This is a genomic window from Algihabitans albus (assembly GCF_003572205.1).
GTDB lineage: Bacteria > Pseudomonadota > Alphaproteobacteria > Kiloniellales > DSM-21159 > Algihabitans > Algihabitans albus.
On the sequence record NZ_QXNY01000001.1, the window covers coordinates 1 to 112,628 of the forward strand.

Genomic DNA, 112,628 nt, shown 5'->3' on the forward strand with positions numbered 1-112,628 from the left:
CGCCGACGATGGTCAAGGTGCTCCCGGCCTCTGAGAGACTGTCCAGGGACTGGCCGTCCAGCGTGAGCTGCCGATCATCGGCCGTGACCACGCGCGTCAACGACCCGAGACCTTCGATCCGCACGTCGCCGTCGAAGCCCGAAAGATCGAGTTCGGTGATGTTGTTGGTCGGCAGATTGTCGAGATCGATCACCAGCACGCCGGACGCGTCGGTCGAGATGATCGAGTCGCCGGTCGCCGTGCGGACGGTCAGGGCCTCATCGAGCGTCAAGCTGGTGACAAGGATGGCGGCATCGTCCGCCAGGACGATCGTATCGTCGGAGTCGGCAGCAGCGAGCGCGTCCGACAGCGAGACGAAACTGCTGCCCGCCCCCGCGATCACGAAACGGGTATCGCTGAAGTCGATGAATTCGACGTTGCGGACAACATCGATGTCGGAGGTCGCGGTATCGCGCAGAGTCAGGCTGTCGACGGCAACCTGGTCGAGCTGGAAGCGGCTCGAGCTGCCGGGGACGCGCACCGTGTCGATCCCTTCGCCGCCATCCAGCAGATCGTTGCCGGCGCCGCCGCGCAGGATGTCGTTGCCCGCCTCGCCGAACAACTGGTCGTCGCCGTCGCCGCCGGAGAGGGAATCGTTGCCGCCGCCGCCGCGCAGGATATCGTTGCCGCCGAGACCTTCGATGCTTTCGGCCGCATCCGTCCCGATGAAGACGTTGTCGCCGTCGTCGAGTTCGTCGGCACCGTCGACATCGCCCACCTCGGCCGTGTCCGACTGGGCCTGAACGTCGGCTTCGCTGTCGAAGTCCTCAACGGCGGTATCGTCGTCGTTCTCGACCGCATCCTCGATGGCGTCGGCAGCCTCGCCCTGCGCGACCTGACCGACCTGCGCCAACTCGGTCAGCACCTGATTGGCGTCGCCGCTGGCGTCGACCTGCTGCGCGACCTCGTTCGAGGCCGTGATCACCTTGGTGACGTTGGCGACATCGTTGTTGTCGAAGGTCACGGGCTCGCCGCTTGCCGTGGACTCGATCGTGGCCGCCTCGTTGACGAGGGTCTCGACCTGGCCACCGTCCGTCAGATCGGTCGAGGCGCCGTTGTTCGCGATCGTTCGGGCGATCGCCGTGAAGGCCGAGGTGGAGGCCGTCGCGGCCGCACCGGAACTGCCGCCCTCGATGGCGCTCTGCACCTGCGCCGCGGTGTTGGCGATCAGCACGCCGGCCTTCATGGCTTCCGCCGCACCCTCGGCGCCCGCAACCGTCGCGGCGACCGGATCGGTCGTCAGCATCTGGAAACTGGAGGGAATGCCGAGCGCCTGCGCGACCTGGGCCTGTGCGGTGCCCACGTCCGTGCCGGCCTCGACCAACTCATGCACCAGAGTCGTCAGCGGCGAGATCACCGTCGCGTCCGCCGGCGCCTTCATGGTCCCGCCGAAGGGCAGGCCGGTGGAGATATCGGTGCCGCCGAACATGACCAGCGGCCCGCTACCGCCGGTCAGGGAGAAGTTGCCGTTGAGATCGGTTGTCGTGGAGACCTCGCCGTCATCGAGAACGCCGTTGCCGTTGGCGTCGCGAAACACGGTCGCATCCGAGATGTAGCCGTCGACCGCCCGACCGCTCAGCGTGACGCTCCCGCCACCCGGACCGCCATCGGACCGACCGCCGTCGGAGTCGTCGCCGCTCCGCCGCCCCAGATCCAGTTGCGTTTCCTGGCCCAGCGTTTCGCCGCCGGACGCGGCGCTCAGGAAATTGCCGCCCGAGGCAAAACCGTCGGAGACCAGATCAAGGCCGCCGCGCGCCACGGAGCCGGTTTCTCCGCCGGACAGCGTGCCGGGCCGCAAGGAACCACCGTCACCGTCGCCGGACGTTCGCAAATCGCCGACGTTCGCGAAGCTGGAGGGGGTGGAGACGTCTGCCGGCGACGCGGTTTCAGCGGCCGGCGCCTCCCCGGCTGCCGGAGAGAGGGCCGCGAAAAGGCTCTCGGCGTCACCGATCACGATCGGTTCGCCGACTGGTCCGTCGCCTTCAAGAGACGCGCCATCGGCGATCACCAGTTCGCTATCGCCCTCGATCAGGTAAAGCGCCAGATCCTCGAAGCTGTAGCTTTCCGCCGGCGCGCCACCGGCCGCGTCGATCACCCGCAGCGACAGGTCGTTGCCGTCGACGATCAGCGAGATCCGCTGCCCATCGCCAGCTTCCAGCGAGATACGATCGCCCGGCTGTACGGCAGGGAGCTCCACGCCTGGGCGCAACTCCACTTCGAGCCGTTCGCCATTTGCACGTTCGATGATCAGCAGCACGATTTTACCCTCCGCCCGACTAGAAATCTCGCGTCCAAGCCGCTCCTGCGGATGCGACGCAGCGGCTCAAAAGCGACCCGCAATGCCACGACCGAAGGAGCTACCTTCTCCTTTGGTCTCGACATGAGACGTCGAAATTTTATTCTACTTTTTAGTCCAGATTTGCTCTATTTATTTATATTTCTCTGGATCTCTGCAGTTCCTCCAACAACATTATTTTGAAGCTGAAGTAAGACGAAAATATTCTCACACCTGTGTCTTTCATTGTCGTACCTGGCGTCTGTCAGATGCTAGGTGCCCCCAAACAGCGCTAACCAAATCCTCGACACTTCCCGACATCCGCTCAGCGCGAGTTGCAGACGCAGGCCGACATCGTCGCCGTAACGCTTCGAGCCACGTATCGAGATTTCGAGACAACAACCCTTACGCGCTTCATCCGACGCACCGTTTCTTTACTTTTTGTCAATCTCTCTGTGCAACGCAATTTGATTAGGATTTTATTTATTTATTTGAATTTCAAAGACAAAATGAATACTTTGGTACCCAAAATTAACTTTTAAGATCCTCTTTGAGGCCATAATTTCTGAAAACAAATGGCTTTGAATGATATATATATTGGCATCTGATTGAATTTTTTAAATATTGTTATAATAAAATCAAATCAGATATATTAATATCTTATTATTGTCTCAACATATATTGCGGATAATTTTCTGCTTACATAATTTTATTCAATTTGACAGATGACGAATGTCGAGACAAAACGATCTTCACAGCTCGATAATTCGAATATGCGCTAAAAATTTAAATAATAGTGCCTTACAGGCTTATCTTAACCACTGCGCCCTGCGCAGGAGAAAAACAACCCAAGATTTTAGCAATTCCACAACCCCAGGTCCTGCCTGAACCGAGACTCGACAAACATCCAGATCGAACCGAGGCCGCCTGCCGGCCGTCTCGGGCAGCGTCTTCGCGCAAACGTCATCGTCCGCCGGCACCGGCACAGGCGCGCAGGAGTCGGCAGAGAGGAACCCGCTGCCGGATCACCCGCTGTCGGGATCGGTTTCCGGCGCCGTCTTCGTCACATAGACGATGAAGTCGGAGCGCGGCGCGTAGGTGTCGTAGAGCCGGCGGCCGGCGTAATTGAACTCTTGCGTCAGCCAGCGCAGCAGCGGCCAGCCCCTATGGCAGGACGCTTCCAGCGTGGCGTCGATCAAGGCCCGGCCGATACCGCGGCCGCGCACGTTCGGATCGGTGAAGAGATCGGAGAGGTAGCCGACCTCGTTGGCACCCAAGGTCCGGGCCATCGGCTGATAGTGGGCCAGGCCGACGATCCGCCCCTCCAGTTCGGCGACCAGGCCCTCGATTTCGTGATCGGGATCGAACAGCCAGGCCCAAACCCGCTCGACCACCGCCTCCTCCGGCGGAACGTCGTAGAAGGTCATGTAGCCGCGAAACAGCTCGGCCCAGCGGTCCTTGTCGGCGGCGACCGGGGGGCGGCAAAGAATCTCGCTCATGACGGCCCTGTTCCTTTCGGCTTTTTCATCTCGAAGATCGCGCGGTGGGCGGGTCGGCAGTTGGCGGTGCGCCGGCCGCCGCGGCGCGCAGCTTGCGTGCCTTCAGCCCGGGCACGATCAGGACCAGCGCGACGGCGGAGACCACCAGGGTCAGCGCCACGAACTTCTGCAGAAGCGGCGGTTCGCCCAGCAGCAGAATGGCGCTGATCACGCCGACGACGGGGATCATCAGCGTCCCGATCGCCGCCACCGGCGCCGGCAAGCTCGCAACCAACGTCACCCAGGCATAGTGACACCAGACCATCGGAAAGAGGACGTGATAGGCGAAGACGACCAGAACCTCGGTCGAGGGGAAGGGCAGCGTCCAGGGCTGTTCGATCAGTACCGCGCCCAGAACGCCCGGCGGGGCGGAGATCGCCACCATCCAGCCGGCCAGGGCCAGGGGCGGCAGCGACCAGGTCCGGCGCTTGAGCAACACCGTCCCGACGGCCCAGGACAGCGCGGCCCCGAGCGTCAGCAGCGAGCCGAGCGGCGAGCGCGTCACGTCGAGCAGATCCTCGCCCAACAGCAGGGCCAGCCCGGCCATGCCCAGAAGCAGGGCACCCGCCCGTTCCCAGGTCAGCTTGTCACCCAGGAAGGCCACCGACAGCAGGGTTGCCCAGACCGGCATGGTGAAGGCGATGATGGCCGCGCGCGAGGTTTCGGTGTTGAGCTGGCCGAAGGCCGCCAGGATGTTGAAGCCGAAGACCGACAGCAGCGCGACCAGGATCAGCGGTCCCCATTCGCCCGGCTCCGGCCGAAGCCGCTCGCCACGCAGCCGCGCCAGCCCCAACAGCACGGCGGCACCGGCGACGAAGGCCAGCATGCGGATCGTGAAGGGAGGAATCTCCGTCAGAATGATGCGAACCGCCGGCCAGTTCAGGCCCCAGAACAGGCCGATCGAAACCAGCAGCGCCAACTCCTTCCAACCGATATGGCTACGCGCCATGGCCGTCATGCGTATCTCTCCGGTGACATCCCTTGCCTGAGAGTTCTAGCCTGACCGACATGAGCCGGGTGCGCCTTGCCGTTTCGGAAGACCTGCCCCGCGTCCGCGAGATCGTGGAAGCGGCCTACAGCCCCTACATCCCACGCATGGGCCAGCCGCCGCAGCCCATGCTCGACGATTACGGGGCCCGCCTCGCGGCCGGCGAACTCCAGGTGCTGGAGGATAAGGGCCGTGTGATCGGCCTGCTGGTCCTGGTCGGACGTCCCGACAGCCTCCTGATCCACAATGTGGCGGTCGATCCGGCCGCCAAGGGCAAGGGGCACGGCCGCGCGCTCATGGCCGCGGCCGATGCGGCGGCGAAGGCACGCGGCTACGGGCGCCTGACCCTCTACACCCATGTCGCCATGACCGAAAACCAGGCGATCTACCGCCACTACGGCTGGCGCGAGCTGGAACGCCTCGACGAAGACGGCTTCCAGCGGATCTATTTCGCCAAGGACCTGCCCATCTAGAGTCACGAATCCGACCAGCATCACGAGGCCACCGGGGTCACGCGACCGGACGGGATCACGACGCCTGAGCCGGCCATCTCACCGCACCGCCTCGAATCCCTTCAGCACACTCACCAGGTTGTCGCCCAGTTCGGGCGCGAGATAGCCGCCCTCCTGAATCAAGACCGTCGGCAAGCCGAGTTCCGCGATGGCCGCCCCGATCTGTGCGAAACCAGGCGTGGTGATGGCCAGACCCTTCAGCGGATCGCCTTCGTAAGCGTCGAGGCCCAGGGCGACCACCAGGGCACCGGGCGCGAAGGCGCGGAGGGTCGCGAGCGCGGGCTGCAAGGCCGCCAACCAACCGGCATCGCCGGTTCCCAGCGGCAGGGGAACGTTGAGATTGTAGCCCTCGCCATCACCCTCGCCGCGTTCGGCGGCATGTCCCCAGAAGAAGGGGTAGAAGTTCCGCGGATCGGCGTGCAGCGAGATCGTGAGCACGTCGTCGCGGCGCCAGAAGATGCCCTGGGTGCCGTTGCCGTGATGCACGTCGACGTCGAGAACGGCCACCCGGTCGTGGGCCTGACGGAGATGCTGTGCCGCGATGGCCGCATTGTTGAGAAAGCAGAAGCCGCCGGCCATGTCGGCATAGGCGTGGTGGCCGGGCGGACGGCAGAGGCCGTAGATATGGTCGCCGCCGTCGAGAAGAACTTCGGCCGCCGTCACGGCCACGTCGGCCGCGCCGCAGGCGGCCTCGAAGGTCCCGGCGCCGATCGGGCAAGCGGTGTCGGCCATGTGCCAGCCGGCACGCCCGACGATCGAGTCGGGATAGGTCGGCGGGTAGCGGCCGGGGTGAATGTTCGCGAGGATCTCCTCCGAGGCATCGCCCTGCGCCTGCCATTCCCGGTGAGCCGCCTCCAGGAACCGCAGATATTCGGGTGTGTGCACCGCCGCGCGCGGGGCCGGACCGAAGCTGTCCGGACCGATCACCTCGTGCCCGGCGGCGCTTGCCGCGGCCAGCAGGCGCTCGGCCCGCTCGGGCTGTTCAGCGCTGGGCCTGGGAAGACCGCGCACCATAAAGAACTGCGGGTCGTGCAGTTTGTGTTTGTCCGTCTGGACGATCTTCATATCCCGCCTTCCTCTGTTGGGGCGTTACTGCCTGTCGGGGAACCCGTCGCTGCCGAAGAGCCGGCGCGGGTATGCGGCGCACCGCGCTCTGCGAAGAAGCGCCGTACATGGCGCCACCCGTCCCGGATGTGATGATCGACCGCGGCGTCCAGCCGCGCCGCGTCCCGCGCCGCCAGCGCCTCGATCAGGGGGCGGTGGGTCTCGGCGATGCGCTGGGGGTCGTCGTAGACTTGACCGATCAGGACGATGACCATGCGAATCTCGCCGGCGATATCGTGGAACAGCTTGAACAGCTTACGATTGCCCGAGACCTCGCAGAACAGAAGGTGGAAGCGCAGGTCCTCCTCGACCAGATCGGCCAGCGCACCTGCTTCGGCGAGGCGGTGAAGCAGATCCAGCTGAGCGCGCAGCCGGTCCAGATCGCTTTCGGTCGCCCGGTGACAGGCCAATTCGGCGGCATAGCGTTCCAACGCGATGCGCAGACCGTAGAGATCGTCGATTTCCTCCAGCGAGAAATCGCGCACGAAGAAGCCACGGCGCGGATGGGCGACCAGCAGGCCGCGCTGCTCGAGCCGCCGGGCCGCTTCGCGTACGGGCGCGCGCGAGATTCCGAGTTGTCGCGCGAGCGCGACCTCGACCAGGCGCTGGCCGGGGGCCAAGCGGCCCTCGCAGATCGCCCGTGCCAAACGGTCCGTGACCTGAGCGACCAGGTCGGTCGACTCCAGCGCCTCGAAGGTCGCGGCCGGCGCGACGCCATACCCAAGCAGGGTCTCCGGCAGCGGCGCGCGCGGGTCCGTACCGATCCGGTCCGGCTCAAGCCGTTGCGGCCCAAACGCGTCTGGCGCAAGACGGTCTGGCGCAACGGCGTCTGTCGGGGCGCTCGGCCCTCGGCGCTTCCGGCTCATGTTCACCCGCCTCTTCGCTCCCCCTCTTCGCAACCCTAGGCAGCCAATTGCCGACTGTCGACAGTTTCACCTTTATCCAATAGCAAAGCTTGTGGCACGCTTTGTGAAACTTCGGGGATCGCTCTTCGGGGCTCCATGGCCGGTGTGAGGCCGCGATCCGCGATTGCCTAGACGGGAGGCAGACATGACCTTGGCATCGACGGCACTTCGCGGTGCGACCCGCTTTGGCGAGGCGGAATGGCAGACCCGTGTGGATCTGGCCGCCGCCTACCGCCTGGTCGCCTTTTTCGACATGCACGATTCGATCTTTACCCACATCTCCGCCGGGGTTCCCGGCGAGAAGGGTCACTTTCTGATCAATCCCTACGGCCTCTGGTTCGACGAGGTGACCGCCTCCAACCTGGTCAAGATCGACATCGACGGCCAGGTGATCGACGACCCCTCCGGCATCGGCATCAATCCCGCCGGCTTCACCATTCACTCCGCCGTCCACATGGCCCGGCACGATGCCGGCTGCGTTCTGCACACGCATACCGAAGCGGGCGTCGCAGTCTCCTGCCAGAGCGAGGGGTTGCTGCCGATCAATCAGTGGGCGTTGCAGTACTACGGCAAGGTCGCCTACCACGACTACGAGGCCATTGCCCTGGACCTGGACGAGCGTGAACGCCTGATCGCGGACCTGGGCAACCAGCCGGTGATGATCCTGCGCAACCACGGTCTGATGACGGTCGGCCGCTCGGTCTCCGAGGCCTGGAAGCTGATGTTCAACCTGGAGCGAACCTGTAAGGCGCAGCTCCAGATTCAAGCCAGCGGCGCGGCGGTCACGCCCGTGCCGGAGTCGGTCTGCGCCAAGACCGTCAAGCAGTACTGGGATTCCTACGACGCCATGGACGCGGGCAAACGGGACGATATCGAGTGGGCGGCTTTCCGCCGCCTGCTCGATCGCAAGACCCCCGGCTACGACAGTTAGAAAAGACCGGCGCCCGGATCATAACTCGGGGCCATAACAGGGAAGCTTTATCTTGGGACAGGGAGACTTCGTATGTTGAAGCGTTTCTGCAGGCCGGCAGCCCTTGCCGCGGTACTGACCGCGGCGACGGCGCTGACGGCTCCGGCCGCCTTGGCGGAAGAGCCGAAATCAGGCGGCGTGATGAACGTGGTGATCCAGCCGGAACCGCCGGGACTGATGCTGGGCGTAACCCAGAACGGCCCGACGCAAATGGTGGCGGGCAATATCTACGAGAGCCTGCTGCGCTACGACACCGACCTGAACCCCGTCCCCAGCCTGGCGACGGCCTGGGAGGTCAACGACGACGGCACGGTCTACACCTTCACCTTGAAAGAGGGTGTCACCTGGCACGACGGCGAGCCCTTCACCGCCGCCGACGTGGTCTTCTCGGCCGACGTCTTCCTGCGCGAGACGCACCCGCGGCTGCGTGTCTCGCTGGAGCACATCGAGAGCATCGAGGCGCTGGACGACACCACCGTCCGCTTCACGCTGAAGCAGCCCTTCGGCCCCTTCATGGGCATCTTCGAGGTTGGCACGATGCCGATGGTGCCGAAGCACATCTACGAAGGCACCGACTTCAAGAACAATCCGGCCAACAACACCCCCATCGGCACCGGCCCCTTCAAGTTCGAGGAGTGGGAGCGGGGGTCCTACATCCGGCTGGTCAAGAACGAGGACTATCACGTCGAGGGGCAGCCCTATCTCGACGAGATCTACTGGCACGTGATCCCCGACGCCGCCAGCCGCGCGGTGGCCTATGAGACCGGCAAGGTGGACGTACTGCCCGGCGGATCGGTCGAGAACTTCGACGTGCAGCGCCTGGTCGATCTCGAGAATTCCTGCGTCACCGGCAAGGGTTGGGAGTATTTCGCGCCGCACGCCTGGCTGTGGGTCAACAACCGCGAAGGCCCGATGGCCGACAAGCGGTTCCGTCAGGCGATCATGTACGCCCTGGACCGCGACTTCGCGAAAGAGGTGATCTGGAACGGCCTGGGCGCCGTGCCGACCGGCCCGGTCAGCTCCAAGACGCGCTTCTACGACGACGATGTCCGCCAGTTCCCGCACGACCCTGACAAGGCGCGCGCGCTGCTGGAGGAGATGGGCTACGACGGCACTGAGATCCGGCTGCTGCCCCTGCCCTACGGCGAGACCTGGCAGCGCTGGGCCGAGGCCGTGCGCCAGAACCTGCAGGAGGTCGGCATCGAGGTCGAGATGGTCGCGACCGACGTGGCCGGCTGGAACCAGAAGCTGAACGAGTGGGACTACGACCTCGCCTTCACCTATCTCTATCAGTACGGCGATCCGGCCCTCGGGGTGGCCCGCACCTATATCTCCTCGAACATCGCCAAGGGCTCGCCCTGGAACAACGTCCAGGGTTACGCCAACGAGGAGATCGACCGGCTCTTCACCGAGGCCGCCGTGGCCTTCCCCGATGAGGCGCGTCAGTCGCTCTACACCGAGATGCAGCAGATCCTGGCGGAGGAGATTCCGGTCGCTTGGCTGCTGGAGATCGAGTTCCCGACGATCTACCGCTGCGACGTGAAGGACCTCGTCGATACGGCAATCGGCGTGAACGACGGTTTCGTGGACGCCTGGCTGGACCGCTAGGCCGGCCGGTTCTCGTCTCTCCTGGCTCTCCCTCCCCGAGAAAGGGACGGGGAGCCAGGGGCTCTCTTTTCGATCCGGTCATCCTCCATAGTCTCTCGTAAGTCTTCGTCGGGGCGGCGTGCAGAAGCTTTCCTTCATTGCCAAGCGTCTGGTCAAAGCGGTCTTCGTGCTGCTGGCGATCGTCGTGCTCAACTTCTTCCTGATCCGGGCGGCGCCGGGCGATCCGGCCCAGGTCATGGCTGGCGAAGCCGGCGCGGCGGACGAGATTTTCATCGCTCAGCTACGCGAGCAGTTCGGGCTGGACCGGCCCCTGCACGAACAGCTTCTGGTCTACGTCGGCGGCATCGTCACCCTGGATATGGGCTACAGCTACCGCCAGCAGCAGCCGGTGGCGGACCTGATCTTCGACCGGCTACCGGCGACGCTGCTGCTGACCGGTACGGCCTTCGTCATCTCGATTCTTCTGGGCGTGCTTTTGGGGGCCCTGGCGGCGGCGCGCGTCGGCCAGTGGACGGATTCCCTGATAACCGTGGTGGCGCTGGTCTTCTACGCGACCCCTCTGTTCTGGATCGCGCTGATGGCGATCCTGCTGTTCTCCGTCCAGCTCGGCTGGCTGCCCGGATTCGGCATGGAGTCCGTCGGCGCCGGCTACAGCGGCTTTCAACGCGTGCTCGACGTGCTGCAGCATCTGATCCTGCCGGCAACCACGCTCGGTCTCTTCTTCATGGCGATCTACGCGCGCCTGACCCGTGCCTCGATGCTCGAGGTGATGGACATGGACTTCGTCAAGACGGCGCGGGCCAAGGGCCTGCCGCCCGGCCGCATCACCCGGCTGCATGTGCTGCGCAACGCCATCCTGCCGGTGATCACCCTGGCCGGCATCCAGGCCGGGCAACTGGTCGGCGGCGCGGTGCTGACGGAAACGGTCTTCGCCTGGCCGGGTATCGGGCGGCTGATGTTCGACGCGCTGCTGCAGCGCGACTACAACCTGCTGCTCGGCGTCTTCTTCGTCTCCTCCGCCATGGTCATCCTGTTCAACCTGGTCACCGACGTCGTCTACACGTTGGTCGACCCCCGGATCGAACTCAAGTGATCGAGCCGTCATGACATCGACCGCCGCCGCTCCCGCACGCTCCGCCCGCGCCCAGGCCTTTCGGGATTTCTGGAAGCGTTTCGCGCGCAACAAGGGCGCGCTGGTCGGCGTTTTCATCCTGCTGGCGGTGGTCGTTCTGGCGGCCGTCGCGCCCCTGCTCTATCCGCAGAGTCCCTGGGCCATGGTTCAGCGCCCCTTCCTGCCGCCGCTGGGGGTCGAGGGCTTCCTGTTCGGGACAGATACCCTGGGCCGAGACATCGGTGCGGGGCTGGTGCATGGCGCCCGCATCTCCCTGCTGGTCGGGATCATCTCGACCGTGGTCGCTCTGTCCATCGGGGTGACCATCGGGGCGTTGGCCGGCTACTACGGCGGCCTGCTCGACGATGCCCTGATGCGCTTCACCGAGTTTTTCCAGACCATTCCGAACTTTGCCCTGGCGATCGTACTGGTCGCGATCTTCCAACCCTCCATCACCTCCGTGATCGTCGCCATCGGTATCGTCTCCTGGCCGCCGGTCGCCCGTCTGGTGCGCGGCGAGTTTCTCTCCCTCAGGAGCCGCGAGTTCGTCCAGGCCTCAGTCGTGCTGGGCCAGTCGAACCTGCAGATCATCACGCGACAGATCCTGCCGAACACTCTCTCGCCGGTGATCGTCATGGCTTCGCTGATGATCGCACAGGCGATCCTGCTCGAGTCCGCACTCTCCTTCCTCGGTCTGGGCGACCCCAACACCATGTCCTGGGGCTACATGATCGGGGCCGCGCGCACGGTGATCCGCCAGGCCTGGTGGATGTCCTTCTTCCCCGGCATCGCGATCCTGCTGACGGTGCTCGCGCTCAATCTCGTTGGCGAGGGCCTGAACGACGCGCTCAACCCACGCCTGGCCCGGAAGGGGCGCTAGCATGAGCGACGCCCGCATCCTCACGGAAACCAACGAGGGGGAGCCGCTGCTGCAGGTCGAGCGGCTTTCGATCTCTCTGCCGGCCGGCGCCGAGCGGCCGCTGGCGGTGGAGGAGATCACCTTCGATCTGGCACGCAACGAGATCCTCTGCGTCGTCGGCGAGTCGGGCTCCGGCAAGTCGATGAGCGCCAATGCCATCATGGGTCTGCTGCCGCGCCCGCACGTCCGGCCGGTCGCCGGCGCGATCCGCTTCGAGGGCCGCGATCTGCTGCAGCTCAACGAGGCGCAGCTCCGCGACCTGCGCGGCAGCCGCATCGGCATGATCTTTCAGGAACCGATGACGGCGCTGAATCCCCTGATGCGCATCGGCGAACAGATCTCCGAGGTGTTCGACGCCCACGGCCTGCTGACCAAGCGCCAGCGCAAGGCGCGGGTCGTGGAGCTGTTGCGCGAGGTCGGCCTGCCCGATCCGGAGACGCTGGGCGAATCCTATCCCTTCCGGCTGTCCGGTGGGCAGCGCCAGCGCGTGATGATCGCCATGGCCCTGGCGCTGGAGCCCGCGATCCTGATCGCCGACGAGCCGACCACGGCGCTCGACGTCACCACCCAGGCCCAGATCCTGCAACTCATCAAGTCGCTGCAGGCCAAGCACAACATGGCGGTGATGTTCATCACCCACGACTTCGGCGTGGTCGCGGAGATCGCCGACCGCGTGGCGGTGATGCAGTTCGGCCGGATCGTCGAGATGGGCTTGGCCGACCAGGTCCTGAACGCGCCGCGGCATGAGTACACCCGTCGTCTGATCGCCGCCGTACCGCAGTTCGAGCCGCCCGAGCGACCCGGTCTGGAAGGGCCGCCGCTGCTCTCGGTGAAGCGGCTGGAGAAGACCTACGTGACTGAGCGGGGCTTCTTCACGAAGGGCCGGCGGGTACCGGCGGCGCAGGACGTCTCCTTCGACATCAAGAAGGGAGAAACACTGGGCCTCGTCGGCGAGTCCGGCTCGGGCAAGTCCACGGTGGGCCGCTGCATCGTCCGCCTGCTGGACAGCGACAGCGGCGAGATCCGCTTCGGCGACGTCGACCTGGCGAGCTTGAAGGGCAAGGCTCTGCGCCCGCACCGGCGCCACGTGCAGATGATCTTTCAGGATCCCTACGCCTCGTTGAATCCGCGCAGCAAGATCGGCACCATCATCGCCGAGGGTCCCATGGCCCACGGCGCCGACCGCGCCAGCGCCGTGGCGCGCGCCGGGGAACTGCTGCGGCTGGTCGGTCTGGATGCCTCAGCGGCGGAGCGCTTTCCCCACGAGTTCTCGGGCGGTCAGCGCCAACGCATCGGGATCGCGCGGGCGCTGGCGCTCGACCCCGACCTTCTGGTCGCGGACGAACCGGTCTCCGCCCTCGACGTCTCGATCCAGGCCCAGGTGCTGGAGCTGCTTGCCGAGATCAAGCAACGGCTTCAGCTCTCCATGCTCTTCATCACCCATGACCTGCGCGTCGCCGCACAGATCTGCGACAACATCGCGGTCATGCAGTTGGGCTGCATCGTCGAGTACGGTCCGACGCGCAAGGTCTTCAACGATCCGCAGCACAGCTACACGAAGGAACTGCTCTCGGCCGTCCCCGGACGTCAGTGGAGCGTTCCCGACCTTTCGCAGGACCGCCAGCACCAGGCGGTTCCGTCGTGACCTCGCTCGACCCGGCTCTGGCGCGGGACATCCTTGCCGCCGTCGAGCAGGGTTTCGAGACGCAGATCGCCTTTACCCAGGACCTGATCCGCCTGCCCTCCCTGCGCGGTCAGGAGCAGACGGCCCAGGACTTCATGCATCGCGCCCTGGCCGAACGCGGCTACGCCCTGGACCGCTGGGCCATCGACGTGGAGCAAATCAAACACCACCCCGGCTTCTCTCCGGTGAAGATCGACTACAGCCAGGCGCTCAACGTGGTCGCGACCCACCGGCCGCGCGAGGAGACGGGCCGCTCGCTGATCCTGAACGGCCACATCGACGTGGTGCCGACCGGCCCCACCGAAATCTGGAGCGGGCCACCTTTCGAGCCGCGCCGCGAGGGCGACTGGCTCTATGGCCGCGGCTCCGGCGACATGAAGGCCGGCCTGGTCGCCAACGTCTTCGCCCTGGATGCGCTCAGGCATCTGGGCTACCAGCCCGCCGCCACCGTCTACCTGCAGTCCGTGGTGGAGGAGGAGTGCACGGGCAACGGCGCGCTGGCCTGCCTGGCGCGCGGCTACAAGGCCGACGCCGCGATCATCCCGGAACCCGAAGACGACAAGCTGGTCCGGGCCAACGTCGGCGTGATCTGGTTTCAGGTGAAGGTGCGCGGCGTGCCGGTGCATGTCCGCGAGGCCGGGCGCGGCGCCAACGCCATCGAGGCGGCCTACCGCCTGATCGACGGGCTGCATGAACTGGCCGAGAGTTGGAACGCCCGCAAGGGCGAGCATCGCTATTTCGAGGATCTGGAGCACCCGATCAACTTCAACGTCGGCCGGATCGAGGGCGGCGACTGGGCCTCCTCCGTGCCGGCCTGGTGCACCTTCGACTGCCGCATCGCGCTCTATCCCGGCGAAGCCCCGGCCGAGGCGGCGCGGGAGATCGAAGAGACCCTGCGGCGCACCGCCGCCGAGGTGCCTTTCTTGGCCAACAATCCGCCGGAGGTGGTCTACAACGGCTTCTTCGCCGAGGGCTACGTCCTGGAGGAAGGCAGTGCGGCGGAACGGACCCTGGGTCGCGCCCATGCCGCCAGCTACGGCCAGGCGCTGGAGTCCTTCGTCACGCCCGGCTACCTCGACGGACGTGTCTTCGTGCTTTATCAGGGCACGCCCTGCCTGGTCTACGGCCCCTACGCCGAGGCGATCCACGGCACCGACGAGCGCGTCAGCCTCGCCTCGGTCAAACGGGTGACTGGCACCATCGCTCTCTTCATCGCCGAATGGTGCGATCTGGAACAAGCCTGAGATGAGTCCCGTCCCGGCCAAGCCGCGCCTGCTCGTCGGCCAGTTCTGGCAGGAGTCGCACTCCTTCAATCCCCTGCCGACCTCCGCCGACGACTTCACCCTCGAGCGCGGACCCGAGGTGATCGCCGCCAACCGCACCGCCGGATCGGCGCTGGGCGGCATCCTGCGGGCCGGCGAAGCCGCCGGTGTCGCCTGGCTGCCCAGCGTCGCGGCGCGGGCCCGGCCCGGCGGCCCGGTCGAGGAGCGATTTTTCACGGCGCTGCTCGAGGAAATCCTGGCGAGCGACGCACCCGATGCGGTCTGCCTGGACCTGCACGGGGCCATGCTGTCGCGCGAGCGGGACGATTGCGAAGGCGATCTTCTGACGGCGCTTCGCGCCAAGCTCGGCCCGGACATTCCGATCGCCGTGGCGCTCGACCTGCATGCCCACGTCACCCCGGCCATGGCCGAGGCGGCGGACATCCTGATCGCCTACAAGACCAACCCCCATGCCGACATGGTCGAGACCGGCGCCAAGACCTTCGCACTGCTGCAGGAGGTGATGGCCGGCCGCCTGCGCCCGCTGCGGACCCTAGCCCGGCTGCCGTTTCTGACGCGCGGCAACGACGAGACCTGCAGCGGTCCTCTTGCGGAGCTGCAGGCAACGGCGCGGGCCCTCTGCTCCGCACGGCCCGGTCTTCGCGATATCTCGATCTGTAACGTCAATCCCTTCGTCGATGCCCCCGGCGTCGGTCAGACCGTCCTGGTCACGTCCGACGGCGACGCAGATGAAGCCCAGCAGGTTGCGGCGCGTCTCGCCCGGCGGCTTTGGGAGCTGCGCGACCTCTTCCAGCAGGATCTACCCTCGATGGAGACGGCGCTGACCCAAGTCAGGGAAACCCCGGCCGGCCGGCCCTTCGCGCTCGGCGATCAAGGGGATCGGGTTCTGGCCGGCGCGCCCGGCGACGCGACGGCTCTGGCCCGCCTGCTGCTCCGGTCTTTTCCGGACCTTCGGGTCGCGCTGCCGCTCTACGATCCCGACGCCGTCCGGGCCTGCGGAGCGGCGGGTCTCGGCAAGGACCTGAACTTGGCGGTCGGCGGACGCGTCACCCCCGGCCAGACACCGCTGGAGGTGACGGGACGGGTCCTGCGCCTCGGCGACGGACGCTTCGCCCATAGCGGCGCCTACATGACCGGGGTGCCGGTCGATCTCGGCCCGACCGCCCTCCTGCAGGCCGGCAAGCTGTCGCTGCTGCTGACCACCAAGGCGCCCTTCGTGCAGGACCCGGCGGCCTACGAAAGCCAGGGACTGACAGTGAGCGAGCTCGACGCGGTCGTCGCGAAGTCCGGTAATCACTTCAAGCTGGCCTTCGCCGGGCAGGCGACGCCGCTGGTCCTCGACACGCCCGGCCTCAGCCGTTTTCACCCGAGCGATTTTCCCTTCAGCCGCGCGCGGCCGATCCATCCGCTCGATGCCATCGAGCTGTCGGCCCCGCCGCTTCAGACCTTCGGAGGTTCTGCATGAAAGGCGTCCTGGTCAGCGCCACCCTGAAGTTGGACGAAGTCTTCCGCAGCGCCTTCGCGGCGGAGGACGCTTCGGTCGAGCTGCTGATGCCGGAGGAGGTGGACGACCCCGCCACCATCGACTTCGCTCTGGCCTGGCGGCCGCCGCAGGGCGTCCTGAAACGCTATCCCAACCTGAAGGTGATCTGCTCCATCGCGGCGGGCGTGGACAACATCCTGGCCGATCCGGAGCTGCCCGACGTGCCGGTCGTGCGCATGGTCGATCCCGAGCAAGCCGAGGCCATGGCGCTCTTCGTGATCTGGCATGTCATCTGGTACCAGCGCCGCTTCGACCTCTACCTGGAACAGCAAGAGGCGCAGGTCTGGCGGCGCCAGCCCCAGCGGAGCGCGACCGATACGACCGTAGCCGTCCTCGGGCTGGGGCGGATGGGATCGGTGACCGCGCAGCGTCTGGCCGGGCTCGGCTATCCGACCCTGGGCTGGGCGCGCAGCCCCAGGACGCTCGAGGGGGTCGAGGTGGTCAGCGGCGGCGAGGGACTGGAAACGTTGCTGGCCCGCGCCGACGTCGTGATCAATCTGCTGCCTCTGACGGCGGAGACGCGAGGCCTGCTGGACGGCGCCCTCTTCGCGCGCATGAAACCCGGCGCCTATCTGATTCAGATGGGCCGCGGGCCCCACCTGGTCGAACGCGATCTCCTCGCCGCCGTCGACAGCGGCCATCTCGCGGGCGCCTCGCTCGACGTCTTCGAGCAGGAGCCGCTGCCCCCCGGCCATACCTTCTGGACGCATCCCCGCATCCTGGTCACCCCGCACTGCGCCAGCGACGCGACCGCCGATCTGGTTGCGGTCCAGACCCTCGCCGCCGCCCGCGCGGCTCTTGCCGGGACGGAAATTCCCAATGGCGTGAACAAGACGGACGGTTACTGAGTCCGCCTGGGAGACGGGACCGTCAGCGCCCTTAGCGCCGGTCGAACGCCAGCTTCGCGGCGAGACTGAAGAAGACGAAGCTCGTGAGGTACTGCAAGGCGCGCGCGACCGAGGCGTTGCGCGCGAGAAACCGACCGATCCCGCCGGCGAAGACACCGACCAGCCCGTTGATCACGGTCCCGCCGACGTTGAGGATCGCACCGAAAATCAGAAACTGGATCAGCACCGAGCCGCGCGAGGGATCGACGAACTGCGGCACCAGCGCGAGAATGAAGAGCGCGACTTTCGGATTGAGAAGGCAGACGAAGATGCCGTTCCGCCAGGCCGAGATCGCGCCCGCGCGCCTGACCTCCGCCGGCTTGAGCGCCCCGATCGGTTCTCTCAAGGTCGCGACCGCAAGCCACAGCAGATAGCAGACGCCGGCCCAGCGGATCGCCTCGAAGGCCAAGGGGTGGGCCGCAATCACGGCGGCAAGCCCGAGACCGGCCGCCAGAGCGTGAACGAAGGAGCCGGTCGCGATCCCCAGCGATGCGGCGAAGCCGGCCCTGGGCCCGGACCTGATGCCCTGCCCGAGGCAGAACAGCACATCCGCGCCGGGTGTCAGATTGAGCGCGAGCGCGATGGGGATGAAAATCAGAAGCGTCTGAACGTCGATGACCATGGTTCGTCCCCCGTGGACGACGTCCCTCGACGGGAACACCCTTCGAGGGGCTCGGGATCGACTGCGAGACGGGAAATCCTCCTGCCTTCATCCCGAGCCTGTTGAGACACGAAGGCGGCCGGCGACCGCCGGCCGCTCCGTTCTCAGCAGACAGAACCGCCCCACGCCGTATCCACGCGGGAAGCGATCAATCAGTTCTTCGACTTGTCGACCAGGGCGTTCTCGGCGATCCAGGGCATCATGCCGCGCAGGCGCTGCCCGACCTCCTCGATCCCGTGTTCGGACTGGCGGCGGCGCGTGGCCTTGAAGGAAGGCTGGCCGGCCTTGCATTCCGCGACCCAGTCACGGGTGAAGCGGCCCGCCTGGATGTCGTCCAGCACCCGCTTCATCTCCGCCTTGGTCTCCTCGGTGATGATCCGCGGGCCGGTCACGTAGTCGCCGTACTCCGCCGTGTTGGAGATGGAGTAGCGCATGTTGGCGAGGCCGCCCTCGTACATCAGGTCGACGATCAGCTTCACCTCGTGCAGGCACTCGAAGTAGGCCATTTCCGGCGCATAGCCCGCCTCGACCAGGGTCTCGTAACCGGCCACGATCAAGGCCGAGAGACCGCCGCAGAGCACCGTCTGCTCGCCGAAGAGATCGGTCTCGCACTCTTCCCGGAAGGAGGTCTCGATGATCCCGGCACGGCCGCCGCCGATGGCGCTGGCATAGGACAGGCCCAGCTCGTGGGCGTTGCCGCTGCTGTCCTGGTGCACGGCGATCAGGCAGGGCACGCCGGCGCCGCGCACGTACTCGCTGCGCACCGTATGGCCCGGACCCTTGGGTGCGATCATGAAGACGTCGAGGTCGGGACGCGGCTCGATCAGGCTGAAGTGGATGTTGAGGCCGTGCGCGAAGGCGATGGCCGCCCCCTCCTTCAGGTTCGGCTCCAGCGAATCCCGGTAGAGATCCGCCTGCAGCTCGTCGGGTGTCAGGATCATCACGACGTCGGCCCAGGCCGCCGCCTCGTCCGGCGTCATCACGGTGAAGCCGGCGCCTTCCGCCTTCTGCGCGGTCTTGGAGCCGGCGCGCAACGCGATGCGCACTTCGCCGACGCCGCTGTCGCGCAGGTTCATGGCATGGGCATGGCCCTGGCTGCCGTAGCCGACCACGACCACCTTCTTGCCCTTGATCAGATTTACGTCGGCGTCGCGATCGTAGTAGACGCGCATGAGTACCCGTTCCTCCACCTTGTCTTGACCGGCACGCGGCGGCTCCTTGGCGGCCGCCGGGCGCATTTAAGGAAGTTGCGCGTGCTGCCTCGCCCGCGCAAAAAAACTTCGCCCGCGTTCTAACTGCACGGCTCTTGCGGTGCAACCTGCAGAAGCCGCAGATCTGGAGTGCAGATCAGCCGCGCACCGCCGGCGTCATGATACCGAACGCGGCACCGCTGGGATCGGCGACCATCGCGATGCGGCCCACCTCGGGCACGTCGAAGGGCGGCTGCAGGACTTTACCGCCGAGGGCGCCGACCTTCTCGCAGGCGGCATCGCAGTCGTCGACCGTCATATAGACGGCCCAGTGGGGCGGCTGTCCCTCGAACTGCGGCCCCTCCATCTGGAAGGCGCCGGCCAAGCCCACTTGACTGGGGTCGGCGTCCGGGTCCGCGTCCGCATGCTGCCAGACCCAATAGGTGCCGCCATCCGGCATCGGCCAAGCTTGAGCCTTCCAGCCCAATAGGTCGCCGTAGAAGCCCTTCACGCCCTCCACGTCGCCGGTCGCCAGCTCGTTCCAGGCAATCTCACCTTGTGCCATCGGGGTCCTCCCTTGCCAGTCTTCCATTGAACCACTGACAACTATGGTCGGGACGACAGCCGGGAGCGATGAAAATCCGACGACGCCGACAGCTTCGGCCCGGCTCGGTTTCGCTTTACAGCCCCTCTTTGCCGCGCGCGATCGCGACGACGCCGGTGCGGCTCATCTCCACCAGCCCCAGCGGCTTCATCAGCTCGATGAAGCGGTCCAGCTTTTCCGGGTTATGGGTCACCTCGAAGATGAAGTAGTCCAGACCCGCGTCGACCACCTCGGCGTTGAAGATGCCGGCGATGCGCAGCGCCTCGACGCGCTTGTCGTCGGCCCCCGCAACCTTCACCAGCGCCAGTTCGCGCTCGACATGGGGCCCCTGCTGGCTGAGGTCGGCGACCCGCCGGATCGGCACCAGACGGTCGAGCTGCGCCTTGATCTGCTCGAGCACCTGGGGCGTGCCGGTCGTGACGACGGTGATGCGCGACAGGCCCTTCTCGCGCTCGACCTCGGTGACGGTCAGGCTCTCGATGTTGTAGCCGCGGCCGGAGAAGAGGCCGATCACGCGCGCCAGCACACCGGGTTCGTTATCGACCAGTACGGCGATGGTGCGCCGCTCGACGTTATCCTGCAAGGGAGGCACGGGGAGAACTCGCTTCGAAAGCTGGCGACGCCTCTTGGCGGGGCGCCTGGGTCGGATCGGACGGCGTTCCTAGAGCCTGTCGCGATCGTCCGGAACCGCTCCGCAGGTCCGCCGATCACAAGAAACAGACTCTCATCTCTTGAATCTGGTCTAGCCGCTAAAGGGATTGGAGGGCAAGCCCGGCAGGCTTGCGCCCGCCTGTTCCGAGGCAGCCTCAGACGAGAACCATGCCCTCTTCGCTGATCGGCTTCGCCGCCTTGTCGCCCGGCCCCAGCAGCATCTCGTTGTGGGCCGCGCCCGAGGGGATCATGGGGAAACAGTTCTCGTCCTGCGCCACGCAGCAGTCGAAGATCACCGGACGGGGAACCTCGATCATCTCCAGGATCTTGTCGTCCAGTTCCTCCGCCTTGTCGGCACGGATTCCGACGGCTCCGAAGGCCTCGGCCAGGGCGACGAAGTCGGGCAGGCTGGCGCTGTAGCTCTCCGAGTAGCGGGCGCCGTGCAGCAGCTCCTGCCACTGCCGGACCATACCCATCCACTGGTTGTTGACGATGAAGACCTTCACCGGCAGGCCGTACTGCGCCAGCGTCGACATCTCCTGGATGTTCATCAGGATCGAGGCCTCGCCGGCGACGTCGATCACCAGCGCGTCGGGATGGGCGATCTGGACGCCCATCGCCGCCGGCAGGCCGTAGCCCATGGTGCCCAGCCCGCCGGAGGTCATCCAGCGGTTCGGCTGCTCGAACTTGAAGAACTGCGCCGCCCACATCTGGTGCTGGCCGACCTCGGTGGTGATGTAGGTCGGCTTGCCGGCCTTGGCCTCGTTCTCCGCCGTGAGCTGATAGAGCCGCTGGATCGCGTACTGCGGCTTGATGATCTGACCCGTCTGCCGGTAGCTCAGGCAGTCGCGCCCGCGCCAGGCCGCGATCCGCTCCCACCAGGCGGCCTGGGCCTTGCGGGCCGCGCCGGCATTCAGGGTTCCGCCGGCCGTGCGGCGCTTCCACTCGTCGACCAGCGCGCGCAACGCGGCTTCGGCATCGGCCACGACCGGCAGGTCGACCATCACGTTCTTGTTGATCGACGAAGGATCGATATCGACGTGGATCTTGATCGAGTCGGGCGAGAAGTCGGTCAGACGCCCGGTCACCCGGTCGTCGAAGCGGGCGCCGACGTTCAGCATCACGTCGCAGCCGTGCATCGCAAGATTGGCCTCGTAGGTTCCGTGCATGCCGAGCATGCCGAGGAACTGCGGGTCGCTGGCCGGCACGGCGCCCAGGCCCATCAGCGTGTTGGTCACCGGCGCGCCGGTCAGGTGCACCAGCTCGGTCAGCAGCCGGCTGGCCTCCGGCCCGGCGTTGATGACGCCGCCGCCGGCATAGATGATCGGCCGCTTGGCGGCGGCCAGCAGGTCGATCGCCTTGGCGATCGCGGCCGGGTCCGGGGCCGTCTGCGGACGGTAGCTGCGATGCACCACCTGCTCTTTTTCGGTGTAGCTGCCCTTGGTCTGCAGCACGTCCTTCGGCAGGTCCACAACCACCGGGCCGGGCCGGCCATGGGTCGCGACGTAGAAGGCCTCGTGCAGGATGCGCGGCAGATCGCCAACGGCCCGGACGAGATAGTTGTGCTTGGTGCAGGGCCGGGTGATGCCGGTCGTGTCCGCCTCCTGAAAGGCGTCGTTGCCGATCAGATGGGTCGGCACCTGCCCCGTCAGGCAGACGACGGGGATGGAGTCCATCAGGGCATCGGTCAGACCGGTCACCGCATTGGTCGCACCGGGCCCGGAAGTGACCAGCACCACGCCGGGTTTGCCGGTGGAGCGGGCATAGCCCTCGGCCGCATGGACCGCCGCCTGCTCGTGCCGCACCAGAATGTGACGCAGGCTGTTCTGCTGAAACAACGCGTCGTAGATTGGCAGGACCGCGCCGCCGGGATAGCCGAAGACGACTTCGACGCCCTGATCCACCAGTGCCTTGATGACCATCTCGGCGCCCGTGTAGGCGGCGGACGTCTCGGGAGCGGCGCATTCAGCGGGGCTTTCGGCAGCCGTCGTCTCGGCAGCGGTGGCGGGCATCGCGGTTCATTCCTCAAGCAAAGCTTCGCGGGCGCGGTAAGCCCCACGTTTGTTTATGGCTTTTTGCCCCCGGGGCACCCGACGCGCCCGTTTGGGACCGATTTAATCCAGATCCAGCACCCTATCCTTGGGCGTTCGGGTGGTCAACAAAAACTCGTCAACTTTCGAAAAGGTTTCGGGCAATTGATATTCTGAAAATTGCGTTTCCATAACATACGCATTCTTAATATGTCGCAGAACTTGGGTTCTCAGCCAGGTCGCCTGCCGCTTGGCATAGCGCCGCGTCGCTTGTTGCGCTGCGGCAACGGCTTCTTCCAACGTCACTTTCCCGGACAGATGGTCCGCCAGCTCCGACACGCCGAGGGCCTTCATGGCCGGCAGGCGCGGATCGAGCCCTCGCGCCAGCAGCCGGCGCACCTCCTCCACCGCCCCCGCTGCGACCATCGCCTCGAAGCGGGTGTCGCAGGCCGCGGCCAGCGCGGCGCGCGGCGGCAGCAGCACCAGCCAGAGGAAGCGCCAGGGCGCGGGTCCGGCCGCGTTCGGCGCGGCCTGCCAGTCGGCCAGGCCTCGACCGGTCGCCTCCAGCACCTCCCAGGCACGCTGCAGGCGTTGGCGGTCGTTGGGGTGAAGTTTCGCCGCCGTCGTGGGGTCGCGCCCCAGCAGCTCGGCATGCAGCCCGGCGGGACCGAGCGCCGCCAGCCGCCGGACGGCCCGCTCGCGCAGCTCCGCCGGGATCGGCGGCAGCGCCGCGATCCCCTCGGTCAGCGCCTTGAGATAGAGCCCGGTGCCGCCGCAGAGCAGCGGTACGCGACCTTCGCCGCGCGCGGCCTCCATCTCCGCCAGGGCCAGCGCACGCCAGCGGCCCGCCGAACAGCGCTCAGCCGCGTCGAGCCGTCCGTAGAGCCGGTGCGGCACGTCACCGCCGGTCGCCGGCGCGTCCGGCTGGGCGCTCAGGACCGGCAGATCGCGGTAGATCTGCATGGAATCGGCATTGATCACCGTACCCGGCAGGCGCGCGGCCAGGGCCGCCGCCAGGGCCGACTTGCCGCTGGCGGTCGGCCCCGCGACGATAACCGCGGGCGGCGGATCGGGTGAGAGGGCGGGCGGCGAGGAAGGGGCGTCGGTCTTCGTCATCTCTGGCGGCTTGTATCGCTCCGGTCCGCTCGCTATGAGGAGCGCGCTATGGCGTTTGTCCTCACCCTGATCGCCGATCCGAGCCGGCGCAAGCTCTCGGCGCAAGCCGTCGATGCGGCGCGCACGGCCCTGACCTCCGGCGGCGGCAATGTCGGCCCGAGCGACTGGTTGTCACCGGACGAAGCCTGCGACCTCCCCTTCGAAGGCCTCTCGACACTGGACGCCGAGCGGCTTGTCCGCGAAGCCCTTCGCGATCTGCCGGTCGATCTGGCCGCACAGCCGCTCGCGGGGCGGCGCAAGGCCCTGCTGCTCGCGGATATGGAGTCGACCATCATCGCCGAGGAGATGCTGGACGAGCTGGCCGAGACGGTCGGTCTGCGCGACGAGATCGCGGAGGTCACCGCCCGGGCCATGTCCGGGGACCTGGACTTCGAGGAGGCGCTGGAGGCCCGCGTCGCCAAACTCGCCGGACTGCCGCTCGGGGAGGTCGAACGAGCCGCCGAGCGCATGACCTTCAATCCCGGCGCGCGCAGCCTGATCCGCAGCCTGCGGGCTGCCGGCGTTCCCTGCATCCTGGTCTCGGGAGGTTTCACGATCTTCGCGGATCTGGTTGCGGAAGCCTGCGGCTTCTCCGCCGTCCGCGCCAACGTCCTGGAGATCGAGGCGGGCAAACTATCCGGCGGCGTGCACAAGCCGATCCTCGGCCGCAAAGCGAAGCTGGACGCGCTGGAGCGCTTGAGTGCGGAACTGAGCGTCACGCCGGCGGCCGCCTGCACGGTCGGCGACGGCGCCAACGACTTGGCGATGCTGAACGCGGCCGGCCTGGGAGTTGCCTATCGCGGGAAGCCGGCGGTTCGGGCGGCGGCACGCTACGCGCTCGATGTCGCCGACCTGACCGGCCTGCTGTTCTATCAGGGCTACCGGCGCGCGGACTTCGCCGAGCTGGGCTGAGCGACCGCCTCCCTATCTCTGGCCGGTCTCCTGGCCTTGATCTCTGGCCGATTTCCTGGCCCTGGCCGATTTCCTAGCCTTGGCCGATGCGAAGCACGATCCACTGATACTCGCCGCCGCGGTAGACCAGTAGGGTCAGACTGCGGCGCTCCGCCTCTCGGGCCTGCTCGACGTAGGACTCCACCTCGTCCGGGGTCGCCACGCGCTCCTGATCCACCTCGACGATGACATCGCCGGGCTGCAGACCCTTCTCCTCGGCGCTGCCGCCGCTGTCGACCTCGGTGACGATCACACCGCCGACGCCCTCTTCGAGAGCGAAGGTTTCGCGCCGTTCGTCGGTCATGACACCGAGGCTGAGGCCGAGCGCGGGCAGATCCCGCACTTCCTCCGGATCGGGCGGCGGCGGCGCGGCAGCGGCCAGGGCCTCCGCATCGCGCTGGCCGAGGTTGACCTGCATCGTCTGGCGCGACCCCTCGCGCCAGATCACCACGTCCACGTCGCGGCCGACCGAGGTCTCGGCGACCATTCGTACCAGTCCGCGCGTATCGGCCACCGGGCGGTCGTCGAAGGTGATGATGACGTCGCCCTGCACGATCCCCGCCGACTGCGCCGGACCGCCGTCGATCACGTTGGCGACGTAGGCGCCGGTGGCGGGCGGCGGCAAGGCCAGTTCGCCGGCAAGTTCCTCGGTCACGGTCTGGATGCGCACCCCCAGCCAGCCGCGCCGGACCTCGCCGAAGCGGCGCAGGGAGTCGATCACGTTCTGCGCGATCGCCGAGGGAACCGCGAAGCCGATTCCGATCGAACCGCCGGAGGGCGAGAAGATCGCGGTGTTGATGCCGATCACCTCGCCGTCGAGGTTGAACATGGGTCCGCCCGAGTTACCCCGGTTGATCGCCGCGTCGGTTTGCAGGAAATCGTCGTAGGGGCCGGCGTTGATGTCCCGGCCGCGGGCGGAAACGATGCCGGCGGTGACCGAGCCGCCCAGCCCGAAGGGATTGCCGACAGCCAGCACCCAGTCGCCGACGCGCACGCTGTTGGAGTTGCCCCAGATGGTGCTGGGCAGGGGCGAGGTCGGATTGACCTTCAGCAGCGCCAGATCGGTTTCGGGATCGCTGCCGATGATCTCCGCCTCGTAGGTGGTGTCGTCGGACAGCACGACCTCGACGGTGTCGGCCTCGGCGATCACGTGGTTGTTGGTCACCACGTAGCCCTCAGGGTCGATGATGAAACCGGATCCCAGGGAGTTGGCGCGGCGGCGCGGCGGCGGCGCGCCCTGACCACGACGCTCGAAGAACTCCCGGAACATCTCCTCGAAGTCTTCCTGGTCGCCGCGCTCGACGACCTGCGTCGTGGAGATGTTGACCACGGTCGGCAGAAGCTGATCGGCCAGATCGGCGAAGGAGATCGGCGCCCCCTGCGGCTGCGCGGCGGCAGGGGCGGCCAGCACGGCCGCCAAAACCCAGACGCCGGCGGCAAGCAGCGCGGTCGCACGCGGGCGGAGCAGGGAAACGAAACAGGCGATTTCGGCTCGAGTCACCAGGAATCCTCTCGGCGGTCCTATGCGGTCGCGGCCCGGGTCCGGCTCATGCTTGCCGGGGCCGTCAGCCATCTATTTGGCGTGCCGGACGCTGCCGGCAATCTGCAGTGTGCCTCAAACTCTCGCGAGGAGGAAACGGGCAACTGCGATTTGCCCCGCGCGAGGGGGATCAGGCGCGCAGCAGCCAGACGGCGAGAACCCCGAGCGCGGCCGCGACCAGTCCCGCGATTCGCAGGGTTTCCGGCGGCAACTCCGACAGCTGTCGATAGAGCGCGGCCGGAGCACCGGGAAAGAGCGCGAGGATGCAGCCCTCGATCACGAAGACCAGCGCGAGGGCGGTCAGCAGGTCGGACATCGCTGGAGGTTAAGCCCTGAAAACATCGAAAGAAAAGCGGCTGCCCACCGCGTCGATGGGCAGCCGCCTGGTCTCGCCGTTCGGCACCGGAAAACCTGGTGCGGAGCTTACTGCGCCGGGGGTTCCGCTGCCAGCGATCCGGTTCCTCCCGGACTGACGGGGCGCGACTGCGCCCGCTGCTCGGGATTGCGTTCGGCGTTCATCACGCCTGCCGGCAACTGGTTGAAGAAGCGGAAAAAGTCGTTGTCCGGCGGCATCACGATCATCGAGTTCTCGCCGCGAATCGCATCGGTGTAGGCCTGCATCGAGCGATAGAAGTCGAAGAACTCTGCATCCTGACCGAAGGCGTCGTTCAGCAGACGTGTCCGCTCGCCCTCGCCTTCACCGCGCAGGATGTCCGAGTCGCGCTGCGCCTCGGCCCGAATGACCGTCGCTTCGCGATCGGCGGAGGCGGTGATCCGCTGGAACTGCTCTTGACCCTGAGCGCGGAACTCGGCGGCGTCGCGCTCGCGCTCCGCCCGCATGCGCTCATAGACCGAGCGGCTGACGTCCGACGAAAGATCGGCCCGGCCGATACGCACGTCCACCACATCGATGCCGAGACCCCGGCGGCGGCGTTCGGCCGGCTGCGAGGTATCGGTGAGCTGAACCTCCTCCTCGGCCGGCTCGCCTTCGGTCTCCGCCGTGGCTCCAACGACCGTCGTGTCGATCCCGGCCTCGACGGTCGCCTGCCGCACCGCCGCGTTCACGGAGCGGCGGATCTGCTGCATGATTTCGTCACGCTCTTCCGACAGCACGCTGGTCAAGGTCACCTCGCCCAGCACCGAGCGCACCTGGTTGTTCACGATCGGCGCAAAGCGGTCGCGCAACTGCGTCTCGTTGTTCACCGTCTCGTAGAAACGGACGGGATCGGTGATCCGGTAGCGCACGAAGACGTCGACGATCAGGCGCCGCTGGTCAGACAGGACGACCGTCAGCGGCGGCGGATCGAGGTTGAGAACGCGCCGGTCGAAGAAGAGCACGTTCTGGATAAAGGGCAGCTTGACGTTCAAGCCGGGTTCTTGAACCACACGCTTGATGGCACCGAACTGCAGGACCAGGGCCTGCTGGGTCTGATGCACGACGAAGAGAGCGTTGTAGGCGAGGAATCCCAGCACCACCAACAGGATACCGCCGAACAGGGCGAAGCGCTTTTGCATCTTCCTTATATCTCCCGGCTACTGCTGGTTCTGTGGGGTGGAGGAACCGTTGCCGGTCCCCATCCGCCCGCGCAGTTCATTGAGCGGCAGGTAGGGCACCGCCCCGGAGTCGCCGCTCATGATCACCTTGTCGGTGTCCCTGAGCACGCCCTGGACCGTCTCCAGGTACATGCGTCGCGTGGTCACCGAGGGGTTTTGCAGATAGGCCTCGTAGACGTTGAGGAAGCGCTGGGCTTCACCCTGAGCCTCGTTGATCAGGCGCTCACGGTAAGCTTCGGCCTCCTGGATCATCCGCTGCGCTTCACCGCGCGCTTCCGGGATCACCTTGTTCCGGTAGGCGTCGGCCTGGTTGCGCAGACGATCCAGATCCTGGCGAGCGCGCTGCACGTCCTCGAAGGCATCGATTACCGGCTCGGGCGGCTGCACGTCCTGCAGGTTGATCTCGGTGATCGCGATGCCGGCCTGATACTCGTTCAGGATTTCCTGCAAAGTCTGACGGGTCAGATCCGCGACTTCGAAGCGGGCGTCCGTCAGGGCCGGCTGGATGTCCGTGCGGCCGATCGTTTCACGTATGGCACTCTCGGCGGCGATCTTGATGGTCGCCTCCGGCTCGCGAATGTTGAACAGGAACTGACCGGCGTTGCTGACCCGCCACTGCACGGTGAAGTCGATGTCGATAATATTCTGGTCGCCCGTCAGCATCAGGCTTTCTTCGGGGATGTCGTTGCTGCGACCGGCATTCCCGCGATAGCCGATCTCGATCTGACGGATTTCCTCGACGTTCGGAGTGACGGAACTCTCGACAGGCCAGGGCAGATGCCAGTGCAAACCCGGGCCGGCCAGGTTGCCCTGGTTGACCCACTCGCCGAAACGCAGGACCACGCCCTGCTGACCGGGACGAACCTGATAGAAGCCCGAGGCAAGCCAAAGGACGATGGCAACCGCGATCAGGATGCCGAGACCACGGGCACCGCCCATGCCGCCCGGCAGCACGCCGCGCAGGCGTTCCTGCCCGCGCCGGATCACATCCTCGAAGTCGGGCGGACGGTTTCCGCCGCCGCCGCCCCAACCTCCGGAGCCCCAGCCGCCACCGTTGTTACCGCCGCCGCCGCCGCCGCCACGACCGCCCCAAGGGCCGCCGCCGCCGCCGGATCCACCGCCAGAACCGCCGCCAGATCCACCGCCCCAGGGGCCACCGCCGCCGGAACCGCCTCCCGAGCCGCCGCTACCCGATTGCCAAGGCATACTTTCCTGTCTCCCTGAACCCTGATGTAAAACTCGGACCGACCAGCCTGCCGGACCCGCTTTTTTGCTTTACCGAACGGCCCACTGCTCACCTCCGGTGCCGATCTCCGCGCTGCGCCCGGAGGCCCCGTGGACAAGCGGCCGGCGCAACCCCTATATGCAGGATCTCGACCGTCGGCCGTTCTGGTCTTTCGGTTCCGCTCGATATCGGCACAACCGCGGAGAATTCAAGCATGAGCCGCATTACCGAGGAACAGGTGCTCGACGCCCTGCGCCACGTACAGGACCCAGACCGCGGCACGGACATCGTCGGCCTTGGCATGATTCAGGGTTTGGTTGTCAAGGACGGCAATGTCGGCTTCGCGATCGAGGTCGATCCCAAGCGGGGCCCGAAGCTGGAGCCCCTGCGCAAGGCGGCCGAGGCCGCGGTCGACAAGCTCGAGGGCGTGCTGTCCGTGACCGTCGTGCTAACCGCCGAGTCCGGCAGCGGCGGAAAAGGCGGCGGAAACGGCGCTGGAAACGGCAGCGGCGCAGCGGCTGGCGCTCCGGCGGCGCCGAGCCCGGCACAGCGACAGGCGCAAGCCCCCGGCGGCGCGACGCGCGCGCTCGTTCCCGGTGTGAAGCACATCGTCGCCGTGGCCAGCGGCAAGGGCGGCGTCGGCAAATCGACGACCGCGACCAACCTGACGCTCGCTCTGGCCGCCCAGGGCCTGAGGGTCGGTGTTCTGGATGCCGACATCTACGGGCCAAGCCAGCCGCGCATGATGGGTATCTCCGGCCGACCCAATTCGCCCGACGGCAAGACTCTGACGCCCTTGGAGAACTACGGCGTCAAGGTCATGTCCATGGGGTTCCTGGTCGCCGAGGACACGCCGATGATCTGGCGCGGACCGATGGTGCAGTCGGCCCTGCAGCAGATGCTGCGCGACGTGGCCTGGGGCGAACTGGACGCCCTGATCGTCGACATGCCGCCGGGCACCGGCGACGCTCAGTTGACCATGGCGCAGCAGGTGCCGCTGTCGGGCGCCGTGATCGTCTCAACCCCGCAGGACATTGCGCTTCTGGACGCCCGCAAGGGTTTGAACATGTTCCGCAAGGTGGATGTTCCGGTGCTCGGAATTGTCGAGAACATGTCGCTTTACATCTGCCCGAGCTGCGGTCATGAGGCGCACATCTTCGGCCATGGTGGGGCGAAGCGCGAAGCGGAGAAGCTGGGCATGGAGTTTCTGGGCGAACTGCCGCTGACCATCGAGATCCGCGAGACCTCCGATGGCGGTCAACCGATCGTGGTCTCGCACCCGCAGAGCGCCTACGCGCAGAGCTATCTCACCATCGCGAAGCGCGTCTGGGAAAAGCTGAGTGGCGCCGGCGCGCGGCGCGAGGCGCCGAGGATCGTCATGCAATGATCGACTTCGGTCGCTCTCGACGCATCGTCGCTGTCTTGGCAGCGGCTCTGGTCCTGACAGCCTGCGCCTCCGACCGGCCGGCCACGACGGCGGATGGCAGTGCCGCGCCACCGCCTCAGCCGACGGAACCCGCGGAGGCGGTGGAGTTGGTCCGTCCGCTGGAAAGCTGGGGCGGCGCCGGCGGTGCGGTCGATATCGAGTCGAGCATGCGGGCCGCCACGGCCGAGGAATGGGACACCCTCTGGGATCTGGTCGGTCTGACGCCACCGCGCGAGCTGGCCGTCGGGCGCGAAGTTGCGGCCGGCATCTTCCTCGGCGAGCGCCCGACCGGCGGTTACGGCATCGAGATCATCGGCATGCGCGCCCAACCGACCAGCAGCGCCGTTGTCTGGCGCGAACGCATGCCGCCACAGGATGCCGTCGTCACCCAGGCGGCCACGCGTCCCTGGCAGATCGCGGTCTTTCCCGCCGAGGCGATCCCGGCCGGCGCTGCCGCACCGCGCTGATCGGCCACTCCGGCGTATCCTCCTGACGCCCTGTCCCCAACCTTCAGCCTCCGGCCGATCTCGTCGCTCTCGCAAAGCCGTGATAGGGCGCGAGGCAAGGGTGATTGGCGGTTGTTCGCGGTTGCGCCCATTCTTCTGGACAAGCGGCGCAGCTCCATCTGCGCCGGGCCAACGATAGAGAGGATATCCGCCATGACACGGACCGCCGCATCCGCAGAGCACAACTTCCCTCTGCACAGCCTGCCGACCCGCCTGCTGGTCGGCCTGACCTTTCTGATCCTGGCCACCCTGACGGCGACCCAGGTCGCCTTCGCAGCCGACGACTACGCCGGGAAAGACATCTTCACGCGCGACGGCATCGCCATCGGCGGTACCGACCCGGTGGCCTACTTCACCGAAGGCAAGCCGGTCCAGGGCTCGCCGGAATTCAGCGCCGAGTACAAGGGCGCAACCTGGCACTTCGCCAACGCCGAGCATCGCGATCTCTTCACCGCCGATCCGACGGCTTACGCCCCGCAGTACGGCGGTTACTGCGCCTTTGGCGTCGCCGCGGCGGAACGGAAGATCGAGACCGATCCCGAGGCCTGGTCGATCGTCGACGGCAAGCTCTACCTCAATTACACCCTGCCGACCCAGCAGCGCTGGAATCAGGACATCCCCGGCTACATCGCCACGGCCGATCAGGTTTGGCCGACCATCGAGTAAGCGTTTCTGCCCCTAGACCGGATAGTGATCAGTCGGACCCACGTATTGGGTCCGACGATGACGTTAAATCTGGTCTAGATTCAAAGTGTTGGAGTCTGTTTCTTGGGATCGGCGGAACCGCGACGCGAGTCCATACGATCACAACAGGCTCCAGGGGCAGGCACCCATCGCGGCCAGCGGCAAAGCCGCACTTGCACTCCGGAAAGCGATTTCCGGAGTGCATTTCTTTTGTGCTGGAGCCTTGGACTCCGGTCTCGCTCTCACCGCAATCTCAGGGAAGACCGCCCGACAAGCGCGTGCGGGCGTTCAGTCCGGCGCGGTGCCGTGACGGCGGTAGTGCCGTTCGACGCGCGCGCGATTACCGCAGCGCCGACTGCTGCACCAGGATCTTTGGCGGCCGCGCGAGCGGTCCAGGAACAGCCAGCTGCACCGCCCGCACTGGCGCAGCGGTGCCGGCCGCTCCGGCCCCAACACCTCGGGAATCGCGAGCGCAATCCGCCATTCCAGCTCTTGCCAACCGGAAGCTTTCTCCGGCAGGACCCAAAGGAAGCCGGCCTGCGACTGGGTGAGCCGGAGCGCCCGCCGCGCCTCGGCCACCGCACCGGCAATCGACTCCAGATCGGGCGGATCGGCCAGCCGGCCGTCAAGCTCGGCGGTCAAGGCCCCATACAGCGCGGCCCGCAACACGCGCAGCCGCTTGAGAGTCGCCGATGCCTCACCGGTCTCTGGAACCTCCTGTTCCGAAACAAGCGGCTCAAGGGCCGGTGCCGAGGCCCGCGGAAGCGCACCGGCGGCGAGCGCCCAGCCCGCCAGCTCCAAAGGCCCCGACAGGCGCTCGCGCCGTTCGTCGCGGTGGCGGCCACTCACCGTGTTGCAGAGATCGAGGCTCAGGTTGCCGCCGATCACCTGATCGGCTTCCGCCCACGCCGCTGCCGCTTCGAGGAGTCTGTCGAGCATCGTAACCTAATGCTTAATATGCGCATTGACAGTTAGCAAGCTTGCAGCAAAACTAATGCTCATTATTGATTTTAAATATTAGGACAGCGGAATGAAACCGCTCCAGTTGGACAAGACCGCAAAAATCCAGGGGCACGCGCTGCGGTATGGCGTGTGGGGCGAGGGACCGCCCCTGGTGCTGATCCACGGCACGCCCTTCAACGCCCAGGTCTGGCGGCGACTGCTGCCTCTGCTGGCACGCGGACGGCAGGTCTACGCCTACGATCTTCTGGGCTACGGCAGCTCGGATAAGCCGGACACCGACGTCTCGCTCGGCGTCCAAAACACCTTGCTGGCGGGGCTGCTCGATCATTGGGACCTGGTGGCACCGGATGTGGTCGCGCACGATTTCGGCGGCGCGACAGCCCTGCGGGCGCACCTGCTCGACGGCTGCGCCTATCGCACGCTGACGCTGATCGATCCCGTCGCCTTCGGCCCCTGGGGCTCTCCGATGGTGCGGCACCTGAGCCAGCACGAGGCGGGCTTCGCAGGGCTGGAGCCGGGGCTCCACCGCGCCTTGGTCGAGGCCTACGTCGCGACAGCGGCGGCGAGTCCGCTTTCGCCAGAAGCCTTGGCGCTTTACGGCGATCCCTGGTGCACGCCCGACGGCCAGCCTGCCTTCTATCGTCAGATTGCGCAGATGGATCGGGTCTACACCGACGAGATCGCTGCAGACCTGCACCGAGTCGACCTGCCGACCCTGCTGCTCTGGGGCGAAGAGGACGCCTGGATCCCTATCGCGCGCGGACGTGAGCTGGCCGGCAGGCTGCCGGACTGCCGCTTCGAACCCGTCCCGGGCGCAGGCCACCTGGTCCAAGAGGACGCCTCCGATGCCCTGATCGCGGCGCTGCTTCGCTTCTTGCCATGATCCCGGAGCGCCAGTTTGGGGCGCAGCCGCCGTAGGGTCAGGCCGCCGCCAGATCGGGGCGGTCGGACAGCGCGGCTTCGACAAGGGCGGCGACTTGCGCGCGCTCGGCACCGCTGAGCTTCTGACGCGGCAGACGCACGGTTTCGCTGCCGTATCCGGCGAGGGCCTGAGCCAGTTTGACGTACTGCACCAGCTTGACGTGGGTATCCAGGTGCAGCAACGGCATGAACCAGCGATAGAGACTGCGCGCCTCCTCCCATCGGCCTTCGCTGGCGAGCCGCCAGAGCCGGAGCGTTTCGGCGGGGAAGGCATTCACCAAGCCGGCGACCCAGCCCTCGCATCCGAGCAGGGCGGACTCCAGCGCGAGATCGTCGACACCGCAGAACAGCCGGTAGCGTTGGCCGGTCAGGTTCACGATGTCCGTCAAGCGGCGCGGATCGTCGGACGACTCCTTGATCGCGACCAGCGTCGGCTCGTCGGCGAGATCGGCAAAGGCCTCGGCCGTCAGGTCGACACCGTAGGCGACCGGGTTGTTGTAGATCATGATCGGCAGATCGGTGGCGCGGGCGACAGTGCGGAAATGCGCAACCGCCTCGCTCCGGTCCGCCGTATAGACCAAGCCCGGTAAGACCATCAGGCCGTCGGCGCCCAGGTCCTTCGCCTCCTCGGCAAGCCGGCAGGCGCTGCGCGTGGCGGCTTCGGCAACACCGACCAGCAGCGGAACCCGGCCGGCCACCGCCTCGACGGCGCTTTCGATGACGGCCCGCTTCTCATCCGGTTCCAGCGCGGAACCTTCGCCCAACGTGCCGAGTACCACCAGACCGTCGACGCCGGCCTCGACCAGCATTCTGAAGTGCGCGGCCGTCGCCTCGCGCTCCAGCATCTCCTCGGCGGACAACTGGATGGTCGCCGCCGGGAAGACTCCCGACCATTCCGCCGCGTAGTCGCCGCTGGGCATTGCCTGTGCCTCCCGCTTCTGCTCCGGTCTGGCTCCTGTCCGGCGGGCTTGAGCGCGCCTCCGCAGAGGTTTCGGGCCAGACCGGCGCTTTCAGACCGCCGCTTTCAGACCGGCGACCGCGCGATGGCGGCTGCGGTCGGCGCTCGACTCGCGCAGGGCCTCCACCGCGACGAGTGCACAGGTTTTGAAGTGGAGTTGCAGCAGCTCGCAGGCTCCTTCGACGTCGCCGACACGCAGAGCCTCCAGGATGCTCTCCCGCCGGCCGCGCGAGGCGTCGCGCTCACCCTGATTGTCGGCGATCGTGACCCAATAGCGATTGGTCTGGTTATGCAGATTGCGAATCAGTTCGATGGTCTTGGGCTTGCTCGCGGGTGCGTAGAGCGTGGCGTAGAAATCCCAGCCGGGCGTGACCCTTTCGGGCGAGGTCATCTTCCAACTGGCGACAAGGAATCGCTCCGCCAGCTTGAGGTCACGCTGCGTCAGCTTGGGTGCGGCCTGCCGCAGGAGTTCAGGTTCGATCAGGGCGCGCATTTCGAACAGCTCGTTGAGGTCGTCCGGGGTTAGTGAGGAGACCACGGCCCCGCGATGAGCATAGAAGGTCACCAGACCTTCGGCCTCGAGTTGACGCAGAGCCTCCCGCACCGGAATTCGGCTTACCGTGTAGTCGGCCGCAATCGCGTCCTGGCGCAGCACCGATCCGGCGGGCAAACCGCCCGAGAGGATCTTGAGCCGCACCTGCTCGGTCACGACCTGCGTTACCGTCTGCTTGTCGTTCATCCGATTCATTGAGCTTTCCAATTCCTGTCCGCCGGGACACCGCTTCCACCCCTGGTTTTGGTCGATTGCACGTAAACGGGCAAATCTCCGCTTAGTCTCACAACCTACAGGGCCGATGAGGATTACCGAAAGTTAGCCACAGGATGTGGGGATCGCCAAGCATAACAGGAAGCGCCCCCGCAAACTGGCACCTCACAGCCGCTCTACGTAGAAGCGAAGAGCGGCAGAACAGCCACAGCGGAGCCGCATGCCCCCCGCGAGACGCCACGGACTTGACGCCGGGCGGCGGCAAGAGGCAAAGTGGTCTTATCAAAAGTCCAGTCGGACAAGAGGCGGAAGCGACAGTAGAATCGCCCGCCCCGCCGCCCTCTACAGCTCCTGCGACTCCAGCGACTTAATCATGCGCCCAAGAGCCACCCCCGCCCTCGCGGCCGACCCGCGCTTTCAGGAGATTCCACGCGAGCGGGTGTCCGACCGCGTCGCGCAAGAGCTCCTGCGGCTGATCGCCACGGGGGAGCTGGCGCCGGGCGAACGCTTGCCGGGCGAGCGTCAGCTTGCCGAGATGATGAGCGTCAGCCGCGTATCGGTTCGCGCCGCGCTTCAGCAGCTCAAGGCGCGCGGCGTTGTCCGGGCCGTGCAGGGCGGCGGGACCCGCGTGGTCGCAGCCGTGGACGAGCTGGAGTCGTCGCTGGCGACCTTGGTGCGCGTCAATCCGTCCAATTTGCGCGACCTGATGGAACTGCGGGCGAGCCTGGAGGTCTGGGCCGCGCGCCGCGCCGCCGAACGTGCCGATGACGCGCGCAAGGCGGAGATCGCCAGGCGTCTGGCGGTCATGCGCGATCCGGACCGTCCGTCGAGACACAAGGCCGAGGACGACCTCAACTTCCACCTGGCGATCGCCAAGGCCTCGGGGAGCGCCGTCTACCTGCACCTGATGTCGGTCTTAAGCGACATCCTGGAGGATATGTTCTCCTACCACCGCTACGCCCTCTACGTCCGGCCCGAAGACGACCGGCTGTTTCTGGAGGACCATGCGCGCATCGCCGAAGCCATCGCGAGCGGCGACGGCGGCCAGGCCGCCGAGGCGATGGCAACGCACCTGGAACACGTCAAGGCCCGCTACCGAGAAGAAGACATGGCGCGCGACCCGGCGCTCGCGGCCTCCAGGGCCTGAACGGGTGGGCAGCATGAACGCGCCGAGCGTATGAGCGTGGGCACAGCCCCGGCCGCCCGTGCGACGCCGAATCGAGCTTGGCTGATCTGGGCTCTTGGGGCCGGGCTCTTCTGCTACGGCTTCTTCCATCGCAACGCCCCGAGCGTGATGATCGATCCGCTGATGCGCGACTTCATGGTCGGCGGCGCGATCCTGGGCAACCTCTCCGCCTTCTACTTCTACGCCTACGCCAGCCTTCAGATTCCGGTCGGACTGATGATCGACCGCTGGGGACCGCGCCGCATGCTGGCCATCGGCGCGACCCTCTGCGCGGCCGGCTCGGCTCTCTTCGCGGCGGCGGACAGTCTGACCCTCGCTTATGCCGGGCGCCTGCTGATCGGTACCGGCGCGGCCGTCGGTTTCGTCGGCACCCTGAAGCTGTCCACCAACTGGTTTCCGCCGGAGCGCTTCGCGCAGCTCACCGGCCTGACGATGATGGCCGGCATGGTCGGCGGTGTCGGCGGTCAGGCCCCCCTGGCCGCCCTGGTCGAGATCGCCGGCTGGCGCGAAGCGCTGTTCGGCGCGGCCGGGATCGGCGGACTGCTGGCCGTGGCGATCTGGCTGATCGTCCGCGACCGTCCGCCCACCGCGAGCCAGGCCGCGAACGGCGACGGCGAGGCGGAGAGCGCGGGCAGCCTCTCCGACCTGCTGCAGGGGCTGGGCGTCGTGATCCGCGAGCGGCAGAACTGGCTGGTCTCGCTGGTCTGCGCGGCGATGACCGCGCCGCTGCTGGCCTTTGCCGGTCTCTGGGGCGTCGCCTGGCTGATGCAGGCCCAGGGCCTCGACCGGCCGGAGGCGGCCGGTACCGCGTCGCTGCTGCTGATCGGCTGGGCCGTCGGGTCGCCGGCTTCGGGCTGGCTATCGGACCGCACCGGCTTGCGGCTGCCGGTGATGCAGGCCGGGGCCTTGCTGGGTCTGGTCAGTCTCTCGGCGCTGCTCTACCTGCCGGATCTGCCGGCGCTTCTGCGCGCGGCCCTGTTCCTGGCGTCGGGGGCCGGTCTGGGTGCCATGGCGATCGGCTTCGCCATCCTGCGGCGGGTCAACAAACCGCGCGTGACCGGCGCAGCCTTCGGTCTGCTCAACGGCGCCTGCGTCGGCTCCGGCGCCGTCTTCCAACCGCTGATCGGCGCCCTGCTCGACCGCGCCTGGGATGGCGCGCTGACCGAGGGCGCCCGGCTCTATTCGGCCAGCGCCTACACGAGTGCGCTGTCGGTCCTGATCGGCTTCCTGGCCCTCGGCTTCGCCGTCACCTTCCTGATTCGCGAACCGCACCCGTCCGGCGAGACCGCATAACGCCATCTGCCGTGAAGATGGCCACCGCGGCCCAGATGCAAGCGAAGGTCACAAGCTGAGCCGTGTCGAAGGGCTCGCCGAACACCAGAACGGCGATCAGGAAGTGGCAGGTCGGCGCCAGATATTGCAGGAACCCGATGGTGGTGTAGCGCAAACGCCTGGCACCGGCGGCATACCAGATCAAGGGGATCGCCGTGACCGGTCCCGCTGCGGCCAGCAGCAGAAGGAACGAGACCTGGCCGTTCGCAATGACCCCGCCGCCGTCCCAGCCCGTCCAGATCAGAAAGCCGATCGCCAAGGGTGCGACCAGTGCGGTTTCCATCATCAATCCGTCGATCGGCCCGAGCGGCGTCAGCTTGCGCACAAGACCATAGACGCCGAAGGAGAAGGCGAGCGCCAGGGAGACCCAGGGCAGGCCGTCGGCTTGCCAGGCGAGGTTCATGACGCCGGCCGCGGCCAGCAGCACGGCCACGGAGGTCGCCGGGCTCAGCCGCTCGCGCAGCACCAGCATCCCCAGCAACACGTTGACCAGAGGGTTGATGTAGTAGCCGAGGCTGATCTCCAGCACCCGCGCCTGGCCCACCGCCCAGATGAAAACCAGCCAGTTGACGGAAATCAGCGTCGTCGAGGCGAGCAGGCGCGGCAGCACACCGGGGATCGAGAGCTGCAGCAGCACCGGCCGCAGCCGGCCGAGCGCAATCAGCAGTCCGGCGAGCAGAAGCATGGACCAGAGCACGCGATGCGCCAGCAGCTCCAGGGCCGGCACGGCAACGACGGTCTTGAAGTAGAGCGGTGCCAGCCCCCAGAACAGAAAGGCTCCCAGCGCGAAGGCCACGCCGGCGCGGGCCTCCGTCGTGTCGGGGCCCGAAGAGTGCGGGCCGCTCACCCTCCGATCTACTGGGCTGGGACGGCCGCCGTCCGATCGAGCGGACGGTCGGCGATGGGCCAATGCAGCGCGGCGGCCAGGAGACCGAGCAGAATGGAGATGTACCAGACGGGATCGTACGAACCGAGAAGGTCGAACGAGAGACCGCCCAGCCAGGCTCCGAAGAAAGCACCGACCTGGTGGCCCAACATCACGATGCCGAACAGCGTCGCCATGTAGCGCGGTCCGAAGATCTGGGCGACCAGCCCGCTGGTCAGCGGCACGGTGGAGAGCCAGAGGAAGCCGAAAGCCGAAGAAAACAGCCAGACGGCCACGTCGGTCTTCGGCCCGATCAGGAACAGCGTGATGACCACCGCGCGGGCCAGATAGATCGAACTCAGCAGGTACTTCTTGCGGTAGCGCCCACCCAGCCAGCCGGCCAGCAGGCCGCCCAGGATATTGAAGAAGCCGATCAGACCGAGCGCGATGGCGCCGGTCTCGGCGGAGAGGTTGCAGGAGACGATGTAGCCTGGCAGATGGGTGCTCATGAAGGCGACGTGGAAACCGCAGACGAAGAAGCCCGCCGTCAGCAGCAGATAGCCGCGATGTCCCCCGGCTTCACTCAGGGCCGCCGTCATGCTTTGGCTCGACAGGGCGGCGACCGCCTTCTCCCCGCCCTCGCGCAGGCGTTTGTCGGCGACGGACGCGGTCAGCGGCACGATCAGGAACGACAGAGCCGCCAGGATCAGCAGCGCGATCTGATAGTCGAAGGCGGAGATCAGCGACTGCGCGCCCGGCAGCAGGAGGAACTGCCCGACCGAACCGCCGGCCGAGGCGATGCCCAGCCAGGTGCTGCGCTTTTCCTCCGGCGCGGCGCGGGCCACCGCGGCCAGGACCAGCGGAAAGCCGGCGGCGGCCACGGCGAAGCCGACCAGCACGCCGCTGCCGAGATGGACAAGGAACAGGCTGTCGGCGTAGGCCGTCACCACCAGACCGGCGGCGTAGAGGAACCCGCCCAGCACCAGGAAGGGCCCGTTGCCGTAACGGTCGGCCGCCATCCCGACCACGGGCGTCACGACCCCCCAGAGCAGATTCTGGAACGCGATGGCGAGCGAGATGCTGGCGACCGAAAGACCTGTCGCCAAGGACATCGGCTGAATGAAGAGGCCGAAGGTCTGACGCACGCCCATGCCCAGTCCCAGGATCACCCCGGCCGCGACCAAGACGAATAACGGCTGACGATACCAGGGCTCAACGCGCACTTGGGCGAACTCCGACTCACGCTTGCAACACCTGAGACTAGCTCTCGCATCGGCGTTCGCCCAGGCGTCACGCTTCATGGCTGCCATGCCCGGCCGTCGGCAATCCCAGCATCTTTCCCGGTGTCTCCCGGTCGCTCTCTTTGACCGTGGTCGCGCCCATTGTATGCTGGCCGGAGAACAGCAGAATTTCTCTGTGCATTCAGGGCGCGCCCGTCCGGCTTTGGAGAGACCCTTGCCATGTTCCGGTTCCTGAAGATCGCCGTCCCCGTCTTCCTGATCGGCTTTCTTGTCGGCAATGCCTTCTGGTATCTCGCCTCGCCACTCTGGATCGATCGCGAGGTCTCCGAGGTGTTGCCCGAGGAACTGGCCGTCACCCTTCTGAGGGAGGGCCACTTTCGCGATGCCGATTCGGCTCACAAAGGCCAGGGCCGCGCCGAGCTTCTGCAAACCCGCGGCGGCGCCCTGCTGCTGCGACTCAGCGAATTCGAGGTGACCAACGGGCCGGATCTCGAGGTCTGGCTGGTCAAGGCATCCGATCCAGCCTCCTCCGCCGAGGTGACGGCGAGCGAATGGCTTTCGCTCGGCCCCCTGAAGGGCAACATCGGCGATCAGATCTATCAGGTTCCGGAGGGGACGCCGATCGGGGACTACGGCTCGGTGGTGATCTGGTGCGAGCAGTTCAGCGTGCTCTTCTCGCCGGCCAGCCTCGTCGCCAGTCGGTAAGCAGACCGGTCGGCGACCGCGCCTCTTCGATCGCGATCCGGTCTAGATGCGCTCGCTCTCGCCGCGCAGGGCCTCGAGCTTGCTCTTGGCGCCCGGCAGATGCGGATTGACCTGCAACGCGGCCTCGTAGGCCTGCAGCTCCTCTTCCGCCAGCCCCAGCTCTCCGAAGATCAGGCCGCGCCCCTCCAGCGCGCCGAAGTGGCGCGGTTCGAGTTCCAGGGTCTTCTCGATGTCCTGAAGCGAGTCCGGATAGTTGCCCATCAGGTAGTGAACGGTGGCGCGCTTGTTCCAGGCCTCGGCGTAGTCGGGCACGCGGGCGATCAGATCGTCGAAGATCACCAGCGCCAGGAAGTGATTGCCTTGGCGCATGGCATCCATGCCGCTGTACATCCGCTCGACCACCTGCGGGTTCTCGTGCTCGAGCCAGATCAGCCAGATGGCGTTGGTCACACCCTGCGCATTGATGGGGGACTCGACCGTCTGCAAGCGGTCGAAGAGGCGCTCCAGACGCGGATCCTTCTGATCGGCAACGGCCTGTCCGGCCGAAGCGATCGTCCAAACCGCTACCAAAGCGGCAATCGCGGCTCTTGCTGTCCTACCCATGACACGCATAACTATGGCGCAGGCCGAGCCTGCCGCCAAGCCCGCGACACTCCATCTAGAGACGCACACCTCACTTCCCCGCACGCAAAGGACCTCGACCGCATGACGGACCCTGCCAGCTATTTCGCCCGCAGCTATGCCGAAGCGCGCAGCCGATTCCGGGACGCCGCCAAGAGCGCAGGGGTCGCGCTCGACAGCGTCGCCCATCCGCGGCAGGGGCCGGAGGGCGAGGCTCTGGCGACCGATGTCGCCTGGATCGGGCCGCGCGACGCCGAGCGGCTGCTGATCAGCATCTCAGCCACACATGGGATCGAGGGCTATTGCGGCTCCGGCGTTCAAGGCGGCTCCTTGGAGGCCGGACGCTACCGCGACCTGCCGCCGGGTGTGGCCGTTCTGATCGTTCACGCCATCAACCCGCACGGCTTCGCCTGGAGCCGCCGGGTCACCGAGGACAACGTCGATCTCAACCGCAACTTCGCCGACTTCGACGCGCCCTTGCCCGACAATCCCGGCTACGAGGCGCTGCACGACGTCATCTGTCCGTCGGCTTGGGATCCGGAGACGATCGAGCGCACCTTCGCCGAATTGATGGGCTATGCCGAGGCGCATTCCATGGCGGCCTTGCAGCAGGCGATTAGCGGCGGCCAATACGTCCATGCCGACGGGCTCTTCTACGGCGGTCGCGGCCCAACCTGGTCGCACGGCACGCTCGACACGCTGCTGCGGAGCCACTGCGGACAGGCGCGCAAGATCGTGGTGATCGACTATCATACCGGCCTCGGGCCCTTCGGCTACGGCGAGCGGATCTGCCCGGAAGCCCCCGGCACGGCGGGGCATGCGCGCGCACTGGACTGGTTCGACGACATCACCTCGCCGAGCGACGGCAGCTCCAGTTCGGCCCCTTTGGTCGGTACCAACAACTACGGGATTCAACGTGCCCTGGCCCACGCCGAAGTCACGCAGATCGTCCTGGAGTACGGCACCCAACCGCTGCTCGAAGTGATCAACTCGCTCCGCGGCGACAATTGGCTGCATGTTCACCACGATCCCATCGGTCCTGCGGCGCAGCCGATCAAGGCGGAGATCCGCCGCTGCTTCTATCCCGATACGCCGGACTGGTGCCGTTCGGTCTGGGACCGTGCGGTGGAAACGGAAAACATGGCGCTCAGCGCCCTTGCGGAGAGCTGATGCCTGCCATGACCACGGCCGCCACCTATTTCCCCGAGAGCTACGCCGAAGCGCGTGCCCGCTTTCTCGCCGCCTGCGCGGATGCCGAGATCGAGGTCGAGCAGCGCCCCAATCCCAATGCCGGCCCCGAGGGCGAAGCGCTCTTCTGCGACGTCGCCTGGATCGGCCCGCGCGACGCAGAAGCCGTGCTGGTCGTGCTGTCGGGCACCCACGGGGTCGAGGGCTTCTGCGGCTCCGGCGTGCAACTGGGCCTGCTGCAGTCCGGACTGACCGCCGCGCGACCGGCGGGATTGGCCTTCCTGCTCGTGCATGCTGTCAACCCCTACGGTTTCGCCTGGCAACGGCGCGTGACCGAGGAGAACGTCGACCTGAACCGCAACTGGCTCGACCACGGCGGCACCCATCCCGCCAATCCAGGCTACGATGAACTGCACGCCCTGCTCTGTCCACGCGACTGGAGCGACGCGGCGATCGCGGAGACCCAAACGGCCCTGGACATCTGGGAGGCGACGCACGGCACCATGGCCCTGCGTGCCGCCATCTCCGGCGGGCAATACGGCCATGCCGACGGCATTTTCTTCGGCGGGACGCGGGATACCTGGGCCAAGACCAACCTGGAGGCCCTGCTCGACGGGCGCCTGACCAAGGCGCGGCGAATCGGAGTGATCGACCTGCACACCGGCCTGGGCCCTTACGGGTTCGGCGATCGCCTCTTGCCCTTCGCGCCGGACGATCCGGTCAGCCTGCGCGCGCAGGACTGGTTCGGCGGCGATTGCACCGACACGCCGGCCGGCGCCCACGTCAACGTGGCCGACCTGCATGGCGTCAGCCTGCCGGCGATCCGCGATCGTCTCGCCGCCGAGATCTTCGTCGGCATCGCGCTAGAGTACGGCACCGTCCCGTCGCCAGACGTGCGCCTGGCCGTGCGCGCCGACAACTGGCTGCATCTGCACGGCCAGCTCGACAGCCCCAAGGGCCGCGCGATCAAGGAACAGATCCGGGGGGCCTTCTACCCCGGCAACCGCGACTGGAAACTTCAGGTCTGGGAGCGCGCCGAGGAGACGGTCAAGCTGATGGTCCGCGGCCTGACCGAAGGCTAAGGCGCCGCCTGTCCGCCGCCGCCTACTCGGCTGCCCCTACTCGGCCGCAACGGCCTGAAGCGGAGCATCCGTCGCCGGGCGATCCTCGAACTCGGGACGGCCCTGCAAAGCCCTCGGCAGCGGGCCGCCGGTGGCCCAGTCCAGCAGTTCGACGGTGTGCACCAGCGGCGTCGCGGTGCCGGTCGCGATCTGCGTCATGCAGCCGATGTTGCCGGTGGCGATGGCGACCGCGCCGGTCCGCTCCAGGTTGGCCACCTTGCGGTCGCGCAGTTGCCCGGCGATCTTGGGCTGCATCAGGTTGTAGGTGCCGGCCGAGCCGCAACAGAGATGGCCTTCCGCCGGCTCGACCAGAGCGAAGCCCGCCGCCTGCAACAGCGCCTTCGGCGGCAGCCGCAGTTGCTGGCCGTGCTGCATCGAACAGGCCGAGTGGTAGGCCACGGTCTGGCCCGTCGCGCGAAGCGGAGCGGAGAGACCGAGATCCTGCATCACCTCGGTGATGTCCTTCGTCATCGCGGACAACCGCGCCGCCTTCTCGGCATAAGCCGGGTCTTCGCGCAGCATGAAACCGTAGTCCTTGACGGTGGTACCGCAGCCCGATGCGTTGATCGCCACGGCGTCCAGGGGAGCTTCGGCATCGACCGTCAGCCAGGCGTCGATGTTGGCCTTGGCCGCACGCAGGGCAGGCTCTTCCTGCCCCAGGTGATGCACCAGCGCGCCGCAGCAGCCGGCGCCCTTCGCGACCACCACCTCCACCCCGTGGCGGGTCAGGAGGCGGATCGTCGCCTCGTTGATCTGCGGCGCCAGCACCTGTTGGGCACAGCCGGACAGCAGGGCCACCCGCGCCCGGCGCGCGCCTTCCGCCGGAAAGACCTGGGGCCGGTCGACCGGCGAGGGTGTCGGAATCGCGCTCGGTGCCAGTGAGAGCATCGCCTTGAGGCGCCCGTCGAACAGTCCTCCGGCCAGGCCCGCGAAGGGCCGGGCGAACCAGGCGCCGATCAGGGCGAGACGAAAGCGCCCCGGCTTCGGCAGCAGCCAGGCGAGCAGCCGGCGCAGCAGGCGGTCGGCCCAGGGCCGCTCATAGGTCTCCTCGATATGCTTTCGGGCGTGGTCGACCAGGTGCATGTAGTGCACGCCGGACGGACAGGTTGTCATGCAGGACAGGCAGGACAGGCAGCGGTCGATATGCTTGACCGTCTTCTCCGTCGCCGGCTTGTCGTTCTCCAGCATGTCCTTGATCAGGTAGATGCGGCCGCGCGGCGAATCCAACTCGTCGCCCAAAAGCACGTAGGTCGGGCAGGTCGCGGTGCAGAAGCCGCAGTGCACGCAGCTCCGCAGAATCTTCTCCGACTCCCGCGTGTCCGGATCGGCCAACTGCGCGAGGGTGAACGTCGTCTGCATGGGCGTGCTCTCCTCTGTCCGTCTCCGGCGGGGCCCTTCCGCTGCGCCGCTAGCCCCTGGTCTTGTCGTCGGACGCGCCGCTGCCTTGCGGTGTGTGTTGCGGCGTGCCGTCGGTGGCGGGATTTGGGCTTTTCGGCGGCGGCGCGGCGACCGGCCGGCCGGTATCGGCGGTCACGTCTTCCTCGAGGTCGGCCTCTTCGGCCCCGGCGTCGAAACGGGGTTCCCGCCGCGTGCGATCCGACGCGGCGCCGTCGGGCGTCTCCTCTTCGTCCGTCCGCATCTCCTCGGGGAAAATCTCGTCGGGCGGCATGGTCAGGGCCGCGATCTGCCGCTCCAGCCTGATCAGGCGCCTGCGCAGGGAGGACTGCGAGACCATGAGCCAGAAGAGGCCGAGCGGCGCGAAGAAGCCGAGCAGGAACAGCCCGAGCTCCGCCGGCAGCAGATAAAAGATGTTCTCCTGCCCGAAGTAGACAGCGACGTAGTACCAGCCGACCCACAGCCAAGCGACCGTCAGAACCAAACCGAGAGCCAAAAGAAACATTACCGCCCTCCCCCGCGCCCTTTAGACGCCTGCGTACATCCGTCCGGGGTTGAGCACGCGCCGCGGGTCGAAGCCATCCTTGATCCTTGCGACCAGCGCCTGCTTCGCCGCGTCCATCGGCTGAAACACCTCCAGCCCGGCCCGCAGCTCGGCCGACGCGCGCAGCAAGGTGGCATGGCCACCGCCGGCGCCGTCCCCCGGTGCCCGGAGGGCGGCCCGCACCTGCGCCGCACCGGCATCGCCTTGCGCCGGCACGCCGACCCACAACAGGCCACCACCCCAGTCGCCATAGTACAGAGCCTCGGGCAAAGAGGCGAGCAGCGCCTCAGCAACCGCCGGTCCTGCTTGGGGCGCGACCGAAACACGCCAGACGGCCAGCTCCGGCCGGGCCACGAAAGGCCTCAGATCGGCGATCTCCCGCCACAGGGCTTTCGAGTTGTGGCTGTGCAGTTCCTCGCTCGGCCCGAGATCGCTCAGGAGCGCCCGCAGTTTTTCGCAGCGGTACTCCACGGAGGGCCCGAAACCCTCGACGCGGAGCGCCGTGACCGAGCCGGCGGCTTGCTCAACGTAGGAGACGCCGGACTCTCCCGCGACCGCGGCCGGCAGATAGGCCGCGCCCGAGACCTCGTAGGAGGATCCGAGAGCCCGGGTCATGGCGGCACAGGCCGTGGCGTCGTCGAGTCCGAGAACCAGCAGGGTTCGCGTCTTCTCCGGGGCCGGCAGGACCTTGAGCGTGACCTCCGTCATGGCCGCGAGCGTGCCGAAGGAGCCGCAGAGCAATTTGGAGAGGTCGTAGCCGGTGACGTTCTTCATCACCCGGCCGCCGGACTTGAAGGTCTCGCCGCGACCCGAAACGCCCGAGAAGCCCAGGAAGTAGTCGCGCGCCGCACCGGCCATCACCCGCCGCGGACCGGCCAGGTTGGTGGCGATAAGTCCGCCCAGCGTTCCCGAACCCGGCGGCCGGCCATAGAGCGCGCCCAGGTCGGGCGGCTCGAAGGCAAGCTGCTGGTTCTGGGCTTCCAGCGCCTGCCGGACCTCGGCCAGCGGCGTGCCGGCCCGGGCGGACAGCACCAGTTCGTCCGGTTCGTAGAGGGTGATGCCGCTCAGCGCCGACAGGTCGAGGGTCCGGGCCGTCTGAATCGGCCGGCCATAATCGCGCTTGCTGCCCGCACCGACGAGCTCCAAGGGGGCTTCCTCGGCGGTGGCCCAGGCCACGGCCTCGCGCACCTGCTCCGCCGTGTCCGGCTTGATGATATCCGTCATGACCGCGATCAGAACCGCGGCAGGTCGGGAAAGGGCACTTGGCCCTTGTGGATGTGCACGCGGCCCAGTTCGGCGCAGCGGTGAAGCTGCGGAAAGACCTTGCCCGGATTCAGAAGATGCTGAGGGTCGAAGGCGCATTTGACCCGTTGCTGGGTCTTGAGATCGACCTCGTTGAACATGGTGCCCATCAGGTCGCGCTTTTCGACGCCGACGCCATGTTCGCCGGTCAGCACGCCGCCGACCTCGACGCAGAGCTTGAGAATGTCAGACCCGAAGTCCTCGGCCTTTTCCAGTTCGCCCGGCTTGTTGGCATCGTAGAGGATCAGCGGATGCAGATTGCCGTCGCCGGCGTGGAAGACGTTGGCCACCCGCAGACCGTAGTGGCTGGAGAGCTCTCGCATGCGCTGCAGCACGGCGGGGAGCTGACGGCGCGGGATGGTGCCGTCCATGCAGTAGTAGTCGGGACTGATCCGCCCCACCGCCGGGAAGGCGGCCTTGCGCCCGGCCCAGAAGGCGAGGCGCTCCTCCTCGCTTTCGCTGGCGCGGGCATAGGTCGCGCCCTTGGCCTCGCAGATACTCCGCACGCTCTGCATGAGGTGTTCGACCTCGGCCGCCGGGCCGTCCAGCTCGACGATCAGCAACGCCTCGACATCGCGCGGGTAGCCGGCCTGCACGAAGTCCTCGGCCGCGTGGATCGCGGGTTTGTCCATCATCTCGATCCCGGCCGGGATGATGCCGGCCGCGATGATCCCCGCCACCGCGTCGCCCGCCGCTTCGCTGGTCTCGAAACCGAGCAGCAGAGCCCGCGCCGTCTCCGGTTTCTTCAACAGCCGCACGGTGACTTCCGTGACGACGGCCAACAGACCTTCCGATCCGGTCAGCAGACCAAGCAGATCGTACGTCTCGCTTTCCAGATGCTTGCCGCCGATCCGGATGACGGTGCCGTCGATCAGTACCGCCTCGAGCCCCAGCAGGTTGTTGGTGGTCAGCCCGTACTTGAGGCAGTGAACGCCACCCGAATTCTCCGCGACGTTGCCGCCGATGGAACAGGCGATCTGACTGGAGGGGTCGGGCGCGTAGTAGAAGCCGGCATGCTCGACCGCCTTGGTGATCCCGAGGTTGGTCACGCCGGGCTGCACCACGGCGCAGCGGTTGTCGAAATCCACCTCCAGGACGCGGTTGAACTTGCCGAGGCCGAGCAGGATGCCGTCGGCCAGCGGCAGAGCGCCGCCGGACAGCGACGTGCCGGCGCCGCGCGGCACCACCTTGACCCCCTCGGCCTGGGCGACCTTGAGAATCTCGCTGACCTGCTGCGTCGTCTCCGGCAGCACGACGATCAGCGGAAGCTGGCGGTAGGCGGTCAGGCCGTCGGTCTCGTAGGCGCGCAGCTCGTCTTCGTCGACGATCACCCCTTCGCCCGGGACGATGGCCCGCAGCTTGGCGACCAGATCCCGCTTGCGCGCGATGACCTCTCGATCCGGCTCCGGCATCAACATCGGCCGACCTCCCTTGATGTCAGGCGCTTCATTCGGGACATAGCGATGTGCGCCGTAATTGGTATTACCAATTCAAGATATGGCGGGAGGGGGTCGACGGGTCAACTGAAAAGCCCGCGAGTTCGCAACGGCGATGGAAGATCGCGCGCTCGAAACACGAAGAAAGCCGCGATCCCGAAGGATGCGGCTCGTCCAGACTGCCGGTCGAAAGGAAGCCGAACGCTCCCTCTCCGATCGCTCCTCAGCCCTGGCGGGCCTTGAAGCGCGGCTGCTTCTTGTTGATCACATAGACGCGGCCACGGCGGCGTACCACACGGCAGCCCTTTTCGCGCAGCTTGGCGGTTTTCAGCGAGTTTCGGATCTTCATCGCTCTTACAATCGTTCGTTGGTTCGCTTCACGCCGACGCTGGGGATCACCGCCCCCTCGCCGCTTGCGCTCTTGCATTGGAGGCCGGGTTTATAGGCAGGCAGGTCCCGAGCGTCAAGCCGGCCAAGCGTATTGCTCCACCCTAGGGCCTCGCTTCCCGCGAAACTCTCTAGTTCCGCAAAGCGTAGATCCGCACGGCCTTCACTGCGCCGCTGTCCAGCGCGGCGACGAGGCGCACCCAACGTTCCACCTCGTAGACCAGCGCCTGCTGCAGGTTCTCTTCGACGCCGGACTGGGCCGCCTCGCTCAGGTAGCGCGAAAATCCGGCTACGATGGTTCCGCGCAACTGGATGGATTCGTCGCTGAAAACACGGGTGTCGAGTCGCAGCTTCTTGAGGCAGGCCCGATACTCGGTCTCGTTCCAAAGATGGACCGGCCGGGGTTCGAGCTTCATCCAAGCCTCCAGCGCCGCCGTGTCGGACACGGTCTCGTCGCGGATATAGTCGGATAGGAGTAGCTGCGAACGCTTCTTAAGCGCCTTGCCTACGGCCGCCAGCAGAGGCCGCTTGCTTTCGATGGTGTAGAGCGCATCCGTCGAAATCGCCACATCGAAGGCGTTCTTGCGGAACGCCGCGCTGTCCGGATCGACGGCATGGAAGTCCGCCTTCTTCCCCAGGCCCTCGCGCTCCGACAGCAGATCGGCGACAGCGGCAAGCTCGGGGTCGGGTTCTACGGCCGTCACCCAGGCGCCGAAATCCTTCGCGATCAGGCGGGCCTGTCCGCCGAGATGGCCGCCGATATCGAGCACGGACATGGATTTGTCGAGGGCGAGCGGTTTGACCAGTTCGGCTGTTCGCTCGGCACCGCCAGGTGTCAGAAAACCTTCACCCCAAATCAGTTGGGGAACCTTGAACTTGGGTCCGTCCCACGGCTGTTCCTCGACCTCGAGACTGACGCCGTGGTCGTTCTCTTCCAGTTCTTTCAGCCTGCGCGTCACCTGCAGATCATAGCCGTGCCACCAAGCCTTCAGCCGCATCCGCAGCGGAAGCGACACCGACGGATCAAGACGCGTCGACACGGGCGACGCCATGAGTCAGCTTCACCTTCAAGGTTGCCATCCGCCCTCCAGCAGAGCGGCCGCGCGACCGCCCGATTTAGCGCAAACTCGGTAAAATGAGTGTTAAGCACCACTGAGTTTCAGCGGTGATCTTCTAGATCAGATCCTCTTTAAGCGAAAGCGGCGAGAGTGCTCTAAGCACTTATAATATATAAATTTTTAGATAGTGCGTGGAGGCGATCCGACGCTCTTTCGAGCTAGTCCCGCTCGAGCACGCCGCGTTTTATCTGGTCTTCCTCCATGGCTTCGAACAAGGCCTTGAAGTTGCCCTCGCCGAAGCCCTCGTCACCCTTGCGCTGAATGATTTCGAAGAAAATCGGTCCGATGGCCAGGCCGGTGAAGATCTGCAGCAGAATGCCGCCATTCTCGGTGGGCGCGCCGTCGACCAGAATGCCGAGTTCCTGCAGTTTGGCCAAGTCCTGACCGTGACCCGGCACCCGGGCGTCGAGCTGAGCGTAGTAGGCAGCCGGCGGCGGATCCATGAAGGGAACGCCGCGGGCCTTGAGCGCCGCGACGCTGGCGAAGATGTCGTCGGTCGCCAGCGCGATGTGCTGGATGCCTTCGCCTTTATAGGCCTTCAGGTATTCCTCGATCTGACTCTTGTCGTCGGCGGATTCGTTGATCGGAATGCGGATCTTGCCGCAAGGGCTCGTCATGGCACGGCTGTGAAGCCCGGTCAGCTTACCCTCGATATCGAAGTAGCGCAGCTCCCGGAAATTGAAGAGTTTCTCGTAGTACCGGGACCAGAGATCCATGCGCCCGCGATAGACGTTGTGGGTCAGATGATCGATGTGGGTCAGCCCCACCCCGGCCGGCCCCGATCCATCCGATGCCAGGTCGTCCCGGCCCTCCTGCCAGACGAAATCGACGTCGTAGATTGAGGGGCCCGCGTCCCGCCCGTAGCGGTCGACCAGGTAGATCAGCGAGTCTCCGATGCCCTTGAGCGCCGGGATGTTCAGTTCCATCGGTCCGACCTGGGTCTGCCCCGGCTGGGCGCCCAGATCCAGACAGCGCTCGTAGGCCGCCGCGGCGTCCGCGACGCGAAAGGCGATGGCACAGGCACTCGGCCCGTGCACCCGGGCGAAAGACTGGGCGAAGGACTGCGGCTCCCCATTGACGATGAAATTGACGCCGCCTTGGCGCCAGAGCGTCACGTCCTTCGACCGGTGCCGGGCCACGGCCTGGAACCCCATCGTCCCGAACAGGCGGCCCAGCTCCGCCGTGTCAGGTGCGGTGTATTCGACGAATTCGAACCCGTCCGTGCCGGCGGGATTGTCCCAGAGTGCGGTGGGTGCAGTCGGAGAGGCGGGAGAGGCTTCGGCGACGGACATGGCGGGCACTCCTCATGGTGTCGGCAGCGATCGGGATGTCGGCAGCGATCGGGATGTCGGCAGCGATCTGCCGTAGATTTCAGATTACCCGCTCGGGCCCGCGTTATCCTTGCAATCTCCGCGCAAAACGACTGAGATATGCGGAAATATCGCGGCAAACTCCTGAAATTCGGAAAAACCGTGCAAAAACCCGATCTCGATGCGGCAGATCGCCGGTTGCTCGCCGCGCTGCAGGCGGATGCGCGGGCCAGCGGCGTCGACCTGGCCGAGCGGGTCCGGCTCTCGCCTTCGCAGTGTCAGCGGCGGCTGCGGCGCCTGGAGGAGGCCGGCTTGATCGCGGGCTACGGCGTCCGGCTGGACCGGCGGCGCCTTGGGCTCGACGTCGTTGCCTTCGTGCAGGTCACCCTGATGCGCCACGGCGGCGATCCGGCCGAGGATTTCCATGACACGCTCCGGGCGATGCCGGAGGTTCTGGAGGCCCATGCCATCACCGGCGATGCCGACTATCTGCTGCGGGTGGTTGCGCCGGACCTGCAGGCCTTCTCCGACATTGTGTTGAAACGCCTGCTCGCTCTGCCGGGCGTCGCCACGGTTCGTTCCAGCCTGTCGCTGGGCGAGATCAAGGCGACGGACGCTCTGCCGCTCCCGGACGATCCGGCGGACTGATCCGGCGGGATCGGCACGCGGAATTCGGGGTCGCGGCCGCCGACCTGGTCAACTAGGTCTTGGCGGCTTGCATCGGGACGTCCCATATAGACCAGAAGTCCATACTTGCACCTCAGCGCGGAGCGGAGCCCCTCGTGTTCTGGAAGCTGTTGCCCTGGATCCTGCGCGGTCTGGCCCTGGCGATCGTCGCCGCGGTCCTGCACTACCACCTGCCGCAAGGCGAGGTGGTGCGGATCACCGGCACCGAAGTGAAGCGCATGGATGTCGACAGCGGCGAACTGCGCACCGGCGAGCAGGCCGGCGCCACCCGCGACGTCCGCTTCCTCAACGCCGTCACGGCCGACGGCGGCACTCGGGTCTACCGCAACGAAGATACGGGCTGGGGCTTCCCGCCTTATCTGAAGTTCGACTCCGCCGATATCACCGCCGAGGCTCAAGACCTTGCGGGACGCAGCGGTTGGGTCCTGGTCGAGCGCTACGGCTGGCGCATTCGCGTGCTGTCGATGTTCCCGAACGTCCTGGATCTGACGGAAGTCGAAGCAGGCTACGAGTACTTCCCCTGGAAGGCGGTCGTCATCCTGGTGCTGATCGTCGGCCTGCTGGGTGCCGTCTACGTCGGCTTCTTGCGGCTGCTCGCAGGCCTGCATCTGGAAGACCGCCTTGCCGGCGGCGAGGAACGCATCGAGGACCTGCGCTCTCGCTTCCACCGGCAGGTCGTCGAATGGCGCGCCCGCTTTCGCGACCTGCGCCGTCCCTAGACTCTTCGGAGAGTCTGCGGCTCCAGGTCGCCCGCCACCGGTCACCGATCCGAATGCCGGCGCTCCGAATGCCGTTGATCTGACCGGCCGTCCGAACATACACCAAGGGGGATCCGCCCCACTGTCGAAGGACCCTCCGAGCGATGCCCGATCTGATCCTGCTGCGCCACGGACAGAGCGACTGGAACAAGCAGAACCGTTTCACCGGCTGGACCGACGTCGACCTCTCCGAGGCCGGCCGTGCCGAGGCCCAGGAGTCCGGACGTCTGATGGCGGCGCACGGCTTCCGTCCGGACGTCTGCTTCACCAGCTATCTGAGGCGCGCCATCCGCACGCTCTGGATCGCGCTCGACGACCTGGATTGCATGTGGGTTCCGGTGCAGAAGCACTGGCGGCTGAACGAGCGGCACTACGGCGATCTGCAGGGTCTGAACAAGGCGGAGATGGCAGCCAAGGTCGGGGACGAACAGGTGCATGTCTGGCGCCGCAGCTTCGACATCGCGCCGCCGCCGCTTCAACCGGACGATCCGCGCCATCCCGACAACGATACCAAGTACGCCGCGCTGGCCGCGCGGGATCGCCCGGCCACCGAGAGCCTGAAGGACACGATCGACCGGGTGCTTCCCTATTGGGACGAGGCTGTCGCGCCGGAGTTGAAGGCCGGGCGCAAGGTCCTGATCGCCGCCCACGGAAATTCGCTGCGCGGCCTGGTGAAGTATCTCGACGGGATTTCCGACGCCGACATCCCCGGCGTCGAGATTCCCACGGGCAGCCCCCTGGCCTATCGCCTGGATGCCGACCTCAAGCCGACCGATAAGTTCTACCTGTCCGAGCGCAGCCCCGGAACCGCCGCCGCGGCGACCTAACAGCGTGACGAATGGCTCCGGTTCGCGCAGAAACGAGATAGCCTCAGCCTACCCCCTGACCGCTATCCCAGACCGGAAGATCGTCGCGGCACCACCCGTTTTCCCGTGTTTACAACCGCGACCGCAGCGCCTAGGGCTGTTGTCATCCCGTAAGGAGGCAATGGATACATGACCCGTCTTCTGGCGGCGCTGACGGTCGCTTTCGCCCTGTCGGCCGCAACCGCACTGACCGGCGCCCTGCCGTTGCAGGCCCAGACCCTTCCGTTCGGACAGCTCCTGGGCGGCGAAAGCGGCGGCGACAGCAGCGGCGGCGAAGGCAACAGCGGCGAAAGCGGCGGTGGACAGCCGGGCGAAGAGACGGCCGATCCCCAGGCCCAGAGCAGTCTGCCGCCGGACCTGGCCCGTGCCCTGGCCGCCGCGCTGGCCGACCCCGCGATGCGGCAAGCCCTGATCGACGAACTTCTACGTGCCGCCGATGCGAGCGGCGGGACCGTGGCCGACGGTGAGACGGCTGGGGCTGAGGCTGAGACGACTGGAGCCGAAACGGCCGCACCTACGGAGGAGGCAGAGGCGGCCCGGGCCGAGGAAAGCGACGCCAGCGTAGCGCGCCGGATCGCGGAACTGACCAAGGGTGCAGCCGAGGACGCGGTCTTGCTGGGTCGTCGTCTGACCGACGCCTTCTCCGCCTTCGTCGAACTGGCCACAGGACAGCGTGCCGTGAACTGGCCGCACCTGATGGAAGCGCTGACCTCGCTCGGGATCGTGGCCGGCGCGACCTTCCTCACCTGGTGGATCGTCGGCCGGCTCGGCCAGCGCTTGCTCACCGCTCTGGCCAGCTCCGCGACCGACCGCGGCTGGCTGGGGCGCATCCTGCTGCTGCTCGGCAGGGCCCTGGTGGACGTACTCGTCATCCTGATCGCCTGGGGCGGCGGTTACGGGCTGGCGCTCGTCCTGGGCGACGACGGACGCATGGACATCAACCAAAGCCTCTTCCTCAACGCCTTCCTGCTGATCGAGATGAGCAAGGTGGTGCTGCGGGTAATTCTCTCGCCCCGCCACGGAAGCCTGCGGCTAACGGGGATGAGCGACGAGACGGCGAACTATTGGTACTTCTGGCTCTCGCGGCTGATCGGACTGCTCGGCTATGGCCTGCTGCTGGTGGTGCCGCTGGTCAGCGCGACTCTGGGCTGGACCGTGGGCAATAGTCTCAAGGTTCTGATCGCCCTGGCCGCAACGCTGATTGCGATCGCCGTCATCCTCCAAAACCGCGCCAGCCTGCGCGGCGCCCTAGAAGCAAAAGCGGAGCGGCTGAACGGCGATCTCACGGCGCGCGTTCTCAGTTTTCTGGGCCGCGTGTGGCACCTCGTAGCCGTAGCTTACGTGCTGACCCTTTTCGGTATCTGGCTGGCGCGACCCTTCGATGCGCTGTCCTTCATGCTGACCGCGACCTTGGAGTCGGCGGTCGCTGTGATCGTCGGCGTGATCGTTGTTGCCTTGCTGACCCGCGCGATCAGCGGCGGGCTACATCTGCCGGACGACCTCAAGCGCAACTTGCCGCTGCTGGAGCGGCGGCTGAACGCCTTCGTGCCGGGCATCCTGAAGGTCGTGCGCGTCCTGGTGATGATCGCGGTTCTGATCGCCATCGCGGAGGCCTGGGGGATCATCGCCGTCGTCGACTGGCTGGCCAGCGGACTGGGCCGCGAGATCGCCGGGCGCCTACTGGCGGCAACCGCGATCCTGCTCGCCGCCTTCGCCATCTGGATGGCCGTCACCTCCTGGATCGAATACCGGCTCAATGCCGAGAACGGCTACGCACCGACGGCGCGGCTGCGCACGCTGCTCTCGCTGTTCCGCAATGCCCTCACGATCGCCCTGCTGGTCATCGCGGTCATGCTGGCGCTGTCGGAGCTGGGGGTGAACATCGGGCCGCTGTTGGCCGGTGCCGGCGTCGTCGGTCTAGCGATCGGTTTCGGCGCTCAGAAGCTGGTGCAGGACATCATCACCGGTGCCTTCATTCAGTTCGAAAACGCGCTCAACGAAGGCGACGTCGTGACCCTGGCCGGGCTCACCGGTGTGGTCGAGAAACTGACCGTGCGCTCGGTGGCGCTGCGCGACCTCTCCGGCGTCTACCATCTGATTCCCTTCAGCGCGGTCGACAGCGTGTCGAACTTCGTGAAGGGCTTCGCCTATCATCTGGCGGAGATCGGCGTCGCCTACCGCGAGGACATCGGGGAGGTGAAGCAGGTCATGCAGGAAGCCTTCGACGAGCTGAAGGAGGGCGAGAAGGGCGGCGGGATCCTGGAACCGCTGGAGATGCACGGCGTCACCCAGTTCGGCGATTCCGCCGTGGTGGTCCGCGCCCGCATCAAGTGCCGCGGCGGCGACCAGTGGGCCATCGGCCGGGCCTACAACGAAATCATCAAGCGCCGCTTCGACGAGGCGGGGATCGAGATCCCCTTCCCGCATGTCACCCTCTACATGGGCGAAGACAAGGAGGGCGGAGCCCCGGCCCTTCGCGTGCGCAGCCAAGACGTGGCCAAACTGATCGAGCGAAACGAAGACGGCGCGGCGGACCCCGACGTGAAAGACGAGAAGAAGCCGGAGTCGGACGGGCCGAAGGCCGCGGAGCCGAGTCCCGGCTCGAGACAAGACGGCCCGGCCTGAACCGGATATCCGGAGCAGAGCCGACGGCACGGCATGCGGGGTCAGCGCTTCGCCTGAGCCTCGCTCCAGAGCCCGTTCGAAGATTCGCCGTTCGTCAGGACATGCCAGGTCCCGGCCACTTCGGGCGCGGAACACTGCCATTCGGCCTCGTAGCCGCGGCCGAACGCCCGCGACTCCGCGATCTGTTGCGCCACCGTCCGACACTCGTCGGCCGAGCGCACCAGAAGTCCAAAGCTGTCGGCCGAATCGAAATGGCAAAGCGGCGCCGACAAGCAGGTCACGACAACCAAACTGAAGAACGGCATGCCAGCCTCCTGCATTACAGTTTCATGACAGACTATGCAGGTTCGAATAAAATGGTAAAGAAAACCCTACGATCCTCGGCTGGCGGAAAACCCGAAGCGCGGTTCGGCGATCTTTACCTGGCGTTACCGTAAGACATTGAATGAAAAAGCGTTTTCTGCCGGCAGCGAGACATCGAAATCTCTGTTGGCCGAACTGTTCGGCCTCGTCAGCGAGCCAGTCGCGCCGAAAAGGCGCAGTCGCCCGAGACCGGAAGGGCGCTTTTCTAACGGAGTTCGGGAAGAGATGAGCCGGAGTTCCCGGAAATCTGGCGACTCCGGAGATAGCCGACCCATCCCAGCCCAGTCGGGCGGGGCATTCTCGATCCGGCGGTGCTAAGCATCGGGCAGACAGCGCGCGGCGATGGACCTGTAGTGCGTCAGGTCCGGAGTTTTCAGATCCGGCTGCTTGGCCGCCTCGTCCCAACGCCGGAGACGCACGGCCTCCTTGGCGAAGGGGCGCGCGATGAAGGCCGTGGCCTCCGCCTTCCTCATGGGTCCACCCTGTAGAATCAGAGTCGTCTTCGAGGCCTCCGACAGGACCTCCCAATAACCGGGATCGGCGTGGCAAAGGTAGCGCTTGGCCGCCACGTGCAGACCGACCGGCTCGACGACCTCCGGTCCGAAGACCTTGGCCAGCGTCTTGGCGCCCAAGGCTTCATGGCGGTCGTCGACACCGGCGGCGATGGCCGCGCCCGCATCCCTGTGCAGCAGGTGGCCGACATCGTGCAGCAAAGCCGCGCTGATCAAAGCCGGCGAGGCGGCAGCCTGTTCCGCCTGCAGGGCGCACTGCAAGGCGTGCTGAACCTGCGTCACGTCTTCGCCGTAGCGGTCGCCGCCATGAGTTTCGTAAAGATCGAAGAGGTCGGAGAGGGACGCCAGCATGGACCGCACCCTAGCGTCGCTGGTTCGGCAAAGCGCATGAACTTTGCGTGTCAGAAGCTCGGCGCGAGATTGGCGTCGCTGCGCAGACGTTCGAGGTACTGCATCAGATTATAGATGTCCTGGGACGTCATGCGGAACTGAGGCATCGGCCCGTGCGTGGTCGACAGCCAGGCATCGAAGCGCGTCGGTGTCCAGTAGCGCGAATGGCCGGCGATCTCGTAGAGCGTCGGCCGTGGACCGCCGAACGACTCACCACTGACTTCGTGGCACTTCGCGCAGTTCTCGAGGGCCAGCGCCTCGCCCTCGTCGGCCGGAGACGCCAGCGCGGCACCGGGAGCCATAAGCAGGATCGCGGCGAGACTCGCCGGGCGGATCGGAAAGATCTTGCTAGGCATTCGCACCTCCTCCGTCCTTCGACCCTAAAGCTAGCGGTCCAGAGACGAGGTCCTCCACTGTTCGGAGGGGGGAAGGCGCAAACGATGGAGGTAAGGAGCGGTGGTGTTTCCCACTGGCCTGCCTGGAGCAGGTGTCACGTTCTAGCGCGCGAGCATGCCCACCATCGAAGTCCAGGCATCGATGGGGCTGCCGCTTACCCGGATATAGCCGCCGCCGCGCGGATCCAGCTGGCTGGTCCAGCCGCCGATGGTGCCGGCCGCCGAAGTGGCATAGCGGTAACCGCTGAAGCCATCGCCGCTGCCGGGCGCGAAGAAGGCGTTGAAGGAGCCCGCGAAATCGCCGGGGCCGCGCCAGCTCCTGCCCCGAAAGCCGGGAATGATCCGCCCGCTGGCATCGCGGAAGACGACGCTCCCGCCCTGGCTCTGCTCGACCGTCCCGAGCGCGCCGAGAGAATCGCGCACCAGGTCGTTCGGACGAATCCCGAAGACCTGGTCCAGGATCATCGCCTGCCTACCGGCCGTGGACATGCCGACGCCACCGTCCGGCGTGTTGAAGGAAAAGGGCTTGTTGTTGAGCTGAGCCTGAGCCGGCATAGCCAGAGACAGGTAAAGCAGCGCAGCGCCGAGGACTGTCAGCTTCGCGGTGATGGGAACGCGGACCATGCCGGAATCTCCCGATGGGCGGCCGATGATTGGGCAACGAAATTCGCCGGACTTGCGTCGCTGCCGGCGGCGGCGGAGATCGCCTTCGCGCCACGACAGACTGTATGATGGGCGCTTCGCGGCAGGGTCTCAACGATCCCCGCCCCAGACCATCCCGATGCGACGGCATCTCCCCGAACGTTCGAGGTAGTCTGCGCCGATCTCCACCTCTTTCGAGGGGCTTCTACCTCGCCGGCCGCAGCCGGCCCGTCTGGCCGGAGAATTGCGAGAGCCTTCCCCCGCCTCCTAGCGTGACCCCGGCAATCGCACCAGGAACGGCGACGCTGTCTCGCGCGGTTTTTCCAGGAGCGGCCTTTCCAGCAACGGGAGAAGTCTCCATGGACAAGATTCGTAACCTCCTAGGCACAGAGAATCCGGGCAGAGGCAATCTGCGCTCCACGGTCTGCGCGGTGCTGGCGCTCGCGGCGCTTTCGGCCGGGCCGGCGGTCGCCGAGACCAAAACCGTGCAGGATTGGAAGGTCACCTGCGGCGGCAGCGGCTGCGCCGCGCACTACGACGGTCAGGGCGTCCAACTGGTCATCGGCACGGCGGCCGAGGGCGGCGGCAAGCGCATGGCCTTCCGCGTCAGTCCCAACAGCCACCTGGGCGAGCCTCTGGCCGTCCGCCTCGACAGCGGTTGGCAGGCCGGCTTGACGATCTCCGACTGCGATCCGCAAGCCTGTCAGGCGGCGGTCGCGGCGACACAGCAAGCGTCGGTCGAGGCGGCCTTCGCCACGGCCCGCGGCGGCGTGGTCGCCTATAAGGCGGGCGATCGCATGGTGATCGCCCCGATCTCCTTGATGGGCTTCTCCGCCGCCAACGGTCTCGTGAAGTAAGCCCGCAGCCGGTTCGGCCCGTTCGAACGCTTTAGGGTCGACCGCTGCGGAGTCGACTATCGAGACGCTTGATCCGCCGGTCTCGCTCCTAGGGCGTTCGAGGCCGGGGTTTTCGCGTTCGACAACCTTCGAGACGGACTAGTACCGTCGATCTAGTCGAACCGGCCCAGTTCGCATCCCACCGGATCGGCCGAGCAGGCTCCAAAACCCCGAAGAGGATCGACTTTCGGGGGCTGGAGCCGGCCGGCGGGCCTGCCGGCCGGTCTAGCCCGTCAAGCCAATGGCGCGTGTCGGGAGAGGGAGGCATCCTATAACGATGCCCCGTACAGAAAGGCTGGCTCGACCGGCAAAAGGAGTAGAGGGGCACGAAGGGTCGTCGGCTCCCGAAACAAAGAGCCTGCGACCCGGCCGGATGGCGGAGCGACGGAGCTCCCGATTCCGGATTGAGAAAAACTGGCGGGACGGAACACCAGGAAGGTGGAACTTGACGGCGCTTTTTGGGGAGCCGGCCGGCAACAGGAAGGAAGCCAAAAGAGATGGGAACCGTACAAACAAACAGTGTCGTCGTGTTGGTGAGCCAGAACACGCTGTTCCGCGCCGGCCTCGCCAGCCTGCTGTTGGAGATGGAACTCGGCGAGATCGTACAGGCCGTGTCGCTCACCGATTTGCACAATTGCGGACGCCTCTTCGAGGACGACGGACAGATGATTCTGCTGATCGACGTTTCCGGGCAGCGGGAGAATGCGGTCGATCTGGTGACGCGCGGACGGGGCTATTTTGAGAATGCCCGCATCGTGCTGATGACCAACGACATCAACATCGACACCATGAGCCGCTGCTTCGCCGCAGGGCTCGATGGCTATCTTCTGGAGGATATCTCACAGCAATCCCTGGCAGACAGCCTGCGGCTTCTGCGTCTCGGCGAGAAGGTATTCCCGTCGCGCCTAGCCTCCATCATCGTCGACTACTCCCGGCAGCTTGTCGAACCGCAGATCTGCATGGAGCGGATTCGGGCGCACAATCTGTCGGATCGCGAGGCGCAGGTGCTGCGCTGTCTGGTGAATGGAGACTCGAACAAACTGATCGCGCGAAGGCTCGAGATCACCGAGTCCACCGTAAAGGTTCACCTCAAGTCGATCCTCAAGAAAACCGACGCCGGCAACCGCACGCAGGCGGCGATCTGGGCACTTAAGCGCAGCAGCGGTCCGGACAGCTCCAAAGGACTCGCGGCGGCGTCTCTCGCCGCCGAATAGAGGAGATCTTCGGATCTTCGAAGAGTCGCCGGATCGTTCCGCGATCCGGCGACGTCGCTCGCTTGCTGGATAGAGCTGACAGTTTGGGCTGCGAAGCCGAGATGTGCCGTCAAACCGGTAGGTGCGGTCTCTCGGGGGCCATTGCGTCACGGCCGAGACGCACCGAGAAGGCCATGACGGCCGCCTGGGTCCGGTTCGAGAGACCCAGGTGCCTGATGATATCATGCACAGTCTTCTTCACGGCGGCTTCCGACAGGCGCAACTGCCGGGCGATCTCCCGATTGCTATGGCCGCCGGCCAGTTGGCCGAGAACCTTGATCTGATCGATGGAAAGAGCAAGCACCGCCTGCCGTCGCCGCAGAGAGTGGCGCTGCGGCCCGACCAGGGAGTTCGGGGCGGTCCAGTAACCGGCTTCGGCGAGCCGAACGATCGTCGGCAGCTCCGCCAGGTCCGCCTCCAGAAAAACCCATCCGTCCGCGAGTACGGCGCCGGAGCGACCCCGAGTCCAGTCGCCGAGCGACATCAAGGCGATGATCGGCATCCGGCGCGAGAGCGCCGCGTAGTCCCGCAGGCTCAGGCGATCCAGAGACTCGAGCAGTTCGTGCCAGACGACGGCCGCATGGTAGGCCCGGCGATCGCTCCGCAGGCGTCCCAGCAGCGTGCTGGACAGGCGCGACGCGCGTTCGACCTGGACGGCGCCGAGCGCGCGCAGTCGCTCTTCGGCCAGGGTCGCCGGACTTCGGTCGGCTCCGATCAATAGCACCCGCATGTTACGCGCCACTCCCTGCTTTCTTGTTTTTCTCCGACTGACGGGCCGCAGCCTGCCAACCGGTACGTCGGCGCCGACCTCAGTTAAGCGGCCGGCCAAGCCGCCCTCCAAGTGTCTGACCGGACAGAAGCCTGCACCGGATTCGTCCGGCATGGCGCAAGTGGATAGACGCTTGCCCATTCGGCGATCCGCCGTTCGGACAGGCGGCCTCGTCCGGCGGCGATGGCGTTATCCGGTTGCGCGCGCCCACTCGACCGAACGCCCTCGATCGACGCCCGTTTGCCATCTGTCCGCCACGGCACGCCTCCGCCGATACTTGGGTTCAAGCAATTAGCGTTGCTCGCGCTTCGGGTCCGGGCCTTCGGGTCCCGGCCTTCGGAGGGAGGACGAAAGCCCCCCCCAAGCGCGAGCCGGAGATCCAGGGCAGCGGGAGGGCCAGGACATGAATAGGGCACTGGGCAAGCTCGGGACGGCCGCCGCCGTCGCAGGCGCCCTTCTGTTGGCGGGCTGCTCGACCGGCCCCTATCCGAACAACGGCGTCGAGCCGACCTTCTCGTTCCCGGTGACCGACAACCAGACCCCTTACAGCACCTGCCTGGGGACCCTCAGGGACTTGCCGGGCAACAACCTGCCGATCTTCGCGGTCGGCGAGATCGCCGACAAGACCGGTCAGATCAACTACGACGAAAACGGCCACGCGCTGACCCAGGGCTCCACGGAGATGATGATCTCCGCTCTCTACAAGACGGGCAAGGCGCGGATGGTCGAGCGCTTCGATCTGCGAATCCCGCTCGCTGAAGTGCGTCTGTCCGAACAGGGGCGACTCAATCGCCAGATCGAAGACTACGGGCAGCTCCCGGCCTCCGACTTCGTGCTGGTCGGCGCCCTGACGGAGTTGAACTACAACATCGTCAGCGAGGGTGCCCAGCTCTTCGTCAAGGGCATCGGCGGCGGCGTGCGTACGGTCGTGATCAACGTCGCGCTCGATCTGCGCGTCATCAACTCGCGCAACTTCTCTGTCCCCTACGTCACCTCTCTGCAGAAACAGATCTACGGCTTCGAAGTCGAGGCCAACATCTTCCGTTTCTTCGGAGACACCCTGGTCGAATTCGACGCCGGGCGGATCCAAAACGAACCGCTTCAGCTCGGCGTTCGCTCGGTGGTCGAGATGGCCGTCTACCAGATCATGACGGACTTCCTCGGTCTGCCGGCCAGTGATGGGTGCGACCTCGTGAAGACCGACTTCATGGGCGAACACCTGAAGCGGTTCGAATCCTGAAGCGAACCAAACGAAACAGGAGTAGTCGTGAGATGATCAAATATCGCCTTCTGGCAGGCACGGCGATCGTCGCCGCTGCCGCTCTGGGATCGTCGCAGGCCTTCGCCTTCGACGAGCTCAACTGGAGCTGGGACCTCGATGTGGATACCGACATCACCCAGCAATTCACCTTCGCGGCCGATCTGGAGCCGAGCGGCCTCGTCGTGGTCGAGGATTGGCAGATCCACATCGGCGACGTGACTGCCACGTCGCTCGTCACCGACGTGACCAACAATCAGCCCGCGGGCGAAGGCGGCACCGTCGCAGTGCCTCTGACCCTGACTCTGACCGGCGAAGCCTCCGCCACCGGCGACACCACACTCGAAGCCCTCGCCGATGCGCAGGTCACCGATTCCGAGGACAACGTTCTCGCGGACGTGTCGGACACCATCAACAACTCGGGTATCGATCCGGCCGGCGACTTCACCGGTACGGCCGACTTCATCGTCGAAGTCGAGATCCCCGGCGAGGCGATGGCCTTCGACGCGACCGTGGAACTGCCCGAGGTCGTCAGTGCCGCGGTGGCCGTCGGCAACAACGCCAACATCACCAGTGCGGTGAAGACCGATGTGCACGACACGCAGATCCTCTTCAACGCGGACGAGGACGAGCCGCTGGGGAGCTTCACCGTGACGGAGGAGAAGACGACCACGAGCCAGTCCGAAATGGACAGCTCCTCCGAGTCTTGGGACCTCGCCAAGACGGCGTCGCTCGGCGGATCCTTCAATTGGGACTACGCAGCCAACGAGTCCGCAAGCGAAACGAGTTCGGCGACCTGGAACAGCTCGCATGACCTGAACGCCGACTTCGCGAAGACCGCCTCGCTCGACGCCGAGGGAACGGCCGACTTCGAGGGCACCTTCGACGCCGACCTGGAGAAGAACTTGAAGTTCGCCAGCCTTACGGCAAACGCGACCGGCGAGTTCGACGGCACGGCCGACTTCGAAGCCACAGCCGACCTGACCGCCGAAGGCACACTGTCGGCCTCGGAAACCGCTTCCTCGACCTCCGAGAACGCGGCCAACTTCGAGTCCACGACGGCGGCCAGCCTGGCCCTGGAGGGGAGCAAGACCTGGGCATTCAACCAGGCTTCGGAGGCTGCGTCCTCCAACAGTTTCGAAACGGAGACGATGACCCACAGCATGTCCGTCGAAACCGACGGGGATCTCTACGCTCTCTACGCCGCCGGCTCCCTTTGGGGTCACCTGCTGCACGAGGGCGTGAACACCGGGTTGGCAACCACGTTGACCCTGATGACCGCCGCGGCCTTGGGCGGCCTGGAGCAAGCGGAAATCTCCGCCGACTCCCAGGTCTACAACATCCTGAACGCCTCGGTGGACAGCTCGGCGGCGGCGATCGGCAACAACAAGTCGATCACGGTCGACGCAGCGACCCCGGACGACGCGGCTCTGCTCGCCGACGTCAACCAGTTCGCCTACGCCAACATCACCGCCAACTCCCAGGTCGGCGGTGTCACGGTCGACAACTACATCAAGCTCGGGCAGATCGACCGCGCCCTGGTCAACTCCAGCGCAACGGCGATCGGCAACAACCTGAACGTTTCCGTCTCCTCGCCGCTCAGCCCGAACGGCGACGAGTAAGTGCCAACCTGACCTTCGAGGGAAGCCGGCAAGCCGGCTTCCCTCATTTCCTTTGGACCCCTTGCCTGTCACCGTTTCACGGAAAGGGACATAACCATGACGAAGCTCACCAGAACGGCCGCCGCCGGCGTCACGATCTCGCCGGTCCCGCTGCTTCTAGCGGCACTGATCCTGACGATCCCGCCCGCAGCCGCGCAGATGTACGAGCGCCCCTTCGGCTTTGCCGGGCGCGACCGCGCCTCGCTGGCGGTCATCATGAAGCAGGCGGAAAGCGGTATGTTCGACAACAGCGGCAGGACCTCGTCCGGCAGCAGCGGTCTCGACTACAACGTGACCAATCTGATCTGCGGCGGCGACTCGGGTACCGCGAACGCCGACGCCAACTCGGCCTGCGTGATCCTGAACAACTCGACCGGCAACGTCGGCGCCGATCAGGACGCGATCGGCGATCAGGGCGCCAGCTCCGACGTCGACTCGACGCAGAACAATCAAGGCGACGGCAGCCTCTCGAACGCGCTGAACGATCTGAACGGCGGCAGCGATTCCGCCGGCGGGGACGGCGATCCATCGTCCGTCCAATAGATCCGAAACGTTCCTTCGGCAGGCCAAGGGCGAGACGGTGAAAGCCGTCTCGCCCTTTTACTTTAGCTGGGACTGCATTACGAATCCTGCCCCACGCCCGGCATCGCTCCAAGCCTTGAAAAGGGAGGCTGCGAAAGAGTGGCGGGCGACGCCTTGTTTTAGCGGGCGCCTGCGGCCCTCTGCGCGCCGAGCGGCGCTCGGACGCCTTGCGGCACCTCCGCCGGCCCGCCCTGGTCGTTGCCTTCGCAGACCATCATGGAGACCGGCGCAGCCATCCCCGGCAGACACGCCGGGCGCACACTGCAACGCTTACCCGAAACGCTCTCCTGCCGAGCCGCCGCCGTCTGAAACGCGCCCGGTGTTGCACCTGATGGCGCATCTGATGTCACACTTGGTGGCGACGAGGGCGCGGGCGCCGGAGGGCCGCTGAATTCGCGCGGCAGCGGACGGGGTGCCGAAAGCGGCATGTCCGCCGGCTTCGGGCTCCGGTCGAGGCTTTCGAACCGCCAGTCGGACTCGCCCCAGACGCCTGCCGCCCTGGCCCCGTCGCCGGCACCCCTGGAACCATCCTGTTCGACGCGCAGCCCGGCCAAGCGCGCGGTGCAGCTTGGCGAGACCTGATCGTCCAGTCTGGAGAGAGCCTGTTGAATCTGCGCGCCGGGAGCGGTCGCGCCCTCCGGCGCTCCAGCACCGCCGCCGATCGCGGAGCTCAGGACGTTGGTCGCGATACCGGCGATGGTAAGTGCCACGCAGCCAGATAGGGCAATCGTCGAAACGGCCAGAGTCGAAACCAGCAGAAGTTGTCGAAATCCTTGCGTCATGCCGGTCAGTTTCGCTTGGGTCGCAAGCGAGATCACCTGTCTGTCCGGCTCCTCGCTCTACTCCCTGTAGAACGGCTTTTTTCCCAAGGGGGTATCTGGCCAGAAAGAGGTAGATCGTAAGAAACGGTGGATCGAACTATCCAAATGATCAATTATAAAATCAAACAAGTGACAGGTCTGAATTTTGTCACAGCGCCAAAGAAGACATGAACTTCACTTGAAGAGTTGCTCCGGCGGCGCTCGTTTGACGAGTTTCTAAGACAACTAAAAAAGAAGAACTCTCAAACGCGTGGGGCAAGCGGGGAGGAAACGATGCGCGCGATAATCGCCGACGACCATCCCATGGTGCGCGATGCGACAGCATCCTTGCTGCGCGACCGCTATGGAGCAGAGGCCGATATCCGTCGTGTCGGCACCTATGACGCCCTTCTGTTGGCTTTGGAGATGGGACGTACGGATCTTATCGTCGTCGATCTGGACATGCCCGATCTCAGTCCGTCTCATAATCTCACGACCGTGACTCGCAAGTCGGGGGAAGTCCCGCTGATCGTCTTCTCCTCGTCCCGCGCAGTCTCCGTTATCCGCTCGGCCAGACAACAGGGTGCCCACGGTTATGTCTGCAAGGCGGACTCGCCCGACACCTTGCTCGCGGCGCTGGAAACGGTCCTGGCGGGGGGAGAGTTCTTCCCCGATGAGCTGACGGCCGCAAGCGAAGCCTTCGCGCGCTTCCTGCCGAACGAAGCCGCGTTGCACGCCGCAAGCGCAGAGGGCTGCTCCGCACCGGGGGCCAAGGACAGGCCGGAACTGCCGCCCCTGACACCGCGGCAGCAAGAGATTCTGCACTGCCTCGGCCTCGGTCTTGCGAACAAGGAGATCGGTCGCCGGCTGGGAATTTCGGATTCCACGGTGAAGGTGCACATGCACGGCCTGTTCGAACGCCTGGGTGTACAGAACCGCACCCAAGCGGCGCTGCTGGCCCGGCGTTGCGAAGGCGAAAAGGACCGGGACGATCCGGCCAAAGACAGCGCTCCTGGCGACCTCGCCTCTCCGCCCCTGTCCCGCTGACTGCCAATCCAGAGAGGGGACTCCGCCCCCCGATTCCGCAAGCCGTCACGAAGCTGTGTCGAGGGCGGCATGAAAGCGTCATACAGCCGCAATGGAGTCGTGATTTACCGCCGTTAGCTTGCCGCCTTCGGTCGTATGGCGTCAAACAAGGGAGGCGGAGATGCAACTCACGCGAAGGATCGGCGGCTTGGTCGCCGCGAGTTTTCTGCTTGCGGCGCCGAGCGCACTCGCCGCGGAGGCCGTCAAGTTCGAGGCCAAACTGGTAGGTCATGCCGCCTTGCCGGCCAGCACCTTCGTCCCGGCGCCGGCCGACGCGCCCAGCCTCTTCCACACCTCCGGCAAGTTCACCGGGCCGGAGAACCTGCGCGACGAAAGCCTCTACACGCGCGAGGGCCAGACCTGGCTGTCCGATCCGGCCGCGCCGCGCATGACCGGCCTGTTCCTGCCTTTCACCGGCCAGCCGATCCAGGGCTTTTCCGGCATCAAGACACTCGGCGGCGGGGAATTCCTGGTCCTGATCGACAATGGCTTCGGCAACAAGGCGAACTCGCCCGACGCGATGCTGATGGCCCTGCGCGTCAAGCCGGACTTCGAGAGCGGACGTGTTGAACTGCTCGAGACCATCTTTCTGCGCGACCCTGACGGGGTGGTGCCCTTCCGGATCGTCACGGAGGCGACCGACACGCGCTACCTGACGGGAGGCGATTTCGATCTCGAGGGCATTCAGCCGGTCGGCGATCTGATCTGGTTCGGCGACGAGTTCGGCCCCTACATCTTCGCCACCGATCTGGAAGGCCGCGTCGTACGCTTTCTCGAGACCGAGGTGGAGGGCGAGATCGTCAAGTCGCCGGACCACTACAGCCTGAGCTTGCCCGCCACGCCTGATGGAGCGGTCGACTTCCGGGTCCGCCGCAGCCGCGGCTTCGAGGGCATGGCTCAGACCATGGACGGCCGCTTTCTACGCCCGATGTTCGAGGCCCCGCTCTGGGATGCCGAAGCCGGCGATTGGGAACGTCAGAACGGCCAACAGGTGCTGCGGATCATCGAACTGGACGTCGAGACCGGCGAATTCACCGACAACCAGTGGCGCTACACCCTGGAGGCCGACGGCCACAACATCGGCGATTTCAACATGATCAGCGAGACCTTGGCGCTGGTGATCGAACGCGACGGCAACGAGGGCGATCCGCGCCTGGGCTGCAATGGGGCCGTGGCACCCGATTGCTTCAACGCACCGGCCCAGTTCAAACGGGTCTACCTGGTCGACTTCGGCCAGACCGACGCCCAGGGCAACGTGGCCAAACTCGGCTACGTCGATCTGCTAGACATCGCCGACCCCGACGGCGTCGCCCTCGGCGGAACGATCGACGGCGTCTTCACCTTCCCCTTTGTGACCATCGAAGACGTGGATCTGGTCGACGACCGCCACATCATCGTGGCCAACGACAACAACCTGCCCTTCTCCACCGGTCGCGAGATCGGAACGGCCGACAACAACGAATTCATCCTGTTGGAAGTCGCCGACCTGCTGGCACCCCTGCGCTGAGATCCGGGTTCCTCCGCGAAGGGTCGGTGGGTGGTCGTAGGGCCGCCTGACCGGCCGGTCGGCGGTTTCGCTCTCGAAGGGTTTCGCTCTCGAAGACCGCCGGTGCCGGCCTTACTCCGCCGCCTGCTCTTCTCCGGCCTGAGCCGCGAAGATCGAGGTGTAGCCTTTCGACCAGTCGGGCGGTACCTGGCCGGGTCGCGGATCGTGATGCGCCCAGCGCACCGCCTCGCCACGCAGGAGCGCCCGGTCGTTTCGGGAGCGCGAGGGATTGGCCGTGTAGGCAAAGGCATCGGCCGAGGTGTAGGCGTTGAGCAGCAACGGTCGTGCGGTCGAACTGCGCGCCGGCTCGGAAGCGTGAACGCTGCGGCAATTATGCACGGTGATGGAACCGGCTGACCCGGCCAGCACCTGGGCTTGGCTGGTGTCGAGACCGGCGGCATCCGCGTCACTCAGACACCCCGTCCAGGTCCCGGCCGCGTCGTAGTGGTCGTAGAGCGGCCCGTCGTGGCTGCCCGGCAGCACGATAAGCGGTCCGTCGTCCGCTGCGACATCGGTCAGGTAGGTGCCAATGGTCAGCGGGCTGTAGTTGGTATGGGGATAGAAGGGAGCATCCTGGTGCCAGCGAACGGCGTTGGCCGTCGGATCGGAATCCGCCCATTTGAAGTTCAGTTTCGAATGGTGAAAGGCGACGTTCGGCCCGACCAGGTCGGCCGCGACGTCCGCCAACAAACCGCAAGCGAAATCCCAGTAAGCCTTGTCCTGAGCGTCCGGCGTCTTGAGGCGGCGGACGCGGGGCGCATCGGCGCAGTGTCCCGGTGCCAGATCATAGACACCGTCGCTTTCGCGTCGCTCCCGGCTCTTCTCGACGAAGGCCGCGGTGACACGGTTCAGGCCGGCGATGGTCTCGGCATCGATCAGCTCGTCAACCAGCAGATAACCTTTCTCAAGGTAAAAGGCACGCTGGTCCTGGCTCAGAACGCGTGGTGGGCAGGCGAGGATCTCTTCGGGCTGCATCGCTTTTTTTCCTCCATCGAGCGGTTTTAACCAAATCATACGCCTTCGTGCCGTTTCGCAAAGGTCTCACGTCGAACCGTCCGGTCGAGTCGCCGCGCTTCTCTCTCCTATCCGAATGAGGTAGTAGTCATTTGTGCAAGGGATACAATTTGGGGGATCTGATGTTAGTGCCCAGCCTGATCGAAGGATCCGGCGCACTGCCGGCCCAGAGCGACAAGGTCTACGGTGTCGGCGGCCAGCTTCTGGCGCTGCGCCTGCGCTTCCGGGCCAACTGCGGCGCATTGCAGCAAGTGCTGAGAATCCTCACGGAGGAGGACTTCGTTGCCCGCTACCACGAGCGGCCGACACGCGCGGATGAAGCCTTCCCGGAACTTCTGCAGAGCCATGGCTTCGCGCGGGAGTTCGGGAGCTACTTTTCGTCGTCGATCGCCCTGGGGACCTGCATCGACGGCATCCGCACGGCCTGGAAGGAGTCCGACCTGCTGATGCGTGAGGTAGGCAGCGACTTCGGCGACCCTCTCTTCGCCGACTGGGAACATGCGCGCCTGGCGCTGACCGGCTACCTCCACGCGATCGGACGCGGCGACTTCCTCGTCGCCCGGCTCCTGGACTGCCACAACGGACTGCGCGACCAGGCAGACGAGACCCGCGAAGACCTCAACGCCTACCTGGAGCAGTTACGCCACTGGGCCGGGATGTAGCGCCTGGCGTAAATCGGATCTGCGGTGAAAGCGATCAGGACGCGCAGCGCAAATCGGCGGCGCGGGCATGTCCCTCCATGCCTTCCAGGCGCGAGATGCGCGCGGTCGTCGCGGCGATTTCGCGGATGCCCTGCGCCGTCCCGCGCTGCCAGGTGACGGTCTTCATGAACTTGTGGACCGACAGCCCGCCCGTGTAACGCGCGGCGCCCGAGGTCGGCAGCACGTGGTTCGGTCCGGTACATTTGTCGCCCATGGAGACGGTCGTCTCGGCCCCCAGGAACAGCGAGCCGTAGGCGCGTAGCCGGCTGAGCCACCAGTCGAGGTCGGCCGCCTGGACGTGCAGATGTTCCGGCGCATAGCTGTCGGCCGCCTGCGCCATCGCCTCGCGGTCGCTGCAGAGCAGCACTTCGGCATGGTCGCGCCAGGCCGCTTCGGCATTGGCGCCGTTCAGCTCCGGCAGGGCCTCGATCAATTCCGGCGCCCGTTGCAGCACCGCCTCGGCCAGACCGCGGTCGGTGGTGGCCAGCCAGACCGGAGAGTTGGCGCCGTGCTCGGCCTGGCTGACCAGGTCCCAGGCAACGGTTTCCGCGTCCGCCGTCTCGTCCGCCAGCACCATGGAGTCGGTCGGACCCGCCACCATGTCGATGCCGACCCGCCCGAAGAGCAGGCGCTTGGATTCCGCGACGTACTGGTTGCCCGGCCCGACCAGGATATCGGCCGGCGGCAAGCCGAACAGGCCGAAGGCCATCGCCGCCACGCCCTGCACGCCGCCCAGGTTGAGGATCCTGTCGGCGCCGCAGAGCTTCATGGTGTAGAGGATCGCGGGCGGGATGCCGATGCCCGGCTGCGGCGGCGAACAGGCGAGAATGCGCTCGACGCCTGCGACCTTCGCCGTGGTGATGGTCATGATCGCCGAGGCGACGTGACTGTAGCGGCCGCCGGGCACGTAGCAGCCGGCGGTCTGGACGGGGATATGCTTCTGGCCTGCGAAGACGCCGGGTACGACCTCGATCTGGCATGGCGAAATGGTCGCCTTCTGCGCCTCGGCGAAACGGCGGATATTGCCGTGGGCGAAGCGGAGATCGGCCTTCAGATCTTCGGAGAGCTGAGACTCCGCCGCGGCGATCGTCTCCTCCGACACCAGGACATCGCCCTCCCAGCGGTCGAACCTCCGCGCGTAAGCCCGCGCGACCTCGTCGCCGCCCCGCTCGATTTCGTCGAGCAGGCCCTGCACCGTCTCGCGCAGGTCGCGCTCGGCCGTCTCCGTTGGCGCCGTTGCCTTCTTGAGGTATTCGATCGTCATCGTCGGTCTTTCGTTCCGGTCTCTAAGACTGCTTTTGGGGACTACTTCTGATCGGCCCGGCGAAACGCGCCCTGGACGATCCGGTCGATCACCATGGCAACGAACAGGATCGCGAAACCGCCGAGCAAACCGGGACCCTTCGCCGCGAACTGCAGAGCTTCCAGGATCACTTGACCGAGGCCGCCGCCGCCGATCAGCGAGATGATGACCACCATCGACAGACACATCAGAATGGTCTGATTGACCCCGGTCATGATCGAGGGCAGAGCGAGCGGTAGTTCGACATCCTTGAGGATCTGCCAGCGCGACGCACCGAATGCGCTCGCCGCCTCCTTGATACTCTCCGGCACCCCGCGTATGCCGAGCGCTGTCAGACGGATCACCGGCGGCATGCCGAAGATGATGGTGGCGAGAATGCCGGGCGGATTGCCGGTCCCGAAAAACGCGATGATCGGGATCAGATAGACGAAGGCCGGCAGCGTCTGCATCAGATCCAGCACCGGCTCGGCGAAGCGATAGGCGCGTTGGGACTTGCCGAACCAGATACCGAAGGGAATCCCGGCAATCACGCAGATGACGACCGCCGCCCCGACCAGCGCCACGGTTTCCATCGCGATTTCCCAATAGCCGAGAAAGGCGATATAGGCCAGGGCCGCGGCGGTGAAGATGGCAACGCGCGGCCCCGCCGAGCGCCAGGCGACGACGCAGATCACGGTCATCACCACCGGCCAGGGCGTGCCCATCAGGGCAAGCGAGATTGTGTCGAGAACACCGCGCACGGCCAGGACGATCGAGTCGAAAGCTCCGGCACCGCCGCGCGCCGCGGCATCGATCTGGGATTCGAGCCAGCGGGCCGAGAGCGTGTAGTGATCCGGATCGGCTGGAAAGGCCGTCAGCAAGGGCGAGACGTCTTCGACGGTGAAGCGGTAGATCGTCAGGGGGGCGACGGCCAAGGCCAGGACGATCCCCAGAACGACGTTGCGCGGCCGCACGCCCGAGAAGACGGAGTCCGGATCGATCCGCCAACGGGTGTACTGCTTCTCGTAGGCGATGTTGGCCCAGACGCCCTGAGCCACTTTGAGCACCAGCAGTAAGACCAGACCGGTCACCAGAATGCTCATGGCATCCGCCGCCGCGGCCGCCGCCGTCTCGCGGCTGCGCTCGGCCGCGCGCAGAAGGTTGCCGGCCAAGGTCTCGAAACGGGTCGGATCCTCGCCCGCCAGCCGCGCTGCCTCGGCGCGTTCGAGGAAATCCCCTGCGCGCGCTTCTTGACGCGCCGCCTGAGCCAGGTTGTCCGCCCCCAGTTCTCCCCAGGTCCCGCGCCCGATCTGCACCCAGGCGATGATTTCCAGGATCAAAAAGCCCCAGAAGAAACCCCAGACACCGCGCCCGGCGGCCCAGATCGGGCCCAGGAGGGCGGCAGCCCAGTTGAAGGTCAGCGGAATACCCCGCGTGGTGTCGTGAATACGGTGAAAGGCGCGGGCGTAATAGGCCGTACTGCGCTCGACGAAGCTGGCGATTGAGGCGTCGAGTTCGGCGTGATCCACCTTGACGTCGGCGACGGCGGAGATGGCAGGCGGCTCCGGCGAAGTCTGGGGTTTCATCCGCTTCCTCCCTGAATACCACGCAGCAAGGTGGCCTTCGTAATGACGCCGACGTCGTTGCCGCCATCGGTGACGATGACGGGAGACTCGCCGGCGACCGAGAGATCGATCAGCGTGTCGAGATCGGTGTTGCCGTCGGCCCGGGGCGCGCCGTTGAGCGCGATCCGCTCGGCCTCGGACAAGGGCTCCATGATGGTGTGCGCCCGCACCAGTTTGAGCCGGGAGATGCCTTGCACGAACTCACGCACATAGTCGTCGGCGGGATGGGTGACGATTTCCTCGGGCGTGCCGATCTGGACGATGACGCCGTCCTTCATGATCGCGATGCGGTCGCCGATGCGGATCGCCTCGTCGAGATCGTGGGTGATGAAAAGGGTCGTCTTCTTCAGCTGGTCCACCAGCAGCTTGAACTGGTCCTGCAACTGCAGTCGGATCAGCGGGTCGAGCGCGGAGAAGGGCTCGTCCATCAAGAGAATCTCGGGGTCGGAGGCCAAGGCCCGTGCGATCCCGACCCGCTGCTGCATTCCGCCCGAGAGCTCCTGAGGCAGCCGGTCCTCGTAGCCCTCCAGGTTCACCAGCCCGAGCGTGTGATCGGAGACCGCCCAGCGGCGCGACTTGGGCACACCCTGCACTTCCAGCGGATAGGCGACATTGTCGCGAACGGAGCGATGCGGCATCAGCGCCATATGCTGGAAAACCATGCCGATGTGCCGGGCACGCATCTCGCGCAGCGCCGGCGGCGCCATCGCGCCAACCTCCTGACCGAGCACCCTGATCGTGCCGGCACTCGGCTCGATCAAGCGGTTGACGTGGCGCACCAGCGTCGACTTGCCGGACCCGGACAGGCCCATGATGCAGAAGATCTCACCGCGCGCGACCGAGAAGTTCGCGTCGCGCACGCCGATCACGGTCCCGAAGCGGTCGAGCGCCTCGGACTTGGAAATGCCATCGGCCTTCGCTGCGGCGATCGTCTCCGCAGCCTGAGTCCCGAATACTTTCCAAACGCCGGAAAGCTCGACAACCGGTTCCGTCATACTCACGGTCCCTACCTTTTCTGACCCTGCGAGAGTGTGACCCAGTGAAATCCTGACTCGGCGAGATCCGGACTCAGCGAGACTGCCGCACCACGAGGCGTGCAGCCGCCGACGGAGCCGGCAGCCGCACGATCGTCACGAGGTCGAGGACTCACATGAGGTCAACGGATGACTCGGTCAGCGGATCATTCGGTCAGCCAGCCGAGAACGACGTCTTCGTTCTCATCGACCCATTGACGGGCGAAGACGGCGGGGTCCATGTCCTCGAGGGTCAGGGCATACCCCATCTCGCTGAGCGCCTCCGACGGCATCTTGTAGGCGTCGAGCATGGCCGCAACCTCCGGGAATTCCTCCTGGATGCTGGCTGCGTAGTGCAGGTGGAGCGTCGCCCCCTTCCAGGCCGTCGAAGCCTCCGACTTCTCGAGCCAGGCCGGATCGTCGGTCGGCTGGATGATGGTCCAGGTGTCCGGATCGTGTTCCGGCTCCTCCAGGAAGGTCAGATCGTAGGCGACGAAGATGAAGTGCGGGTCGTAGCAGAAGCCGAGCCAGGGCTCTCCGGCATCGACGGCGGTCCCCAGCGCACCCCAGGCGACGGTTCCGTCGTACTCCTGCAGATCCAGCACCTCGTCGTAACCGTAGGACTTGGCCCGGATGCGCTCGATGGCCGTGGAGGCCCAGCCCGGCGCACCGATCCAGATCTCGGGCCGTCCGTTGCCGTCCTTGTCGAAGATCGCCATCTTTTCCGGATCGGTCAGATCCTCGATCGAGCGGATATCGTACTCCTCGACGACATAGCTCGGCACGCACATCCCCTGCACGGCCTGGACCGGGTTGTCGTTCATTATAACCGACTGACTTTCCTTCACGTAGCGATCGTGCAGGTTCTGCTGGTTCGGCATCCAGACCTCGGGATGCAGATGCATCGAGCCCTGGTCCATGGCCTCGAAGATGATCGGATTGGTACCGTTCTGCAGCTGCACGTCGAGGCCGAAGTTCTCCTCGATCACGAGCTTCAAAACGTTGGCGGTCGCGCTGGCCGCAGGCCAGTTGGGAACGCCCAGAACCAGATCGGCGGCTGAAGCCCCAGGGGCGGCCGTCGACAGGGACGCCATGCTGAAAACGCCTGCCGCAAGGGCAAGACGGGTGGTTGACTTGATCACGTTGCAAACTCCCTGTTCTTTCGGCCGACTGATTTCGCTGATATCGCCGGGCCCGGCCGAAGCACGGCGTTTTGGTTCTTCCAGCCGTCGGCGATCGCCGCGGCCAGCACGTCTATCGCGTCGAGAATCGGTACGGCCCTCGGTAGGCCATCGGCGATCACCGAAATCTCGGTGCAGGCGATGGCAAGCGCGTCGGCCCCCTCGGCGATCAGTGAGACGGAGATTTCCGCCAGAGCCGCCCGCTCGGGCGCGCCCGCGTCGCCGCGCTTGACGGCGCGGATGATCTCCATCACCTCGGCCTGCCGCTGTGGGAAAATCTCCTCGATGCCCCGGTCGGCCAGAGCCTCTCTGTAGAGACCGGTGATCTGCACCGCGGTCGAAGCGAGCATACCGACCCGCTTCGGTCTCGGCGCGAGCGCGGCGAGCCGCGCGGCCGTCAGCCCGACCATGTCGAGCAAAGGAACCTCGCCGGCCGCAGCGCGGATCTCGGGCAGGTAGGCGTGAGCCGTGTTGCAGGGCATGGCAAGCGCCGTCGCACCCATGGCGACCAGCCGTGCGGCCATCGCGGCCAGAACCGGCCCCGGGCTTTCGCCGGTTCCCTCTATCAGCGCCTTGATGCGCGAGGGAACCTGACTGTTGCAGTCGACCAGCAGCGGCACGTGATCGCTGTCGTCCTGCGCCGGCGTCGCGGCGAGCACGCGCGACATCAGCAGGACGGTGGCCTCGGGCCCCATGCCGCCGAGAATACCGACTGGAGACTTGCTGGCCGGCGACTGAGCGGCGACAGGGAACGACGGCTTGTCCATCAAGCCGCGCTCCTGTCCGCAAGCGTCTGAGCGCAGGTGGCGATGATATCGCCGATCTGCGCGCAGTCTTCGAGCGAGAAGGTCAAGGGAATGCGCATGTCGAAGAGCCCGGAGAGGACGGCATCCGTCTGCGGCAGCGACTGCGGCTCGAGGTAGCGCCAACTCTTATGGGTGCTGGTGAAGGCCACCGGCTCCTCGTCGCCGAACCACTTCAACTCCACGCCGAGCGCCCCGGTGGCGGCGAGAAAGGTGCGCGCCGCCGCTTCCGAAATGCCCGGAACGAGAAACTGGATCGAGCTGCCGACGTAGCGCTCCTCGGGCGGGCGGACCGGGACCTCCAGACTGTTGACGCTGCGCAGTTTGCGCTCGACCGCGCGGTAGCGCTCGTTCCAGCGCGCGCAGTTGGCATCCAGACCGGCGAGCTGCGGCCGCAAGACCGCGGCACGCAGATTGTCCATCCGTCCGGACCAGTTCGGCGTCTCCAGGCGAACATCGGCGAAGGCCTCCGGCCCCGGCGCGGCGCCATGCCGTTCGTACTGCATGTAGGACCCGGACAGCACGATGGCGCGGGCCATGAAGTCTGGATCGTCGGAGGTCAGAAACCCGCCTTCGCCCGAGTTCAGATGTTTGTAGGTCTGGGTGCTGAAGCACCCGGCCAAGCCGAAGTTTCCGCTGTTGCGACCGCGCCACTGCGCACCCATCGTGTGGGCGCAGTCCTCGATCACGGTGACCCCATGAGCTTCGGCGAAGGCCATAAGCCGGTCCATGTCGGCCAGATGGCCGCGCATATGAGACAGCAACAGGAAACGCGCGCCGCTGTCCGCGTGTTTACGCGCGAGGTCATCGAGATCGAGGACCAGGTCCCGCGTGATCTCCACGAAGACCGGCGCTCCGCCGGCATTGACGATGGCCCCCGGCACGGGCGCCAGGGTGAAGGCGTTGGTGAGCACCGCTTCGCCAGCCCGCAGTCCGGCCGCTTTCAGCGCGATCTGCATGGCATAACCGCCGGACGCGCAGGCCAGGCAGTAGCGGCTGCCCTGATAGTCGGCATAGTCGCGCTCGAGACGCGATGCTTCCGACAGCTCGTCGCCGAGCGTATTGTAGCGATGCAGCCGACCGGACCGGAGGACCTCGACCGCGGCCGCGATGGCCTCTTCACCAATCGGCTCTTGCTGGGTGAAGCTACCGGTAAAGGCTCCCGGAGCGCCCTGTGGCAAGTGTCGAGAGGACATCGCCCCGCCTTCCTTCGCCGCTACTGCGCCGCGATCGGCTCGGACAGCGGTGCGTAATCGAACGCCATCGTATAACCGAACAACGCGGCTGATCCCCCAGTATGCAGGAAGACGATGCGTTCGCCTTGTTCAAAATGCCCCTTGCGGATGAGATCTATGAGACCGGCTGCACCTTTAGCGGAATAAACCGGGTCGAGCAGGATGCCCTCGAGCTGGGCGAACATCTCGATGGCCTCGATCGTCCCGGGGGTCGGAATGCCGTAGCCCTCGCCCACGTAATCGGTGTTGGCCACGACGTCCTCGCGCGTCACGACGCCCGAACAGCCGAGTTTTTCGGCCGTCGCCGCCGCCAGCTTATAGACGTTCTCCTCCTGCTTGGGCTTGGGCGCGCGCACCCCGATCCCGAGCAGGGGAATGTTCGCGTTCATCGCCTTCAGGCCGACCACCAGGCCCGCCTGCGTTCCCGCGCTGCCGGTGGCGTGAACCAGCCGGTCGATCCGCAGCCCGCGCTCGTTGGCCTGGTTGACCAGCTCGAGCGCGCAGTTGACGTAGCCGAGCGCGCCCGTCGGATTCGAACCGCCGCCCGGAATCGCGTAGACCTTGCGGCCGCCTGCGCGCAGTTGATCGGCCACGGCCTCCATCTCCGCCTGCATGTCGAGACCCGAAGGGCGCTTTTCGGCGGTCGCGCCATGCAGGTAATCCAGGAAGACGTTGCCGTTCTCTCGGTAATTGCTGTCCTCGTAGCCGGTGCGGTCCTCGAGCAGGATGTGGCAGTCCAGGCCGAGTTTGGCCGCGAAGGCCGCGGTCTGGCGGGCATGGTTCGACTGAGTCGCGCCCTGGGTCACCACCATGTCGGCACCCTCGGCCTCGGCCTCGGCCATCAGGAATTCGAGCTTGCGCGTCTTGTTGCCGCCGGTGGAAAGACCCGTGCAGTCGTCCCGCTTGATCCAGAGTTCCGGGCCGCCGAGTTCCTTGGACAGGCGGTCCATCCGCTCCAGCGGCGTCGGCAGATGCGCCAGATGGATGCGCGGGAAGCGGGCAAGATGCATGAGGTGGACCTTTCGTGCGGCGCGAAGTGATGCAAAAACCGATCTTTGCGTGATCCAATCCTTTGCGCAAATGCCAATTTTTCGTAATAATATGCTTACATTGCATATTGTGAGAGCATCATGCGTCTCGAGTGGATCGAGGATCTCTTGGCCGTCATGGAGACCGGTTCACTCAGCCGGGCCGCGGAAAAACGCTTTTCGACCCAGCCTGCCTTTTCCCGGCGCATCCGCTCGATCGAGGAGCATATCGGGGTCGAACTGCTCGACCGCACTCGCAAACCGGTGCAGATCAAGACTTCCCTGCTCGATCAGCGCCAGCGCATGCAGGAACTCGCCGCCGGCCTGCGCCAACTGACACTGGATCTGAAGCGGCAGGACCGTACGGCACAAAATCGCGTGGTGATCGCCAGCCAACACGCCATCACCACCGCGATGGCGCCCCATCTGATCAACCGCCTGTCGGATCGGCAGGATCTCAGCATCCGTCTGCGCTCGGCCAATCGTAAAGAGTGTCTCATCCTGCTGATGACGCGGCAGGCGGATATCATTCTGATCTACGAGAGCGAGGGCGACAGGCTGGCCGCCGACGAGGATTTCCTGGAGCGCTGCGCGGTCGGCCGCGAACGGCTGGTCCCCGTCTACGCCACGAACCGCCTGACGCAGTTGAACGAAGCCTATGCTCTGGGCGAGCTGCCGGTCATCGCCTATCCTCCGGACGTCTTTCTCGGCAGCCTGCTGGAAGCCAAGGTCTTTCCCAGGCTGCCGGCCCGCAGTTTCATTCAAAGAAAGGCGGAAACGGCCCTGACCCCGGCGGCGCTCCAGCTGGCCGTGGCCGGCGTCGGGATCGCCTGGGTGCCGCGCTCTCTGGCCCTGGGCGAAATCGGCCGGGGCAGCCTGACGGAACTCGCCGGCAGCCTGCCCAGCAGCGAGCTCTTCATGACCGCCCTGCGCCTCACCACACCGAAATCAGCGGCGGAAGAGCGCATGTGGGCGACGGTTGCCGCTCTGTCGCAGGACGAGACCGCGCGAGATCTCCCGACCGGCGCCGTGCCCACGGCGCCCTTCGCGGATCCGATGGAGGCCTAGACCAGATAGTGATCGGTCGGACCCACCTATTGGGTCCGGCGATTCCGTTGAATCCAGTCTCGATTCGAAGTGTGAGAGTCTGTTTCTTGGGATCGGCGGAACCGCGAAGCGAGTCCATACCATCACAACAGGCTCTAGGCGGCGAGCATCTCCTAAGGAAAAAAGCGGCCCGCCGAAGCGGGCCGCCCTGAACCTCGAATCGAGACCTGTCGCGCAGGCCGCTAGCCGCTGACGATCGGCCGGGGCTTCAGCGACATCTCCAGGAAGTTCTCCTCGTAGGCCGAGGGCCCGATGCGGCGGAGCACGCCGCGGCCGAGCTTGTAGCGGTAGTTGCCGCTGACCGGGTCCGGCACTGCGTGGCAGACCGCGTTGGCCATCGAGCCCGGATAGTTGAAGGCCGCCTTCGCGACACCCGGGCGCATCTCGTCGGAGACAATGGCGACGGCGACGAACTGCCCGGTCGTGGTGCGAATATGCCCGTTCTCCATCAGCTTCGTGAAGCTGAGGTCGTCGGACTTCACGCCGACCGGCTCGCCCTCCTGAACATAGACCGTGTCGTTGAACCCCTCGACCAGATCGCCGGACTCGATGCCGTGCGGCGCGGCGTCGTCGGGATGGATCACGATGTGCGGCCAGGGCCAGCGCCGGGCCAGCTCGGGCTTGCGCAGATCGTCGAAGCCGGATTGCCAGGTCTCGTTCACCCGGCCGTTGGTGATCCAGATTTCCCCCTTTTCGGCCCGCGGCTTGATCGCCTCGTAGAAATCCGACCAGCTATCGTTGACCCAGGGTGTCTTCAGCAGGTTGGCCTTGCCGGTGTGCGTCCCGAAGGCATAGAGCCACTTCTTATCGGTGGTCACGTCCTCCAGCTCGCCCCAGTCGTTGTCCGGGTCGTGCAGACGGGGCGTCCCGGTCAGCTCGCCGTCGACCATGCGGATCGGCGTCTGGATGCCGGTCGTCCCATATTCGCGTAGCTTCTCGTGACCCGCCTTGCCTTCCCGTTTCGCCTGGACCGCCAGGGCGTAGTAGTTGAGAACGCCGTTGCGGGAATGGCGCGCCGCCTCCTCGAAAATCTCGTTGGAGTCGGTCCAGTCGAAACCCTCGAAGCCCATCTTCTGGGCGAACTGCGAGACCGCCCACCAGTCCGGCTTGGCGTCGCCGGGCGCGTCGTTGAATTTGGAATAGAGACGCAGGCGGCGTTCGGCGTTGCAGCGGGTGAAGTCCACCTCGCCCCAGCCGGCGGCCGGCAGCACGATATCGGCATACTGCGTGTTGAGCGGGTCGACCGGATAGATGTCGGAGTCGACCAGCACCATGCCGCCCGATTCGACCCGCGCGATCAGCGTCTCGATCAGATGGTCGCGGTTGACGTTGGTGGCGTGATGCGGATTCCGCACGGTCAGGTCGGCGACCCGCGAGGACAGCGCCTGTGACGCCAGCATCGCCGGGAACCAGGTCAGGCCGATGGTCCACATGAACTTGACCTTGCCGTCCATCACCCAACGGTCGACGTTGAGCGACTTCTTGCGCCGTCCGGGATGCTTTTCGGGGCTCAGGAAGCCACGGCCGCCGCCGGCGCTCATGCCGCCGCGCTGATGACCGCCGCCGCGCGAGATTACCTGGCCCGGACGGTTGCCCGCCCCGCAGACCAGGGCCAGCGACGCCAGGGAGGCGGTGTTCATGTAGTTGTTGGACCAGTAGTTGCCCTTCTCCAGCATGAAGGAGGTCTTCGGGCGGCTGCCGTCGTCGCGCGGACGCGCGATCATCTCCGCCGCCGCCTCGATCAGGTCGGCGTCCAGTCCGGTGATGGCCGCGGCTTCCTCCAGCCGGGCGGCCGGCTCGTTGGCGATGAAGTCCTGATAGTCCTCCCAGTCGCTCTGCCAGCGGCCCCAGGTCGTCCGCCACTGCCAGCGCGTGTTGCGGGTGCCGCGTCCGTAGCCGGACTCGATCTCCCAGCGGTTGTTGACCCAGCGCTCGATGAAGTCCTGGTCCTGCCAGCCGTTGTCCAGGACGATCTTGGCCATGGCCAGATGCAGGGCGGTATCGGTACCCGGCGTGATCGGCAGCCAGAGCCCGCCGTTCTGCAGGCCGTACTCCACGCCCATGGTCCGGTGCGGCGTGACGAAGATCATCTTCTTCGCCGGATTCTCGCCGTACATCATCCACTCGGTGAAGAGCACCGTTTTGGTCTCGTAGGGATCGACGCCCGACAGGAAGGCGACGTCGCAGGCGCCCCAGTCGGCGTAGGAGGCGGAGAAGGAGTTGACGCCGCTGTCGTCCAGACCGGCGGCATCCTCCGCCGCCTGCGGCTTGTCGTGCGGCGCGAAGACCGGCGTGCCGATCCCCCGGTTGACCAGCTTCGAGATCGCGTAGGTGTTCTCGAAATACTCGTATGAATAGGCCTTCATGCCCCAGGCGTGCTCGCCGTGAGTCCGGAGCACATGCTTGGAGACCTCGGCCATCACGTCGGTGACCAGATCCCAGGAGACGGGCGTCAGCACGCCGGCCACGCGGACCATCGGATACTTCAGCCGGTCGCGGGTCGGGGTCCTGGGATTGTAGATCTTCTGGGCCAGGGTTCCGCCACGCACCGAGTGGTTGCCCAGGGGGTTCACCACCTCGGTATCGGGATCGGGCATCACCACGACATGGTGTTCCTGGCCTTCGTGGATCGCGATGTTGTGCTGCGACGGCGAGATCCAGGACCCGCCCGCCGTCGGGAAGTCGATCCCGAGCGCGTTCTGGTCCGCCGCTGGACCACCCTCTTGGCCCACGGGCCAGCGATAGACGCGGTAGCCGCAGGCGACGATGCAGTAGGAGCAGGCCGTGGTCAGCAACTCGGCGGTCACCGGCGGCAAGGGCACGCGTTCGATATTACCAATGATGTCGGTCATTACAGTGCTTCCCTTACGCCCCGGAGGGATTGCGGTTGTAGCCGTAGAAGAGCCCCATGACGCCGGTCGCCACGATCTCGTCGCCGTCGGCCTCCAGGACGATCTGCGGCAGGCTGACGCTCGCGTGACCGGAGACGACCATGCCGTGCTTGGTCAGATCGAAGGTGGAGAGGTGCAGCGGGCAGGGCCCCATGACGCTGTGCTCGGCCTTGAAGGTGCCGGTCATGTAGCTGCCCATGTGCGGGCAGACGACGTTGAAGGCGACGACGTTGCGGTCCGGTCCGATCCCGCCGCCGGCGGGTTCGTTCAACATCACCAGGGCGTTCTCGATATCGTCGGTCGGGTAGGTGAAGGAAACCTCGGACCCCGGCTGAAGCTCCGACAGGCGTCCGATCACCTTACGGGTATACCCGCTGGAGACCAGCTGCTGGGCCATCGCGCCGCTGCCCACGGTGGCGAGCACGGCCACGGCGCTGCCGCCGAGGATCAGGAACTCGCGGCGCGCCATACAGAGACCTGGCTGTTGGACTTGCCGTGCGCGAGACGCGGGCTCTTTCAGATCAGTTTTGCTCATCGGGAAACTCCGCCCAGGTTTGGGTTTGCGGCAATTCGGGAGGGTCTTGCAGGAGAGGCTCGTCCATCGACAGGGCCTCCAGGAAGGCCACGAGATCGGCCTGCTGCCGGTCGTCCAGGTCGAGCGGAGAAAGCACCGTGTTACCGGCACCGCCGCCCCCGTTGTAGAAGGCGACCACTTCCTCCAGCGTCGCGAAGACGCCGTTGTGCATATAGGGTTCGGTCCAGCGCAACTCGCGCAGGGACGGCGTGCGGAAGCGCCCCTTGTCCTCGGGCCGCTTGGTCACGTGGAAGAGCCCCAGGTCGTCGTCGCCCGCGCGGTAGACCGCCTCGGGCACACCCTTCTGATAGAGCTCCCAGCGCAAGGTGATCTGGAAGAGCGAGTCGTCATCGAACTGAGGCGCGGCGGGAACGCCCAGAGCATAGTAGCGCTGGTCGGACGCCAAGGCGCCGTTGTGACAGGCGATGCAGCCCGCCTGCCCTTCGAACAGGTCCCTGCCCCGCAGCGCGCCTTCCGAGAGGGCAGTCTCGTCGCCCGCCAGATAGCGGTCGAAGGGCACCTGCTCCGGGTCGGTTACCAGAGTCCGCTGATAGGCGCCGATGGCCTGCCAGGCCTGGGAGATCTTCGGCCAGTCGGTCCCGAAAACCTCGCGGAAGGCCTCGACGTACTCCGGCACGAAGCGCAGCCGCATCTCCATCATGGAGCCGTCGCCGTTGCCGGCCACGCCGCCGCCGGCCGCCGCCGGGGCCTGAGCCTCCAGCGAGGTGACGCTGCCTTCCCAGAACAGCTTGTTGTAGTAGGCGCTGTTGAGAATCGTCTGGGAGTTCCGCCAGTGTTCGGTGCCCGGATAACCGAAGGAGATCGGCGTCGCGGTACCCCAGCCGAGTTCGGGCAGGTGACAGACGGAACAGGCCATGGCGCCGTTGCCGGACAGCCGTCCGTCCCAAAACAGCTGCCGGCCGAGTTCGACCTTCTCCGGCGTCATGGGATTGTCGGCCGGGACCGGCACCGGCGGCAGGGTGGCCAGAGGCGGAAGCTCCTGGGCGGCGGCGGCGAGGCCGGCGACCGTCAGAAGACCGGCGGCCAGAGACCCCAGCAGTAAACGACGAGATGTCATCGCAGTCTCTCCTAATTCTCGCCGCGGGCGCGGAGTTGGTACGCGGGCAGCTCGGGCCGGGTCGCGTCCGGCGCGGCGCCGGTCAAGCTCTCCAGGAAGGCGACCAGATCGCCCTTCTCCTCGTCGGAGAGATCGAGCGGCGGCAGGCTCTCCGTGCCCACGTCGTAGAAATCCACGACCTCCCCCAGCGTCTCGAAGACGCCCGAGTGCATGTAGGGCGCGGTCTGACCCACATCCCAAAGGGACGGCGTGGCGAAGCGGCCGATATCCTCGGCCTCCTTGGAGATCACGTAGGCCCCGACGTCCTCGCGCAGGTTCATGTAGTTGGGCGTCCCCATCGTCGCGTAGAAACGCAGCATGGTGATCTGGCGGTCGGCCTCCTGTGCCAGTGCCGGATGGTCGGGCACGCCGGTCGCATGCCTGCCGCCGTCCGACAGCATCGACCCGCTGTGACAGGCCGAGCAGTTGGCCTTGCCGGCGAAGACGTCCATGCCGCGCCGCGCCTCCGCGCTCAGGGCGTCCTCATCTCCGCGCAGAAAGAGGTCGAAAGGTGCATCGACCGTGCGGATGGTCTTCAGGTACTCGGCGATCGCACTGTAGATCCGCCCGCCGTAGGGATCTGTGCCGAAGACCGATTGGAAGGCCTCCGCATAGTCCGGGATCTGCTTCAGCCGCTCCTGCATCAGGCGGCTGTCCATCTGCATGGTGTGCGACTCGGTGATCATATCGCGCACGAGGGTCGGCAGATCTGCACCGTCGAGCCGCCCGTCCCACATGAAGAAGTTGCGGTTGGCGACGTTGAACAGCCCCGGCGCGTTCCGGAAGTAGAGCACGCTCGTGTAGCCGTTCGACAAGGCCATCCCGTCGCCCCAGCCGAGATCGGGCGCGTGGCAGGTCGAACAGGAGCTCGCCGTGTCGCCGGAAAGACGCGGGTCGAAGAAGAGCGACCGGCCGAGGTCGGCCTTTGCCTGGTCGATCTCCGGAACGTCCGGAAGGGGGGCGAAGACTTCGCCGTCGGCCTGCTGCGCTCCCGCAGCCGATACGCCGAGCACGAGCACGGCCAAGCCGGCGGGCACGATCTTACCCCACTTCGACAACCAACCGGCGGGCTCACCGCCCCGCTCGGATGCGCCTTCTTGGGTCATCTCTTATCCCTCGTTTCGATCTCATCCCAGCCCAACAAAAACAAAATTTTGGATCCACTGCATTGACTGCAATCAATGCAGACACTGCCAAGTCGGCGTTTCTGAAAGAAATTCGGACTGCGGGGCAAAGAAAAAACCGAACGTAGACAAATGAAAAGACGCGAATAACTATTCGCCATCTTGAATAAGAGGGCAATCTTATGGTGAAGAGCACCTGCGCTGCCTGCCAATTCTCCCGAGCGAACAAGGTGATCTGCAGCGTGATGAAGGCCTCGGACCGCAAGGCGCTGTCACGCCGGTCTTGCAGTTTGTCGCTTGGGAAAGGAGAAATTCTGAGCAGCGAGCGCCTGAGCGACTGGCCGGTCCTGGCGATCTGCGGCGGAGCCATGGCGGTGCAGACCTGGCTCAGCGACGGCCGGCGCTCGCTCTCGCAACTTTTTCTTCAGGCGGACCTGATCGAGCTGCGCAGGTCCCCCCGCCCCTTCACCGGAGAGCTTTTCGCTCTCCGCCCGACCCACCTCTGCGCGCTGCACGGGCGGACGCTGGACGAGATCCGCTGGACCGACCGGAGCGTCAGCCAAGCCTACGACGCCCAGATCGCCGACCAGACTCATATCCTGCGCGACCACTGCGTCAACATCGGCAAGAAGACGCCGGCGGAACGCCTCGCCTCCTTCCTGCTCGAGCTATCCGGCCGGGCGGTCGACGCCGCAGACGAGCTTGACGGCAAGGGCGGGAAACTCGACCTCCCCATGAGCCACGCGGAGATCGCGGACTACCTGGCGCTGCAACCCGAAACGGTGTCGCGCGTCTTCGCCCGAATTGCCGACGAACACCTCATCACCCGCCCGGCCCGCAACACGACAAGCATCCTGGACGCCCCCGAACTCGCCCGCATCGCCGGCGGCGGCCGGCCCAGGCGCCGCGTCGTGGGCGGCGCCGAATAGCTCGTTACGGCGCCGGCTTATCGGCCTACAGTCGATTTGATCTCTATGCTCGATCAGACCGGGGGCCGAAGCTCAGTGCTGCAGCTCGATCATCTGACCGTTATCGCTCCATCGCTGGCCGAAGGCGTCGATCATGTCCGCGCCTGCCTCGATCTCGACATTCCCTACGGCGGCACTCACCCGCAAATGGGCACGCACAACCATCTGCTGCGATTGGGCGACGACGTCTACCTGGAGGTCATCGCCGTCGATCCGAAGACGCCTGCGCCATCGGGACCGCGATGGTTCGGCCTCGGCGATGCGGAGACCGTTCGTTCGGATTGGGCAGATGGCCGGCGCTTGAGAGGCTGGGTTGTACGGACCACTCGGATCGATGCCGTTCTGGCCGAACACGGCGACCGGTTTGGAAAGAAAATCCGGGGCTCGCGCGGCGGCCGGTACTTCCTGTTTTCCTTGCTGCCCGATGGCTCTCTACCCTTGAATGGGGCCCTTCCGCCCGTGATCGACAGAGGCGACCGGCCTCCGCCCGCCACGAGGATGGAAGACCAGGGCGCCCGCCTCACGGACGTCCTGCTCGAACATCCCTCTCCCGACGAGATCGCAAGACTCTACGCGCAGCTCCAGATCGGCAGTCCGCCGCTGGTCCGGGAAGGCCCGATAGTTCGATACTCCGCGAAAATCGACACGCCGAGCGGGATGAAGGTCTTGCAGTGACAGGCGCTGCGCAATGACAGGCATCGCGCAGGGACAGGCGTCGCCCGGGCCGACTCGTGCAAAGCCGGTTTCCGGCGCCGTCATACCTTGGCCGCTCGACGCGAGAAAAAGTGGTGGAGCCGAGGGGAATCGAACCCCTGACCTCAGCAGTGCGATTGCTGCGCTCTCCCAACTGAGCTACGGCCCCGACCGGGACGGAGGGCCTTTACACGCCGGCTTCGGCGATGCCCCCTGTCGAGGCGGCGGATATTGGGTAGCGGCCCGCTCCTTGTCAATATAGGGGGGCAATAAGAGGGCATGACGCCGGGGCGCTTTGGGGGCCGCCCCGCCTCCGGGCGAAACGTCTTGCCATTTTCGCTCGCTATCCGCACATCTAGCGGGCCTGCGTCCGGTCCCCGGGGATCCGTTCTCCCTGGAAAACCGTGCCGGGCCCATTAGAAGCCGTCGGCCGGTCGTGGCCGGTCAGGCCCGACCTCGGCGAAGGAGCCATCGCGCAACTCATGTCCGCCTTGCTTTGGCTGTTCGATACAGTCGTTCAGATTTACCTGATCTTCCTGATCGCCTCGATCGTGCTGTCGTGGCTGATCGCCTTCAATGTGGCGAACCCCTACAACCAGTTCGTCTACACGATCCGGGATTTCCTGGCCCGGGTCACGGAGCCGGCGCTGCAGCCGATCCGCCGCATCCTGCCGGATCTCGGGGGTATCGACCTTTCGCCGATGGTGCTGATCATCGGCATTATCTTCGTGCAGCGTCTGGTCCACGAAGCCTTCCGATCCTTCGCTTACGGCATGTAACGCCCCGCGGCGCAGTTCCGATCCGGGCGAGGCCTCCTCTGCGACGCTTCTCCGCCGCCGCGCGTCGCCGCGCTGTCGGACGACAAGGGCTGGACGGCATCGGCGGGCAGATCGTAAAGCCGTGCGGATATGACGGGTCGAGCGGGGGGAAGCAGAGGGCGATGACGGCTGAGATCATCGACGGCAAGGCTTTCGCGGCCGGGCTGCGCGCCAGAGTGGCGGAGCAAGTGGCCGCGCTGACGGCCGATAACGAGGCGGGCGGGGCCGGCGGCGGCCTGAGACCCGGCCTCGCCGTGGTTTTGGTCGGCGACAATCCGGCCAGCGAGGTCTACGTCCGCAACAAGGCGCGCCAGACCCTGGAGGTCGGCATGCGCAGCTTCGAGCACCGCCTGGAGGCCTCGACTAGCCAGGGCGAACTGCTGGCCCTGGTCGAGCGTCTGAACCGCGACCCCGCCGTGCACGGCATCCTGGTTCAGCTTCCGCTGCCGGAGCAGATCGACGCCGCCGCGGTGATCAACGCGATCGACCCGGCCAAGGACGTCGACGGCTTCCACATCCTCAACGCCGGGCGGCTCGCGACCGGACAGGACGCGCTGGTGCCCTGCACGCCGCTCGGCTGCCTGATGCTGCTGCAGGCGCGTTTCGGCGACCTTTCCGGTCAGCGCGCCGTCGTCCTGGGCCGCTCCAACATCGTCGGCAAGCCGATGGCGCAGCTCTTGCTCGGCGCCAACTGCACGGTCACCTTGGCCCACTCGCGGACCCGCGATCTGCCGGCGATCTGCCGCGAAGGCGATATCCTGATCGCCGCCGTCGGCCGGCCCCGGATGGTGGAGGCCGGCTGGGTCAAGCCCGGCGCAACCGTGATCGACGTCGGGATCAACCGCCTGGAGCCGGAGACGCCGGGCGGCAAGGGCCGGCTGGTCGGCGACGTGGATTTCGACGCGGTCCGGCAGGTCGCCGGCGCGATCACTCCGGTACCCGGCGGCGTCGGCCCCATGACCATCGCCTGCCTGCTGGCCAACACCCTGACCGCCGCCTGCCGCGCCACGGGCCGGGCGGCGCCGAAATTGCTCTAGCTCTCGAGTCCAGAGCAGGATCGCCCGAGGTGGACTCGCTCTGGCGATCCCCCTAAGGCGTGACTCCTACTCTCACCATCAGGTTAGAGGGCGATTCACGTCTCGGGCGGACGCGAAGCGCTTCCGCCCGAGACGATCGCGCTCTAGACGGCGGGACGGTCTGCTGGAGCTTCCTCCAGCGGCGGCAGCTCGGTCAGCGTCTGAGCCGGCTCGGTCGCCTCGGTCATCTCGAAGCGCGGGCTGTCGTCCAGATAGGCCTGCACATGCATGACGACGGCATCGGGCCGCAGCAGGACCACGCCGTAGGCCGGCGGTTCGTGGCTGCCGGGCACATCCTCGCGATGGAACTGCAGCAAGACCTGATGGTTCGTTCCCGGCAGGGTCGAGTAGGGCAGGCCGTGCCAGGACCCCGCGATGGTGCGATGGATGTGGCCGAAGAAGATGTGGCGCAGGCCGCCCTGGGCCTGCAGCAGCGGCAGCAGAGCTTCGGCGTTCTGCAGGCGGATCGCATCCATGCCCGGAATCCCCAGGTCGAGCGGCGCATGGTGCAGAAACAGATAGACCGGCCGGCCCTTCGCCGCCGCCAGAGTCCGCTCCAGCCACTCCAGCCGGGCGTCGCAGAGACGGCCGCCGTCGCTGCCGGGCACCAGGGTGTCGAGGAAGACGAAAAGACCGGCCTCGGTTTCCTCGGCCCACTGCACGAAGCCCTGCGGGTCGGTCGGGCTGTCGGGAAAGGCGGCCAGGAAGTTGGTGCGGTCGTCGTGATTGCCCGGGATCAGGCGATAGGGCGGCGCAAGCGCGTCGAGCGCAAGCTTGAGATCGGCATAGGCCTCCGGCTCGCCCCAATGGGTCAGGTCGCCGGTCACCACCACCATCGCGGCGTCGGCATGCTGCCGGTTGATGTCCGCCACCGCGGCGGCGAGCCGCGCCCGGGGGTCGAGGGCGAAGAGCTTGCGCGGGGCCGGCACCACATGGGTGTCGGTCAGATGGATGAACTTCAAGCGACGGCTCCTTCAGGGTCGGGTCCGTGAGGGTCGGACGCAAGCGCGAGCAGGCTTGCGAGGTCGGGGGCGACGGCGTCCGGGTGGGTCCCGATCAGGAGGGCCGGGATGCCCAGGGATGCGGCGCCGGCACGATCGGTGCGGGGATTGTCGCCGAGCATGACCGCATCCTCCGCGGCGACGCCGGTCGCGTCGAGCGCCGCTTGGAACAGGGCCGGCTCCGGCTTGCCGAAAATCCGCGGCGTGACGCCGGGCGCCACGGCCCGCACCGCTGCCAGCAAGGCTCCGGTCTCCGGCACCGGAGCTTTGCTGGGTCCGGGATGGGTCAGGTCGGGATTGGCCACCCAGAGTTCCGCGCCTCCGGCCAGCGCTCCGGCAATGACCTGGAGCCGGCCGTAGTCGAAAGCGGTGTCGCGGCAGAGCGCGACGATCGCCGCATCCTCCCGGCCCGGAAGGATACCGAGCCGCTCGGCCAGGGCCGGCAGATCGCCGGCTGCGGCAAGCAGGACCCGCGCGTCCGGCCGCTCGCGCCTCAGGCGGCGCAGGAGGGTCTCCCCGGCCAGATGAATGCGGGTCGGCGCGATCTCCAGCCCCCCAGCCGCCAGGGTCCGCGCGAGGCCCTCCGCCGTGTCGGTGGAGTTGTTCGATACGAGATGCAGGCGGGCGCCCCGCCGCGCGGCCAGGTCGGCCGCCCCCGGCAGCGGCCGGTTGTTCACGGCAAGACAGCCATCGAGATCGGCAAGCAGCAGATCGGCGGAGATCAGGCGGCGGGGATCGACGAACATGCTCTCTACCTGCCATCGTCATTGTGACGGTTGCAATCACCGACGTCCGGCAAAGACCGCGAGTCCGACAACTCGGCCCAAAGAGATCGAAAACCCTGCGTCACCGGGACAATCGCGGCCTTGCGGCCCGACCGCAAAGCGGTTAGCGAAGACGATTGTGTCTCAGCCGATCCCTGGTCAGACAAGCCATGCCCGATAAACCGCACGACGACGCACCCGCTCAAGCGGCCCCCCTGCCCCTGCGCCCCGAGGTGGAAACGCTGGAGGAATCGCAGATCGTCGAGGTCTGGAAGCTGGGTTTCGGGCGCGACGACGTGATCGGCCTGTGGGTCGGGGAAGGCGACGCGCCGACGCCGGATTTCATCAGCGAGCCGGCCATCGCCGCGCTGCGGTCGGGCCAGACCTTCTATTCCATGAAACGCGGCCTTCCGGAGATGCGGCGCGCGCTGGCCGACTACTCCGCCCCGCTCTACGGCCTTCGCCCCGACGAGGCGCGGATCACCCTGACCCAGAGCGGCATGAACGCCATGATCGTGGTGTTGCAGGCCTTCCTGCGGCCGGGGGACCGGGTCGCCATCGTCAGCCCGATCTGGCCGAACATCGTGTCGGCCGTGCGTTTGCTGGGCGGCGAGCCGGTACAGCTTTCGCTCGACCACAGCCCCGACGGCGGCTTTCGGCTCGACATGGACAAGCTGGAGGCTCTGCTGAAGACGGGCGTGCGGGCGCTCTTCATGGCCACGCCCGGCAATCCCACCGGCTGGATGCTGGACGAGCAGGGCATCGCCGAAGTGCTGAGTCTGACCCGCAAGTACGGCGTCTGGCTGATGGCCGACGAGGTTTACAACCGCTTCACCTACGAGCGGCTCTCGGCGCCCTCCTTCCTGGCGCAAGCCGACCCCGAGGAACCGGTGATCGCCGTGAACTCCTTCTCGAAGGCTTGGGCCATGACCGGCTGGCGCCTCGGTTGGATCGTCCATCCGCCGGTGCTGGGCGACGTCTTCGACAAGATCATCGAGTTCAACACCTCGGGCCCGCAGGCCTTCCTGCAGCACGGTGCCATCGCCGCCCTGGAACAGGGCGAGCCCTTCGTCGCCGAGATGGTGGAGCGCTGCCGGCGCGGGCGCGACTTGGTCTATCAAGGTCTCGCCGACCTGCCGCGCGTGACCCTGGCCAATCCGCCGGGCGCCTTCTACAGCTTCTTCAAGGTCGAGGGCGTGGACAACTCCCTGGCCTTCGCCAAGCGCCTTGTGCACGAGGCCGGCGTCGGTCTCGCGCCCGGTTCCGCCTTCGGCCCCGGCGGCGAAGGGCATCTGCGGCTCTGCTTCGCGAGCTCCGAAGCACGCCTCAGCGAGGCTTTGGAGCGAATGCGACCCCTCCTGTCTTAGACGCGACAAGTAATTGGAATTTCTAAAGAAATCCTTGTCCAACGTCTGCGCTGACTGCATGAGCGCTGCGTGAAACCGGCATTGGCGCCGGAGCGGCCGGGGCAATACTTCCGACTCAAGCGGTCCGCCGCCGGGCAAACCTATTTGAGCCGGAGTTCAGTTCATGGCCTACAGACCCTTCGTCGCCGACAGCACCATCCCCGGCCTGGGTGCCAGCGATCTCGTGCGCCGCGCCGCCGTCCACCTTGGAGACAACGTGACGGGGTTCGGTGCGAATTTGCGCGCGGAAATCTTCGCGGCCCGTGAGGAGCTGCGCTTGCGCCGCGACCTCCGGAATCTCGGAGCGGAAGCCCTGACCGACATTGGCCTCGACCGCGATCATCTCTAGAGCGGGGTGTCTGCGGCCGGCGGACGCGCGAAGCGATTCCCTACGGTCGCGATCCTGTCCAACGATTTCTCGCCAGACCGGATCCAACGCAATCGTCTGACCCACGAAATGGGTCAAACCGATCGCTACCCGGTTCAGGAGTCGACGCGCGCCTGGAGCACCCCGTTCAAGCAGGGGGCTACATCCGTGGCATGGGCCGCGCCGTCGCGGGCCTCGACATGTACGACCTGAATGTCATCCGCCGTGACGGCATAGAAGAAAACGTCCAGCACGCAGTCCCCGCCTTCGTACTGCCAGACCTCGGCCGGCCGTTCCCGGCGCTGCGCCTTCGGCTGGCCGAGCGCGGCCAGCAGACGTTCGGGCGCAGCGCCGATCAACTCACCGGGACTGCGCGGAGGGGAGACCTCGACCGCGGACAGGGTTCTCGTCTGCAAACTCCCGACAGTCCGGTCCGGTTGGCCGGTCGCACAACCGGCCAGCCATAGGGTCGCGGCCAAAGCCGCCACCATCGGCGCTATCCTAGACACGCCACGTCCCCCCAAACACCACTAACGAACCGATCGTGAGACATCCTCGTTTTGAGAAGGATGCGCTCGTCTTCGCCCGGCTCAATCGAAGCCGGACCTTTCCAACTGGCCTCAGGCGTCCCACCCGGGACGCGGCGCGATCAGCCTGCCGCGCCGCCGGCCTTCGCCGCGCTGCCGGACTCGCCCTGACCCTTGCCGTCTTTCTTGTCGGCACCGAACATCGGCGTGTCCTTATCGCCCTCGACGGCCGCGACCTTCGATTTCGAAGCTCCGTTGCCGAGCTGCTGCTGAGCGATTTCCTCGATGCTGCCGTTCACACGGCCACCACGCTCGATCTCCAGTTCGGCATAGCGAAGGGTTCCCTTCACCTGGCCGGTCGACCGCAGGACCAGCCGCTCGCGCACCGTCAACTCGCCGTCGAAGGTGCCGCTGACCTCGGCGATATCCACTTCGGCCCGGCCCTTGAAGAGGCCGCTTTCGGCGATCTCGAGCACCTGAGCGTCGGCCAGATCGGCCTCGACCTGCCCTTCCACCACCAGCTTGTCGCAAGCGGTGATCTCACCGGCGAGCCGGATATCGCGGCCGACGATCAGTTTTTTCATCTCGCCGTCGCCGCCGCCCTGGCTGCTTGCGGGCTTGCGAGCCGCGGCGGCGGAACCGGCGCCACCGGACTGGTAGCCGGCCGGGCGAACCGGCGGCTGCGGCTGGCGCTCCAACAGAGCCGAGGCATCGGGCTTGCTGGAGCGGGACGCCGTCCGGGAGGCATCGCTGCTGTTGTCTGTGGACTGAGGCGTATCGGGCTTGCGCTTGCCGAACATAACGAATCCTTTCACATCACGCGGGGGAGGGAACGGAGGCGCCCACGCTCTTGCGGCGCAGGCCCTCGAAGACGTGCAGCATGAAGGCGGCGGCCACCAGCGGCACGATGATGTTGAAGATGGGAATCCACATCAGCAGCGCGATCACCAGTCCGGCAAAGAAAACTTTGCCGCCATTTTGCTGTCTCAAGTCGCGCACCTGGTTGGATGCGGTGCGGCGCACGGCGATCATTTCGAAGTACTCGCGTCCGAAAAGATAACCGTTAACGCCAAAGAACACAAAAGGCGCGAGCGGCGCAGCGATAAGATAAAGCGGAAGCAACAACAGATTGAGACCGACGGTGACGGTCAGGAGCTTCAGGCCGTCGCCGACCGCTTCGCCGAAGGGCTGCTCGCGGGCCGGCGGCAGGTCCGGGTAGTGCCGTGCCTCGACCGCCTGACAGACCTTGTCGATGAAGAGACCGCTGATGATCCCCGCTGCGACGCCGGGAAAGAGAATGGCGGAGGCGAAAAGCAAGGCGACGAAACCGCCGAGACCGACCAGCCACTCCAGCAGACCGGCCCAGAAGCCCTCCACGCCAAGCCAGGACTGCAAGCCGGCCGCGCCGGCCGACAGGCCCCAGGCGGCAAGAGCCCAGACCAGCATCAAGAGACCGGCCGAGAGAGTCAGGGTCAGCCAGATCACCCGACGCGAGGCGGGGTCGGAGAGCTGGCCGAACGCTTTGCTGAGAGCGGATACCATAAGCGCGCGTGTTAACCCGATCCGCCGTGTCTCTCAAAGTGGCATTTTCGGGGCGATTGCGGAGGTACGAACGACCTTGGCCAATATCGCCGCCGCAGCGAGTCCGCTGGACCTTCCGCTTCGGCTCGGGTAGGGATTGCGCCGGCAGCTAAGGGCAAAGCTGTAAACAGATCTATCGAATGGACGGACCATGACCGCAGCCGAGCTGGACGTGGTGGGAATCGGCAACGCCATTGTCGATGTCCTGACACACGCCGACGACGACTTCCTCGTCTCCCACGGTCTCAACAAGGGCTCCATGACCCTGATCGACACCGAGCGGGCCGAGGCGCTTTACGGCGCCATGGGCCCGGCGGTCGAGGTATCGGGAGGCTCCGCCGCCAACACGATGGCCGGCATCGCTTCGCTGGGCGGCGCGGGCGGTTTCATCGGCAAGGTGCGCAACGATCAGCTGGGCGGCATCTTCGCGCACGACATCCGCGCCGGGGGCACCACCTTCCGCGCCCCGCCGGCGACGGACGGCCCCCCGACCGCACGCTGCCTGATCTTCGTCACACCCGACGCCCTGCGTACGATGGCCACCTATCTGGGCGTTTCCGTGCAGTTCGGGCCGCAGGATCTGGATCTGGATCTTCTGCGCAGCGCCAAGGTCGTCTACCTGGAGGGCTACCTCTGGGATGCTGAACCGGCCAAGAAAGCCTTCCTGGAGGCCTCCAAGGCTGCCCATTCGGCCCAGCGCAAGGTGGCGCTCAGCCTCTCGGACCCCTTCTGCGTCGAGCGGCACCGCGCCGCCTTCCGTCAGCTCATCGAGGGTCATGTCGATATTCTTTTCGGCAACGAGGCGGAGATCGTCAGCCTGTTCGAGACGCCCGACTTCGACAGCGCGCTGCAGCAGGCGCGCGGCCACTGCGAGGTGGTGGCCCTGACGCGCAGCGAGAAGGGCTCCGTCGTGCTGGCCGGCGATGAGGTGCATGTCGTCGACGCCATTCCGATGGGACCGATCGTCGATACGACCGGAGCCGGCGACGCCTATGCCGCCGGTTTTCTCTACGGCTACACCCGGGGACTCAGTCTTTATCGCTGCGGCGAGCTTGGGTCCCTTTGCGCGGGCGAGGCAATTTCCCATATGGGGCCGCGACCGGAACGTTCGCTGAAACAGCTGGCGTCCGAAAAACTCAACCTTACGTGAGATCTGCGACGTGACTGAAACCAAGGCCCAAGCCGGCCAGCCCCAAGGCAGCGCGGTTAACCCCGGCCTGCGCAATTTGGCGATCATCGCCCACGTCGACCATGGCAAGACGACCTTGGTCGACCAGCTTCTGCGCCAATCCGGCAGCTTCCGCGAAGGCCAGCAGGTGGCAGAGCGCGCGCTCGATTCCAACGACCTGGAGCGCGAGCGCGGCATCACCATCCTGGCCAAGTGCACTTCGGTCGCTTGGAAGGACCTGCGCCTCAACATCGTCGATACGCCGGGTCATGCCGACTTCGGCGGCGAGGTGGAACGCATCCTCTCGATGGTCGACGGCGCGCTGCTGCTGGTCGATGCCGCCGAAGGCCCGATGCCGCAAACCAAGTTCGTGCTGGCCAAGGCCCTGAAGCGCGGCCTCGCGCCGATCGTGGTGATCAACAAGGCCGACAAGCCCGACGCCCGACCCTTCGAGGTTCAGGACGAGGTCTTCGACCTTTTCGCCGCTCTGGGCGCCGACGAGCGGCAACTCGACTTCCCGACGCTCTTCGCCTCCGCCAAACAGGGCTGGGCCGTCGAGGATCTGGAGACGCCGCGCGAGACGCTGGCGCCGCTGTTCGATCTGATCGTCCAACAGGTACCTGCCCCGCAGGTCGAGCCGGATGCCCCCTTCGCGATGCTGGCCACCACGCTGGAGTCCGACCCCTTCGTCGGCCGCATCCTGACCGGGCGGATTCATTCCGGCGTCGCCACGGTCAACATGCCGGTACGGGCCCTGTCGCGGAACGGCGACCTCTTGGAGGAAGCCCGGCTGACCAAGCTGCTGGCCTTCCGCGGTCTTCAGCGCGTGCCGGTGGAGCGGGCCGAAGCCGGCGACATCGTCGCCATCGCGGGCCTGGCGAAGCCGACCGTGGCGGACACCCTCACCGCACCCGGCATCGAGACGCCGCTGCCGGCAGAGCCAATCGATCCGCCGACCCTGGCCATGACCTTCTCGGTGAACGATTCGCCCCTGGCGGGCCGCGAGGGCGACAAGCTGACCAGCCGGATGATCCGCGACCGCCTGCTGCGCGAGGCCGAAGGCAACGTCGCCTTGCGCATTCAGGAGACGGTGGACAAGGACGCCTTCGAGGTGGCCGGGCGCGGCGAACTGCAGCTCGGCGTCCTGATCGAGACCCTGCGGCGCGAGGGCTTCGAGCTTTCCATCAGCCGTCCGCGCGTCCTTTTCAAGGAAGAAGGCGGCCAGCGGCTCGAGCCTCTCGAAGAGGTCACGGTCGACGTCGACGAGGAGTTTTCCGGCGCCGTCGTCGAAAAAGTCAGCCAGCGCAAGGGCGAGCTGACCGAGATGCGCCCCTCCGGCGGCGGCAAGCAGCGCCTGGTCTTCCTGGCGCCGGCCCGCGGGCTGATCGGCTATCACGGCGAATTCCTGACCGACACGCGCGGCACGGGCGTGATGAACCGCGTCTTCCACGGCTACACCCCCTACAAGGGCCCGATCACCGGCCGCCGCTCCGGCGTGCTGATCTCCAACTCCGACGGCAACGCGGTCGCCTACGCTCTCTGGAATCTGGAGGAGCGCGGCGTCCTCTTCGTCGAACCCGGCACGCCGGTCTACCTGGGCATGGTGATCGGCGAGAACAGCCGTCCCGGCGACCTGGAGGTCAACCCGACCAAGGCCAAGCAGCTCTCCAACGTGCGAGCCTCCGGCAAGGACGACGCGATCAAGCTGACCCCGCCGCGCCGCATGAGCCTGGAGCAGGCCCTGGCCTACATCGAGGACGACGAGCTGGTCGAAGTCACGCCGCAGTCGATTCGCCTGCGCAAGCGACTGCTCGATCCCAACGCACGCAAGCGCTGGGAGAAGAAGCGCGCCGCCGAGGCCGTATAGCGGCGCGGCGCCTCACCTTCGTTTCACACCCCCGTGTCTTGCCGGATACCCCGGTTTCGGCCATCTAGCGGGGTATGGAAAGCGCAATTCAGTTCCTGCTGTCCTGGAAGGCGGTGCTGGTCGGAGGGTGGCTGGCCGCCTTCTTCCTGGCCGAACGGCTGCGTCCGGCCGCGCAGCCGCCGGTCCGACCGCGCGGCGGCGAAGCCGGGTTCGGGGCCAAACGTCTCGCCCGCAATGCGGGTCTCTGGCTCGGCAACGCCGGGTTGTCGCTGCTTTTCGTGGTGCCGGTCAGCCTCTGGGCGGCCAGCGTCAGCCTGGACTGGCGGCCGGCCTGGTGGTCGGGCTGGCAAGGCCTGCTGATCGACCTGATCATCCTCGATCTGGCGATCTACTGGTGGCACCGGGCCAACCACGAGATTCCCGTCCTCTGGCGCTTCCACGAGGTCCACCACCTGGACCGCTTCCTCGACACCACCACGGCGGTTCGCTTCCACTTCGGCGAGGTCGCGCTCTCCGCCGCTTTCCGGGCCGGCCTGATCGTTCTGCTCGGCCTGCCGATCGTCTCGGTCCTGGTGTTCGAAATTCTGGTTCTGGTGGCGGCGATCTTCCACCACTCCAACCTGCGCCTGCCGCCGGGCCTGGAGCGCGCGCTCGGCCGGCTGGTAATTACGCCGAACCTTCATTGGATGCACCATCACGCGGTACGGCGCGACACCGACAGCAACTACGGAACGATCTTCAGCTTCTGGGATCCGCTGTTCGGCTCGCGGAATCCCAACCCGCGTCGCCTGGGCATGACCATCGGGGTCGAACGCCGCGTGGAACAAAGCCTGCCGCAACTTCTGCTGCGGCCCTTCCTCTCCGAAACGGCGCGAACCACCCCGCCGCTGCCGGCGTCGACATCATCCGCACAGGACGGCTAGCCGACAGGCCGCATTGCGCCGGCGAAGTGCGAGACCTACCGCCCGAGACCCACGTTCGGAAGGCCTCGGCTCTCGAAGCGGGCGCTGTCGACTGCCACGCCCCAGAGCGGGTCCACCAAGGAGACCTCCGTCGCTATGCCCTGGGCATCGATCACGGTCCAGCCGAGCAGGGACAGAGGCTGCTCCGCGAAGCGCAGCACCAGTTCACCGCCATCCGGAGCCCCGGCATCCCGGACCCGCACCGACAGCTCCGCCGGTGAGCGCCGGAAGCCCATGACCTCGATGCCGTCGCTCAAGGTCGCCTCCTCCTTGAGCACCAGCCAAAGCGGGGTCTGCCACAGCGGCACGAAGGTAGGCTGTTCCAGCTCGCGGTCGTAGTAGAGCAGCTCCAGCCCATTGGCGATCATCAGGATCGGCACGGGAGGATCGTACTCGAAGCGCATCTTGCCGGGCCGGTCGAGCCAGAGCGTGCCCCGCGCGAAGCCGCCGTCGGAGGACACCTGGATGAAACGCGCCTCCAGCGTGCCGATGGAGCGCAGGTGGGACTCGAGCCGCTCCAAGTCGTCGAGATCCTGCTGAGTCAGCTGAAGCGGCTCGGACGCCCGAACCGAAGCGACCGGCGCGGCGACGGCGACGACCAAGCCGAGAATCAACGTCGCGAGCAGGTGGCGGAAAACCATACGGAAAGGCTCCTTGAAACAGATGAGGAAGGAGAACAAGACCGGCGGATTGTGGCATCGCTGGGGTCGGCTGACGGCGCCGGAGAAGATCGCAGCGCTAGAGGCCGGGACGCGCCCCGACTCAGCGGGCACGTCGGCATGCAAGCCGGACGCGACTCAGTTGTCGCCTCCGCTGCGCTCCTCCAGGCCGACATTGGGAAGATCGCGATATTGGAAGAGAGAGTCCTCGAGAGCCACGTCGAACTGCGTGTCCACCAGCGACACTTGAATGATGTAGCCCTGCTCGTCGACCACGCTCCAGCGCCGCAGCTCCAGGGGGCTGTCGCTGAACAGCAGATCGACCTGCGCCCGGCCCAGCGCACTCCGGCCCAGCATCGAGACCAGCAGCGCACCCTGGCCGCGCTCGACGGCCAGGATCTCGACGGTATCGGTGAAGTCGATGGGATCGCGGGTCAGGAACCAGAGCGGCGATTGCGACAGCGGGATCTGCGAAGCGCTCTCGATCGACTTGTCGTACATCACCATGGTGTGGCCGTCGGAGATGAGCAAAAGCGGCACCGGAGCATCGTACTCGAAGCGCAGCTCGCCGGGCCGGCGCAGATAGATGTCGCCCTCGCTGAAATGACCGGTCGAGGTGATCTGCACGAAACGGCCGTGCACCGTACCGATTTGATTCAGGTAGTCCTCGGCACGCAACAGATCTTCGCGATCCTGCTCCGTCAGCGGCTCCGGCGTGCGCCAGGGGGCCGCGTCTTCTTGCGCGGAGGCCGCGGCCCCCGTCAGCAACAGGGCCAAAAGCAACAGGCCCGGCAGCGGGACGGCGGCGGTTCGCAACAGGTCTTTGAAGAGGCGCACCGCTCTAGTCTCCGTCAGGTCCGTGATCGGGCAGCAGGATCTCACGCTTGCCGACGTGGTTGGCCGGCCCCACGATTCCCTGCGCCTCCATCTCTTCTACGAGATTGGCCGCCCGATTGTACCCGATTTGAAGTTGACGCTGGATGAACGAGGTGGAGGCCTTGCGATGCTGGGCCACGACTGCGACCGCGCGGTCGAACAACTCGTTGCCGCTCCCGCCGCCCGGACCGCCGCCGGTCAGACCCAGGTCGCCGCCACCCGCATCCAGCTCGTCCGTGACGCCCTCGACATAGCTGGGTTCGCCCAAGGCCTTAAGGTAGGCCACCACTTCCTCGACCTCCTGGTCGCTGACGAAGGGGCCGTGGACGCGGGCGATGCGGCCGCCATGGGCCATGTAGAGCATGTCGCCCATGCCCAGCAGATGCTCGCCGCCCGATTCGCCCAGGATGGTGCGGCTGTCGATCTTGCTGGTGACCTGGAAGGAGATGCGGGTCGGGAAGTTGGCCTTGATGGTGCCGGTGATGACGTCGACCGAGGGGCGCTGGGTCGCCATGATCAGATGGATGCCGGCCGCGCGCGCCATCTGCGCCAGGCGCTGGATCGCGGCCTCCACCTCCTTGCCGGCGACCAGCATCAGGTCGGCCATCTCGTCGACGATCACGACGATGTAGGGCAGCGTCTCCAGCTCGAAGGGCTGTTCCTCGTGGATCGGCTGGCCGGTGTCGGGATCGAAGCCGGTCTGCACCCGCCGGGTCAGGACCTCGCCCGACTTCTGCGCCTGTTCGATGCGGGCGTTGTAGCCGTCGATATTGCGCACGCCGAGCCGGCTCATGGCGCGGTAGCGCTCCTCCATCTCGCGCACCGCCCACTTCAGCGCGACGACCGCCTTCTTCGGCTCCGTCACCACCGGGCTGAGCAGATGGGGAATGCCGTCGTAGACGCTCAGCTCCAGCATCTTCGGATCAACCATGATGAAGCGGCACTTGTCGGGTCCATGGCGATAGAGCAGCGAGACGATCATCGCGTTGACCGAAACCGACTTGCCCGAGCCGGTGGTGCCCGCGACCAGCAGGTGCGGCATGCGGGCGAGGTCCACCAGTTGGGGATGGCCGCCGATATCCTTCCCCAGCACCAGCGGCAGATTGCCGCCCGCCTTCTCGAAAGCGTCGGCGGCGAGCAGCTCGCGCAGATAGACCGTCTCGCGCTTGGCGTTGGGCAGCTCGATCCCGATCACGCTGGAGCCCGGGACAACGGCGACACGTACGGAGATCGCCGACATGGAACGGGCGATGTCGTCGGCGAGATTGACGACGCGGCTGGTCTTGGTGCCCGGTGCCGGTTCCAGCTCGTAGCGCGTGACCACCGGACCGGGGCGCACCTTCACGATCTCGCCCTTGACCCCGAAGTCCTCCAGCACGCCCTCCAGAAGCCGGGCGTTCTTCTCCAGCGCGTCCTGACTCTGCGCGCCCTCGCGGCTACGCGGCGGCTCGGCGAGCAGCGCCAGCGGCGGCGGCTCGTAGCTGCCGTTTTCCAGCGCGAGGCGGCCCTGGGCCGCCTCGCGGCCGCGTTTGCCCGGCTGCGGCTTCGACTTCGGCTCGACGCGCGTCGCGACGGCCGGCTTCGGCGGCGGCGCGCTGACCGCTTCCTCCGCCGCATCCGCGCCGAAGTGCGGCTCGGCCCGGCGCTGGCGTTTACGGGCCGCGGCTCTGGCTTGACCGGCCTCCTCGGGCTGCGGCCGCCGGTTCAGACGGCGCAGCGCCCTGTAGCCGACGGCGATCCCTTGACCGGCGACGGCCGAGGCCCGCCGCGCGCCACGTCCGGCGGCACGATATTCGCCACCTTCCAAGGCGACCAGATAGACGAAGGCCGCCGTCGCCGGGACCGCCGCCAAAGCCGCCCCGATCCAGTCCTGCCAGGGGCCGAACCAGGAAAGCATTTGGGTCAAGTGGGCGAGCAGCAGGTCGCCGACGAAGCCGCCGAGATCGGCCGCCTGTACCCAGCCGGCGGGGCGCGGCAGGCCGTCGAGCGCCGTCGCGGCCAGCAGCAACATGAGCGGAAACAGGGCCAGACGCAGGCCCCAGCGCGGCAAGGCCTTGTCGCGCAGCAACCGCCAGGCCCAGCCGAGCAGAACCAGCGCGACCAGACTCGCCGCCAGGCCCAGCGTGGCCAGCGAGAAGTCGGCCACCCAGGCGCCGGGCCGGCCCAGCAGATTCCGTACGGCCGCATCGGTCGCGACGTTCGGACCGGGATCGCCCGGATGATAGGTGAGGAGCGCCAGCAGGCCAGCCAGACCGAGCGCCAGAGCCAGACCGCCGAGCGCTTCGGCACCGCGTTTCCTGAGGAAGTCGCCGGCGCCGGCGGGCAAGAGCCTGCGCCCGCCCGCGGCCTTCCCGCCGCTGCGCCGCTTACCGCTCGTTGCTCCCTGGAGTGCCATTATCCGCGAACTGCCATGTCCGTTACCGAAGTGTCTGTTACCGGGTGTTCGTTCCCGAGTGTCGATCCCCGCCCCGCCCGTGCCGAGCGCTCTCGCTCCCCCCTATCGTCCGATCCCGTCGCCGAGAACCTCGACCAGGCGGGTGAGCGCGCGCTCCGTGGTTTCGCCGTCGTAGACCAGGGCGACCCGGATGTAGCGTTCGCCGGCGTTGTCGGGCAAGTCGGCGGGTCCCGCCATATAGGCGCCCGGCAGCACGCGCAGGCCCGCCTCGGCCCAGAGCTTGCGGGCCGCCGCTTCGCCGTCGCCGACGTCGAGCCAGAGAAAGAAGCCGCCGGCCGGCCTGCTGTAGCCATAGCGGCCCGCGAGGGCCCGCTCCGCCCGTTCGAAGAGATCGCCGTAGTAGGCCCGAGTGCGCGCCGAAAGATCGTGGTCGCGCCAGAGGCGGGTGCCGGCGCGCTGGATCGGCAAGGGAACGCCGGCCCCGCCGATCCGCAGGCAGGCATCGACCCGCTCGACCAGTTCCGGATCGCCGGCCAGAAACCCGCAGCGCAGCCCCGCCGCGCTGGCGCGCTTGGAGAGCGAGTGAAACACCAGCAAGCCCTCCAGCGACCCGCCCTCGGCCGCCGCGGCCTGCAGCGCGCCAGCCGGCGGTGCGTCCAGATAGACGTCGGCGTAGCACTCGTCGGCCAGCAGCGTGAAGCCGCAGGCCCTGGCCAGATGCAGTGTGGCGCGCCACCCCTCCAGATCCAGGGCCGTTCCTTGCGGATTCGACGGACTGCAGAGATAGGCCAGCAAGCTGGTGCCGAGGGTATGGGCCGGCAGATTGGCCAGATCCGGCAGGAAGTTCGTGTCCGCCGAGGCCGGCACGAAAACCGGCGCCAGGCCCGCCACGGCCGCCGCACCCATGTAGCAATGGTAGCCTGGAGAGGGCAGCAGTACCGCGTTGCGCTCGGGCTCGCCGTCGGCGGCCGCCGTCGCCAGGGCCAGGGCGGCGAAGAAGAGGCCTTCGCGGCTTCCGGGAACCGGCAGCACATGCCGCGCCGGGTCGAGCCAGCCCGACGGCAGCTCGTAGCGGCGCTCCAGGTAGGCGACACAGGCTTCGGCATGCTCGCTGGTGCCGCGCGGCGGCGGGTAGCGGCCCCAGGCGCCCAGATCCGCCGTCAGCTCGTCCAGGACGTAGGCGGGCGGGGGGGTCTGCGGGTCGCCGACCGACAGGTTGATCGGCGCACCGTCCGGGGCCGGCGACGCCCCTGGCCGGATGTCGGCGAGCAAGCCGTTGAGCCGGATGAAGGGGTGAAAATCGCGCGGATCGCGCCGCCGTGCCGGACCTTGATGGGGCAGCACGTGATTTTGCGGCGCGTGCAGCGGTAGCGGTAGCGGGCTCGGATCTCCAGCGGACTCTCTCGCCGAATCGCGCGGCATCTCTGCCGGCACTCCCATATCGGGCGCCGTGGACATGGACGACGGACCCCCTTCCCTCTATGACGACGCAGGGTTGGATCGAATCGCCGATCCCCCTGCGGGCCTCTTGCGGTGAACATTCTGTGTACCATGCCGTGTTACGGCAGGGACAAACCAAAAACGATAACCTGATCGTTCAAAGGTTTAGCAAACTCTTGGGGGATACGCGCCGCGACTCCCAAGATGTCGTCAGAACGAATCGTGTTTGTTCACCCTTCCGAGTCGACTCGAAGTCGCGCCCGATTCGCACGGCATCGACCCAAGATCTAGTATGCCAGCTCTTTCAGCGTTCCACAGCCGCGTCGTCCGATCCCGTCGAGGGCTCGGGCCAGATCCTGAAGGCCACCTGATGCACCACAACGGCGATCAGAGCACCAAGGGTCATGACGTAAACCACGGCATAGGGCTCGAAACCCTGCAGGAAACCGACGGACTGACTGGTGGCGGCCCCCAGGCCGAGCTGAAGGAAGCCGGCCAGTCCCGCGGCCGTGCCGGCCAGGCGCGGATTGACGCTGACCGCGCCGGCGATCCCGTTGGGAATCGCCAGGCCGTTGCCGAGCGCCACCAACATCATCGGCGTGAACAGCGCCCAGGGCGCCAGCGCACCGGCCAGAAACAGACCGAGGGCGGCCGCCGCGCCGAGGAACGCCACGACCGTACCCAGGGCGACCATCCGCTCGACCCCCAGCCGTTCGGAGAAGCGCCCGGCCAGGCCGTTGCCGGACATGTAGCCGAGGCCGGAGAGGATGAACCAGAGGCCGTATTCCACCGGACTCCGGCCCAGCACTTCGACCATCACGTAGGGCGCGCCGGCGAGGAAGGAGAAGAAGACCGAGGAGGTGAAACCCGTCGTCAGCGCATAGGCGTTGAACCGCGGGCGCCGCAGCAGCCAGCCGTAACCCTCGATCAGGCCGCGCCCTCCGCCGCCGAGGCTGCGCGCATGATGCGTTTCGTGAAGGTAGGCGTGACAGGCGAGCACCACGCCGACGCCCGCCCCGGCCAGCAGCCAGAAACCCGCGCGCCAGTCGAAAGCCTGGTCGAGCAGACCGCCGACGGAGGGCGCGACCATCGGGGCCAGAACCCAGGCCATGGTGATATAGCCGATCATGCTGGCCGCCTTGTCGCGGCCGTAGAGATCGCGAACGATCGCGCGGGCCAGTACGATCCCGGCCGCCCCGCCCAGCGCCTGAGCCAGCCGCGCGGCGATCAGCAGTTCGATGCTGGGTGCCGCCGCCGCCGCAAGGCTGCCCGCCACGAACAACCAGAGCCCCGCAATCAGCATCGGCCGTCGCCCGAAGCGGTCGGACAAGGGCCCATAGACAAGCTGCGCGGTCGCCAGGCCGATCAGATAGAGGGTCAGCGTAAGCTGGGCCGTGGCGTAGGGAATGCCGAAGTCGGCCTGCAGGCCCGGCATCGAGGGCACAAAGAGGTTCAGGGCCAGCGGCCCGATCGCCGAGACGGCGACCAGAATCAACAAGGATGGCTTTGGCTGAGACGCTGCGCCCGCGTCGCGGGCCAGCGCCGCCTCGTCACGTGGCATTTGGGCAAGTCCTATCGGCTGACGGGAGCTTAGGGCACTGCCATTCCCTGAGGATGTCGCACGGGGGTCTCTGGTCGATCTCCCGCGAGCCCCCTCATGGCAGGGCGTCTTTATGATGGTATCCGGCGTACCGTCCGGCAAACCCAGCCTCTGCATGGCTGGGTCCAAGCGCGGACCCGGCTCGCCGCAAGACAGTCGAGCGGCTAACCCTAAGCGCCGCCGCTCCAGGGGCCGGCCTTGGGCGCCTGGCCCATCTCGCCCGCCAGCGCACGCAGGCGGGAGACGCGATTGGTGGTGTTGGGATGGGTCGAGAAGAGGCTATCGACCGCCTGGGCATGCAGTGGGTTGATGATGAACATATGCGCCGTCGCCGGATTGCGCTCGGCCGGCTGGTTGTCGATCTGCGCGGCGCTGGCCTGGATCTTCTCGAGCGCGCTGGCGAGCCAGAGGGGCCGGCCGGAAATCTCGGCGCCGATCCGGTCGGCTTCGTACTCGCGCGAGCGGCTGATCGCCATCTGCACGAGACCGGCGGCCAGCGGCGCCAGGATCATCAGCGCGAGGGTGCCGATCAGGCCCAGGGGATTGTTGCGGTTGCCGCCGAAGAAGAGCGCGAAGTTGGCGAGCATGGAGATGGCGCCGGCCAGCGTCGCCGTGATCGTCATGATCAGCGTGTCGCGGTTCTTCACATGGGCCAGCTCATGCGCCATCACCCCCGCTACCTCTTCCGTCGAGAGACGCTGCAGCAGCCCGGTGGTGGCCGCGACGGCCGCGTTCTCGGGATTACGCCCGGTCGCGAAGGCGTTCGGCTGCGGATTCTCGATGATGTAGACCTTGGGCATCGGCAAGCCGGCGTTTCCGGCCATCTGCTCCACCAGGCCATGGAGGGTCGGGGCGGTCTTGGCATCGACCTGACGCGCGCCGTACATGCGCAGCACGACCTTGTCGCTGTTCCAGTAGGCGAAGAGGTTCATGCCGGCGGCCACCGCCAACGCGATCAGCAGGCCCGCCTCGCCGCCCAGGAGGAAGCCGATGCCGACGAACAGCGCCGTCATGACGGCCATCAGCATGAAGGTGCGCATCATATTCATGAAGAAAACTCGATCCCTGCAGCTCCTGGCGAGCCATAGGCCTTTTCCGCCAAGGCCTTGGCGCGACCCACTAGACTAGATAGTGATCAGTCGGCCCCACGTATTGGGTCCGGCGATTACCTTGAATCTGGTCTGGATTCAAAGTGTTAGAGTCTGTTTCTTGGGATCGGCGGAACCGCGAAGCGAGTCCGCCGATCCCAACATGCTCTAGCAGATGGACGTCGGCGCAAAGCCCTTCAAGCCTTGGCAGCCCAGCCCTTCGGCGCCATATCCTGACCTATGTTCGATCTTTTCAAATCTCACCGTCCGCGAAACGCCAAGCCTCCCAAGCGCGCGCCGGAGGCACCGCAGGCCAAGCGGCGTGTCGCTCGGGCCGATCTGGACCGTGCCGAAGCGGAGGCCAAGTCCGCCGAGCAAAGGCAGGCCGGCGAGGGCGAGGCCGGTAGCGGCAAGGTCGAGGAACTGGGCGGTCCGAACGGCCCCGAACCCACCCGCTACGGCGATTGGGAACGCAAAGGCATCTGCTACGATTTCTAGCCCGGCTCGATAAGCTTGCCGGCCAAGCTTCGGACCTGACGGCCTAGCGCTTCGCCTTTCGACAAGCTCAGGATGAAGCGCTCACCGGGCTGAAACTCCCGAACGCAGAGAGGCGGGCACGGCCCCCCGTCATGCCGAGCCTGTCGAGGCGCGAAAGGCAGCCTGCGCCAGTCGGCTATCCGTTGAGCCTTTGTCCTACCCCTGACGCTGGCGGTAGAGCAGCCGCAGGCGCAGGGCGTTCAGCTTGATGAAGCCCTCGGCGTCGCGCTGATCGTAGACCGCGTCATCCTCGAAGGTGACGTGCTCCAGGCTGTAGAGGCTGTCGGGACTCTGGCGGCCGGTGACCTGAATACCGCCCTTGTAGAGCTTGAGACGGACGCGGCCGTTGACCTTGCCCTGGCTGTGATCGATGGCGGCCTGCAGCATCTCGCGTTCCGGACTGAACCAGAAGCCGTTGTAGATCAGCTCCGCGTAGCGCGGCATCAGCTCGTCCTTCAGGTGGAGCGCGCCCCGGTCCAGGGTGATGGACTCGATCGCCCGATGGGCCGCCTGCCAGATCGTGCCGCCGGGCGTTTCGTAGATCCCGCGCGACTTCATGCCGACGAAACGGCCCTCCACCATGTCGACCCGGCCGATGCCGTTGGCGCCGCCGAGTTCGTTCAAGCGGGTCAGCAAGGCGGCCGGCGAGAGAGGCTCGCCGTCGACCGCCACCGGATCGCCGCGCTCGAAGTCGATCTCCACGAATGTCGGCCGGTCCGGCGCCTCCTCCGGCGAGACGCTGCGGGAGAAGACATGCTCGTCCGGCGCTTCCCAGGGATCCTCGAGGATCTTCCCTTCGGCGGAGATGTGCAGCAGGTTGGCATCGACCGAGAAGGGCGCCTCGCCGCGCTTGTCCTTGGCGATCGGAATCTGGTGCTGCTCGGCGAAGTCGATCAGCTTGCTGCGGCTGGTCAGGTCCCATTCGCGCCAGGGGGCGATCACCTTGATGTCCGGATCGAGCGCGTAATAGCTCAGCTCGAAGCGGACTTGGTCGTTGCCCTTGCCGGTGGCGCCGTGGGCCACGGCATCCGCGCCTGTCTGCTCGGCGATCTCGATCTGCCGCTTGGCGATCAGCGGCCGGGCGATGGAGGTCCCCAGCAGGTAGACGCCCTCGTAGAGCGCGTTGGCGCGGAACATCGGCATGACGTAGTCGCGCACGAAGTCCTCGCGCAGGTCCTCGATGAAGGTGTTCTCGGGCTTGATCCCCAGCAGCTCCGCCTTATGGCGCGCCGGCTCCAGCTCCTCGCCCTGACCCAGGTCGGCGGTGAAGGTGATCACCTCGCAGTTATATTTCTCTTGCAGCCACTTGAGGATGACGGAGGTGTCCAGCCCGCCGGAATAGGCGAGCACGACTTTCTTGATCTCAGACGCGGGGGCTGACATGGGAACGGGGATACTCCGGAACCGGACGGGAAAAGCGGCGCGGAGTATAGGGATCGTCCGCGCAGGAGCAAGAGATGCGACCCGCTTCCGCCCGCCGGAGGCCTTTTCGCTTGAATTTCCCGTTTTACGGTATGTTAAGAGCTTATCTTCCACTCATAATTTTCATCCGAGTGGCGGGACCGCACGCTCATTCAGCAAGGGAAGACAACCGAGGTGAAGCCGCACATGTTCCTGACACCTTCCGCGACGACGGCAAGAGTTGCCGCGATCCTGGCGCCGCTCCTGCTCACGGCCTGCGCGTCCAGCGAATTCGAGGCCGTCAAGGCAATCGGCGCCGCCGAAGTTTCTTCGGTTCGAATTTCCGAGATCCTGGTCGAAGTCGACACCAGCCGACCGAATCAAGAGTTGATGCGGGAGCTGAAAAGCAACCTGCGGCGCGCAACCTCGGTCTGCGCCACCGGCACGGTACCCTACCGCATGGAGGTTCGCGTTCTGGACTTCGAGGATCAGAATGTCGGCCAGTCGATCATGGTCGGCGACGCGATCGAGCTGAAGGGCCGCGTTGAACTGACCGAGGTTGCCACCGACCGCAGTGCCGGCGACTACTATATCGAGCAAAGCTTCTACTGGGGCGGACTGATCGGCGCCGCGATGATGTCGGACGCCGAGAAGTCGCTGAGCCGGGAGTTCGCGAGCAGCGTCTGCGAAGACGTCTTCGGCAAGAGCTGGGACCCGGAGGGCTAGCTTCTTCCCAGCCTCAGGCGCCGAGGTTCGCCGCCTCACGCTCCGTCTTTTTCTTCCGCTCGCTGGCGCTCTTGAGCTGACCGCAGGCGGCCAGGATGTCGCGGCCGCGCGGACGGCGGACTGGCGCCGAAAGGTGACGGGCAGCCAAGAGGTCGGAGAAACGCTCGATCCGCTCCCAGCTCGAGCACTCGAAATCGCTGCCCGGCCAGGGATTGAAGGGGATCAGATTGACCTTGGCCGGCACGTCCTTCAGCAGCTCGGCGAGGCGCTGGGCATCCTCGTCGGAATCGTTGACGCCGGCCAGCATGACGTACTCGAAGGTGATGCGCCGGGCGTTGTGGATGCCGGGGTAGTCGCGACAGGCGGCGAGCAGTTCGGCGATGGGGTACTTCTTGTTGAGCGGCACGATGCGGTCGCGCACCGCGTCGGTGGTGGCATGCAGGCTGACCGCCAGATTGACTCCCAGCTCCTCGCCGCAGCGCCGCATCATCGGCACTACGCCGGCGGTCGAGAGCGTGACACGCCGGCGGCCGAGCGCGATGCCGTGCGGATCGGTGACGATCTTCATGGCCTGGGCGACGTTGTCGTAGTTGTAGAGCGGCTCGCCCATGCCCATCAGCACGATGTTGGTCAGGCCGCGGTCTTCCCGCGGCGAGGGCCACTCGCCCAGGAAGTCGCGCGCCAGCATGATCTGACCGACGATCTCGCCGGGCGAGAGATTGCGCACCAGCCGCTGGGTGCCCGTGTGACAGAACTTGCAGGTGAGTGTGCAGCCGACTTGACTGGAAATACAGAGCGTGCCGCGGTCGCTCTCGGGAATGTAGACCATCTCGGCCTGGTTGCCGTCGGCGAAGGTCAGCAGCCACTTCTGCGTTCCGTCGTTCGAGACCTGATGGCTGGCCACGCCGGGACGCTCGAGCAGGAAAGCGTCGGCCAGCCTGAGCCGAAAGGCCTTCGAAAGGTTGGACATGGCGGCGAAGTCGGTCGCGCCGTGGTGATAGACCCACTGCCAAAGCTGCTTCGCGCGGAAAGCGGGCTCGCCCAGATCGTGCAGCGCCGCGGTCATCTCGGCCAAATCGAGACCGATCAGAGTGCGACGGGCCCCACCGGCATCGGCGGGCGGCGCAAAGACCTCGGCATGGGCGGCATTGGACATGACCGCTTACTTAGAGCGCGATCATCCGAGGTGGAAGAGGTTTCGCTTCTACTTCGGACGTGAATCGCTCTCTGGACTTATGAAAGAGCAGGCTGGCACTTCCAGAGGCAAAGCCTTTGCCCCGTTCGAGCACGCCCGGGAGCCGACGGCGGCCTTGCACCGGGGTGACGATCAGAGCCCGCAGGCCTCGCGCGAGGAACGATAAGCGGCCGTGAAGCCGCGCAGGGAATAGGTATCCCGAGTCGCCGTTCCGCGCGACGATACGCCCTCGACCACCATTTCGATGCCGTTGATCATGGCCTGGACCAGCGACTGGTTGGTCTGATCGTCCGGCGCCCAGGCACCGTCGTCCTGGGTGAAAAGCGTGAACTGCCGCTCACCCACGGTCACGGTTACCGGACTGCCTTCGCGAAAGGTGTAACCGGCGATGAAGGTCGCTTCGTCGATCCGGCGTTCGTCCGGGCGCTGGGCGACCATGGCGTAGATGTCGCCGCGCCGGGTGTAGTTGCCCTCGTCGGTTTTCGGCCGGCTGACGACGAAGCAGACGGGCTGGTCGTTCTCCTGAGCCTGGAAAGCGCTCCAATCGGTGAAGTCGCCGACGCGCTGCACCGTCTGTGCCGCAACCGGCAGAGCACAAACGATCGTCAGAGCGGCGGTCAAAGTGGCGGCGAAGGCCATGGATGTCAGGTGTCTGGGCATGGCCCGCATTATAGGTGCCATGGCGCGGACCGCCAGTCCCCGCAGTGCGTCAAAGTCCGTGAATCTTCATGGCGCAATTCTGGCTGACTCGCGGGACGATCTCTCTCTGTTCGATGGAAATATCGTTCGCGATGATCCGTTTTGCCGACTGCCGCGTAAACCTGTCCGATGGAACGATTGGTAACGTCGCCTATGTCGAGCGCGAAACCGAGGAACACGGCAGGGTCTGTCGGCCCAGTCGGTGTTGCAGGATCGACGGGCATCGCGTTTGATAGAGCGATGCCTGTCAAAGACCCCACTGTTCCGGATGCCGGTTCGCCGACGCCGGAGCAACTGCTTCTCGCCGTCGCGCAACAGCGCGACAAGGTGGCTTTTACCGCTTTGTTTCGGCATTTCGCCCCGCGGCTGAAGGCCTATCTGATGCGGCTGGGAGCGGAAGCGGGTGCTGCGGAAGAGTTGGCACAGGAAGCGATGATCATGGTGTGGCGGCGGGCCGAGACCTTCGACCCGACCCAGGCCAGCGTCGGAACCTGGATCTTCCGCATCGCCCGCAACAAGCGGATCGATGCTCTTCGCCGCGAGCGGCGACCGGAGTTCGATCCAGAGGATCCTTGTCTCCAACCCGACCCGGCACCGGCAGCCGACGGGCAACTGGAACGGGGGCAAAGCGACGAAAGGGTGCGGGCGGCGCTCAAGACGCTGCCACCCGAGCAGGCGGAAGTTGTGCGTATGGCGTACTTCGAGGACAAGGCGCACGGCACGATCGCGGAGGAGACCGAGCTACCGCTCGGGACCGTCAAGTCGCGATTGCGCCTGGCGATGGGTCGCCTTCGAAAAGCCCTGCGCGAGGAGAGTTTGGAACCATGACAGGATCTCGCGTTCCCGAAGAAATGTTGCTGGCTTACGCGACTGGCGCGCTGAACGAGCCACTGTCGCTCGTGGTCGCCAGTCATATGGCCCTGAATCCGCAGTCGCGGGCGGAGGTCGAAGGCTACGAAACGGTGGGCGGCGCGCTGCTGGAGCAGCTCGAGCCGAAAGCCCTCGCCGACGGTGCGCTGGAGCGCACCTTGAGCTTGATCGACCTGATTCCGGACGAGGACAGAACGGCGGTCGGGCAGATTTGCGCGCCCGTGAAGCCGCAGCCGGTCGACGGTCTGGCCCTTCCCTCGGTCTTGCGCGACTATATCGGCCCCGACATTGAGGCCCTGGCTTGGAAGCCCGTGCTGCGCGGCGTCGAAGAGGCGGATCTGACAATGGGAAGCGAGGGTGCACGCACTCGCCTCATGCGGATCGCGCCCGGCGCGGGCGCCCCTCGTCACACCCACGGCGGCCTGGAGGTCACCCTGGTGTTGGACGGTGCCTATCGGGATGTTTCGGGGCGCTATGGGCGCGGTGACGTTCAGGTAGCGGACGATGCGCTCGAGCACGCGCCGGTCGCCGAAGCGGACGGTCTCTGCCTCTGCCTGGTGGTCAGCGACGCGCCTATCCGCCTGACCGGCTTCTTCGGCCGCCTGTTCAACCCCTTTATCCGGCACTGATCTGCCGCAGGTTCGCCGACTGCCGCGGAAGGGCTGCTGCCCGACGGTTGGTGTTCAATTGTGCGTGCTACGCCGGTTTCGGCGTGCGAATGACCGGTCCGCCGTGGACGTGATCCGCCAGCGGGTCGGTCGGCGCGCCGGCCTTGACCGGGCGCGGAGCGAAACGCCCCATCGAGATCGTCCTGTCGTACATCACCAGCGCGCCGGCGATTCCCACGTTGACGCAAAAGCGCGTCGGGATCTTCACGATCAGGTCGCAGCGTGCCTGCAGCTCCGGGGAGAGACTGCCGCGTTCCGGACCCAGCACGTAGGCCGCGGCCAGAGGATGACGGAAACTCGGAAGCTCGACCGCCTGGTCCGTCAGTTCTACGCCGACCAGGCTGCAGCCGCGCGGCAACTGCATCTGCCCCAGCGAGTCCCAAACGTAGAGCGGCAGATGCTTCGAGGCATCGGAGGTATCGGACTGACGCACCTGCCGCGGTGAGAAGGTCGCCTCGAGCGTAAAGAAGAAGCTGGCCCCGAAGGCGTGAGCCGAGCGCATCAGCGTGCCCAAGTTCAGGGGTTTGCTGATTCCCTCCACACCGAAACCGAAGTAGCCGCGCATCGCCCCACCCTCCCGAGCGGCCCGC

General features: G+C 66.3%; 106 protein-coding genes and 1 other RNA gene. 45 read left to right on the plus strand and 62 right to left on the minus strand.

Annotated features, from left to right (window positions below):
- The 3 genes from DBZ32_RS00005 to DBZ32_RS00015 form a co-directional block, all read right to left on the minus strand.
- The coding region (locus DBZ32_RS00005; protein ID WP_162906485.1) for a calcium-binding protein at positions 1–2,296 on the minus strand (2,296 nt) is incomplete at its 3' end.
- A 1,043-nt stretch (positions 2,297–3,339) separates the two neighbouring features.
- Positions 3,340–3,813: a GNAT family N-acetyltransferase gene (locus DBZ32_RS00010; protein WP_119165077.1), complete on the minus strand. Its 474-nt coding sequence runs from the start codon at positions 3,811–3,813 to the stop codon at positions 3,340–3,342.
- Between the two features lie 25 nt (positions 3,814–3,838).
- Positions 3,839–4,810: a DMT family transporter gene (locus DBZ32_RS00015; protein ID WP_119165078.1), complete on the minus strand. Its 972-nt coding sequence runs from the start codon at positions 4,808–4,810 to the stop codon at positions 3,839–3,841.
- Positions 4,811–4,833: 23 nt separating this feature from the next.
- On the opposite strand from DBZ32_RS00015, the gene DBZ32_RS00020 reads away from it, so the two are divergent.
- Positions 4,834–5,313 (plus strand): GNAT family N-acetyltransferase, encoded by a 480-nt coding sequence (locus DBZ32_RS00020; RefSeq protein WP_208539050.1) that lies wholly within the window; start codon positions 4,834–4,836, stop codon positions 5,311–5,313.
- A gap of 78 nt (positions 5,314–5,391) precedes the next feature.
- Here the strand turns inward: DBZ32_RS00020 and DBZ32_RS00025 are convergent, their stop codons facing one another.
- Together DBZ32_RS00025 and DBZ32_RS00030 are read right to left on the minus strand one after the other, a co-directional pair.
- Complete coding sequence (locus DBZ32_RS00025; RefSeq protein WP_119165080.1) at positions 5,392–6,417, minus strand: histone deacetylase family protein; 1,026 nt, start codon at positions 6,415–6,417, stop codon at positions 5,392–5,394.
- Positions 6,414–7,322: a GntR family transcriptional regulator gene (locus DBZ32_RS00030; protein ID WP_208539051.1), complete on the minus strand. Its 909-nt coding sequence runs from the start codon at positions 7,320–7,322 to the stop codon at positions 6,414–6,416. The genes DBZ32_RS00025 and DBZ32_RS00030 overlap by 4 nt, the downstream gene beginning before the upstream one ends.
- 184 nt (positions 7,323–7,506) lie before the next feature.
- Here DBZ32_RS00030 and DBZ32_RS00035 point away from each other — a divergent pair, with 184 nt between their 5' ends.
- From DBZ32_RS00035 to DBZ32_RS00070, 8 genes are all read left to right on the plus strand, one after another.
- Positions 7,507–8,292, plus strand: coding sequence for a class II aldolase/adducin family protein (locus tag DBZ32_RS00035; RefSeq protein WP_119165081.1), 786 nt, complete (start codon positions 7,507–7,509; stop codon positions 8,290–8,292).
- Between the two features lie 72 nt (positions 8,293–8,364).
- Positions 8,365–9,939, plus strand: a complete 1,575-nt coding sequence (locus tag DBZ32_RS00040; RefSeq protein WP_119165082.1) for an ABC transporter substrate-binding protein — start codon at positions 8,365–8,367, stop codon at positions 9,937–9,939.
- A 118-nt stretch (positions 9,940–10,057) separates the two neighbouring features.
- Positions 10,058–11,032, plus strand: a complete 975-nt coding sequence (locus DBZ32_RS00045; protein ID WP_119165083.1) for an ABC transporter permease — start codon at positions 10,058–10,060, stop codon at positions 11,030–11,032.
- Positions 11,033–11,042: 10 nt separating this feature from the next.
- Positions 11,043–11,930, plus strand: coding sequence for an ABC transporter permease (locus DBZ32_RS00050; RefSeq protein WP_119165084.1), 888 nt, complete (start codon positions 11,043–11,045; stop codon positions 11,928–11,930).
- A 1-nt stretch (position 11,931) separates the two neighbouring features.
- Positions 11,932–13,614, plus strand: a complete 1,683-nt coding sequence (locus DBZ32_RS00055) for an ABC transporter ATP-binding protein (protein WP_119165085.1) — start codon at positions 11,932–11,934, stop codon at positions 13,612–13,614.
- Positions 13,611–14,897: an ArgE/DapE family deacylase gene (locus DBZ32_RS00060; protein WP_119165086.1), complete on the plus strand. Its 1,287-nt coding sequence runs from the start codon at positions 13,611–13,613 to the stop codon at positions 14,895–14,897. The genes DBZ32_RS00055 and DBZ32_RS00060 overlap by 4 nt, the downstream gene beginning before the upstream one ends.
- A 1-nt stretch (position 14,898) precedes the next feature.
- Positions 14,899–16,401: a M81 family metallopeptidase gene (locus tag DBZ32_RS00065; protein ID WP_119165087.1), complete on the plus strand. Its 1,503-nt coding sequence runs from the start codon at positions 14,899–14,901 to the stop codon at positions 16,399–16,401.
- Positions 16,398–17,327 (plus strand): 2-hydroxyacid dehydrogenase, encoded by a 930-nt coding sequence (locus DBZ32_RS00070; RefSeq protein WP_119165088.1) that lies wholly within the window; start codon positions 16,398–16,400, stop codon positions 17,325–17,327. Before DBZ32_RS00065 ends, DBZ32_RS00070 begins: the two co-directional genes overlap by 4 nt.
- A 31-nt stretch (positions 17,328–17,358) precedes the next feature.
- On the opposite strand, the gene DBZ32_RS00075 is transcribed toward DBZ32_RS00070, so the two are convergent.
- The 6 genes from DBZ32_RS00075 to miaA all read right to left on the minus strand — a co-directional run bounded on the left by DBZ32_RS00075 (position 17,359) and on the right by miaA (position 23,618).
- Positions 17,359–17,988 (minus strand): LysE family translocator, encoded by a 630-nt coding sequence (locus DBZ32_RS00075; RefSeq protein ID WP_119165089.1) that lies wholly within the window; start codon positions 17,986–17,988, stop codon positions 17,359–17,361.
- 191 nt (positions 17,989–18,179) lie between these two features.
- The gene (ilvC, locus tag DBZ32_RS00080; RefSeq protein WP_119165341.1) at positions 18,180–19,199 is read right to left on the minus strand and encodes a ketol-acid reductoisomerase; all 1,020 of its coding nucleotides are present in this window, start codon (positions 19,197–19,199) and stop codon (positions 18,180–18,182) included.
- Positions 19,200–19,374: 175 nt separating this feature from the next.
- Complete coding sequence (locus tag DBZ32_RS00085) at positions 19,375–19,782, minus strand: VOC family protein (protein WP_119165090.1); 408 nt, start codon at positions 19,780–19,782, stop codon at positions 19,375–19,377.
- A 115-nt stretch (positions 19,783–19,897) separates the two neighbouring features.
- Entirely contained in the window at positions 19,898–20,404 is a 507-nt protein-coding gene (gene ilvN / locus DBZ32_RS00090; RefSeq protein WP_208539069.1) for an acetolactate synthase small subunit, read from the minus strand.
- Between the two features lie 223 nt (positions 20,405–20,627).
- A complete protein-coding gene (locus tag DBZ32_RS00095; protein ID WP_235829945.1) occupies positions 20,628–22,394 on the minus strand; it encodes an acetolactate synthase 3 large subunit in 1,767 nt (588 codons plus the stop codon).
- Positions 22,395–22,586: 192 nt separating this feature from the next.
- Positions 22,587–23,618 (minus strand): tRNA (adenosine(37)-N6)-dimethylallyltransferase MiaA, encoded by a 1,032-nt coding sequence (gene miaA, locus DBZ32_RS00100; protein WP_119165093.1) that lies wholly within the window; start codon positions 23,616–23,618, stop codon positions 22,587–22,589.
- Positions 23,619–23,666: 48 nt separating this feature from the next.
- Here miaA and serB point away from each other — a divergent pair, with 48 nt between their 5' ends.
- Positions 23,667–24,569: a phosphoserine phosphatase SerB gene (gene serB, locus DBZ32_RS00105; protein ID WP_119165094.1), complete on the plus strand. Its 903-nt coding sequence runs from the start codon at positions 23,667–23,669 to the stop codon at positions 24,567–24,569.
- 73 nt (positions 24,570–24,642) lie between these two features.
- Here serB and DBZ32_RS00110 read toward each other — a convergent pair whose 3' ends face one another.
- From DBZ32_RS00110 to hflK, 4 genes are all read right to left on the minus strand, one after another.
- A complete protein-coding gene (locus DBZ32_RS00110) occupies positions 24,643–26,109 on the minus strand; it encodes a Do family serine endopeptidase (RefSeq protein ID WP_235829929.1) in 1,467 nt (488 codons plus the stop codon).
- 169 nt (positions 26,110–26,278) lie between these two features.
- Positions 26,279–26,464 carry a DUF2065 domain-containing protein gene (locus DBZ32_RS00115; RefSeq protein WP_119165096.1) on the minus strand — a complete coding sequence of 62 codons (186 nt, stop codon included), beginning with the start codon at positions 26,462–26,464 and terminating at the stop codon, positions 26,279–26,281.
- A 107-nt stretch (positions 26,465–26,571) separates the two neighbouring features.
- Positions 26,572–27,663: a protease modulator HflC gene (gene hflC / locus DBZ32_RS00120; RefSeq protein WP_119165097.1), complete on the minus strand. Its 1,092-nt coding sequence runs from the start codon at positions 27,661–27,663 to the stop codon at positions 26,572–26,574.
- A gap of 18 nt (positions 27,664–27,681) precedes the next feature.
- On the minus strand, positions 27,682–28,908 hold the full coding sequence (gene hflK, locus DBZ32_RS00125) for an FtsH protease activity modulator HflK (RefSeq protein ID WP_119165098.1): 1,227 nt from the start codon (positions 28,906–28,908) through the stop codon (positions 27,682–27,684).
- 233 nt (positions 28,909–29,141) lie between these two features.
- Here hflK and apbC point away from each other — a divergent pair, with 233 nt between their 5' ends.
- From apbC to DBZ32_RS00140, 3 genes are all read left to right on the plus strand, one after another.
- A complete protein-coding gene (gene apbC / locus DBZ32_RS00130; RefSeq protein ID WP_119165099.1) occupies positions 29,142–30,314 on the plus strand; it encodes an iron-sulfur cluster carrier protein ApbC in 1,173 nt (390 codons plus the stop codon).
- Complete coding sequence (locus DBZ32_RS00135; RefSeq protein WP_119165100.1) at positions 30,311–30,820, plus strand: protease complex subunit PrcB family protein; 510 nt, start codon at positions 30,311–30,313, stop codon at positions 30,818–30,820. Before apbC ends, DBZ32_RS00135 begins: the two co-directional genes overlap by 4 nt.
- 192 nt (positions 30,821–31,012) lie before the next feature.
- Positions 31,013–31,525, plus strand: a complete 513-nt coding sequence (locus tag DBZ32_RS00140) for a YHS domain-containing (seleno)protein (RefSeq protein ID WP_208539052.1) — start codon at positions 31,013–31,015, stop codon at positions 31,523–31,525.
- Between the two features lie 306 nt (positions 31,526–31,831).
- Here the strand turns inward: DBZ32_RS00140 and DBZ32_RS00145 are convergent, their stop codons facing one another.
- Entirely contained in the window at positions 31,832–32,482 is a 651-nt protein-coding gene (locus tag DBZ32_RS00145) for a CGNR zinc finger domain-containing protein (protein WP_119165101.1), read from the minus strand.
- Positions 32,483–32,573: 91 nt separating this feature from the next.
- Between DBZ32_RS00145 and DBZ32_RS00150 the strand changes: the two genes are divergently transcribed.
- Positions 32,574–33,389, plus strand: coding sequence for an alpha/beta fold hydrolase (locus DBZ32_RS00150; protein ID WP_119165102.1), 816 nt, complete (start codon positions 32,574–32,576; stop codon positions 33,387–33,389).
- Between the two features lie 37 nt (positions 33,390–33,426).
- Here the strand turns inward: DBZ32_RS00150 and DBZ32_RS00155 are convergent, their stop codons facing one another.
- Together DBZ32_RS00155 and DBZ32_RS00160 are read right to left on the minus strand one after the other, a co-directional pair.
- Entirely contained in the window at positions 33,427–34,347 is a 921-nt protein-coding gene (locus DBZ32_RS00155) for a dihydrodipicolinate synthase family protein (RefSeq protein WP_119165103.1), read from the minus strand.
- A 90-nt stretch (positions 34,348–34,437) separates the two neighbouring features.
- Positions 34,438–35,133: a GntR family transcriptional regulator gene (locus DBZ32_RS00160; RefSeq protein WP_119165104.1), complete on the minus strand. Its 696-nt coding sequence runs from the start codon at positions 35,131–35,133 to the stop codon at positions 34,438–34,440.
- Positions 35,134–35,524: 391 nt separating this feature from the next.
- On the opposite strand from DBZ32_RS00160, the gene DBZ32_RS00165 reads away from it, so the two are divergent.
- On the plus strand, positions 35,525–36,298 hold the full coding sequence (locus DBZ32_RS00165; protein ID WP_119165105.1) for a FadR/GntR family transcriptional regulator: 774 nt from the start codon (positions 35,525–35,527) through the stop codon (positions 36,296–36,298).
- 30 nt (positions 36,299–36,328) lie between these two features.
- Positions 36,329–37,630: an MFS transporter gene (locus tag DBZ32_RS00170; protein ID WP_119165106.1), complete on the plus strand. Its 1,302-nt coding sequence runs from the start codon at positions 36,329–36,331 to the stop codon at positions 37,628–37,630.
- Here the strand turns inward: DBZ32_RS00170 and rarD are convergent.
- Both rarD and DBZ32_RS00180 read right to left on the minus strand, forming a co-directional pair.
- On the minus strand, positions 37,584–38,516 hold the full coding sequence (gene rarD / locus DBZ32_RS00175; RefSeq protein ID WP_208539053.1) for an EamA family transporter RarD: 933 nt from the start codon (positions 38,514–38,516) through the stop codon (positions 37,584–37,586). The genes DBZ32_RS00170 and rarD overlap by 47 nt on opposite strands.
- Before the next feature lie 8 nt (positions 38,517–38,524).
- Positions 38,525–39,757 (minus strand): MFS transporter, encoded by a 1,233-nt coding sequence (locus DBZ32_RS00180; protein ID WP_235829930.1) that lies wholly within the window; start codon positions 39,755–39,757, stop codon positions 38,525–38,527.
- A gap of 237 nt (positions 39,758–39,994) precedes the next feature.
- Between DBZ32_RS00180 and DBZ32_RS00185 the strand changes: the two genes are divergently transcribed.
- Positions 39,995–40,480 (plus strand): DM13 domain-containing protein, encoded by a 486-nt coding sequence (locus DBZ32_RS00185; protein WP_119165108.1) that lies wholly within the window; start codon positions 39,995–39,997, stop codon positions 40,478–40,480.
- Positions 40,481–40,522: 42 nt separating this feature from the next.
- Here DBZ32_RS00185 and DBZ32_RS00190 read toward each other — a convergent pair whose 3' ends face one another.
- Positions 40,523–41,083, minus strand: coding sequence for a tetratricopeptide repeat protein (locus tag DBZ32_RS00190; protein WP_208539054.1), 561 nt, complete (start codon positions 41,081–41,083; stop codon positions 40,523–40,525).
- 102 nt (positions 41,084–41,185) lie between these two features.
- On the opposite strand from DBZ32_RS00190, the gene DBZ32_RS00195 reads away from it, so the two are divergent.
- Entirely contained in the window at positions 41,186–42,271 is a 1,086-nt protein-coding gene (locus tag DBZ32_RS00195) for a M14 family metallopeptidase (protein WP_119165110.1), read from the plus strand.
- Entirely contained in the window at positions 42,271–43,371 is a 1,101-nt protein-coding gene (locus tag DBZ32_RS00200; protein ID WP_119165111.1) for a M14 family metallopeptidase, read from the plus strand. The genes DBZ32_RS00195 and DBZ32_RS00200 overlap by 1 nt, the downstream gene beginning before the upstream one ends.
- A 36-nt stretch (positions 43,372–43,407) precedes the next feature.
- On the opposite strand, the gene glcF is transcribed toward DBZ32_RS00200, so the two are convergent.
- The 7 genes from glcF to hppD all read right to left on the minus strand — a co-directional run bounded on the left by glcF (position 43,408) and on the right by hppD (position 50,884).
- Complete coding sequence (glcF, locus tag DBZ32_RS00205) at positions 43,408–44,769, minus strand: glycolate oxidase subunit GlcF (RefSeq protein WP_119165112.1); 1,362 nt, start codon at positions 44,767–44,769, stop codon at positions 43,408–43,410.
- A gap of 49 nt (positions 44,770–44,818) precedes the next feature.
- Positions 44,819–45,310, minus strand: coding sequence for a hypothetical protein (locus tag DBZ32_RS00210; RefSeq protein WP_119165113.1), 492 nt, complete (start codon positions 45,308–45,310; stop codon positions 44,819–44,821).
- Positions 45,311–45,331: 21 nt separating this feature from the next.
- The gene (gene glcE, locus DBZ32_RS00215; protein ID WP_119165114.1) at positions 45,332–46,573 is read right to left on the minus strand and encodes a glycolate oxidase subunit GlcE; all 1,242 of its coding nucleotides are present in this window, start codon (positions 46,571–46,573) and stop codon (positions 45,332–45,334) included.
- Between the two features lie 8 nt (positions 46,574–46,581).
- Entirely contained in the window at positions 46,582–48,069 is a 1,488-nt protein-coding gene (locus DBZ32_RS00220; RefSeq protein ID WP_119165115.1) for an FAD-linked oxidase C-terminal domain-containing protein, read from the minus strand.
- A 241-nt stretch (positions 48,070–48,310) separates the two neighbouring features.
- Positions 48,311–48,436: a type B 50S ribosomal protein L36 gene (ykgO, locus tag DBZ32_RS00225; protein ID WP_119165116.1), complete on the minus strand. Its 126-nt coding sequence runs from the start codon at positions 48,434–48,436 to the stop codon at positions 48,311–48,313.
- A gap of 169 nt (positions 48,437–48,605) precedes the next feature.
- On the minus strand, positions 48,606–49,514 hold the full coding sequence (locus DBZ32_RS00230; RefSeq protein ID WP_162906486.1) for a methyltransferase domain-containing protein: 909 nt from the start codon (positions 49,512–49,514) through the stop codon (positions 48,606–48,608).
- 236 nt (positions 49,515–49,750) lie between these two features.
- The gene (hppD, locus tag DBZ32_RS00235) at positions 49,751–50,884 is read right to left on the minus strand and encodes a 4-hydroxyphenylpyruvate dioxygenase (protein ID WP_119165118.1); all 1,134 of its coding nucleotides are present in this window, start codon (positions 50,882–50,884) and stop codon (positions 49,751–49,753) included.
- A gap of 180 nt (positions 50,885–51,064) precedes the next feature.
- Between hppD and DBZ32_RS00240 the strand changes: the two genes are divergently transcribed.
- The 4 genes from DBZ32_RS00240 (at position 51,065) to DBZ32_RS00255 (ending at position 55,838) form a co-directional block, all read left to right on the plus strand.
- Complete coding sequence (locus DBZ32_RS00240) at positions 51,065–51,550, plus strand: Lrp/AsnC family transcriptional regulator (RefSeq protein WP_235829931.1); 486 nt, start codon at positions 51,065–51,067, stop codon at positions 51,548–51,550.
- A gap of 134 nt (positions 51,551–51,684) precedes the next feature.
- The gene (locus tag DBZ32_RS00245) at positions 51,685–52,308 is read left to right on the plus strand and encodes a DUF1523 family protein (protein WP_162906487.1); all 624 of its coding nucleotides are present in this window, start codon (positions 51,685–51,687) and stop codon (positions 52,306–52,308) included.
- A gap of 143 nt (positions 52,309–52,451) precedes the next feature.
- Positions 52,452–53,174 (plus strand): 2,3-diphosphoglycerate-dependent phosphoglycerate mutase, encoded by a 723-nt coding sequence (gpmA, locus tag DBZ32_RS00250; RefSeq protein ID WP_119165121.1) that lies wholly within the window; start codon positions 52,452–52,454, stop codon positions 53,172–53,174.
- Positions 53,175–53,342: 168 nt separating this feature from the next.
- Complete coding sequence (locus DBZ32_RS00255; protein ID WP_119165122.1) at positions 53,343–55,838, plus strand: mechanosensitive ion channel domain-containing protein; 2,496 nt, start codon at positions 53,343–53,345, stop codon at positions 55,836–55,838.
- Positions 55,839–55,879: 41 nt separating this feature from the next.
- Here the strand turns inward: DBZ32_RS00255 and DBZ32_RS00260 are convergent, their stop codons facing one another.
- The 4 genes from DBZ32_RS00260 to DBZ32_RS00275 all read right to left on the minus strand — a co-directional run bounded on the left by DBZ32_RS00260 (position 55,880) and on the right by DBZ32_RS00275 (position 58,122).
- The gene (locus DBZ32_RS00260; protein ID WP_162906488.1) at positions 55,880–56,143 is read right to left on the minus strand and encodes a hypothetical protein; all 264 of its coding nucleotides are present in this window, start codon (positions 56,141–56,143) and stop codon (positions 55,880–55,882) included.
- 372 nt (positions 56,144–56,515) lie between these two features.
- Positions 56,516–57,064 (minus strand): phosphonate degradation HD-domain oxygenase, encoded by a 549-nt coding sequence (locus DBZ32_RS00265; protein ID WP_119165124.1) that lies wholly within the window; start codon positions 57,062–57,064, stop codon positions 56,516–56,518.
- A 50-nt stretch (positions 57,065–57,114) separates the two neighbouring features.
- Positions 57,115–57,459 carry a c-type cytochrome gene (locus tag DBZ32_RS00270; protein WP_119165125.1) on the minus strand — a complete coding sequence of 115 codons (345 nt, stop codon included), beginning with the start codon at positions 57,457–57,459 and terminating at the stop codon, positions 57,115–57,117.
- Between the two features lie 141 nt (positions 57,460–57,600).
- Positions 57,601–58,122, minus strand: a complete 522-nt coding sequence (locus DBZ32_RS00275) for a hypothetical protein (protein ID WP_119165126.1) — start codon at positions 58,120–58,122, stop codon at positions 57,601–57,603.
- 377 nt (positions 58,123–58,499) lie between these two features.
- On the opposite strand from DBZ32_RS00275, the gene DBZ32_RS21975 reads away from it, so the two are divergent.
- Positions 58,500–58,997 carry an invasion associated locus B family protein gene (locus DBZ32_RS21975; RefSeq protein ID WP_162906489.1) on the plus strand — a complete coding sequence of 166 codons (498 nt, stop codon included), beginning with the start codon at positions 58,500–58,502 and terminating at the stop codon, positions 58,995–58,997.
- A 536-nt stretch (positions 58,998–59,533) separates the two neighbouring features.
- Positions 59,534–60,250, plus strand: a complete 717-nt coding sequence (locus DBZ32_RS00285; protein ID WP_119165128.1) for a LuxR C-terminal-related transcriptional regulator — start codon at positions 59,534–59,536, stop codon at positions 60,248–60,250.
- Between the two features lie 109 nt (positions 60,251–60,359).
- Here DBZ32_RS00285 and DBZ32_RS00290 read toward each other — a convergent pair whose 3' ends face one another.
- Complete coding sequence (locus tag DBZ32_RS00290) at positions 60,360–61,031, minus strand: helix-turn-helix transcriptional regulator (RefSeq protein ID WP_162906490.1); 672 nt, start codon at positions 61,029–61,031, stop codon at positions 60,360–60,362.
- A 430-nt stretch (positions 61,032–61,461) separates the two neighbouring features.
- On the opposite strand from DBZ32_RS00290, the gene DBZ32_RS00295 reads away from it, so the two are divergent.
- From DBZ32_RS00295 to DBZ32_RS00305, 3 genes are all read left to right on the plus strand, one after another.
- Positions 61,462–62,298: a CsgG/HfaB family protein gene (locus tag DBZ32_RS00295; RefSeq protein WP_119165130.1), complete on the plus strand. Its 837-nt coding sequence runs from the start codon at positions 61,462–61,464 to the stop codon at positions 62,296–62,298.
- A gap of 32 nt (positions 62,299–62,330) precedes the next feature.
- Positions 62,331–63,938 (plus strand): hypothetical protein, encoded by a 1,608-nt coding sequence (locus DBZ32_RS00300; protein WP_119165131.1) that lies wholly within the window; start codon positions 62,331–62,333, stop codon positions 63,936–63,938.
- A gap of 96 nt (positions 63,939–64,034) precedes the next feature.
- The gene (locus DBZ32_RS00305) at positions 64,035–64,520 is read left to right on the plus strand and encodes a hypothetical protein (protein ID WP_119165132.1); all 486 of its coding nucleotides are present in this window, start codon (positions 64,035–64,037) and stop codon (positions 64,518–64,520) included.
- Between the two features lie 158 nt (positions 64,521–64,678).
- Here DBZ32_RS00305 and DBZ32_RS00310 read toward each other — a convergent pair whose 3' ends face one another.
- Entirely contained in the window at positions 64,679–65,377 is a 699-nt protein-coding gene (locus DBZ32_RS00310; protein ID WP_119165133.1) for a hypothetical protein, read from the minus strand.
- A 276-nt stretch (positions 65,378–65,653) separates the two neighbouring features.
- On the opposite strand from DBZ32_RS00310, the gene DBZ32_RS00315 reads away from it, so the two are divergent.
- The gene (locus tag DBZ32_RS00315; RefSeq protein ID WP_119165134.1) at positions 65,654–66,406 is read left to right on the plus strand and encodes a LuxR C-terminal-related transcriptional regulator; all 753 of its coding nucleotides are present in this window, start codon (positions 65,654–65,656) and stop codon (positions 66,404–66,406) included.
- 160 nt (positions 66,407–66,566) lie between these two features.
- Positions 66,567–67,952 (plus strand): esterase-like activity of phytase family protein, encoded by a 1,386-nt coding sequence (locus tag DBZ32_RS00320; RefSeq protein WP_119165135.1) that lies wholly within the window; start codon positions 66,567–66,569, stop codon positions 67,950–67,952.
- A gap of 111 nt (positions 67,953–68,063) precedes the next feature.
- Here DBZ32_RS00320 and DBZ32_RS00325 read toward each other — a convergent pair whose 3' ends face one another.
- The gene (locus DBZ32_RS00325; RefSeq protein ID WP_119165136.1) at positions 68,064–68,966 is read right to left on the minus strand and encodes a phytanoyl-CoA dioxygenase family protein; all 903 of its coding nucleotides are present in this window, start codon (positions 68,964–68,966) and stop codon (positions 68,064–68,066) included.
- 167 nt (positions 68,967–69,133) lie between these two features.
- Between DBZ32_RS00325 and DBZ32_RS00330 the strand changes: the two genes are divergently transcribed.
- Complete coding sequence (locus tag DBZ32_RS00330; RefSeq protein ID WP_162906491.1) at positions 69,134–69,667, plus strand: hypothetical protein; 534 nt, start codon at positions 69,134–69,136, stop codon at positions 69,665–69,667.
- A gap of 34 nt (positions 69,668–69,701) precedes the next feature.
- Here the strand turns inward: DBZ32_RS00330 and hisD are convergent, their stop codons facing one another.
- From hisD to cuyA, 7 genes are all read right to left on the minus strand, one after another.
- On the minus strand, positions 69,702–70,970 hold the full coding sequence (gene hisD, locus DBZ32_RS00335) for a histidinol dehydrogenase (RefSeq protein WP_119165138.1): 1,269 nt from the start codon (positions 70,968–70,970) through the stop codon (positions 69,702–69,704).
- A 41-nt stretch (positions 70,971–71,011) separates the two neighbouring features.
- On the minus strand, positions 71,012–72,574 hold the full coding sequence (locus DBZ32_RS00340; RefSeq protein ID WP_119165139.1) for an ABC transporter permease: 1,563 nt from the start codon (positions 72,572–72,574) through the stop codon (positions 71,012–71,014).
- The gene (locus DBZ32_RS00345) at positions 72,571–73,608 is read right to left on the minus strand and encodes a quaternary amine ABC transporter ATP-binding protein (RefSeq protein ID WP_119165140.1); all 1,038 of its coding nucleotides are present in this window, start codon (positions 73,606–73,608) and stop codon (positions 72,571–72,573) included. The genes DBZ32_RS00340 and DBZ32_RS00345 overlap by 4 nt, the downstream gene beginning before the upstream one ends.
- A gap of 185 nt (positions 73,609–73,793) precedes the next feature.
- Positions 73,794–74,768: an ABC transporter substrate-binding protein gene (locus tag DBZ32_RS00350; RefSeq protein WP_208539055.1), complete on the minus strand. Its 975-nt coding sequence runs from the start codon at positions 74,766–74,768 to the stop codon at positions 73,794–73,796.
- On the minus strand, positions 74,765–75,574 hold the full coding sequence (cuyB, locus tag DBZ32_RS00355; protein WP_119165141.1) for a cysteate racemase: 810 nt from the start codon (positions 75,572–75,574) through the stop codon (positions 74,765–74,767). Before cuyB ends, DBZ32_RS00350 begins: the two co-directional genes overlap by 4 nt.
- Positions 75,574–76,806 carry a DegT/DnrJ/EryC1/StrS family aminotransferase gene (locus DBZ32_RS00360; protein ID WP_119165142.1) on the minus strand — a complete coding sequence of 411 codons (1,233 nt, stop codon included), beginning with the start codon at positions 76,804–76,806 and terminating at the stop codon, positions 75,574–75,576. Before DBZ32_RS00360 ends, cuyB begins: the two co-directional genes overlap by 1 nt.
- A 20-nt stretch (positions 76,807–76,826) precedes the next feature.
- Positions 76,827–77,855: a D-cysteate sulfo-lyase gene (gene cuyA, locus DBZ32_RS00365; protein ID WP_119165143.1), complete on the minus strand. Its 1,029-nt coding sequence runs from the start codon at positions 77,853–77,855 to the stop codon at positions 76,827–76,829.
- 120 nt (positions 77,856–77,975) lie between these two features.
- Between cuyA and DBZ32_RS00370 the strand changes: the two genes are divergently transcribed.
- Complete coding sequence (locus DBZ32_RS00370; RefSeq protein ID WP_119165144.1) at positions 77,976–78,941, plus strand: LysR family transcriptional regulator; 966 nt, start codon at positions 77,976–77,978, stop codon at positions 78,939–78,941.
- A 221-nt stretch (positions 78,942–79,162) separates the two neighbouring features.
- Here DBZ32_RS00370 and DBZ32_RS00375 read toward each other — a convergent pair whose 3' ends face one another.
- The 4 genes from DBZ32_RS00375 to DBZ32_RS00390 are packed head-to-tail and all read right to left on the minus strand — an operon-like array spanning position 79,163 to position 84,668.
- A complete protein-coding gene (locus DBZ32_RS00375) occupies positions 79,163–81,832 on the minus strand; it encodes an arsenate reductase (azurin) large subunit (RefSeq protein ID WP_119165145.1) in 2,670 nt (889 codons plus the stop codon).
- Positions 81,833–81,845: 13 nt separating this feature from the next.
- Positions 81,846–82,406: a Rieske 2Fe-2S domain-containing protein gene (locus DBZ32_RS00380; protein WP_119165146.1), complete on the minus strand. Its 561-nt coding sequence runs from the start codon at positions 82,404–82,406 to the stop codon at positions 81,846–81,848.
- On the minus strand, positions 82,393–83,523 hold the full coding sequence (locus DBZ32_RS00385; protein WP_119165147.1) for a cytochrome-c peroxidase: 1,131 nt from the start codon (positions 83,521–83,523) through the stop codon (positions 82,393–82,395). The genes DBZ32_RS00380 and DBZ32_RS00385 overlap by 14 nt, the downstream gene beginning before the upstream one ends.
- Before the next feature lie 11 nt (positions 83,524–83,534).
- Positions 83,535–84,668: a cytochrome-c peroxidase gene (locus DBZ32_RS00390; protein ID WP_119165148.1), complete on the minus strand. Its 1,134-nt coding sequence runs from the start codon at positions 84,666–84,668 to the stop codon at positions 83,535–83,537.
- Between the two features lie 200 nt (positions 84,669–84,868).
- Here DBZ32_RS00390 and DBZ32_RS00395 point away from each other — a divergent pair, with 200 nt between their 5' ends.
- Positions 84,869–85,615 (plus strand): Crp/Fnr family transcriptional regulator, encoded by a 747-nt coding sequence (locus DBZ32_RS00395; protein ID WP_119165149.1) that lies wholly within the window; start codon positions 84,869–84,871, stop codon positions 85,613–85,615.
- Positions 85,616–85,660: 45 nt separating this feature from the next.
- Complete coding sequence (locus DBZ32_RS00400) at positions 85,661–86,329, plus strand: VOC family protein (protein WP_235829932.1); 669 nt, start codon at positions 85,661–85,663, stop codon at positions 86,327–86,329.
- Positions 86,330–86,440: 111 nt separating this feature from the next.
- Here DBZ32_RS00400 and ssrA read toward each other — a convergent pair.
- Positions 86,441–86,516: a transfer-messenger RNA gene (gene ssrA / locus DBZ32_RS00405) on the minus strand.
- A gap of 313 nt (positions 86,517–86,829) precedes the next feature.
- On the opposite strand from ssrA, the gene DBZ32_RS00410 reads away from it, so the two are divergent.
- Positions 86,830–87,126: a YggT family protein gene (locus DBZ32_RS00410; RefSeq protein ID WP_119165150.1), complete on the plus strand. Its 297-nt coding sequence runs from the start codon at positions 86,830–86,832 to the stop codon at positions 87,124–87,126.
- A 161-nt stretch (positions 87,127–87,287) separates the two neighbouring features.
- Entirely contained in the window at positions 87,288–88,202 is a 915-nt protein-coding gene (gene folD, locus DBZ32_RS00415; protein ID WP_119165151.1) for a bifunctional methylenetetrahydrofolate dehydrogenase/methenyltetrahydrofolate cyclohydrolase FolD, read from the plus strand.
- A 143-nt stretch (positions 88,203–88,345) separates the two neighbouring features.
- Here folD and DBZ32_RS00420 read toward each other — a convergent pair whose 3' ends face one another.
- Both DBZ32_RS00420 and DBZ32_RS00425 read right to left on the minus strand, forming a co-directional pair.
- The gene (locus DBZ32_RS00420) at positions 88,346–89,203 is read right to left on the minus strand and encodes a phosphodiesterase (protein WP_119165152.1); all 858 of its coding nucleotides are present in this window, start codon (positions 89,201–89,203) and stop codon (positions 88,346–88,348) included.
- Positions 89,200–89,988, minus strand: a complete 789-nt coding sequence (locus DBZ32_RS00425; RefSeq protein WP_119165153.1) for an HAD-IIA family hydrolase — start codon at positions 89,986–89,988, stop codon at positions 89,200–89,202. Before DBZ32_RS00425 ends, DBZ32_RS00420 begins: the two co-directional genes overlap by 4 nt.
- Positions 89,989–90,176: 188 nt before the next feature.
- On the opposite strand from DBZ32_RS00425, the gene DBZ32_RS00430 reads away from it, so the two are divergent.
- Both DBZ32_RS00430 and DBZ32_RS00435 read left to right on the plus strand, forming a co-directional pair.
- The gene (locus DBZ32_RS00430) at positions 90,177–91,373 is read left to right on the plus strand and encodes a pyridoxal phosphate-dependent aminotransferase (RefSeq protein WP_119165154.1); all 1,197 of its coding nucleotides are present in this window, start codon (positions 90,177–90,179) and stop codon (positions 91,371–91,373) included.
- A 163-nt stretch (positions 91,374–91,536) separates the two neighbouring features.
- The gene (locus DBZ32_RS00435; RefSeq protein ID WP_119165155.1) at positions 91,537–91,761 is read left to right on the plus strand and encodes a hypothetical protein; all 225 of its coding nucleotides are present in this window, start codon (positions 91,537–91,539) and stop codon (positions 91,759–91,761) included.
- A gap of 134 nt (positions 91,762–91,895) precedes the next feature.
- Here the strand turns inward: DBZ32_RS00435 and DBZ32_RS00440 are convergent, their stop codons facing one another.
- The 3 genes from DBZ32_RS00440 to DBZ32_RS00450 form a co-directional block, all read right to left on the minus strand.
- The gene (locus tag DBZ32_RS00440; RefSeq protein WP_119165156.1) at positions 91,896–92,270 is read right to left on the minus strand and encodes a hypothetical protein; all 375 of its coding nucleotides are present in this window, start codon (positions 92,268–92,270) and stop codon (positions 91,896–91,898) included.
- A 158-nt stretch (positions 92,271–92,428) separates the two neighbouring features.
- On the minus strand, positions 92,429–93,106 hold the full coding sequence (locus tag DBZ32_RS00445; protein WP_119165157.1) for a bactofilin family protein: 678 nt from the start codon (positions 93,104–93,106) through the stop codon (positions 92,429–92,431).
- Between the two features lie 16 nt (positions 93,107–93,122).
- Positions 93,123–93,848 (minus strand): EI24 domain-containing protein, encoded by a 726-nt coding sequence (locus DBZ32_RS00450; RefSeq protein WP_119165158.1) that lies wholly within the window; start codon positions 93,846–93,848, stop codon positions 93,123–93,125.
- Between the two features lie 190 nt (positions 93,849–94,038).
- Here DBZ32_RS00450 and DBZ32_RS00455 point away from each other — a divergent pair, with 190 nt between their 5' ends.
- From DBZ32_RS00455 to DBZ32_RS00465, 3 genes are all read left to right on the plus strand, one after another.
- Complete coding sequence (locus DBZ32_RS00455) at positions 94,039–95,037, plus strand: adenosine kinase (protein WP_119165159.1); 999 nt, start codon at positions 94,039–94,041, stop codon at positions 95,035–95,037.
- A 67-nt stretch (positions 95,038–95,104) separates the two neighbouring features.
- The gene (gene typA, locus DBZ32_RS00460) at positions 95,105–96,922 is read left to right on the plus strand and encodes a translational GTPase TypA (protein WP_119165346.1); all 1,818 of its coding nucleotides are present in this window, start codon (positions 95,105–95,107) and stop codon (positions 96,920–96,922) included.
- A gap of 74 nt (positions 96,923–96,996) precedes the next feature.
- Entirely contained in the window at positions 96,997–97,845 is an 849-nt protein-coding gene (locus tag DBZ32_RS00465; protein WP_119165160.1) for a sterol desaturase family protein, read from the plus strand.
- A 35-nt stretch (positions 97,846–97,880) separates the two neighbouring features.
- On the opposite strand, the gene DBZ32_RS00470 is transcribed toward DBZ32_RS00465, so the two are convergent.
- From DBZ32_RS00470 to htpX, 6 genes are all read right to left on the minus strand, one after another.
- The gene (locus DBZ32_RS00470; RefSeq protein ID WP_119165161.1) at positions 97,881–98,525 is read right to left on the minus strand and encodes a LolA family protein; all 645 of its coding nucleotides are present in this window, start codon (positions 98,523–98,525) and stop codon (positions 97,881–97,883) included.
- 156 nt (positions 98,526–98,681) lie between these two features.
- Positions 98,682–99,380 carry a LolA family protein gene (locus DBZ32_RS00475; protein ID WP_162906492.1) on the minus strand — a complete coding sequence of 233 codons (699 nt, stop codon included), beginning with the start codon at positions 99,378–99,380 and terminating at the stop codon, positions 98,682–98,684.
- Positions 99,381–99,384: 4 nt separating this feature from the next.
- On the minus strand, positions 99,385–101,814 hold the full coding sequence (locus DBZ32_RS00480) for an FtsK/SpoIIIE family DNA translocase (RefSeq protein WP_119165163.1): 2,430 nt from the start codon (positions 101,812–101,814) through the stop codon (positions 99,385–99,387).
- Between the two features lie 102 nt (positions 101,815–101,916).
- A complete protein-coding gene (locus DBZ32_RS00485) occupies positions 101,917–103,272 on the minus strand; it encodes an aminotransferase class I/II-fold pyridoxal phosphate-dependent enzyme (protein WP_119165164.1) in 1,356 nt (451 codons plus the stop codon).
- 286 nt (positions 103,273–103,558) lie between these two features.
- Positions 103,559–104,815 carry a multidrug effflux MFS transporter gene (locus DBZ32_RS00490; RefSeq protein ID WP_162906493.1) on the minus strand — a complete coding sequence of 419 codons (1,257 nt, stop codon included), beginning with the start codon at positions 104,813–104,815 and terminating at the stop codon, positions 103,559–103,561.
- Positions 104,816–105,024: 209 nt separating this feature from the next.
- Positions 105,025–105,903 (minus strand): zinc metalloprotease HtpX, encoded by an 879-nt coding sequence (gene htpX, locus DBZ32_RS00495; RefSeq protein WP_119165166.1) that lies wholly within the window; start codon positions 105,901–105,903, stop codon positions 105,025–105,027.
- Between the two features lie 279 nt (positions 105,904–106,182).
- On the opposite strand from htpX, the gene DBZ32_RS00500 reads away from it, so the two are divergent.
- Positions 106,183–106,440, plus strand: a complete 258-nt coding sequence (locus tag DBZ32_RS00500; RefSeq protein WP_119165167.1) for a DUF1674 domain-containing protein — start codon at positions 106,183–106,185, stop codon at positions 106,438–106,440.
- A gap of 195 nt (positions 106,441–106,635) precedes the next feature.
- Here DBZ32_RS00500 and DBZ32_RS00505 read toward each other — a convergent pair whose 3' ends face one another.
- A complete protein-coding gene (locus tag DBZ32_RS00505) occupies positions 106,636–107,862 on the minus strand; it encodes an argininosuccinate synthase (RefSeq protein ID WP_119165168.1) in 1,227 nt (408 codons plus the stop codon).
- Between the two features lie 213 nt (positions 107,863–108,075).
- On the opposite strand from DBZ32_RS00505, the gene DBZ32_RS00510 reads away from it, so the two are divergent.
- The gene (locus tag DBZ32_RS00510; RefSeq protein WP_162906494.1) at positions 108,076–108,606 is read left to right on the plus strand and encodes a hypothetical protein; all 531 of its coding nucleotides are present in this window, start codon (positions 108,076–108,078) and stop codon (positions 108,604–108,606) included.
- Positions 108,607–108,619: 13 nt separating this feature from the next.
- Here DBZ32_RS00510 and rlmN read toward each other — a convergent pair whose 3' ends face one another.
- Positions 108,620–109,762: a 23S rRNA (adenine(2503)-C(2))-methyltransferase RlmN gene (rlmN, locus tag DBZ32_RS00515; protein ID WP_119165170.1), complete on the minus strand. Its 1,143-nt coding sequence runs from the start codon at positions 109,760–109,762 to the stop codon at positions 108,620–108,622.
- Between the two features lie 171 nt (positions 109,763–109,933).
- Positions 109,934–110,461: an invasion associated locus B family protein gene (locus DBZ32_RS00520; RefSeq protein WP_162906495.1), complete on the minus strand. Its 528-nt coding sequence runs from the start codon at positions 110,459–110,461 to the stop codon at positions 109,934–109,936.
- Between the two features lie 279 nt (positions 110,462–110,740).
- Between DBZ32_RS00520 and DBZ32_RS00525 the strand changes: the two genes are divergently transcribed.
- The gene (locus DBZ32_RS00525) at positions 110,741–111,328 is read left to right on the plus strand and encodes a sigma-70 family RNA polymerase sigma factor (RefSeq protein ID WP_119165172.1); all 588 of its coding nucleotides are present in this window, start codon (positions 110,741–110,743) and stop codon (positions 111,326–111,328) included.
- Positions 111,325–111,999 carry a ChrR family anti-sigma-E factor gene (locus tag DBZ32_RS00530; protein WP_119165173.1) on the plus strand — a complete coding sequence of 225 codons (675 nt, stop codon included), beginning with the start codon at positions 111,325–111,327 and terminating at the stop codon, positions 111,997–111,999. The genes DBZ32_RS00525 and DBZ32_RS00530 overlap by 4 nt, the downstream gene beginning before the upstream one ends.
- Positions 112,000–112,066: 67 nt before the next feature.
- On the opposite strand, the gene DBZ32_RS00535 is transcribed toward DBZ32_RS00530, so the two are convergent.
- On the minus strand, positions 112,067–112,603 hold the full coding sequence (locus DBZ32_RS00535; protein ID WP_119165174.1) for an RNA methyltransferase: 537 nt from the start codon (positions 112,601–112,603) through the stop codon (positions 112,067–112,069).
- Positions 112,604–112,628: the final 25 nt, after the last annotated feature.

Bases quoted from the DNA above. Each gene is read 5' to 3' on its own strand.
- DBZ32_RS00010 (WP_119165077.1), bottom strand. From the start codon at position 3,813: ATGAGCGAGATTCTTTGCCGCCCCCCGGTCGCCGCCGACAAGGACCGC.
- DBZ32_RS00015 (WP_119165078.1), bottom strand. From the start codon at position 4,810: ATGACGGCCATGGCGCGTAGCCATATCGGTTGGAAGGAGTTGGCGCTG.
- DBZ32_RS00025 (WP_119165080.1), bottom strand. From the start codon at position 6,417: ATGAAGATCGTCCAGACGGACAAACACAAACTGCACGACCCGCAGTTC.
- DBZ32_RS00030 (WP_208539051.1), bottom strand. From the start codon at position 7,322: ATGAGCCGGAAGCGCCGAGGGCCGAGCGCCCCGACAGACGCCGTTGCG.
- DBZ32_RS00035 (WP_119165081.1), top strand. From the start codon at position 7,507: ATGACCTTGGCATCGACGGCACTTCGCGGTGCGACCCGCTTTGGCGAG.
- DBZ32_RS00040 (WP_119165082.1), top strand. From the start codon at position 8,365: ATGTTGAAGCGTTTCTGCAGGCCGGCAGCCCTTGCCGCGGTACTGACC.
- DBZ32_RS00050 (WP_119165084.1), top strand. From the start codon at position 11,043: ATGACATCGACCGCCGCCGCTCCCGCACGCTCCGCCCGCGCCCAGGCC.
- DBZ32_RS00055 (WP_119165085.1), top strand. From the start codon at position 11,932: ATGAGCGACGCCCGCATCCTCACGGAAACCAACGAGGGGGAGCCGCTG.
- DBZ32_RS00065 (WP_119165087.1), top strand. From the start codon at position 14,899: ATGAGTCCCGTCCCGGCCAAGCCGCGCCTGCTCGTCGGCCAGTTCTGG.
- DBZ32_RS00070 (WP_119165088.1), top strand. From the start codon at position 16,398: ATGAAAGGCGTCCTGGTCAGCGCCACCCTGAAGTTGGACGAAGTCTTC.
- DBZ32_RS00075 (WP_119165089.1), bottom strand. From the start codon at position 17,988: ATGGTCATCGACGTTCAGACGCTTCTGATTTTCATCCCCATCGCGCTC.
- ilvC (WP_119165341.1), bottom strand. From the start codon at position 19,199: ATGCGCGTCTACTACGATCGCGACGCCGACGTAAATCTGATCAAGGGC.
- DBZ32_RS00085 (WP_119165090.1), bottom strand. From the start codon at position 19,782: ATGGCACAAGGTGAGATTGCCTGGAACGAGCTGGCGACCGGCGACGTG.
- DBZ32_RS00095 (WP_235829945.1), bottom strand. From the start codon at position 22,394: ATGGTCATCAAGGCACTGGTGGATCAGGGCGTCGAAGTCGTCTTCGGC.
- miaA (WP_119165093.1), bottom strand. From the start codon at position 23,618: ATGACGAAGACCGACGCCCCTTCCTCGCCGCCCGCCCTCTCACCCGAT.
- serB (WP_119165094.1), top strand. From the start codon at position 23,667: ATGGCGTTTGTCCTCACCCTGATCGCCGATCCGAGCCGGCGCAAGCTC.
- DBZ32_RS00115 (WP_119165096.1), bottom strand. From the start codon at position 26,464: ATGTCCGACCTGCTGACCGCCCTCGCGCTGGTCTTCGTGATCGAGGGC.
- hflC (WP_119165097.1), bottom strand. From the start codon at position 27,663: ATGCAAAAGCGCTTCGCCCTGTTCGGCGGTATCCTGTTGGTGGTGCTG.
- hflK (WP_119165098.1), bottom strand. From the start codon at position 28,908: ATGCCTTGGCAATCGGGTAGCGGCGGCTCGGGAGGCGGTTCCGGCGGC.
- apbC (WP_119165099.1), top strand. From the start codon at position 29,142: ATGAGCCGCATTACCGAGGAACAGGTGCTCGACGCCCTGCGCCACGTA.
- DBZ32_RS00135 (WP_119165100.1), top strand. From the start codon at position 30,311: ATGATCGACTTCGGTCGCTCTCGACGCATCGTCGCTGTCTTGGCAGCG.
- DBZ32_RS00140 (WP_208539052.1), top strand. From the start codon at position 31,013: ATGACACGGACCGCCGCATCCGCAGAGCACAACTTCCCTCTGCACAGC.
- DBZ32_RS00145 (WP_119165101.1), bottom strand. From the start codon at position 32,482: ATGCTCGACAGACTCCTCGAAGCGGCAGCGGCGTGGGCGGAAGCCGAT.
- DBZ32_RS00150 (WP_119165102.1), top strand. From the start codon at position 32,574: ATGAAACCGCTCCAGTTGGACAAGACCGCAAAAATCCAGGGGCACGCG.
- DBZ32_RS00155 (WP_119165103.1), bottom strand. From the start codon at position 34,347: ATGCCCAGCGGCGACTACGCGGCGGAATGGTCGGGAGTCTTCCCGGCG.
- DBZ32_RS00160 (WP_119165104.1), bottom strand. From the start codon at position 35,133: ATGAATCGGATGAACGACAAGCAGACGGTAACGCAGGTCGTGACCGAG.
- DBZ32_RS00165 (WP_119165105.1), top strand. From the start codon at position 35,525: ATGCGCCCAAGAGCCACCCCCGCCCTCGCGGCCGACCCGCGCTTTCAG.
- DBZ32_RS00170 (WP_119165106.1), top strand. From the start codon at position 36,329: ATGAGCGTGGGCACAGCCCCGGCCGCCCGTGCGACGCCGAATCGAGCT.
- DBZ32_RS00185 (WP_119165108.1), top strand. From the start codon at position 39,995: ATGTTCCGGTTCCTGAAGATCGCCGTCCCCGTCTTCCTGATCGGCTTT.
- DBZ32_RS00190 (WP_208539054.1), bottom strand. From the start codon at position 41,083: ATGGGTAGGACAGCAAGAGCCGCGATTGCCGCTTTGGTAGCGGTTTGG.
- DBZ32_RS00195 (WP_119165110.1), top strand. From the start codon at position 41,186: ATGACGGACCCTGCCAGCTATTTCGCCCGCAGCTATGCCGAAGCGCGC.
- DBZ32_RS00200 (WP_119165111.1), top strand. From the start codon at position 42,271: ATGCCTGCCATGACCACGGCCGCCACCTATTTCCCCGAGAGCTACGCC.
- glcF (WP_119165112.1), bottom strand. From the start codon at position 44,769: ATGCAGACGACGTTCACCCTCGCGCAGTTGGCCGATCCGGACACGCGG.
- DBZ32_RS00210 (WP_119165113.1), bottom strand. From the start codon at position 45,310: ATGTTTCTTTTGGCTCTCGGTTTGGTTCTGACGGTCGCTTGGCTGTGG.
- glcE (WP_119165114.1), bottom strand. From the start codon at position 46,573: ATGACGGATATCATCAAGCCGGACACGGCGGAGCAGGTGCGCGAGGCC.
- DBZ32_RS00220 (WP_119165115.1), bottom strand. From the start codon at position 48,069: ATGTTGATGCCGGAGCCGGATCGAGAGGTCATCGCGCGCAAGCGGGAT.
- ykgO (WP_119165116.1), bottom strand. From the start codon at position 48,436: ATGAAGATCCGAAACTCGCTGAAAACCGCCAAGCTGCGCGAAAAGGGC.
- hppD (WP_119165118.1), bottom strand. From the start codon at position 50,884: ATGTCCGTCGCCGAAGCCTCTCCCGCCTCTCCGACTGCACCCACCGCA.
- gpmA (WP_119165121.1), top strand. From the start codon at position 52,452: ATGCCCGATCTGATCCTGCTGCGCCACGGACAGAGCGACTGGAACAAG.
- DBZ32_RS00255 (WP_119165122.1), top strand. From the start codon at position 53,343: ATGACCCGTCTTCTGGCGGCGCTGACGGTCGCTTTCGCCCTGTCGGCC.
- DBZ32_RS00260 (WP_162906488.1), bottom strand. From the start codon at position 56,143: ATGCCGTTCTTCAGTTTGGTTGTCGTGACCTGCTTGTCGGCGCCGCTT.
- DBZ32_RS00265 (WP_119165124.1), bottom strand. From the start codon at position 57,064: ATGCTGGCGTCCCTCTCCGACCTCTTCGATCTTTACGAAACTCATGGC.
- DBZ32_RS00270 (WP_119165125.1), bottom strand. From the start codon at position 57,459: ATGCCTAGCAAGATCTTTCCGATCCGCCCGGCGAGTCTCGCCGCGATC.
- DBZ32_RS00275 (WP_119165126.1), bottom strand. From the start codon at position 58,122: ATGGTCCGCGTTCCCATCACCGCGAAGCTGACAGTCCTCGGCGCTGCG.
- DBZ32_RS21975 (WP_162906489.1), top strand. From the start codon at position 58,500: ATGGACAAGATTCGTAACCTCCTAGGCACAGAGAATCCGGGCAGAGGC.
- DBZ32_RS00285 (WP_119165128.1), top strand. From the start codon at position 59,534: ATGGGAACCGTACAAACAAACAGTGTCGTCGTGTTGGTGAGCCAGAAC.
- DBZ32_RS00295 (WP_119165130.1), top strand. From the start codon at position 61,462: ATGAATAGGGCACTGGGCAAGCTCGGGACGGCCGCCGCCGTCGCAGGC.
- DBZ32_RS00300 (WP_119165131.1), top strand. From the start codon at position 62,331: ATGATCAAATATCGCCTTCTGGCAGGCACGGCGATCGTCGCCGCTGCC.
- DBZ32_RS00305 (WP_119165132.1), top strand. From the start codon at position 64,035: ATGACGAAGCTCACCAGAACGGCCGCCGCCGGCGTCACGATCTCGCCG.
- DBZ32_RS00315 (WP_119165134.1), top strand. From the start codon at position 65,654: ATGCGCGCGATAATCGCCGACGACCATCCCATGGTGCGCGATGCGACA.
- DBZ32_RS00320 (WP_119165135.1), top strand. From the start codon at position 66,567: ATGCAACTCACGCGAAGGATCGGCGGCTTGGTCGCCGCGAGTTTTCTG.
- DBZ32_RS00325 (WP_119165136.1), bottom strand. From the start codon at position 68,966: ATGCAGCCCGAAGAGATCCTCGCCTGCCCACCACGCGTTCTGAGCCAG.
- hisD (WP_119165138.1), bottom strand. From the start codon at position 70,970: ATGACGATCGAATACCTCAAGAAGGCAACGGCGCCAACGGAGACGGCC.
- DBZ32_RS00340 (WP_119165139.1), bottom strand. From the start codon at position 72,574: ATGAAACCCCAGACTTCGCCGGAGCCGCCTGCCATCTCCGCCGTCGCC.
- DBZ32_RS00345 (WP_119165140.1), bottom strand. From the start codon at position 73,608: ATGACGGAACCGGTTGTCGAGCTTTCCGGCGTTTGGAAAGTATTCGGG.
- cuyB (WP_119165141.1), bottom strand. From the start codon at position 75,574: ATGGACAAGCCGTCGTTCCCTGTCGCCGCTCAGTCGCCGGCCAGCAAG.
- DBZ32_RS00360 (WP_119165142.1), bottom strand. From the start codon at position 76,806: ATGTCCTCTCGACACTTGCCACAGGGCGCTCCGGGAGCCTTTACCGGT.
- cuyA (WP_119165143.1), bottom strand. From the start codon at position 77,855: ATGCATCTTGCCCGCTTCCCGCGCATCCATCTGGCGCATCTGCCGACG.
- DBZ32_RS00370 (WP_119165144.1), top strand. From the start codon at position 77,976: ATGCGTCTCGAGTGGATCGAGGATCTCTTGGCCGTCATGGAGACCGGT.
- DBZ32_RS00375 (WP_119165145.1), bottom strand. From the start codon at position 81,832: ATGACCGACATCATTGGTAATATCGAACGCGTGCCCTTGCCGCCGGTG.
- DBZ32_RS00380 (WP_119165146.1), bottom strand. From the start codon at position 82,406: ATGAGCAAAACTGATCTGAAAGAGCCCGCGTCTCGCGCACGGCAAGTC.
- DBZ32_RS00385 (WP_119165147.1), bottom strand. From the start codon at position 83,523: ATGACATCTCGTCGTTTACTGCTGGGGTCTCTGGCCGCCGGTCTTCTG.
- DBZ32_RS00390 (WP_119165148.1), bottom strand. From the start codon at position 84,668: ATGACCCAAGAAGGCGCATCCGAGCGGGGCGGTGAGCCCGCCGGTTGG.
- DBZ32_RS00395 (WP_119165149.1), top strand. From the start codon at position 84,869: ATGGTGAAGAGCACCTGCGCTGCCTGCCAATTCTCCCGAGCGAACAAG.
- DBZ32_RS00400 (WP_235829932.1), top strand. From the start codon at position 85,661: ATGCTCGATCAGACCGGGGGCCGAAGCTCAGTGCTGCAGCTCGATCAT.
- DBZ32_RS00410 (WP_119165150.1), top strand. From the start codon at position 86,830: ATGTCCGCCTTGCTTTGGCTGTTCGATACAGTCGTTCAGATTTACCTG.
- folD (WP_119165151.1), top strand. From the start codon at position 87,288: ATGACGGCTGAGATCATCGACGGCAAGGCTTTCGCGGCCGGGCTGCGC.
- DBZ32_RS00425 (WP_119165153.1), bottom strand. From the start codon at position 89,988: ATGTTCGTCGATCCCCGCCGCCTGATCTCCGCCGATCTGCTGCTTGCC.
- DBZ32_RS00430 (WP_119165154.1), top strand. From the start codon at position 90,177: ATGCCCGATAAACCGCACGACGACGCACCCGCTCAAGCGGCCCCCCTG.
- DBZ32_RS00435 (WP_119165155.1), top strand. From the start codon at position 91,537: ATGGCCTACAGACCCTTCGTCGCCGACAGCACCATCCCCGGCCTGGGT.
- DBZ32_RS00440 (WP_119165156.1), bottom strand. From the start codon at position 92,270: ATGGTGGCGGCTTTGGCCGCGACCCTATGGCTGGCCGGTTGTGCGACC.
- DBZ32_RS00445 (WP_119165157.1), bottom strand. From the start codon at position 93,106: ATGTTCGGCAAGCGCAAGCCCGATACGCCTCAGTCCACAGACAACAGC.
- DBZ32_RS00450 (WP_119165158.1), bottom strand. From the start codon at position 93,848: ATGGTATCCGCTCTCAGCAAAGCGTTCGGCCAGCTCTCCGACCCCGCC.
- DBZ32_RS00455 (WP_119165159.1), top strand. From the start codon at position 94,039: ATGACCGCAGCCGAGCTGGACGTGGTGGGAATCGGCAACGCCATTGTC.
- DBZ32_RS00465 (WP_119165160.1), top strand. From the start codon at position 96,997: ATGGAAAGCGCAATTCAGTTCCTGCTGTCCTGGAAGGCGGTGCTGGTC.
- DBZ32_RS00470 (WP_119165161.1), bottom strand. From the start codon at position 98,525: ATGGTTTTCCGCCACCTGCTCGCGACGTTGATTCTCGGCTTGGTCGTC.
- DBZ32_RS00480 (WP_119165163.1), bottom strand. From the start codon at position 101,814: ATGGCACTCCAGGGAGCAACGAGCGGTAAGCGGCGCAGCGGCGGGAAG.
- DBZ32_RS00485 (WP_119165164.1), bottom strand. From the start codon at position 103,272: ATGTCCACGGCGCCCGATATGGGAGTGCCGGCAGAGATGCCGCGCGAT.
- DBZ32_RS00490 (WP_162906493.1), bottom strand. From the start codon at position 104,815: ATGCCACGTGACGAGGCGGCGCTGGCCCGCGACGCGGGCGCAGCGTCT.
- htpX (WP_119165166.1), bottom strand. From the start codon at position 105,903: ATGAATATGATGCGCACCTTCATGCTGATGGCCGTCATGACGGCGCTG.
- DBZ32_RS00500 (WP_119165167.1), top strand. From the start codon at position 106,183: ATGTTCGATCTTTTCAAATCTCACCGTCCGCGAAACGCCAAGCCTCCC.
- DBZ32_RS00505 (WP_119165168.1), bottom strand. From the start codon at position 107,862: ATGTCAGCCCCCGCGTCTGAGATCAAGAAAGTCGTGCTCGCCTATTCC.
- rlmN (WP_119165170.1), bottom strand. From the start codon at position 109,762: ATGTCCAATGCCGCCCATGCCGAGGTCTTTGCGCCGCCCGCCGATGCC.
- DBZ32_RS00520 (WP_162906495.1), bottom strand. From the start codon at position 110,461: ATGCCCAGACACCTGACATCCATGGCCTTCGCCGCCACTTTGACCGCC.
- DBZ32_RS00525 (WP_119165172.1), top strand. From the start codon at position 110,741: ATGCCTGTCAAAGACCCCACTGTTCCGGATGCCGGTTCGCCGACGCCG.
- DBZ32_RS00530 (WP_119165173.1), top strand. From the start codon at position 111,325: ATGACAGGATCTCGCGTTCCCGAAGAAATGTTGCTGGCTTACGCGACT.
- DBZ32_RS00535 (WP_119165174.1), bottom strand. From the start codon at position 112,603: ATGCGCGGCTACTTCGGTTTCGGTGTGGAGGGAATCAGCAAACCCCTG.